This window comes from Kribbella sp. NPDC048928 (assembly GCF_043197975.1).
Taxonomy (GTDB): Bacteria; Actinomycetota; Actinomycetes; order Propionibacteriales; family Kribbellaceae; genus Kribbella.
Genome location: NZ_JBICUC010000002.1, coordinates 1,196,660 through 1,308,349, shown reverse-complemented (window position 1 = coordinate 1,308,349; position 111,690 = coordinate 1,196,660). Strand labels below are relative to the sequence as shown.

Below are 111,690 nucleotides of genomic sequence, written 5' to 3'. Positions count from 1 at the left end.
CGGCGCGGTGACCTGGCTGCTCGTACTGTTCGGCGGTGGGCTCGTAGTCGGCAACCTGCTGGGCGGTAAGGCAGCAGACCGCTCACTGATGCCGAGTCTGTACCTGATCCTGACGCTGCTGGCCGCCGTACTGGTCGTCTTTGTCTTCACGGCGCACGCAAAGGTGCCATCGGCGGTGACGATCGCGCTGTTCGGCGCTGCCGGCTTCGCCACGGTCGCACCACTGCAGAAACGCGTCATGGACAAGGCACAGGGTGCTCCCGCGCTGGCGTCCGCCGCCAACATCGCCGCGTTCAACCTCGGCAACGCCGTCGGCGCATACCTCGGCGGACTGACCATCGAGCGCGGCCTCGGCTACACCGCGCCCAACTGGGTCGGTGCCGCACTGGCTGTCGCCGGTCTGCTCGTCGCACTGACCTCGGGCTTGCTGGACCGCCACCAGACAGCAGCGTCGAGGTACACGGACGCCCTCCCCGTCGCCTAGGACGGTGGGATCAGGAGACACGCCCTACGCGTAGAACTGCGCCACCGCGTCGAAGGACTTCTTCGGCAGCCAGCGGTACGGCGACGCCGGGTTGGCGTTGTCGTACCGGAGGACCTTGCACAGACTGAACGCCGCCATGTCCTCGTCGTGCGGGCGGTCCCACGGCCGGTGCGGTGCGTCCGGTGAGATGAAGGTGTACGGCGATGCTCCCAGGAAGCCCTGCTCGCTGAACACGTGCAGCATGTCGGTCAGGTGGTCCGCCTGCTCCTGCTCGTTGCGGACGTACTGCGGCGGGATCACCGGGACGTCGCCGCTGTAGTCGACGACGTCCCACCCCATCCCGCCCAGCTCCGCCGCGCCGGTGAACGTACAGCAGCCGAATTCCAGGATCAGGATCGGCTTGTTCCAGCGGCGGAACGGCGCGAGCTCCTGCGCGTGGTCGGCATGCCGGTCGTGGTACGAGTAGTAGTCCAGCCCGACGATGTCGAAGATCGACCAGTCCACCTGCTCGAGATCCGACGCCGCGCCGTACGTGACCCGGCCCTTGAAGTTGCTCCGGGCAACCTTCACCGTCTTGGCGGTGAACGCGCGGAACCTGCGCTGCAACTCGGCCAGGTCGAAGTCGCCCTCGGTCAGGTACTCGACCCGCTCGTAGAAGTCCGCACCCGGCACGATCCCGGGCGTGAACAGCATGAACTCGCAGCCGACGACCAGGATCACCTCGTGGTCGTACCGGCGCCGCAACCGCTCCGCCTCGAGCGCGACGCGACGCAGCTTCTCGAGCTCCGCCGCCTGCGGCTCGTCGAACGATCTCGGCTGGATCGAGACCGCGAGCCCCTCCTCCAGCGCGGCGGTCGCGGTGTCGATCAGGCGGCGTACGTCGCTGCCGTAGATGCTGACCCAGGTCGCGTGCAGGCGGTGCCGGATCGCGTGGATCTCGCCGCGCATGATGGCGGTACGCCAGCGCGCCCGGCTGTCCTCGTCACCTCCGCCCGTGTCGTAGGCGACGCCCTTGAGCGTGAGAGTGCTCCGCTTCGCGCCGGCCGGTGTGGCTTCGGCCGTCGTGATGCTCGTCGTCGCTCCTGCGGCCGTGATCGCTCCGAGGGTGAGGAACTGCGCGCGGTTGAGGTTCATGCCGCCGAGTCTTCGCCGGTACGCCGGCCACGTCGTCGTACCGAGGTCGCGGACTGCTCGACTTTGGTCGTGAAACGGTGTTCTCGGATGTGACACACTGTTTCAGTGCGCGAAGCGGATCGTCGGACGCTGCTCGGATCGGTGTGGCTGCGGGACGAGCCGGAGCCGACCAGGAACCGGCTGAGCAGGGAGGACATCGTCGCGGCCGCGATCCGGGTGCTCGACCGCGACGGCCTGGACACGTTCTCGATGCGGGCGATGGCGACCGAGCTGGGCACCGCGGCGACGTCGGCGCTGTACTGGCGGATCGCGACCAAGAACGACCTGCTCGAGCTCGTCGTCGACACGATCCTGGGCGACGCACTGGCAGATGCATCAGACAGCGACCCGTTGGTGGGCGATGCGCCGGTGCGCACGGATGGTCGCGCGGGTGGCGACTGGCGCGCGCAGGTGACGGCGGTCGCGCAGGCGGCGTATCGGGCGATGTGGAAGCACCCGTGGGCGGCGCAGCTACTCCCGACGCACGCCGGTCTCGGGCCGAACTACCAGGCGCTGACCGATCGGCTGCAGACGATTCTCAACGACGCCGCCTTCAAGGGCACGCACCTGGACTCGGCGGTGTCCGCGATCTTCCACTATCTGGTCGGCTCGGCGGTGACCGACTCCGCGTGGCTCTCGGTGGTCCGGCGCAGCGGGATGAACGAGCGACGCTGGGCGTCGAAGTCCGCGCAACTGATGGGCGTCGACGCCACGCACCTGGCGGCGTACCTCAACCGCGAGAGCACCGCCGGACCGGAGGCACGCTTCGCCTCCGGTCTCCGCGTCATCCTCGTAGGCCTCCGCCCCCGCCAGATCTCCTGAACCGTTAGGGCGTGTCTCCCGATCCCGCGGCGTGGGAATGGGTGAAACGCCCTAGAGGTCCGCGAAGGCAGACGCCGGGTTCTCGAACGCATCCGCGACGAAGCGGAGGAAAGCTGCCGCGGTGCCGCCGTCGCAGACCCGATGGTCGAAGACGAGCGACAGTTGGGTGAGCTTCCGGACCGCGATCTCGCCGTCCACCACCCACGGCCGGTCGATGATCCGGCCGACACCGAGGATCGCGACCTGTGGGTGGTTGATGATCGCCGCACTGCCGTCGACACCGAAGCTGCCGTAGTTGTTCAGCGTGAACGTGCCCGACGTCAGCTCCTGCTGGGTCAGCTTGCCGTCCCGCGCCGACGCCGTCAGCCGGCGAATCTCCGCGTCCAGGCCGCGAGCGGTCAGCGTGTGCGCATTACCGACCGCCGGTACGACGAGGCCGCGGTCGGTCTGCGCAGCAAGTCCGAGGTTCACGCCGTCGTACTGGACGAGTTCCTCGCGCTCGGTGTCGACGTACCCGTTGAGCTCCGGGTACTTCAACAGGCCGGCGACCGTGAAGCGAGCCATCAACGCGAGTAGACCCGGTCCCTGGTCCGTGGCCGAACGCAGCGATTCGCGGAGCTCCATGAGCGGGGTCGCGTCGACATCGACCCAGGTCGTCGCCTCGGGGATCTCCGCACGGCTCCGGGTCAGCGTGGCCACGACCGCCTTCCGGAACCCACTCATCGGCGTACGCCGCAACTCGTGTAGACCCGTCCGCGAGGCGACCGGCTCGGCCTTCGGCTCGAAGCGGTTCGCAATCACCTGCTCGACATCGCGCCGAACGATCAGCCCGCCCTCGCCCGATCCGTCGATCGTCTTCAGATCCACGCCCGCATCCCGCGCCAACCGCCGCACCAGCGGCGAAACAACCAACGGAACCGCGCTTTCCGGAACCTTTGTTGCAGCAGCCGCCCCATTTGTTCCGGAAAGACGGCTCGCCCCAAGAGCGCCGCTCGCTTGAGTAGCACCGCTCGCCCTAGTAGCACTGCTCGCTTCTGTAGCACTGCTCGCTTCTGTAGCACTGCTCGCTTCTGTAGCACTGCTCGCTTCAGTAGCACCGCTCGCCCCAGTAGCACCGCTCGCTTCAGTAGCACCGCTCGCTCCGGTAGCACCGCTCGCTTCAGTAGCACCGCTAGCGTCCGAGACGTTGCGCGGACGGCGGCGGCGTCCTGCGCCGGCGGTGTCGGTCGTCCCGTAGCCGACGAGCACGTTGCCCGACCCCGCCTGCTCCTCCTCGCGATAGGCCGCCGCAGCGGGGTCGCCGACCGTGATCAGCGGCTTGCCGACCGGGACCGTGGTGCCGGGCTCGCCGTGCAGTTCCTCGATCACGCCCGCGTACGGCGACGGGAGCTCGACGATCGACTTCGCCGTCTCGACCTCCGCGATCGGGGTGTCGACGGCAACCACGTCACCGACCTTCACCAGCCACCGCACGATCTCCGCCTCGGTCAGCCCTTCACCGAGGTCCGGGAGCAGAAACGTGTTGCTGTGCTTGGTGATGAGCTCGCTGCGCTCGCTCATGAGTCCTCCCACTGCAGGTCGTCGACCGCGTCCAGGATCCGGTCCACGCTCGGCAGCTGGTACTTCTCCAGCTTCGGCGGCGGGAACGGAATGTCGAACGCGGTCACCCGCCGGACCGGCGCGGCCAGCGAGTGGAAGCACTTTTCGGTGACCCGGGCAACGATCTCCGACGACACGCTGGCGAACCCGCTCGCCTCGGCCACCACGACCGCACGTCCGGTACGCCGAACCGCAGCGCACACCGTCTCGTCGTCGAACGGCACCACCGACCGCAGATCAACAACCGTCAGCTGTCGCCCCTCGGTCGCGGCAACCTCGGCGGCCTCGAGCGCGACCGGCACCGCGGGACCGTACGCGATCAGCGTCGCGTCCGCGCCTTCCCGCCGTACGACAGCCGTACCGATCCCCGGCTGCGACTCGGTGAGATCGACCTCTTCCTTGGCCCAGTAGAGCTTCTTCGGCTCCATGAACACGACCGGATCCGGAAATTCGATTGCCTTGCGCAACAGTGCGTACGCGTCCGCGACCGTCGCCGGCGTCACCACGGTCAGGCCGGGCGTGTGCGCGTAGTAGCTCTCCGACGAGTCGCTGTGGTGCTCGACGCCGCCGATGCCGCCGCCGTACGGGATCCGGATCACCATCGGCAGCTGGACTCGTCCACGGGTCCGGTTGCGCATCTTGGCGACGTGCGAGACGACCTGCTCGAACGCCGGGTACCCGAACGCGTCGAACTGCATCTCGACCACGGGACGCATCCCGTTCATCGCCATCCCGACCGCCATGCCGACGATGCCCGCCTCGGCCAACGGCGTGTCGTAGCAGCGCTTGTCGCCGAATTCGGCGGTCAGTCCATCGGTGATCCGGAAGACGCCGCCGAGCGCGCCGACGTCCTCGCCGAACATCACCACGGACTCGTCGGCCGCCATCGCGTCGCGGAGCGCCTGGTTCAGCGCCTGCGCCATCGAGATCTTCGTGTGCGTCATGACTCCCGCCCCAGCTCGTCACGGAGGAACGCAGCCTGCTCGCGCAGTTGCTGCGTCTCCTCGGCGTACAGATAGGCGAACAGGTCGGCCGGGTCCACCTCAGGCTCCGGCATCAGGCCGTCCCGCAACTGCGTGGCGATCTGTACGGCGCCGGCCTCGGCGCGCTGCTTCACGTCGTCGTTCAGCCGGCCCAGCCCTCCGAGGTACGTCGCAAGGCGGTCGATCGGGTCGCGGTCGAGCCAGGGCGTGACCTCGGCGTCCTCGCGGTACCGGGTCGCGTCGTCAGCGTTGGTGTGCGCCTGGACGCGGTACGTGTGCGCCTCGATCAGCTGGGGCCCTTCGCCGGCGCGGGCCTTCTCAACGGCTCGTCCGAGTACGGCGAGAAGGCCGGCGAGGTCGTTGCCGTCGGTACGCTCGCCCGGTATGCCGTACCCAATGCCCTTGTGGGCAAGGGATGGCGCGGCACTCTGCCTGGCCAGCGGCACCGAGATCGCATATTCGTTGTTCTGCACGAAGAACACGACCGGCGCCTGGAACACCGCAGCGAAGTTGAGCGCCTCGTGGAAGTCGCCCTCGCTGGTGCCGCCGTCGCCGACGAGCGCCATCACGACCGTGTCCTCACCCTTGAGCCGGGCCGCGTGCGCGACGCCGACCGCGTGCGGGAGTTGCGTCGCGAGCGGGGTGGACTGCGGCGCGACCTTGTGCTTGTACGGGTCGTAGCCGGAGTGCCAGTCGCCGCGGAGCAGCGTCAGCGTCTCGATCGGGTCGACGCCGCGGCTGACGATCGCGGCCGAGTCGCGGTACGTCGGGAACAGCCAGTCGCCCTCGCGCAGCACCATCGTGGCCGCGATCTGGCACGCCTCCTGCCCGAACGACGACGGGTAGACCGCGAGCCGTCCCTGGCGAACCAGCGTGCTCGCCTGCTCGTTGAAGCGGCGGGCCCTGATCAACTGTGTGTAACCGTCGACGAGGGCCTGGTCGGCAGGCAGCTCGTACGACGGGTTTTCGTGCGGTACACCGAACTGATCGATCAGACAGACGGGTTCCGCGGAGGGGAGCAACTGCTGCTCCGAGACGGTGGTCATGAACCCTCCAGCGCAGGAGACGGACGGTAGCCACATCGTCGTACCTTCTGGCCAAGTTGTTCTATAGCTGGAACAATTGAGAGACGTTTGGCTGGCGCTCAGGGCTGGGAGGTCGTACGAATGTCCGACGAGATGATCGTCCACCGGGCCGGTCCTGGACAGATTGTCGTGGCCCCGGCGCTCGACGAGGTCGATCGGCTGATCATCGAGGCGCTCGGGCGCGACGGACGACTCTCGATCCGGGCGCTCGCCGACGAGGTGCACATCTCCCGCGCGAACGCGTACGCCCGCGTCGAACGCCTCACGAGCACCGGCGTGATCACCGGCTTCACGGTCACCGTCGACCCGCTCAAACTCGGTCTGGGTACGTCGGCGTACGTCACCCTGAGTCTGCGGCAGAGCTCGTGGCGGTCACTCCGCAAACAGCTCCAGGCGATCCCCGAGATCAAGCACATGGCGCTGGTCGGCGGCGACTTCGACGCGATCCTGCTCGTCCGCGTGGCCGACAACGAAGGCCTCCGCCGGCTCGTCCTCGAGAAGCTCCAGGCGATCCCCGAGGTACTCGCCACCCGGACGGCACTGATCTTCGAGGACGTCGGGACCCTTTAACAGCCGCAGGACCTGCGCAGGACGAGCTCGGTCGGGACGGTCAGGGCCTCTGTCGAGTCCTCGCCTTCGATCAGCCGGCTGACGGCCTCGCGGGCCAGCTCCTCGACCGGTTGGCGTACGACGGTCATGGGCGGCCAGGTGTACTCCGTCTCGCGCGTGCCGTCGAAGGCGACCAGCGCGACGTCCTCGGGCACTCGCGCACCCGCCTCGTGCAGTGCTCTCAGGACACCGATCGCCTGCAGGTCGGAGCTGGCGAAGATCGCCGTCGGCTCGTTGTGCAGCAAGGTCTGCCCGGCCCGATACCCGCCCCCGCGGGAAAACGTGGTCCGGGCGATCGGGCCTTCCGGGAGACCGGCCGCGGCGAGCGCGTCGCGCCAGCCGAGCTCGCGCTCGGGATGCCCCGCGCCGCCGATCACCAGGCCGATCCGGCGATGGCCGTGCGAGATCAGGTGCTCGACGCCGCGCCGGGCACCCTCGCGGTACGCCGGTCGCACCGAACTGGTCGCCGGCAGCACCCGGTTGATCGCGATCACCGGCACCTCGACGTCGTCCAGCGCCGGGTCGGCGGTCGGCGCGACCAGCAGCAGGCCACTCACCTGGCGGGCGACGAGTTCGGTGATCTTCGCGTTCTCGGTCTCCGGGTCGCCGTCGGCGCTGGTCTGCAGCACGACGTACCCGCGCGCCGCGGCCTCGCGGTCGATCGCCTTCGCGAGCTCCGCGAACAGCGGGTTGCCGCCGTCCGGAGTGATCAGCCCGAACGTCCGCGTGGTGCCCATCCGGAGCGCGCGGGCGGTCGCGTTCGGCCGGTAGCCGAGCACGCGGATCGCTTCCAGCACCCGGTCGCGGGTCTCCGGCGCGACCTTCCGCGGGCCCTCGTTCACCACATAGCTGACCACGGCGGTACTGACCCCGGCGTAGTCCGCCACGTCGTTACGGGTGACCGGATCCTTCGGCATGCAGAGATGGTACGACGGTTGACCGGGCTGGAAAGCGATTGCTAGCGTAATCGATCTACACGAGTAGAAAGAGGAGCCCGCCGTGGCCAGACGCTATGCAGTCGCTGGAACCGGATCGCGTGCGCAGTCGTACATCCGCGCGATCTTCCAGGCACATCCCGAGGAGGCCGAGCTCGTCGCACTGCTGGACCCGAACCAGGGCCGGCTCGCGTTCCACCAGCGGTTCGTCGCCGGGCTCGGCGGCAGTGAGCTGCCGCAGTACGGCGCCGATGACCTGGAGCGGATGGTCAAGGAGCAGTCCGTCGACCGGGTGGTGGTGACCAGCCCCGACTACACGCACGCGTCGGTGGTGTCGCGGCTGCTGCGCGCCGGTGCCGACGTGATCGTCGAGAAGCCGCTGACCATCAACGCCGAGGGCACCCGGCAGATCGTCGACGCGATGAACGAGTCCGGCAAGTCCGTGGTGGTCACGTTCAACTACCGCTACTCGCCGCGGAACAGCGCGCTGCGCCAGGTCATCCAGGACGGCGAGATCGGGCAGGTCACGAGCGTCGAGTTCCAGTGGGTGCTCGACACCCGGCACGGCGCGGACTACTTCCGGCGCTGGCACCGCGAGAAGAAGAACTCGGGCGGTCTGCTGATCCACAAGGCGTCCCACCACTTCGACCTGGTGAACTGGTGGATCGCGTCGCAGCCGACCCGCGTGTTCGCCTCCGGCGGGCTGGCGTTCTACGGCTCCGACAACGCAGCGGCCCGCGGGCTCGGCGAGCGTCCGGCGCGTGGCACGATCGATGGTTCGGCCAACGACCCGTGGCTGCTCGACCTGCGGACCGACGACACGAACCGGCAGCTGTACTACGAGAGCGAGCAGTACGACGGGTACCTCCGCGACCAGGACGTGTTCGCGCCGGGCATCACGATCGAGGACAACATGTCCGTGATCGCGGAGTACGCGAACGGCGCGCGGCTGAGCTACTCGCTGAACGCGCACTCGCCGTGGGAGGGGTACCGCGTCTCGGTGAATGGCACACTGGGCCGCGTCGAACTGGAAGTGATCGAGCGGGCTGCGGTCGTCGACGACCAGATCGACCCGAGCTACCCGTCGGACCGCGTGATCGCCGGCGACGTCCGTACGAACGGTGAGCGGCTCGTCCTGCAGAAGCACTGGGCCACCGCGGTCGAGGTCGAGATCCCGCGCGGCGAGGGCGGCCACGGCGGCGGCGACAAACTGCTGTACGACGACCTGTTCGTTGGTCCCGGCAACGACCCGCTCGGTCGCGCCGCCGACGTCCACGACGGCGTCCGCGCGGTCGCGGTCGGCATCGCAGCGAACGAGTCACTCGCAACCGGTCAGCCGATCGTCGTCGCCGACCTCAACCTCGGCGGCTGGAAGGTCTAGGGCGTGCCTCCCAATCCCGCGCCGTAGCGAGGAGGTGCTCGGCGAGGTAGCTCGGCGCGCGGGGGCGAGGTGCCGTGCCGAGTGCCCCGCAGTAGGCGGGGGATTGGGAGACACGCCCTAGCTCAACGTCTGGAGGCCAGGGCGGTAGGTACCGAAGGTCCACTCATAGCCTTCGGGGTCGGCGACGCGGCAGCGGTAGTTGCCCCACTCCGACAGCTCCGGCCTCCAGACAACCTCCGCCCCTGCGGCGGAAGCCCTCGCATAGATGGCGTCGACCTCCGCCGGGGTCTCGAAAGCGAAGTACAGGCCGTGCCCGACGGTTTCCCCGTTGCGCCCCGGGCGGTCGTACCCGTCGTTGTCCGTGAACAACGTGAAGGACGTGTCGCCGTACCGGACCTCGGCATGCATGACGCCGCCGTTGCCGTCCGGGACCTCCATCGTGGTTTCGAAACCGAAGGCCTTCTCCAGCCAGCGGAGTGCGGCTGTGGCGTCGCGGTAACCGAGGTACGCATGCAGGGTTGCTGTCATGAGTCCAGCATGGGCGGCGTAGCGGACGGGTGATGACCGCTATTACCGAGCCGCTTGTCTGGCGTTGCGTTGCCGGCGGAACCAGACCAGGAGCGCGATGCACGGTACGACGAGCCCGCCGATGCCCAGTACCAGGAAGTCCCACTCGGCACCGATGCGGTCCACCAGCCAGGCGAAGTTCTGCCCGAAGAAGCCGGTGACGAAGGTCAGGGGGAGGAAGATCGTCGCGAGGATCGTGAGCTGTTCGATCGTCGCGTTCTGCCGGACGCTGACCTTGGTCTGCTCGACGCCGATCACCGCCATGTTCGCCTCGAGCACGGTGGCGAGCAGGTCACGTTGTGCCGCGACCTCCTCGTTCACCAGGACCAGGTGGTCGTGGACGTCGCGGAAGTACGGGAGGAGCGCGGTGTCGCGGGCGTCGCGTTCGAGCGTCGCGAGGACGGCGAGCAGCGGGTGGACGGCGCGGTAGAAGTCGGTCACCTCGCGGCGCAGGAAGTAGATCCGCTCCGTCGGCGCCACCGAGCCGGCGAACACGGTCCGCTCGACCTCCTCGATGTCGCGCTCGAGCTCGGCGACGACCGGTCCGTACCCGTCGACGACCTGGTCGAGGATCGCCCAGAGGACCGAACTGGTGCCGCACTCGAGGAGTTCGGAGCGCTGCTCGAGACGGATCCGGGCGCCGTGCAGGTCGCTCGCCACGCCTTGCCGGACGGTGATCACGAACGATGGGCCGACGAACACGCTGACCTCGCCGAAGTCGACCTCCTCACGTTCCTCGTCGTACCGGGCGGTGCGCAGGATGACCAGGCGGATGTCGCCCTCGTACGGCTCGACCTTGGGGCGGAGGTGGAACGTTTGCGCATCCTCGACGGCCAGCTCGTGCAGGCCGAAGTTCTCCCGGACCTCGGTGAGCTCCTCGAGCGTGGGTTCGAACATCCCCAGCCAGACGAACCCGCCGGCCCGGCAGCTCGCGGCGGCTTCGGCGACCGACATCGCGTCGACGTGCTGGCGGCGCCCGTCCCGGTAGTAAGCGCAGTCGATGATCATGGTGGCCTCCCGTCCTGATGGTCGTCGCTCGAACCGGTGCGGCAACAGGGTCCGGTGGCCGAAGCCGCGGTGAAAGTTCCGGTTCGGTTCCTGTCCAGGGCCTGAGAAATGCTGGTTCAGTTCCTGGTCCGGGCCGCGGTCGTCGACAAGGATGAAGGCATGGGACTACCAGTCGTGCTGATGCCAGGACCGATGCATGAAGCCGTCGCCGCCGGGTTGGACGGTCACTGTGAGCTGATCCGGCTCTGGGAGGAGAGCGATCCGGGCGCCGTGCTCGCGGCCCGCCGCGACGAGATCGTCGCCGTCGCCACCGGCGGCACGGCGATCGACGGCCCGTGGCTCGACCAGTTCCCCGCCGTCCGGCTGGTCGCCAGCTTCGGCGTCGGGTACGACCGCATCGACGCGGCGGCCGCGGCCGAGCGCGGCGTACTGGTCACGAACACGCCCGGCGTGCTGGACGACGAGGTCGCCGACACCGCGCTCGGCCTGCTGCTGATGACGATCCGCGAGCTCGGTCAGGCCGAGCGGTTCCTCCGCGACGGCAAGTGGACCGACGGGTCGTATCCGTTGACCCGCGCAACCATGCACGGCCGCCGGATGGGCATCCTCGGCCTCGGCCGGATCGGCCAGGCGATCGCGGATCGCGTGCAGCCGTTCGGGATCTCCGCTGCCTACCACAACCGCAGCCCGAAGGACGTCGCCTATCAGTACTATCCGTCACTGCTCGAGCTGGCCGCCGCCGTCGACATCCTGATGATCGTGATCCCCGGCGGCGACAGCACCCGTCACCTCGTGGACGCCGAGGTGCTCAAGGCGCTCGGCCCCGACGGCATCCTGATCAACGTCGCCCGCGGCACCGTCGTCGACGAACAGGCCCTCGTTGACGCCCTGCGCACCAACACGATCCAGGCAGCCGGCCTCGACGTCTTCGAACACGAACCGAAGGTCCACCCCGACCTCCTCACCCTCCCCAACACCGTCCTCTTGCCCCACGTGGGCTCCGCCACCCAACCCACCCGAGCCGCCATGGCCAACCTCGTCGTTCAGAACGTCACCCACTATCTGGAGTCCGGCGCCCCGCTGACCCCCGTCCCCGAATCCACCCGCCTCGGCCAGTAGCAGCCAGTCAGGAGCCGGTCCGGTCAGGACAGTTTCGCCGGGTGCCCGTAGCGGGTGACGTAGGTCTGCTGGCTCGGGGTCAAGGCGATGTGTTCGACCTCGGTTCGGTAGAAGACGTCGTTGTCCATCCACCAGCGCCAGACGAACTCGGAGAACGAGTCGGCGACCACGACGTACTCCCGGTCCTCCTCGCGGTACCCCGCAGCCTCCTCGGGCTCGAGGGAGAAGCCGGCCGGAAAGCCGGAGCCGACGACGGCCGAGCTGCCGTCGTCACCGAGGTACAGCAGCCAGTGATAGGTCCATTGCGAGTCGGAGATGAGGTGCAGCAGACGACCACCGTCCACAGCAACTGTCGAGTCGCCGAGGTCGAAGTACGAGTCGGTGGCGCTTCGCAGCCGATCACGCAGCCCGTCGGCGAGGAACTGCGTGAAGTCGTCGGGCAGGGACGTTCCAGCTCCGAGTAGGTCGGCAACGGTCTTCGCCGAGAGATCGCCGGAAGCAGCCTCGGCGGCACGCGCCAGGTAGTCCTCGGGGTGGCGCGTTGCCTGCCGTAGCCAGTCGAGGCTCGCAATGTCTGCGGGCACCGGCGGGAGTCCGTCGGACGGGTACTCGACATAGGTGGCAGGGATCCGCTCCGAGGTCGTGCCAGGGACCTGGATGGTGACCCACGCACGCCGCAACTGCGACAGAAAGGACATGCGCAAACAGTCCCACACGCCACCCCCGCACCCGCCCGGCGGCTGGGGGTCAGCGGGTGAGGGTTCTCGGGTTGGTCAGGGAGGAGAGTTTGGCGGGGTTGCGGACGGCGTAGAAGCCGGCGATCTTGCCGTTCTCGACGTGCAGGACGGTGACGCTGTCGACCTCTTCGGTGAAGCGGAGGAGGAAGGCGGGCCGGCCGTTGATCTGGGTCAGCTCGAGCGAGCCTTCGGCGAGGTGTTCGACGGCGATGGCGAGCAGGCGGGCCACCTTGTCGGCACCGACGACGGGGCGTGGGAGGGCCTGGACCACGCCGCCACCGTCGCCGAGGAACACGACGTCCGGCGCGAGGATGTCCACGAGCCCTTGGATGTCGCCGGTGTTCACGGCCCGCTGGAATGCCTCCAGGGCATCCCGGGTCTCGTCCACGGAAACCGGGCCGCGCGGGCGCCGGGCCGCGACGTGCGAGCGCGCCCGATGCGCGATCTGGCGTACCGCGTCCGGCTTCTTGTCGACCGCCGCGGCGATCTCGTCGTACTCGAGGCCGAAGACCTCACGGAGCACGAACACGGCGCGTTCGGTGGGTCTGAGGGTTTCGAGGACGAGCAGCATCGCCATCGAGACGCTGTCCGCGAGTTCGACGTCGTCGGCGACGTCGGGTGCGGTGAGCAGCGGTTCGGGCAGCCACGGGCCGACGTACGACTCCTTGCGGCGTCCCAGGGTGCGGAGCCGCTGCAGGGCCTGCCGGCTGGCGATCCGTACCAGGTAGGCGCGGGGGTCCTGGATCGTGTCCAGGTCGACCGTGACCCAGCGCAGCCAGGTCTCCTGCAGTACGTCCTCGGCGTCGGCCGCGGAGCCCAGGAGTTCGTACGCGACCGTGAACAACAGGTTGCGATGGGCAACGAAAGCCTCGGTGGCTCGGTCGGTACCGGTCATGGGCTGCTCCTTGTCCGCACAGGTGTCCCCCATCAGATGCCGGTCGTCCGGTTCCTGTGACAACCCGGTCAGTATGGCGCTCGTCACGTCCCGGGGTCGTCACGTCGACCGGACCAGGGGCATCTCGTGTTCGTCCAGTAGATCCCACAAGTAAGGACGAAGACGATGGAGCCCCGTATCGATCTGATGCAGAACGCGTTCGGCACCAAGCTGGCCAAGCGTCTGTACGCCGTTCACGCGCTGCTGCAAGAGGCCTCCCTGCCGACCGCTACGCAGAACCTGGTGATGCTGCGCGCCAGCCAGATCAATGGCTGTGGGAACTGCATCGACATCCATTCCAAGGAGGCGGCGGCCGAGGGCGAGACCGCGACCCGGCTGAACCTGGTCGCGGGCTGGCGGCACTCGACGGTCTTCACCGAGGAGGAGCAGGCCGCACTGGCGCTCACCGAGGAGGCGACCCGGCTGGCCGACGCCTCCGAGGGTGTCTCCGACGAGACCTGGGCGCGCGCCTCGAAGTACTACACCGAGGACCAGCTGATCGCCCTGGTCACACTGATCGCGATGATCAACGCCACCAACCGCATGGCAGTAACCCTCAACCAGCTAGGCGGCTCCTACCAACCCGGCCTAATGCAAACCATCGCCACCACCTGACCCACCTGACCCACCTCCTCGGCGCCGCTCGGCCCGCCCCGCCGACCCCCGCCGACCCCTGCCGACCCCTGCCGACCCCTGCCGACCCCGCCGAGGTTATCCACCGCTGTTGAGCGTCCTCCCCTCGCACACCAACAGAGAACCCCCAACGCGACGGGATATCCACCCGTCTAACCACCGGCGGCACAGCACGGGGCGGCACGGGGGGCGGGCACGGCACGGCGCGGGCACGGCACGGGGCGGGCACGGCACGGGGCGGGCACGGCACGGCGCGGGCACGGCACGGCGCGGGCACGGCGCAGGGCCGGGCGGCGCGGGGCGGGGCGGGTGGTTAGTTTGGGGTGGGGGTCGGGGTGGGGAGGTCCCAGATGCGTTGGGTTTGCCAGGCGTATTCCCAGGCTTGGATGTCTGGGGGGTCGATGCCGAGGCCGGTGAGGATTGCGCAGACCTGCTCGCGGTGGTGGTTGGCGTGGTTGATCGCCTGCGCGATGAAGATGCCGACCCTGGTACCGCGGGTGTTGTCGTCGACGATGATCACCCGCTCGACGTCGATGGGCTGGGCGAGGAGCACCTCCCACAGCTCGCCGGCCTCGGCGTTCCAGCGCTCGAGCGTGTCCAGGTCGGTCGCGGGCTCGCTGTCGACGTACGCGAGTGGCCGGTCGACGATGCGGCGCAGATAGCTGCCGTCGCAGCGGACGATGTGATCCAGGGTCGCGAGAATGCCGCCGTACGTACCGACGCCGGTGATCTCCAGCTGCTCGGCGGACAGGGCCTGGTCACGGCAGAACCTGGTCAGGCTGCCGGTTGCCCAGTTGTTGTGCCGGATGGGGTCGAGGAGCACGTCGTTGAGTCCCATACCGATCAAAGGTAGCGGCGGACGCCTCCCCGGGGACACCGGATTTCCCCGGGGAAGCACAGGGTCAGCCCGCGATGTTGACCATCCAGTTGATGCCGAACCGGTCGGTCACCATGCCGAACTCGTCGCCCCACATCTGCTTCTCGAGCGGGACGGTGACCTTGCCGCCGTCGGAGAGCTTCTCGTAGTACCCGCGGAGCTCGTCGCCGTCGCCGCTGAGGCTGATCGCGATGTTCTCACCCGGGTTGTACGGCATGCCCTGCGGCGTGTCGGCCGCCATCAGCGTGAACCCGCTCGGCGTCTCGAGCTGGCTGTGCATCAACAGGTCGTCGTCCCCCGGGCCGTGGCCCGAGCCGAACTCCTTGAAGGTGTTCGCCGACAGCTCGCCGCCGAAGACGTCTTTGTAGAAGTCCATCGCCGCGCGTGCTTCGTTCTTGAACTGGATGTACGGATTGAGCCGGGATGCCATCGAAGTGTCCTTCCCCCAACCTGGCCGAGCCCTCTGGTCCGGCGCCCATGTCCCGCACAGTAGACCCGGCCGCCGACAGTCCGCGACACCTCGAAACCGCCCGACTGGTTAAGGTCTGCGGATGATCTTGCGACATATCACCATCGATGCGGCGAACCCGTATGAGCTCGGGCAGTTCTGGAGTACGGTGACCGGCTGGCCGGTGAGCGACCAGGACGAGCCGGGGGACGACGAGGTGCTCGTGGAGGCGCCTGCACCGGCGCCCGGGCTGCTGTTCATCCGCGTACCCGAGGGTAAGAGTGTGAAGAACCGGGTGCATCTCGACTGGGGCCCGACCGAGCGGACGCGGGACGCGGAGGTCGAGCGGATCCTGGCGCTCGGCGGGACGGTGCACGAGGACCACCGGGTTCCGGACGGCCGCGGCTGGGTGACGATGCGGGACCCCGAGGGCAACGAGTTCTGCGTCGAGCGCAGCGACGCCGAACGTGCCGGCTGAGCCGATCGATCGATGCTTTGCGTAATCGAAGATGCACGTTTTGTCAGTGTGATTGCGGTCTGACCGGAAAGCTACCGGTTCCTTGGCCCGTCGGGGATGCTGGAGGGGTGAAATGGTGGCGCAGGAGGAAGCAGCGGGCTGCCGGGGACGGGGAACCGCGGCGGCGTGAGCTGCGGCGCGACGAAGTCAAGGACCTTCGTGCGCGGCTGACGAGTGACGGACACACGCTGAAGCACTGAACGCTGAAGCATTGAGCGCTCAGCACTGGGCGCTCAGCACTGGGGTGGACTGCCATGGCGCAAATGCAGCAGATTCGCGGGGCACCGCGTCATGTGAGTGTGCAAAGACGACAGATGATGGGGGGCGCGGGCTTGTTGCCGCAGATCGTGGAGGGGCCGCCGAAGGTATCCCGGGCGCGGGCGTTCCTCGAGTCGCTGACCGCGGTGGTGGTGACGCTGATGGTGCTGGCGGCGCTCGGCGGCGTGCTGGTCGCCCTCGAGCCGCGCGCGAAGAGCACCGACACCCTGGTCGGCGGCGGCGCCTACAGCGTGCCGACGAAGGGCCCGGGGGCGTACGGATCGGGCACGCTCGGTCCGTGGCAGGCGCTGTCCCACCGGATCTCCACCGAGGACCAGGTCCGGGACGTACTGGCGTTCGACGGCGTCTTCCTCTTCGGCGACAGCATCGCGGTCCAGGACAGCCCCACCCTGGAGCGGCTGCTGGCCGACCGCAGCGGTGACCTGATCGCGTTCCACGACTGGTCCGGGCAGCCGGCGACGGCGGCCGTCGATGCCCTCGAACAGTGGTCGCACCACTACGGTCTGCCGAACAGGATCGTGATGGCGGTCGGTACCAACGACATCTTCGATCCGCCCGCGTTCACGGCCCAGGTCGAGCGCGCGCTCCGGATCGCGGGGCCGAACCGGACCGTGTACTGGGTGAACGTGTACGCGAGCCGTATCAAGGTGGCCGCCCCGCTCCGGCAGGCCGACCTCGCGAACAGCGCCTGGATCAACCAGCAACTCGAGGCGGCTGTGGCCCAGCACCCGAATCTGCGGATCATCGACTGGTCCGGGTTCCTCGAGTCGCAGCCGAACCGCCCGGCGCAGTACCTGCGGGACGGTGTCCACACCACCCCGCTCGGCGCCGCCGCCCGCAACGAGCTGATCGCCGACGCCATCGAGCACTGACCCGGATCCGCCGCCGAGCAGGGGTTCCGGGCGCTGAGATGTGCCCTTCCGGGCAAGTGAACCGAAGTCTCAGATCCGAAAGCAACCTTTTGGGTCGCTCGCGACATCTATTAGGCAGAGGAGCCGCTCCGCTCCTCCGGGGGGAACCGATGGCGACACCATCGATGGAGGTACGCCGGCACCAGGCTTGATGCCGTCGGCAACCTTCCGTCGGCTCGCCGAACGTTCCGGACGATCGAATCACACCTGACTCCGACACCGCAGCGGTCTGTTCGTATTCAGGTATAGGCCAGAACCGGCATGCCGGACGAGGGGGACACGATGCCCGCGAGACATCAGCGCACCACCAGGACGACTCTGCGGCTCGCGATCGCAGTGATCGCGAGTGCCGCCGTACTCGCCGTGGTGCTGGTCGTCCCCTGGGGTGCCTCCGAGCCGGAGGCCGCGCCGGACCCGACCGTGAGCCAGACTCCCGAGCCGCCGACCCCGGCACCGACCAAGGCGCGGGTGGACACCTACACCTGCCCGGCGTACAGCGGGATCGACCGTACGAACCCGCTCGCCAACCTGTACAAGGACACGTTCACCTGGGGCACCACGCCGCCGACCAAGGTCGGTGACGGCAAGGGCAACATCAACTGGCGGCTGAACCCGGACAAGAACCCGAGCTGGTACATGTGGCTGCACTCGCTGCGTTGGCTCGGCCAAGGAATCACCGTCGGCGGCCTCGGCAACAAGGCCGCGCTGCAGCGGGTCAGCAACATCGCGCGCGACTGGGTCAACGACAACCCGTACTCGTGGAAGTCCGACGTCGGCGCGTGGGAGTCCACGATGCACCGCACCAACGTCCTGATCTGCCTCCGGCAGGCGGTGCTGTCGGGGCTGCACGTGGGCAAGCTGCCGCTCACGTACGCCTGGCTCGACCAAGCGTTGCTCGACCACGCGATGTTCCTCCGGAAGAACTACAGCGGCGACTGGAACCACGGCACCGACGAGAGCATCGCGCTGTTCGGGGTCGGCTGTACGCTGATGCGCCCCGACCTGAAGAAGCTCGCCACCGACCGGTTGACCAGTGCGATCAAGACGTCGATCGACACGCAGGGCTCGACGAACGAGCAGTCCACCGGGTACGCGCAGTTCAACTACGCGCTCTGGGGCCGCGCCATCGACGTACTGCGCAAGTGCGGAGCGGATCCCGGCACGACCATCACCGCACGCCGGCGGGAGCTCGCGAAGTGGCTCGCACTGGCCACCAACTCGCTCGGGAACCTGCCGCAGCTCGGTGACTCCGAGGTGATCAAGACGCATCCTGTGCAGGGCACGGTGCTCGAGTACGCCGGCACACTCGGCGCGCAGGGGATCCGGCCGACGCAGCGGATCGGGATCTTCGACGCCGGGTACATCTTCGGGCGTACCGGGTGGGGCGAGACGCGGCCGTTCACGCAGGAGTCGACGTACAGCATCCGGTACGGGCCGTCGATCAAGCTGCACGGGCACAACGACCACACCTCGATCACCTACACCTCGCGGGGGCGCGACATCCTGATCGTAGGCGGGCATGCCGGCTACCAGGCCGACGACTGGCGGTTCTGGGCGAAAAGCCAGTTCGCGCACAACGAGATGACGGTGAAGGCCGCGACCGGGCACCCGGAGACCAAGCTGGTGCGGTCCGCGATCAAGCCGACCTCGGAGTTCTACGAGCTGCACGACTCCCCCGGCGCCGGCGTCGACCGGACCCGCGACGTCCTGGTGCTGAAGGATCCCGATCTGATGGTGGTGCTCGACCGCGGTACGTCGGAGTCCGACCAGGAGTACTCCACGCTGTGGCACCTGCCCGAGGACCAAAAGGTAGTTGTCAATGGCAACGACCGCGCGGTGGCCGCGAAGCCCGGCGAGAACGTGAAGACGACGCTGCTGCAGGTCCCGTTCCAGCAGGACACCACGCCGATCGAGGTGACCACCGGACAGCAGGATCCGATCCAGGGCTGGCACTACAAGACGATCGACGACAAGCAGCCGGCGTCCGTTGTGAAGTTCAACCGGTCCGGCGAGAACGCGAAGATCCTGTCAGTGATCGCGCCCACCCGTTCGAACGCGACCGTCTCCTACAAGACCTCGTGGCAGGGCTCGCGGATGATCCTGACCCTCACCGTCGACGGCAAGACCACGGTCGTCGGCGTCTCCACGGACGGCACGATGCAGCGGATCAAGTAGCTGGGCGGACCGCCACGCAGGCAGAACCCGGTCAAAGGGCCCCGAATCGGCCCGAAAACCGGGGTTCTGCCTGCGTGGCGGTACCAGGTCAGCGCGCGCCGACCGGTTTCCAGTCCGAGGGCGGGTCTTCGCCGACCCGCCCGTCGACGGCTTCGCGGATCAGGTCGGCGTGGCCGGTGTGCCGGCCGTACTCCTCGATCAGGTCGCAGACCAGGCGGCGCAGGCTGGGGTGCCGGCCGTCCGGCCAGGCGATGTCGGCCGGCTGATCGAGCCCGCCGTCGGCGATCGCCGCGGTCAGCGTCGCGCGGGAGCGGTCAACAGCGCCGTCCCACAGCGCGTACAGCTCGGCCGGCGTGTTCTCGGCCGCGGAGTGGAACTCCCAGTCGTTGTCGTCCCGCCAGCCGTTCTCCAGCCACGGCCCGCTCATCGGCTTGCCGCGGAACTTCACGTCGAACATGTAGTCCTCGTTCGCCGCGAGATGCTTGAGCAGCCCTCCGAGCGTGATCGACGAGGCCCCGATCCGGGTGTTCAGCCCGTCCGCGTCCAGTTCGTCCACCTTGAAGCGAAACGTCGTCCGCAACCTGTCCAGCGCCCCCAGCAACTGCTCAACCTCGCTACCCGCCAACGGCGGCTCCCACCACGGCGACACCCACGCAGTCTCAGTCATGCCGCCACCGTAGATCCAATTCCGGACACTCCCCTTCCGGAACTCAGCGACGAAGGGCAGGAACCGCCTGGAGGAGCTGCTGGGTGTACGGGTCGCTGGGGCTACCGACGACCTGGTCGGTCGGCCCGAACTCGACCATCCGGCCCTGCTTCATCACCGCAACCGAGCCCGCCAGGTAGCGAACGACGGCCAGGTTGTGCGAGATGAACAAGATCGCGACACCGGTTTCGGCCTGGATCTCCTTCAAGAGGTTCAGGACCGCTCCCTGGACCGAGACGTCCAGCGCCGACGTGATCTCGTCCGCAATCAGCAGCTCCGGCTCCGCGGCCAGCGCCCGCGCGATCGCGACCCGCTGCCGCTGACCACCGGACAGCTGCCGCGGCAGTACGTCGGCGACCTCCGGATCGAGCCGGACCAGCTCCAGGAGCCGCTCGACCTCCGCCCGCCGACCGCTCCGCCGGTGGTCCCCGAGCCCTTCGGCGATCGCCCCACCGACCCGCAGCCGCGGGTTCAACGACGCGTACGGATCCTGGAACACGTACTGGATCGCGGGCCGTGCGGTACCTCGCCGCGCGTTCCATCGTACGGCAACCGGCGCACCGTTCCACTCGATGGTGCCTGCGCTCACCGGCGCTAAACTGACGACGGCCTTGCCGAGCGTCGACTTGCCGGAGCCGGACTCCCCGACCAGCCCGACGATCGCGTGCGGCTCGACGCGGAGCGAGACGTCCTGGACGGCAGCGTTCCGATGGCCGCCGTGACCGTAGACGACGGTCAGATTGCGGATGTCGAGCATCAGGCACCCCTCCGGACCGGGATCGTGGCACCGACGGCGATCGGATGGAAGCAGGCCACTCGCCCGCCGTGACCGGCCGCCTCGAGCTCAGGCTCGTCCTCCCGGCATCCGCTGCCGGCCCGGTCACAGCGAGGTGCAAACGCACATCCCGCCGGCCGCGCCGCGGGGTGTGGCGGCCGTCCTGGAATGGTGGCCAACGGCACCGAACGGTCGGTCGTCATGTCCGGGATGCTCGTCACCAGTGCGCGGGTGTAGGGATGCGTCGCGCTGCTGAGCTGTTCGACGGGTAGTTCCTCGACGATCCGCCCGGCGTACATCACGAGCACGCGGTTCGCGATCTCGGAGACGACCGCGATGTCGTGGCTGATCAGCATCACCGCCGCTCCGGTCTCCTCGGCGACGCGACGCAGCAGCGCGAGCACCTCCTGCTGCACGGTGACGTCCAGCGCGGTGGTGGGCTCGTCGGCGATGATCAGCACCGGATCGGCCATCAGGCCCATCGCGATCGCCGCCCGCTGCCGCATCCCGCCGGAGAACTCCAACGGGTACTGCCCGGCACGCACCTCGGGCTGCGTGATGCGGACCGCGCGGAGCCGATCGACGGCCCGCTCGAGCGCGGCACGCCTGCTCATCCCCTGGTGCACCTCGGAGATCTCGGACAGCTGCCGGCCGACCTTCACGGTCGGGTTCAGCGCCGACATCGGGTCCTGGAACACCATCGCCACCGACGTCCCGAGGAGCCGCTCGCGAGCCGACCGATCGAGGGTGCCGAGCTCGACGCCGGCCAGCCGGTGCGTGTCGCAGGTGACCAGGTTCGGGTAGCCGACGAGGTGGCCGACCGCGGTGGCGGTGAGGCTCTTGCCCGATCCGGACTCGCCGACCACGCCGACGATCTCACCGGCCCGGAGCGTCAGATCGAGGTCGAGCACCGGGGAGAACGGGACCGGATCGCCGGGCACCGTGACGCGCAGACCACGCACGTTCAGCACCTGGGCCTCCGGTACGTCCACCTCGGTCGTCGAGGTCGCTTCGGTCGCGGTCGGCACCGTGTAGTGCGCGCGCCGGTCGCCGAGCAACTGGGTCAGCAGCTCACCGGCGAGCACAAAGGCAAGGCCGGCCAGGACGATCGCGAGCGTGGGAGCCAGCGCCGCGGCGGGGTTGGTATAGATGAAGGGCAGGCCGTCGGCCAGCATCCGTCCCCAGTCGTACGACGGGGGCTGCACTCCGAAGCCGAGGTACGACAGGGCGGAGATGCTGAGCAATGCGGCGCCGACCTGGCTGGTGGCGTTGACGATCAGAGGCTCGGCGATGTTCGGCAGGATGTGGCGGCGCAGGATCACCCGGCGCGGCGTGCCCAGCAGGCGGGCCGCCGACACGTAGTCCGCATTCGCGATCCCGCTGGCGGTCGTGTGGGTCAGTCGCGCGAAAGACGGTACGAACGCGACCGCCATCGACAGCACGGCACCACGGGCGCCGACGCCGAAGATCATCGCCAGGAAGAGTGCGAGCAGCAGTCCCGGGAACGCGACCATCAGGTTGAGGGCGGCAACGACCAGGCGACCGGCGCGGCGGCCGAGCACGACCGGCACGGATCCGACGATCGCGCCGCAGACCACGCCGATCGTGACCGTGATCAGCGCGAGCCAGAGCGACAGCCGGGTCGCGACGACCGTCCTGGCGAGGACGTCGCGTCCGAGTGCGTCGGTCCCGAACGGATGCGCGGCCGAGGCGCCGGCCTGCAGGGCGGCGACGTCGAAGGCCTCCGCGCGGTCGTGCAGGAAGAGCGGGCCGAGGATCGCGGTCAGTACGAGCACCGCGAGCAGCACGAAGGTGACGTAGGCCAGCGGGTTGCGGATCCGGGCCGGGATCCGGATGCGTGCCATCAGCTCTCCCGAATCGTCGAGCGCGGATCGACGACCGCGATGGCGATGTCGACCACGAGATTGATCAGCAGGACCCCGGCGCCGAAGAACAGCGCGACCGCCTGGACCACCGGAAAGTCCTTCACCAGCACGGAGTGCACCAACTCGGCGCCGATACCCGGCCACGCGAAGACCGTCTCGACGAGCACCGTCCCGGCGAGCAGCGACGCGAGGATCATTCCGCTGACCGTCAGCGTCGGGGTCAGGACGTTCGGCAGCGCGTGACGCAGGTAGAGCAGGCGCGGTGGGAGCCGCTTCGCCCGAGCGGTCATCATGTACTCCTCACGAAGCACCCGCTGGGTCTCCGCCCGGACGATCCGGGACAGGTAGGCGATCGGGCCGGCCACCAGTGCGATCACCGGCAGCACGTACGACGCCGGACCGGCCATCCCCGCGACCGGCAGCGCCTGCAGCGACACCGAGAACACGAACACCAGAGCGACGGCGAGCAGGTAGTCCGGGATCGACAGCGCGAGTCCCGTCGTACCGCCGAAGCCCAGGTGCAGCCGGCGGCCGCGGCCGTCCCGGGTCCGGATGCCGACGAGCATCCCGATCGGGATCGCCACCAGCACACAGACCACGAACGACACGACGCCGAGCCGGACCGTCGCCGGGACCAGCTGGGCCATCACGTCACGCACGGGGGTCTGGGTGTCGAGCGAGGTCCCCAGATCGAAGTGGATCAGGTGGCCGAGATAGTCGACGTACTGCTGCCAGAGCGGATCGTTCAGCCCGAGCTGCTCGCGGGTCGCGTTCACGACGGCCGGCGACGCCTGCAGGCCGAGCGCCGACCGCACCGGATCGCCCGGCAGTGCGTGCACCATGGCGAAGGAGGCGGTCACCACGATGATCATCGAGACCACGAACCGGGTCAGGCGGCGGGCCGCGAAGTCCAGCCAGGGGTGCGTACGTGCCACAGCCACTGCCACTGTCACTGCCTCCTTTCGTCCCACGCGGTCAGCCGAGGACGCGCAGGGACGTGGGTTCGAGCACGCGGGCCTCGACGTTGAACTCCGCTCCGTTGCCCCAGAAGGTGTACGGCTCCACCGACAGCGGCGTGATGTCGGAGTCCTTGATCAGCGCGCTCTCGGCGGCGTTCCAGTCCGGGCAGCCGTCCACGCCCGGTTTGGCCTGGGCCGCCTTGATCGCGGACTCGTACGCAGCGTTGTGCATCGTGGCGTAGTTGACGCCGGCTGCCGGAGCAGGCCCCGAGAAGAACGGGGTCAACGTCGCCGGGTTGCTCACACCGAGGCCGATCAGGGTTGCGGTCCACTTGCCCTTGCCGCCGAAGACGACGTCGGACTTCTGGTCGAAGGACTGGCCGTTCAGCTCGACCTGTACGCCGAGTTTGGTCCACGCACTGCGGATGTACTCCGCGGTCGCCGAGTTCTCGCTGTCCTCGTTGTCGTAGACGAACGACAGCTTGAGCGGCTTGCCGTCCTTGGCCCGGACGCCGCCGGCGCCGGCCGTCCAGCCGGCCGCGTCGAGCGCCTTGGCGGCGGCTTCCGCGTCGAAGGCCGGCTTGTTCGGCCCGAGGGTGTCGCCCGCACAGATCTTCGGGTCGGTGAGCAGTCCGTTGGCGGGACCACCGAGTCCACCGGTCGACACCTTGGCCGTCTCACCGAGATCGAGTGCCCCGATCAACGCCCGGCGGACCGCGACGTCAGCGGTCGGCTCACCCGGTGCCTGGTTGAAGGTCAGCTCGAGGCCGATGATCGAACCGCCGTCGGAGAACAGCTTGGCGTTCTTCAGGCGAGTGGTGTCGGGGCCGGCCAGGTACGCGGCGTTCACCTGCTTGCTGAGCAACAGGTTCGCGATCGTTGCCGTGCTCTTCACGACCTTGAAGACGACCTTCTTCGGTGTTCCCGGCGCGGCCGTCGATGCGCCCTTGGGCCCCCAGGTGTAGCCGTCACGCACAGAGAACTCGTAGGAACTGCCCGGCACCACCTTGTCGAGCACGAACGGGCCGGAGCCGGAACTCTTGTCCTTCAAGACGTTGCGCCCCTTCAGCCCGGCTCCGCAGACGAGCGGCAGTTCCGCGAGGTTCTGCAGGAAGAACGGCGCACCGCTGGTCAGCTTGACCTCCACGACGCCGCGCGCCTGGTCCGCGGTCGCGACCGCGCCGGCCGGGACCGCGACACCGTTCATGCCCGAGCCCTTGTCCGGATCCGCGACGTAGTTGATGTTGTTGGCAACGACCGCCGCGTCCATCGGGGACCCGTCGGCGCAGGTCACGCCCTTCGCGATCGTGAGGCTGTACGCCGACGTACCGTGGGCCGTCCACGCGCTGACGACGCTCGGGGCGATGTCACCGGAGTCGAGCAGCTTGACCGGGGTGTCGTAGGCGAACACGCTCATCAGCAGGTTCACGCCGTTCACCGACCGTTGCGGGTCGAGCGAGCCGGGATCGCTGTCGATCGCGATCGTCAGCGTGCCGTTGGCGGCGTACTTCTTGGTGGCTGCCTGGCCCTGGCCGCCGGAGCATCCGGCCAGGCTGATCGCGGCACCGAGCGCGAGGACGGGAAGCAGGCGTGGCATGCGGTGTCTGAGCATGGCGTGTTCCGCTTTCTGTGCGTCCATCCGGCGTCCGGCTGACGGCGATCTGGAACCACTTTCGGAGTCTCCCAACCCGGCTGGGCATCGTCTTGTTGCTGCCGACAAACGGCTCCGCGGCGGATGGTGCACGCCACCAACCGCGGCAACGCCGCACTCCCTATCGTCGGGACGGGGGGATCCGTGCCCGGGACCAGTCTCCGACGGAGGACAGGTGAAGATGGGATTCGACGCGCTGGCAGCCGACTACCAGGCGTTGCAGCACGAGCTCGCTCCGACGCGGGCACACCTGACCGGTGAGTACCGGTATGCCGAGCGATTCGAGGCGGGCAGCGCCGACGCCGACCTCGCGGCCGCACGCCGTCTGCGTGCGCTGTGCGATCGCGCCGAGGACGAGGCGGCCGCAGGGCCCGCGCGCAGGCTCGACCTGGCCTTGCTGCGCTGGGACTCCACGGCGCGCGCCCGGGTTCTCGAATCCGGCTTCGGCGACATCGACGTGAATCCGGTCTTCGGGCCGGCGGCCGCGCTCCCGACCACCGTTGCGCAACTGCCGATCCCAGGGCCGGAGGTTGCCGCCGCGTTCGTACCGAAATACGAGGCGATCGCTCGGTACTTCACCGACCGTGCTCGCCGGCACCTGGACGCGGCCGGCCGCGGACTCGCAGCGCCCGCGTCGGCGATCCATGCCACCGCGAGGACCGTGGAGGACTGGCTCGCGCTGCCCCTCGACGACGATCCGCTGCTCAACCTGGGATCGACACCGCCCGACGTACACCGCGGCAACCTCCTGGACGAGCTGCGCACGGTCATCCGCGACAGCGTCCGGTCGGCCCTCTCGACGTACGCAGGGTCGTTGCGGGAGACCGTCGGGAAAGTTGCCCGGGGCGACGAGGAGTGTGGACTCGGTGGCCTGCCCAACGGCCTCGAGCTGTACCAGACCCTTGCCGACGAGGCGACCGCGACCGAGCTGCCGGTCGGGCGGATCCATGACCTCGGCCTCGAACAGGTCGCGAAGCTGCGCGCGGAGTACGCCGAACTCGGCGCCGAGGTCTTCGGCACGCGGAACGTCGCCGAGGTGCTGGCGATCCTGCGCGACGACCCGAAGCTGCACTTCACCTCGGCCACCGAGATCGTCACCGCCGCCGAAGCAGCGCTGGAGCGGTCGCTCGAGCGGGTCGGCGACTGGTTCGGAGTCCTGCCGTCGGCCGGCTGCGTCGTCGCCCCCGCCCACTCAGGATCGCTCGCGTACTACTTCCGCCCTGCCAAGGACGGCAGCCGCGGCGGTACGTTCTTCGTCAACGTCTCCGACCCGGCCGCCTGGGCACGCTACGAGATCGAGGCGCTCGCCTTCCACGAAGCCGTACCGGGCCACCACCTGCAGATCGCCCGTGCGGCCGAGCTCACCGACGTCCAGGAGTTCCGCCGTACGTCGTACGTCCCCGCGTACTGCGAAGGCTGGGGCCTGTACGCCGAGCGGCTCGCCGACGAGATGGGGCTGTACTCGACGCCGCTGGACCGCTTCGGGATGTTGTCGTTCGACTCGTTGCGCGCTTGCCGCCTGGTCGTCGACACGGGCCTCCACGCACTCGGTTGGAGCAAGCAGCGCGCGATCGACTACATGCTCGCGAACTCACCCATGAGCGCGGGCCACGTGACCGCCGAAGTCACCCGCTATGTGTCGACACCGGGGCAGGCGCTCGCCTACATGACCGGACGGCTCGAGCTGATGCGATTGCGGGACGAGACGAAGCAACGGCTGGGCGACCGCTTCCGGCTCAGCGCCTTCCACGACGTCGTATTGGAGGCGGGGCAGGTTCCGTTGGGGCCGCTGGCCGACTACGTCGCGGCGCGGCTCACCTGACCTAGGACGTCCGGGCTGCGCAGGTGCCAGTCGCTCTCGCGCTGGATGCGCTCCCCGATCGCCAGTACCCGCCCGTCCGCGCCACGACCACCGACAAGTTGTACGCCGACGGGAAGACCGCTCGGCGCGGGCGCAGTCGGGAGGGCGAGTACTGGCGTACCGGTCAGTGACCAACTGCCGGTGAGACGGTTGATGCGCCGACTCAGCTGAGTCAGGTCGTCAGCGGCCGCTACCGGCGCAACGAACGGAGTGGCCGGTACGGCGATCACATCGACATCTTGGAGTGCGTTGTCCACAGCGGTCCGCCAGCGGGCCGCGACTGCAGCGGCCTTCTCGATCTCGTCCGTGGTGACCGCCCGGCCGGCCTCGATCCGTCCTCGGATGCCGTCGGAGACCCGCGGATCATCCCAGTACGGCTGCAGACCGCGGACCGCTTCGGAGTTCTGCAGCGCGGCCATTGCGGCATGCACTGCGTCGACATCCCCAAGATCGGTCAACACCACGATCCGCGCGCCACACCTGGTCAGCAACTCCAGGAACGCGTCGAAGCCGTGGGCAACAGCAGGCTCGAGATCGTCCAGGAAGTACGTGGACGGTACACCGACCGCCAGGCCTGCGAGGTCGCCCGCAGCCGGCCGAAGGGGACCGCCGACCAGCACCTCGAGTACCGTGCCGAGATCCTCGACCGACTGCGCGATCGGGCCGACCACGTCCATGCTCGGGCTGAGCGGTGTGACGCCGAGCGTCGGCACCAGTCCATGACTCGGGCGCAGTGCACTCACCCCGCAGAACGCCGCCGGGTTGCGCAACGATCCGCCGGTGTCGGTCCCGAGCGCGGCCCGGACCAGACCGGCCGCCACCGCGACCGCTGATCCACCACTTGAACCACCCGGGATTCGTTGGAGATCCCATGGATTGCGGCACGCGCCCCAGACCGGATTCTGGGTGGTGGCACCGAAACTGAGCTCCTCCAGGTTGGCCGTACCAACGATCGTGGCACCGGCGGCACGCAACCGCCGGACGACTTCGGCATCACGAACCGCCGGCCGCGGCAGCGGCGGACCCAGACCGTCGGTCTTCGCAACGCCTTGGATGTCGGTGTTGTCCTTGATCGCAAACGTCCAGCCGGACAGGCGTCCAGACGTCACCGAAGGAGCCGGGAGCAACTCGATCAGCGCATGCAGGATCGGGTTCAGCACCTCGACGCTCATCAGGCCTGCCCGAACGCACCGTCGGCCGCGAGCGCAGCCAGCTCCTCGTCGGTGTAACCGAGCAGCCCGCGAAGGATCTCGTCATGATGCTCGCCGAGCTCCGGTGCCCGGACGGTCTCCGGCGCCGGCCACCACCCGCGTCCCGCCGTACGCACATGCCGGACCTCGCCCCAGACCGGGTGCGGATGCGAGACGACCAGCTCGCGCGCGTCGACCTGCTCCTCCTCGAAGGCGCCCGGTAGGTCGTTGATCGGTCCGCACGGTACGCCGGCCGCACTGAGCCGCTCGGTCCATCGCGCGCTGGTGTCGTGCCGCAACGCGTCGTCCAGGCAGGCGTCCAGCGCGGCCTGGTTGTCACGACGCGCTTCGAGAGTGGCGAACCGGGGGTCCGTGGCCAGCTCCGGGATCCCGAGGACCTCGACGAGCTTGACGAAGAACTTCGGTTTGACGCACGCCAGCATCAGCCAGCCGTCCGCCGTCGGGTACGCACCGAACGGCGTCACGGAGGGATGCGAGGACCGGCGGAGGCGCTTCGTCTCGTGGCCCGCGGTCAGATACCAGGTGCCTGGGTACGACAGCATCGACATCGCGGTGTCGAACAGGCTGACGTCGCAGTCCCCGCCGACGCCGTCCCGCCGTGCCACGTGGACGCCGGCCAGCAGCGACATCGCCGCGACCACGCCACCGCAGTAGTCGACCAGCGAGAGCCCGCTCTTGGTAGGCGGACCGTCCGGGTCACCGGTCAGCGCCATCCAGCCGGCGAGTCCCTGGACCACGTAGTCGTACGCGGGTTCGCCACGCCGCGGGCCGGTCATGCCGTACCCGGACAGCGAGCAGACGACCAGCCGTGGGTTCACGGTCTTCAGGTCCTCGTACCGCAACCCGAGCTTCTCCGGGACGTCGCCGCGCAGGTTGTACACCAGCGCATCCGCGTCCTCGAGCAGCCGGTGCAGTACGACGGCTCCCGCCGCGGTCGACAGGTCCAGCGAGATGCTCTTCTTGTTGCGGTTGAAGGACTGGAAGAACAGGCTGTCGTCCTCGGCCGCGAACGGCGGCACCTGACGGCCGATGTCGCCTGCGGTCCGGGCGTCCTCGACCTTGATCACCTCCGCCCCGAGCTCGGCAAGATGCAGGGTGCCGAACGGGCCGGCTCCGTACTGCTCGATGGACACGACTCTGAGGTCGCTGAGGCCGATCATCGTGGGCTCCGGTTTCCGATCGTGGCCAGGACGGCAGTCATCTCGTTGCGGGTCACCATCACCGCCTCGTCGACGCCCATCCCGGGGCGGGCAAGCAGGACGTCGGCGGCGGTCCCCATCGCCACCTGGGTGGCGACCCGGGCGGACAGGTCGGTCTCGGTGCACGATCCGCCGCAGTACGCCGCGACCCCGGCGGCGCGGCAGGCGAGGATCGACTCGACGATCGCGTCGATCCCGCCGACGTCGGGCAGTTTGATCTGTACGACGTCGGCGGCGCCCGCGGCGATGAAGGCGTGCACGTCGTCGAGCGTGTTGCACCATTCGTCGGCGACCAGCTGGACGCGGGAGCCGGCGCGGGCCAGCAGTTCACGGAGCTCGGCCATCGCGTCGATCTGCGCGGCGCGAGACCCGGCGCTGACCGGTTGCTCGATCCGGAGCCGGTACGGCGCGGCGACGGCCTCGAGCTCGCACAGGTAGTCCGCACAACGGGCGAGGGTGCCGAAGACCTGGTTCAGCGTGCCGTACAGGTCGAAGTGCAGCACCGGCGCGTAGTCGCTGCCCGTGTTCTGCCGGATCCGGTTGCGTACCCAGGTGACGTACTCCAGAAGTACTGCGCCGTCGGCGCCGACCAGGTCCGGAGCGTTGATCAGGCCGTGCGGCAGGCTGTCCACCCGGCGCAGGACCATCCGGTCGACCGCGCCGCGGCGGTCCTCCCCGGACTGCGCCAGGATCGGCACCGGCGCGATCTCTACGCCGGTCGACCACTCGGCGGCGATCACCTCGGCCATCGTGATCCGGCGCGCGTACGCCGCCGCGGCGAGCAGTGCCTGCGTGACGCCGTACTCGACCGATTTCGGGAGGCCGAGGCCGCCGAGCCGCGCACAGCCCGCCCGGAAGTCCTCGGCGCGATGACCTTCGAGCACACGGCGGAGTTCGCCCTGCCAGCGGTCCAGCGCGTCCGCAGCGCGGAGCAGCGGTTCGCGGCCGGACCCGCCTGCGTACTGGACGGAGACACCCGCGCCGAGGACAGTGTGGCCGTCTTCGAGGCCGAGAAGGATCAGGAGCGATTCGCTCGGCTGACGGATCTCCCCGTACCCGCGAGTGATCGCTGTGCCGCGGTAGAAGTAACCGTCGCGCGATGCACCGGCCAGGATCGCGGCCTGGTCGTCGTTGGTGAAGGTGCCGGCCGCAGGGGCGCCGGACACGGACTGGATCCTCATGTCAGCCCACGTACCTGGTCAGCCAGTCGACGACCCGGCGGTTGTAGTCCGCGCGGAACCGCGGCGGGCTGTTGAACAGCAACCCGTGCGCGGCACCCGGGTAGAGCACGATCTGCGTCGGTACGTTGCGCTCGCGAAGGGCCGTGTGCCACTGCCTGGCCTGATCCACCGGACACCGCACGTCGTCGGCGCCGTGCAGCAGGAGCGTCGGCGTCGTCACATCCTCGATCCGCGAGATCGGCGACATCTCCGCGTAGTTCCCAGGGTCCTTCCAGTGCGCGCCACCCCACTCGGTCGTCGACAGGCCACGCCGGTTGTCCGTCGTACCGGAGGCACTCCGCAAGTCGCTGATCACGCCGCCGCCGACGGCTGCGGCGAAGCGGTTCGTGCGGCTGGTCAGATACAGCGTCATGTAGCCGCCGTAGCTGTAGCCGGTCACCGCGACCCGGTTCGTGTCGACCAACTGCTCCGCGACCAGTTGCTCGATCGGTTCGAGGAAGTCCTGCGCGTCAGCTGTACCCCACGCGCCGAACAGTGTCCTCGAGAACTCCTCGCCGTACCCGTCGCTGCCCCGTGAGTTCAGGAGCAGTACGGTCCAGCCCCGCGCGACCAGCTCGTGGTGATACAGGTGCACATCCTCCGCAGCGCCGTTCCACGCGTTGTGTGGTCCGCCGTGGATGTCGAGCAGCAGCGGCGTCGGCCCCTGTACGTCGGGATCACGCAGGACCCAGCCCTCGACAGCGGTGCCGTCCGAGATCGTGAACGTCCGCGCCGTACGGGCGGCAGGCTGCACTGGTGCCGTCGAGGCGGCCCAGTCGGTCAGACGAGTGACTTCCCCGGTCACCAGGTCGACGGCAGCCACTTCACCGCAGGTGCCGGGATCGTTGATCACGAACGTTGCCAGCTGACCGGCGACGGTCACGGCGGCCACGTTGATCCCGGTCTCGCTCAGGACCGCAGTGATTGTGTCGTCGGCCTCGGACAGCTTGTACAGCTGGACGTAGCCGCCCACCCGCAGACAGAACAGCACGTCCCCACCGGTCACGCACGGGATCGTCCCCGGGTAGCCCGGAGCACCGTACATGACGTTGCGATCGAGGGCGTCGGTGAGATTGACGCTGGGGCCGCCGGACGGATCGAGCCGCAGCAGACCGGTGAACCGGATCAGTCCGGCTTCGTTGCCGCAGGCATAGATGTGGTCTCCGGACGAGGACCAGCACAGCGGCCCGGTCGTCCCGTGCTCGAACCCCACGCGCCGCGGATCCGCCGGATCGTCCGGGTCGATCACGTAGGCCGCCGACTCCCGGTGCAGGTCCGCATCGTCCGCGACGCCGGCCGAGTAGGCGATGCGGCGCCCGTCGGGCGACCACGCCGGTCCGATGACGTTCCAGTCACCGCTGGTGAGCTGCCGGCAATCGCCCGACGCGACATCGAGGACATGCAGGTGGCGACGGTGGCTGACCAGGGTGCCGTCGCCATCGGCGTAGTAGTCGAGCCGCTCGCTCACGACGGGAGCGCCCCACGCCCAGTGCACACCGTCGGTGGCCTCGGGACGCGCGACGAACAGCAGCCGATCGCCGGCCGGGCTGAACGACGGAGCGCCGGCACCGAACTCGCGCTCGGTGAGCTGTCGCTCTGTGCCGCTCCCGACGTCGACGGTCCAGATCTGCGCGTGGCCGCCAGCACTGCGGAGGAAGGCCACAGTGGTCCCGTCAGGTGACCACTGGGGCGCCCAGTCGGCGTCGCCGCTGGTCAGTCGGCGATGACCGGCCCCGTCGGTGTTCACGATCCAGAGTTGCCGGACGGTGCGGTCCGCCGCGAGATCGTTGCCACGGACAACGTAGGCCACCCGCGTCCCGTCCGGGCCGATCACCGGCTGTTCGGGGACGCGGACCGCGGCCAGATCGTCGATGCTGAGGTAGCGGGTCACCGGGCAGTTCCTCCGATCTGCGGATCCTCGATGTGGTCCGTAGCTCAGATCGTGGCACCGGCCGGCCCCGGGACGCTGGTGCGAAAGCAAGATTCGCCGCCGCGCCCGCTGGCGTCCCGGACAAGTGCCCTCCTCCGACGCAGCGCACCAGGCGGGTCAGAGCAGCAGCCGGAACTGCAGCATCAGCGACAGCCGTACGTCGTTGTCGTCCAGGTCCAGCCCGGACACCTCGGACACCCGCTTCAGGCGGTACCGGAACGTGTTCGGGTGCACGTGGACCGAGCCGGCGGCGTTGATGTTGTCGCCGAAGTGGTCCAGCCAGGCCTTCAGGGTCGGGACCAGGTCACCGTGGTGCCGTTCGTCGTGGTCGATCAGCCGGGCCAGCGGCGCCGTCGGCTTCATCTGCCGGGCCGCGACGATGTCGGCGATCTCGGTCAGCAGGACCTCGAACGCATGCTCGACGGTCGAATACACGCGCTGCTCGCTGCGCGGACTCCGGGCGACGCGCAGCGCCCGATCGGCCTCGTCGCGGGTCTTGGCCAGGTCGACGGCCCGCTCGACCACCCCGCCGACGCCGATCACCGCCGTACTGCGCCGGCCGATCCTGGTCAGGAAGTCGGTGGCCAGGCGCCAGACCCGCTCGGCTGCCGCGTCGTCGGCCTCGGCGACCGGGACGATGCCGTAGACGACGTCACCGAGCAGGGCGGCCGAGGCTCCCGGCTGCGAGGAGCTGAGGTGTACGTCGAGGGCGTCGCCCAGCCGCAGCAGCTCGGCCGTCATCGCCGCGTGGGTCTGAGGCTCGGTCGCGATCGACTCCGGCAGCCCCAGGGCCATCACGACGGCCGGGCGGCGAGGCAGGCCGAGACGCGCGGCGGCCTCGTCCGCGGCCGGACCGCCGGCGAGGAGCTGGCCGGTCAGGTCGGCGCGGAGGCGGCGCTCGACGTTCGCGTTCGCGCGGTGACTGAGCATGTGCACGGCGACTGCCTGCTGGAGTTCGCGGAAGCTCTGCATCCGTTCGTCGGAGAGCGGCTCGGGCACGGCGGCCCAGACGGAGCCGAGGATCTCGTCGCCGGCCCGGATGCCGAGCACGACACGGGGCATCGTGAATCCTCCGTACCCGCTGACCGGGGGCTCGACGAAAAGCGGCTCGTCGGTCCGGTAGAGGTCGCGGAAGATCCCGCGCTCGAGCAGGTCCTGGGTGGCCCACGGGGTCACCTGCCGGTTCAGGATGGCGCCGATCCGGGAGGGATCCGCTTCCTCCTGACGGATCGAGAACGCGAGCACCCTGGACTCCCGGTCCTCGACCGTGACCGGTGCGTCGAGGATCTCGGCGAGCGCGTTCGCCAGCGCGAACAGATCGCCGGACGGTACGCCGCCGAGCAGAGACGCGGACTGTCCCTGACCGGAGCGGCCGCTGAGTAACGGCGTCAGCGTCGCGGCCAGCTGCATCCAGGACAGCTCGGCCGGACACAGCAGCACCCGGACGCCCAGGTCCCGCGCGGCTGTGGCGAGGTCACCGGTCCAGGCTCGCGCCCGGATCACGACCGACCCGCCGTCGACCCGCCGCGCGACCGTCTCGAGGAACTCGTGGACCCGCTCGGCGCCGACCCCGACACCCAGCACGAGTGCGCGGTGCGGCCAGGCCGCCAGGTCCTCGCTGTCGAACAGCGCCAGCCCGTCCACTTCGACGGCCAGGTCCTGACCGTCGAACGCCGGGCACAGCACAGACTCGCCGATGTCCTCGGCGACCCTTGCCAGGGTCACGGCCACCGACGCTCCGCCCGTCTCGCTCGACGTTGCCACAGCTCGATGCTAGGAGGCGAGACGGCGATTGGCGGGGATCCACTCGGAGCTGACCGTGACCGCGTCGAGCCGACCGGCGTCAGGCACCACCCCGAGACCGGGGCCGGTCGGGACCGCGACGTGGCCGTCCTCGATCACCACCGGCTCGGTCAGGTCCTCGGTGTAGAAGCGACTGGACGCGGAGACGTCGCCCGGCAGCGTCATCCCGGGCAGCGCGGCGAGCGCGGCGTTCGCCGAACGTCCGAGGCCCGTCTCCACCATCCCACCGCACCAGACCGGTACGCCATGCGCAACGCAGACGTCGTGCACCCGGCGTGCCTCCAGGTACCCACCGACACGGCCGGCCTTGATGTTGACGATGCTGCACGCACCGAGGCTGATCGCGTCGGCCGCGGCCCGCGCGGAGGTGATCGACTCGTCGAGGCAGACCGGTGTCTCGAGCCGCCGCGCCAGCTCCGCGTGCGCAAGCACGTCCTCGTCACCGAGTGGCTGCTCGATCAGCAGCAGGTCGAACGCATCGAGCTTGCGCAGATGGTTCGCGTCGCCGAGCGTGTACGCCGCGTTGGCGTCGACCTGCAACTGGATCGCGCCGAACGCGTCCCGGATCCGCCGCACCGGCTCGAGGTCCCATCCGGGCTCGATCTTGAGCTTGATCCGCTGGTAGCCCTCGTCCAGGTACCCGCCGACCGTCTCGACGAGCTCGTCGACGGTGTTCATGATGCCGACCGAGACGCCCGCGGGGACCCGGGCGTGCACCGCGCCCAGCGCCTCGCCGAACGACTGGCCGGTCGCGCGCAGCCGGGCGTCCAGGATCGCCATCTCCAGCGCACCCTTGCTCATCCGGTAGCCCTTCCACAGGTCCAGCGCCGGGGCGACCAGCGCCGGGTCCACGATGCTCTGGTCGAGGATCGCGGGGATGAAGTAGTCGCGCAGCGTCAGCAGCGCGGCACCGACGTACTCCGGGGCGTACAGCGGATCGGAGCCCGCGACGCACTCGCCCCAGCCCTCGGCCTCGTCGCTCACGGCCCGGAGCAGGATCACGTCCTTGGTGGTCTGCGTCCCGAACGACGTCCGGAACGGGGACACCAGGGGCATCCGGACCTGCCGTACCTCGATGCCCCGCAGTCGGTTGCCTTCGGCCACTGTCCTGCTCCGATCACTAATGACTCAGTACGGCCGATTCAACCGCTGCGCCTGGGCGGCCCGCTGGTGCCGCCGCACGAATCCGGCCCGGAACCGTTGGCGTCCTGCTCAAGCCTGTCGATCGAGCGGGATGTTCGCGTAGCTGACGCCGCTCGGGCCGATGCTCAGGATCTCGCCGGTCGCGGACAGGTAGCGGCCGTCGCCGAGCGACTCGAGTTGCAGGCTCAGGGCGTTGTCCAGCGATCCACCCCGGGCCACATCGAGCCAGGCGCGCTCGCCGTCCTGACGCAGCCGGTACGGCGAGACCGGCACGCCCTGCACGGTCGAGAAGTACGTGCCGCAACTCGCCTCGGGGAGCCGGGCCGGTGCTACGTCCGGCACGAAGGTCCGGTAGTACACATCTCCGCTGAACTCGTTCACCAGGTATCGCGGGTGTCCGGCGGGATCCTCGAGCACCAACGGCTCCGGGCCGTCCTGCAGGGTCAGCTCGATCACGTCGCCGAGCCGGCCGAGGTACGTACCGACTAGCGCGGGATCGCTCACGGTCGTCGAGGGCAGCGGGCGGACCGGGCCGGGCTCGCCGTCTGCCTCGGAGCGGCCCGCGCAGGTGCGGACGACGTACGCCGCCAGCTCGTTCTGCAGGTCGTGATCCACCGAGTTGGACAAGATGACGCCGCCCGCGCCGAGCTCGGGCATCCAGAACAGCTGGCTGAGGAAGCCGAATCCGGCACCGCCGTGGTGATGCACCGACACTTCGCCGTCCCACTGATCGACGTACAGGCAGAGGCCGTATCCGGTGCGCTGGCCGGCAGTGAGCTTGGGGAACTCGGTCAGGCGCTCGTCCTCGTTGCCGAGCTGGAAGCCGAGGAAGCTCAGGGCGTCGTCGACACAGGTGTACAGGCCGCCGGACGGCACCATCGGGATCACCTCGGGAGGATGCGTACCGGCCGTGGTCAGCCGGGCCCAATGACCTCGCGCCCGATCGTCGTCGGCCGACCAGACGTGGCTGTCGAAAGTCGAGCGGCTCATGCCCAGCGGTGCGAAGAGCTCCGCGGCGGCGAAGTCCGGGAACGCCTGGCCGCTGACGTTCTGGATCAGCTGACCGGCGAGGTCCACGCCGAGGTTCGAGTACTCGTGGTGGCTGCCGGTCCGGAACCGCAACTCCGTCTCGGAGATGCTGCGCACATGCTCGGCGAAGTCTTCGCCCGGTACGTAGTTGGAACCGATCGGTGCCTCATGGGTGAAGCCGGCAGTGTGGTCGAGCAGCCGACGCAGCGTGATCCCGGCGACCGGGTCGGCCTCGAACGTGCTCCCGACCGTGAAGGCCGGCAAGTACGTCGAGATCGGCGCGTCCAAGTCGAGCAGACCCTGCCGGACGGCGATCAAGGCAGTCGTCGCGGTCACGAGCTTGGACGTCGACTGGACGCTGAACATCGTGGTCGTGCGGATCGGCTGGCCGCCCGCCGCCGTCACGCCGTACGTTCCCGTCCAGCGGTTCCCGTCTCGATCACAAAGGCCGACAGCCATCCCGGGTACGTCGGTGTGCGGCAGCCGCTCGGCGAGGAACCGGTCGGCAGCCGCGCCGATCTCGTCAACGCTCGTCATCAGCCACTCCCGTCTCCGGCGGCGCCGTCACGCCTTCGGTGTTGAACAGCACGACGGTCGCCCCCGGCCGCAGGAGCGAACCCGACCGGGTATCGAGCCGAAGTCGGCGCAGCCCGGCGAGACTGGCGGCACCGCTCTCGCTGCAGTTGATCCCGTGCGACGCGAGATCGCGCACCGCGGCGTGCGCCTCGCGATCCGAGACCCGGACCGCGGCCCGGACGGCCCGCTGCAGGATCGGCCACGCGTCGGCCGACACCTCGCCACAGTTCAGCCCGGCCATCGACGACCGATGCGGACCCGGCACGACGACCGGCGCGGCGGCAGCAAGTGATTGCCACAGGCAATCAGCGGCCGTCGGCTCGGCCGTCACGATGTGACACGAGGCCTGGTGCAGATTGCCGGCGGCCGCCGACGCGAAGGATCCGACACCGACCGGCACGACGGCCACGTCGATCGCGGATCCCTCCGCGCCCAGGGCCGCGTCGACCTGCTCGCGCGCCTCGACGAAGATGGTGGAGTAGCCGTCCACAACGGCCCGCGGGATGACCGAGTAGCCCGGCCAGGACGTGTCGGCCACGACAATCGTCCCGGCACCGTCGAGCTCCGCGGCACGCCGGACTGCTTCGTCGTACGTCCCGTCGATCACGACCACCTCGGCGCCTTCACCCTCGATGGCTCGCGCGCGCTCCGGAGCCATGTCGGCCGGTACCAGGATGCGGCTGCGCAACCCGAGAACCCTGGCCAGGAAGGCGACTGCGCGGCCGTGGTTCCCATCGGTTGCCGTGAGCAACTCGAGGTCCGGCCGTGCACGGCACGCCTTCCGCAGCTCCTCGAACGTGGCGAACGGTGGTGCGCCGAACTCGCGCGCGAGGGCCACGTTCACCGCCCAGCTCGCGCCCATGACCTTGAACGACGGCAGCCCCAGCCGGTCGGCCTCGTGCTTGACGAAGACGTGGGCGACACCCGCCTGCTCAGCCAGCTGTGGCACCTCGATCAGCGGCGATCTCCGGAACGCCGGTATCGAACGATGGAAGGCGGCGATCTCCGGGGCGGGCGGGCCACTCGGATCCGTTGGTGGCACCCACGCCGGGTTCCACAACACATCGTCTTCCAGATGACTCATCGGGACTCGTCCTCCTGTTCTGCCCCGGCCGCGGCCAGGATCTGCCGCGCCCGGGCAACGACCGGCGCATCCACCATCACACCGCCGACCGCGACGGCACCGCCCGCCCCGGCTCCGGCCAGTGTCCTCCGGGCTCGTTCCACCGCCTCGGGTTCCGGCCGGAAGCCACGCTCGATCGCAGCGATCTGGTCCGGATGGATCGCGAGCTTGCCCCCGAAGCCGGACCGGCGCGCCTTCCGCGCATCAGCCTCGGCCGTGACGGGATCCGCGAAGTCGAGGGTCACGCCATCGATCGGTGCCGGCCGGCCCGTGGCGCGGGACGCGATCACCAGCCGTGCGCGCACATGGTCCAGCAGGGCGGCATCGTGGTCGACACCGAGGTCCGCGGCGAGGTCGACCGTTCCGAGGATCGCCGTGGCGACCGGCGGATGACACAGAATCGACTCCAAGTGCTCGGTTCCGGCCGCCGACTCGATGATCGGCGCGACGGCAGCCGACGTACCGTCGAGCGCGTCCAGGTCCGCGGCCTTCTCGACCTTCGGCAGAACCCAGCCCGCAAGACCTACGGCTCCGGACAGCGCGGCGATGTCCTGCTCGTGCCAGGGCGTCCCGGCGCCGTTGATCCGGACCCAGGCCGAGCCCTCGGCCTCCAGCCAGGAGCGGATGTTCTCCCGCGCCTCGCCCTTCTGATCGTCCGGTACGCCGTCCTCGAGGTCGCAGATGACCACCGCGGCGCCGGACGCTCGTGCCCGTTCGAAGCGGCTCGGTCGATGCCCCGGGACGAACAGCCAGCAATGCCCGCTCATACGATCAGCGCCCCGAATCGCCAGTCCAGAACAGGCCGATCAGGGTCAGCCGTGACGACCACCCTCAGCGCGGCGAGCCGCCCGCCGTTCGGTTGCAGTTGCACGTCCTCGATCAGGACTCGGGATCGGATCGTATCGCCTTCGTGCACAGGGCCGGTGTGCTCACACGAGAACCACTCGGTGACAGCGATCAGGCCCGGTAGCAGACGGCAGGCCTGGCTCAGTGCCAGACCGATCGTGTGCCCGCCGTAGACCAGTCGTTGCCCGCCCGCGGCTTCCTGGTCGTGATGTACGGCGGCCACGTTGAGCGTGAGCCTGGCGAGCTCGGGCGCACTGCTCACCACATCACCGACGGGCGCGACCAACTCCAACCCAGGGCGTAGGTCGGCGCCGTCGGAAATGTGGCGCGCCGCATCGAGGGACCAGTTGGCCGCCCAGTCGGGCAGCTGCGGCGTGGTGCTCTGACCCACAGGAGCTTCGAGAAGTTCGGGAGGGCCGGACGGTTCGGCGGAGCCGGATCGATCGCGCAGCGGCAGTAGCGCACACCGGCCGAAATCGAGCACGGTGCCACCGCGCTGATCCACGGTTCGGATCCGCAGCGCGGCCAGACCGCGGCGGGGCCGGCCCTCGCGAACGGTCGCCATCCGCGTCGCCAGTACCGTCGTCGTGGTGTTCAGGGTGTCGCCGATCGCGACCGGCTGCCCGAGCCGCAGATCCCGGTAGAACAGGTTCGCCACCACGTGCCGGGTGACGACGCTCGACTGGCCGATCGCGAGGTTCCACACGAGCGCCGGGTGGACCAGCCCGCGCCGGCCGGTCACGGCGTACGCAAGCTCGTCGTCGAGCGACAGCGGCATCCGGTCCGCCAGGATCGAGCGGTGCACGGCCTGCATCCCGTGGTCGATCGTCACCGCGGGCGCGTGGAACTCCGCTCCCGCGTGCAGGTCCTCGAAGTACGGTCCACTCATACTGTTCGCCCGATCGCGTTGAGGAAGTAGCGGGTGAGGGTACGGGCGCCGCGGCCGTTCGCGCCGGCGGTGGTGCACTCGTCGTCGCCCGGCTTCATCACGGTGAGCCCCAGGTCGATATGTGCCCACGGGACCTCGCCGACGAACTCCCGCAGGTAGAGCGCGGCCGTGATGGCGCCGTACAGCTGCGTCGCGCCGGAGTCGAAGTTCCGCAGATCGGCGACGTTCGAGCGCAGACCCGCCCGGTACGGCTCCCAGAGCGGCATCCGCCAGCCAGGTTCGCCGGCTTGCGCGCCGGCCGCGACCAGACCGTCGACGAGATCGTCGTCGGTAGCGAACCCGGCCCAGATGTCCGGCCCGAGCCCGCTGGTCGAGCTGAGCGTCGCGAGGTCGATCACCGCATCCGGGCCGGCCTCCAACGCGTAGGCGAGCGCGTCGGCCACCACGAGCCGGCCCTCGCAGTCGGCGTCGGTGACCTCGACGGTACGGCCGCCGCGATGAGTCAGTACGTCGCCGATCCGGACCGCTCCCGGGCCCGGCAGGTTCTCGGCACAGGCCAGGTACGCCCGCAGCGGGATTGCCGCCTGCAACCGGGACAGCGCCACGAACGCCCCGATCACGGCACCCGCGGCGGCCATGTCGGCCTTCATCGTGAGCATCTCGCGCGTGCTCTTGAGCGACAGACCGCCCGCGTCGAAAGTGATGCCCTTGGCAACGATCGCGGTATGCCTCGCCCCGGCGTCCCCGAGCCGCAGCTCGATCAGTACGGGTGGTTGCGGGCTTCCGGCACCGACGCCGACGAGACCTCCGAAACCACCGTCCAGCAGGACATCTTGCTCCAGCACGCGCACGTCGAAGCCGTACGTTGCCCCGAGTTGCCGGCAGGTCTCGGCCAGCGCGGCAGGGGTCAACTGCCCCGGCGGAGTGTCGATCAGTTCGCGAGCGAGGTTGGTGGACTCGCCGAGCGCCACGCCGGCCCGGACCGCGTCGGCGTCCGGTCCTGCGAACCGGACCAGCTCGTCGCCCGGCGGATCGCCGTAGCGGTAACCGCCCAGGATCCAGCCCTCGACGAGTGCGGTGGACTGCTCGGTCGTGAACCCGAGCTGCCACGGAAGGCAGACAGTCGCCGATTCGCTCCGCCACCAGGCCGATCCGGCCACCATCCCGGCCCTGCGGGCGGCATCTGTCGTACGCCGGTCTGCGTCGTCCCAGCGCACCACCAGAAGCTCGGCGCCGTCCAGGCACGGCACCGTGACGGTCGAGCGGCCGGTGGGGAAGCGCACCCGGCCTACCGTCTGCTTGATCGACGACCACCCGGGACCGAGCTCGGTCCCCGGCGGCACGATCAGCGCGCCGTCCGGACCGGCGGCGACGACGAGTGGCCCGATGTCCGCGGAGACGGGAGCCTCCGGACCTACCACGACCGCTGCGAATCGAGCCATGGGCTTCTCCCCTACCTGTCCAGGACAGGCCCGACGTTAGTCACCGGCGTCACGGCCTGACCGGTGCCGCGCCCCCATGTTCCGGCGTGCATTTCATCCGCCGCCACAAGCATCCGGCGTTCCGCGGGCGGCAGCCTTGCTGCACGCACCGCAGTTCACCGAAGGGATCGCGATGGAAACCCCCGGCGGCTTGGCTGTGTCACCCGAGCTCCTGCAGTACTGCGAGCAACAGGTGGACGCCGTGATCCGTACCGCGGAACAACTGATCCGCTCTGAGTCGCCGTCCGCGGACCAGCAGGCGATCGCGCGGAGCGCGGAGCTCGTGCACCGGATCGGCTCCGACCTGATGGGGGCGCCGGGCGTGATCCACGAGGTCGACGGCTGCTCCAACGTCAGTTGGACCTTCGGAGCAGGGACTCGCGGATCCGTACTGGTGCTCGGGCATCACGACACGGTCTGGCCGCACGGGACGATCGGCCGGATCCCGTTCGCGGCGACACCGACCGTCCGCGGTCCAGGCTGCCTGGACATGAAGGTCGGCGTCGCGATCGCCTTCCACGCCGTCGCGATGCTCCGGCCCGCGGACGGGATCGAGGTCCTGATCACCGGCGACGAGGAGCTCGGCTCGCCGTCGTCGCGCGCGCTGATCGCTGACCGTGCGGCGCGCGCCACGGCCGCTCTGGTGTTCGAGTCGGGCGCCGACGACGGCTCGCTCAAGACGGCGCGGAAGGGCCGCTCGCAGTACCGGCTGGTCTTCCGCGGCCGCGGCGCGCACGCCGGCCTGGAACCCGAGCGCGGCGCGAACGCCCTCGTCGAGCTCAGCGCGGCCGTCCTGGCGATCGAGGCCCTCGGCAACCAAACCGGCGGTACGACGGTCGTGCCGAGCGTCGCGACCGCGGGCACGACGGTCAACACCGTGCCGGACCACGCCGAACTGCAGGTCGACGTCCGCTCCGACCACCTCGCCGAACTCGAACGCGTCGACCGGGAGATCCGGCGCGTCGGCGGCCGGGTTCCCGGAACCGAGATCGTCGTGCACGGCGGGATCGACAGGCCGCCGCTCACCGAAGACATGAGCGCGCCGTTGCTGAGCCGGGCCCGGTCGATCTGGCGTGCGCTCGGGCTCGGTGAGCTCGGCGGCGCCCGGGTCGGTGGCGGCTCGGACGGCAACCTGACCGCGAGCGCCGGCGTCCCGACCCTCGACGGCTTGGGCGCTGTCGGTGCAGGCCCGCATGCCGATCACGAGTACGTCGATCGCGCGCAGTTGGCCGGCCGTCTGGCGCTGGCGGTTTCGTTGCTCGCCGAGTTGACCGGTACCGAGGTGACCACGTGAGCGTGCGTCGTACCGCTCGATCGGTCGCCGCGCCGGTAACGGTCCGGGAGCTGAGGAACGTCGACGAGTTCCGTGCCGCGAGCGAGCTGCTCGCGGCGGTGTGGGAGCAGGATCCGGGGTCGCGGCAGGTCACGGTCTCGCTGCTGCGGGCACTCTCGATGACCGACAACTACGTCGCGGCGGCGTACGACGGCGAGCAGATGGTCGGGGCCTCGGTCGGGTTCCGGATCGGTGACCGCAACGGCCTGCACAGTCACATCACCGGGGTCGACCGGCGATCCCAGGCGCGCAACATCGGGTTCACGCTCAAGTCGCATCAACGTGACTGGGCGGCGGACCGCGGGATCGACGTGATCACCTGGACCTTCGATCCGCTCGTCCGCCGGAACGCGCACTTCGGGCTGGTCAAGCTCGGCGCCCGCGCGACGGCGTTCCTCCGCAACGTGTACGGGCCGATGGACGACGCGCTCAACAACGGCGACGAGAGCGATCGCCTGGTGCTCGAGTGGAGCGTGCGGCCGCGCACCGGCGTACCGGAGGCTGGTCTTGACGACGATCCGCCGCCGCTGATCTTGGTCGACGCGGACGGGCGACCGGCGGCGCGCGGCTGGGCCGGCGGACCCGCGAGCGTTCTGCTGCCGAGCGACATCGAGCGTCTGCGGGTCCACGAACCCGCACTGGCCAAAGCCTGGCGGACCGCGGTCCGGTCGGTGCTCGAACCCGCTCTGTCGTCGGGCGCCGAGATCGTCGCCTTCGACCGTGAGCACGGCTATGTACTGCAACCCGCAACCGGCAGAGGTGGAGCATGAAGCACGACGTCGTCTCGATCTGCGCAGACCTGATCCGGATCGACACCAGCAACTTCGGGCAGGCCGGCAGCAAGGGCGAACGCGCCGCGGCCGACTACATCGCGGAGCTGCTGACCACGGCCGGGTACGCGTTCGAGCTCCTGGAGTCCGAGCCGTCGCGGGCCAACCTGGTGCTGCGCGTCCCGGGCCGCGATCGGGACCTCCCCGCGCTGCTCGTGCACGGTCATCTGGACGTCGTACCGGCGGATCCCGAGCAGTGGTCCGTGCCTGCGTTCGGCGGCGACGTCGCCGACGGGTACCTGTGGGGCCGCGGGGCGAGCGACATGAAGGACATGGTCGCGATGATGGTGGCGACGCTGCTCGACTGGGCGGACCGCTCGTACCGGCCACGGCGGGACATCGTGTTCGCGTTCGTGGCCGACGAGGAGGAGGACGGCGCACTCGGCGCGGAATGGCTGGTGCGCAACCACCCGGCGCTGTTCGACGGCGTACAGGTCGCGATCGGCGAGGCCGGCGGATTCGGCGTCGAGGCGGCGGCGGCCGACGGTTCGGTACGCCGCATCTACCCGGTCGCGGTCGCCGAACGCGGCTCGATGCACATGCGGGTGATCGCGTCCGGGACCGCCGGGCACGGCTCGCGACCGAACCCCGACAACCCGGTCGTACATCTGGTCGAGGCGTTCGCGCGGATCGCTGCGCATCGGTGGCCTTTGACGCTGACACCGGCGACGCGCCGGTTCCTCGAGCTGACGACCGCCGCGCTCGGCCATCGGATCGACCTCGGCACCGAGGAGGGCGTGGCCAAGGCCGTCGAGGTGCTCGGTCCGCTCCAGGACTTCGTCGTCCCGTCGCTGCGCCCGTCGACGTCGCTCACCGTGCTCGACGCCGGGTACAAGTTCAACGTGATCCCCAGTTCAGCCGGCGGGCAGCTCGACGTCCGATCGCTGCCGGGCACGCACGCCGAGCAGCTGGCGATCATCGACGACCTGCTCGGCCACCAGGTACGCCGTGAGCTGCTGTCCGACCGTCCCGCGATCGCCGCACCCGACTCGGGCCAGTGGTTCGACGCGATGGCCGCCGCGATCCGTGCGGTCGACCCCGACGCGGTCGTGGTGCCGTACTGCATGGGCGGCGGGACCGACGCGAAGCCGTTCGCCGAACTCGGGATCGCCGGCTACGGCTTCTCGCCGCGCGGCATCGACCCGGACGGCCGGACCGACCAGGGCATGCACGGCGTCGACGAACGCCTCCCGGTCAGCTCGCTGCGCACCGGACTGACCATGCTTCAAACCTTCCTCACCACGGTCTGACTCGGATCTCACGCCCCGCCTGGCCGCTCCTGGTCGCTGAGCACCAGGCGGACGACGACGTTGCGTTTGGCGGTGGTGCGGGCTTCGGCGTACGGCGTGAAGCCGGCCGCGAGGAACGTACTGAGGACGCCGCGGCCCGGATCGCCCGGCATGGTCTTCACGGGGTAGGCCTCGACGATCCGCGCGCCGGCGTTCCGCGCGTAGTCGACGGCGGCGTCGATCATCGGCGCGGTCAGGCCCTGGCCGCGGTACCCGCTCTTCACGAACAGGCAGTTGATCGCCCAGATCGAGTCGTCGCCGGGGTCGTCGATCGGCAGCGTCCGCGAGCGGACGATCGCGGCGTACTCGGTCCGCGGTGCGACGGCGCACCAGGCGGCGGGGCGCTCCTCGACGTACCCGATCACGCCGACCGGGAGGCCCGCCGTGACGAATCCTTCCAGGGCGGCGCGGTTCTCGGCGCTGCCGTTCGCGGCGACGGTCGCGGCGGGCAGCCGGCGGGCCATGCACCAGCAGCCGCGGGTCCCACCGCTGGGTCCGAACAACTCGACGAGGTCGTCCCAACGCGCCAGATCGACCGGATGTGCCTCCATTGACGCATTCAAGCAGGCCGTACGGACAGAATTGGCCGGGACCGCTGTCGGATCCGGGGTCCGGCGTTCGTTGCGGGGGTGAGTGGTGGCCGCTCGAGGGCCGCCGGGACAAGGAGTGATGAGATGGCGCGGTACCTGATCTCGTTCGAGAAGGGCGCGATGGACCACATCCCCGACGGGGACTGGGGCGAGGTGGGCAAGGCGGCGCACGCGGTCTGCCAGGAGGCCGCGGACGCCGGCGTGTTCGTGTTCGGCGGCGGGTTCCTCTACGACTCCACCGACGGCAACGACGTCGAGCATGCTGTGGTCGGCATCGACGGGATCGTGATGGACGGGCCGTTCCCGGAGAGCAAGGAACTGATCGGCGGCGTCACCATCGTCGACGTACCGACCCGTGCGGACGCCATGTTCTGGGCGGCGAAGGTCGCGGTGGCGTGCCGGTGCGCGCAGGACGTCCGGAAGTTCATGGACGACCCGGACCTGGTCGAGTGAAGCGCAGGTAGAGGTCGCGCAGCAGGCAGATCTCGGCGCCGTGGTGGACGAGCTCGACGTTCGAGTACATGATCGCCCGCGCCATCGGTGCGTCGGCGAATGCGGGCGGAGACCCCTGCGGGCGGATCAGGCCGTCCTCACCGAGGCTCCGTACGCCGTCGATCCACCGGCCGTAATAGTCGTCGAGCTGCGCCAGCGCTCCGTCGGCGGTCCCCGCGTACTCGAACGTCGCGAGGTCCGCGGGCGGACCGCCGAACCGCCGCGCGCACGACTGCGCGAGGCTCGACGACAGGTGCCCGAGCCGCCACGCGATCGTGGTCACCGGTTCCGGATCTTCACGGTCTCCGTAATCCCAGGTGAATTCGCCCGCGCCGAACGACAGCGGCGCCTTGCTCTCCCCGCGGCGAGCGACCGTCCAGCACCCATCCACCGGCTGCCAGAAGTACTCGTCGTCGGTGAGACCCTCGAGCCTCGGGCGGAGACGTGCGTGCCAGTGCGTCTCGATCTGCTCGACCACTTCGCCGTTCCAGTCCATCGCTGGAGGCTAGCGCCTCGGCCCTCTGAAGCGTGGGGGCACCAACAATGGCTTGGCGTCTGGACCAGTTCTCAGATTCCGGTATAGTGCGCAAATCGGTTCGCGGGTCGACGCTGACGCCAACGCTTCGATCGTTCTCGAAACCCGGGGGTTTCGCGAGCAACCTTTTACCGCGTTCGCGACATCTATATGTATAGAAGCGGTCTAGCCCTTATTTGCGGGCCGGGCCGGCGACCTGTTAAGGGGCCTGGGGGCACACCGTGGATGGGGAGACAGTTGAGCGCCGGGACGACCTCCCGCCGCCTCGGGCAGGCATGCCGCGACGGCCGGACGCACCGGTCCGGCTACTCGTGGGTCCGGCCAACTTTGCGGGTCAGGGCACCCGATGGGTGCGTGCCCTCGAGCAGCGCGTGCCCAGTACGAAGGCGACCTCGTTCGCCTTCTTCAAAGGCGTTCTCGACTACCCCGTCGACTACGGCGTGCCGGCACGTACGTACCGGCGCAACCACCGCTGGCGGCTGAACTTCTACAACCACGTCATCGGAAACTACACGCACGTACTGCTCGAAGCAGCCCGCCCGATCTTCGGCCCGTTGCACGGACCCGACGGGTCGTACGAGATCCCGCACCTGCTCACCAAGGGCCTGCAGGTCGCGCTGATCGCCCACGGATCCGACGTACGGATCCCCAGCCGCCATGCCGAGACCGAGCCGTGGTCGCCGTTCCCCGATCTGGACGACGAGACCGTCGACCTGCTCGAGCGCAACGCCACCCGCGGCGCGGAGCTCTTCACGACGTACCCGGGCCGCGTCTACGTCTCCACCCCCGACCTGTTCGACTACGTCCCGAACGCCGTGTGGTGCCCGGTGATCGTCGACGTCGACATGTGGCGCAGCGACGCGCCGGTCCTCGAGCACAAGGTGCCGGTGGTGGCGCACGCGCCGAGCAAGTCGGCGATGAAGGGCTCCGAGCTGATCGACCCGATCATGCAGCGGCTGGCCGACCGGGGCCTGATCACGTACCGCCGCGTCGAAGGCGTCGACCCGGCGGACATGCCGGCCGTCTACCGCGACGCGGACATCGTGCTCGACCAGTTCCGGATCGGCAGCTACGGCGTCGCCGCGTGCGAGGCGATGGCGGCCGGCCGGATCGTGGTCGGGCACATCGCGGAGCACGTCCGCGCCCGCGTCGCCGCCGACACCGGACTCGAGCTGCCGCTCGTCGATGCGACGCCCGAGACCGTCGAGCAGGTCGTCCTCGACCTCATCGCGAACCCGGACAAGGGCCGCGCGATCGCTGCCCGCGGGCCCGACTTCGTGGAGCGGGTGCACGACGGTCGCTGGTCGGCCGAGGCGCTGGCGCCGTTCGTGGAGGAGCCGAGCAAGGTTCCCGTCAACTGGAAGCCGTCATGGATCCGGCCGAAGGTCGTGATGATGGCCGGCAACGAGATCGTGGTCGACTCGCGCGTTCTCAAGTACGCGCAGACCGTGGCCAACTGGGATCTCGACGTCACGTGTATCGGTCTGCCCGGACGCCGGCTCAGGGGCGTCCGGCAGTACGGCAAGGTGCAGGTGCTGTGCCCGCCGATCCCGTCGAAGGTGTTGCTGACCGGGTGGCGCAAGCGCTGGACGAACGTCAAGACCAACCTGAAGCCGTGGTTCAGTACCGAGGCGGAGTACCTGCTGGCGTACGGCCGTTGGCAGTACGCGAGCCGCGAACTGCGCGCCGAACGCGGGCGTGATCGCCGCGATCGCGAACGCCCCGGATCGGGCCCGGCCCGGCGCTCTCTCGCCGGCCGGCTGCAGCGGGCGTGGCGTTGGCGTTCCCTACGAATGTACCGAGCCGTACTGCAGCTGCGCGCCGTTCTCCTCCGGCGGTCGAAGCCCGACGACCTCACCGACCTGGGCATCGGCAAGCGCCGCCAACGGATGCTCGCCCTGCACCGCCGTCTGCCGTCGGGCCGCTGGCGCCGGGTGATGCCCGAGGTGATCGACCAGGAGCTGACGCTCGGTCCGGTGCTCGACCGGCTGCTGATCGACGTCATCCACGTGCACGACGTGTTCATGCTCGGCATCGCTGCGCGGGCAGCACATCGGGCCGCACTCGATGGTCGCACCATCAAGATCATCTACGACGCCCACGAGTACATCCCGGGCGTACCGGTGGTCGCTCCGCGCCGCGTTGCGGCGTACAGCGATCTCGAACGCGAGTTCATCCGGGACGCCGATCGCGTCATCACCGTGTCGGAGCCGCTGGCGGGCTGGCTGCAGCGCGACCACAAGCTCGCTGAGCTGCCCGCCGTCGTACTCAACGCGCCGGTCGAGCCGCCCGAGGACGCGGAGGTCACGGGGCTACGCGAACAGCTCGGCCTGTCGGAGGACGTTCCGCTACTGGTGTACGGCGGTGGCGTCAACCGCGCCCGCGGCGTCGGGACGGTCGTCGAGGCGATGCCACAGCTGGCCGAGGTACACCTAGCGATCGTCGCCCGGGCGAACTCGGTCACCACGGAGCTGCTCGCCCGCGCGGCCGAGCTGGGCGTCGCCGATCGCGTACACCTGGCACCGTTCGTCCCGGCCGAGGTCGTACCGCTGTATCTGCGTTCGGCAAGCATCGGGCTGAGTCCGCTGCTGCACGCGCCCAACCACGACATTGCGGTCACCAACAAGTTCTGCGAGTACATCGCCGCCGGGCTGCCCATCATCACCAGCGACACTCCCGCACAGGCCGACCTGGTCGACGAGCTCGACCTCGGCGCGGTCTACCCCGCCGGCGACGTGGACGGCCTCGTCCGAGCAGTCATGGCAGTCCTCGCCGACCGCGACCGGATCGCCAAACGGATCGCCGACGACTCCGCCCTCCAGCACCGCTTCTCCTGGGCCGCCCAGGCCGAGGTCATCCGCTCCGTCTACACCGACGTCATGGGCAAACTCCCCGACGCCGCCTGGTCCCCCGGCGCCACCACCATCCGCCAACTCCTCCCCCCAGCCCCAGAACTCCCCGACACCAACTGGCGTGCCTTCCGGGAATCCCGGGGCGAGCAGTTCCACCCCACCCCCGAGTAACACCTCAACACCGCCGGCCGGCCGCATACAGAAACCGGCCGGCAGGTGCTCCTGGTCCCTAGATCAGCTCCTTGCGCATCTGGGCGCACATCGTCTCGTACCGCGTGATCGAGCCATCCGGTTCTTGCTGGTCCCAGGATTCGAGCACCTCGTCGTACGCGACATAGCCCAACCGCTCGTACAGAGCGCGGGCTCGCGGGTTACTCAACTCGACACCGATCTCGGCGCGATCAAGACCTCGCGCCAAGATCCGCTGCTCGGCAGCCCCGATGAGCACAGTCCCGATCCCACACGACTGCAACGCAGGATGCACCGACAGCTGCCACAACGAACCCGCACCAGGATGCGGCACGTAGTCGACTCCGCCAATAGCCACAGGCAGGCCAGCCCTCGTACAGACGGCAAGGTAGTCAACCTCCCCGCGACGCGCCCGATCGAGCTCCTTGGCAACCTGCGCCAGGTGCAACTCACTCCCGGCAAACCCACACGCCACCAGGTCGGCATCAACCAAATCCCTCACTGCCACCTCGAGCACGACCGCGGCCATCCTCACCACCTCCCCGCGCAGTCTCGTCCGAGCCACCAACAGAGACAACGGATTTCTACTGAGCGAGCGCCCACCTCGGCACCGAGGCTGGGAACGACGAACCCCCAGCCTCAGAGAGTGATCTCTGACCTGGGGGTCTGGTGGAGCCGCCTGTCGGAATCGAACCGACGACCTTCTCATTACGAGTGAGACGCTCTGCCGACTGAGCTAAGGCGGCGGGTGCCGAGGCAAGAGTGTAGCGGGCGGAGGGGGAGGATTCCGAATCGGTTCCGTCTGTGAGCGTACCGCCGTGGTCGGGATCACCCTCGGGGGCTGCAGGTGGACAGGAAGTGTGGGGCTGGTCGCTCGGTTGCAGGCGGGGGTGTGGGGGCCGGCGTGGGGCGAGTGGGCGTATACGGGCTCTTCGCGATTGAGGGCGTACGGGGGTCTGAAACCGGCGGGTGCCCGGCGTGGGTTGCCTCGCCACTGGCGGGTTATGTCACCACTGGCCTGCTGCTCGACGCCAGCGGTCAAACAACCCGCCAGCGGCAGCATGGGCATCTCCGTTTGGGTGGGTCACCCTTCAGATTGCCCGTCTGCCTCTTGGATCCAGCGAGGAAGGGGCAAGGGCAGTGCTTAACCAGCCAAAGACGCCTGCCCTACCCGGCCGGGGCCGGACAACCCCACGGCGTCACGGACCAGGCGCGACAATCCCACGGCACCACAGCTCGCCCGCCCCGCCGTACACCGCAGCGGTGAGCGGCGGGAGCTCGACAACCGGACAGGTAGTGCACCAGTGAGACGGTGTACACGCGGGCGCATTCACGCTCAACCGCACTACCCAGCCACCACACACCTCCTGTCCAACTGTCCACCCGGCCCCACTGCCACCCGCTACCTTCCGGTGCAGGTTCTTCGTCTGGTCGTTGCCCAGGGTGGTGGAACCGGGGGTGGGATTTGGGCGTCGTAGGGGTGCGAAATGCGAGTGGGAACAATTGGTGCGGGAAATGCGTTGACTTGGACGTAGGTGCTGGGTGACACTATTTCCCGCGAGAACAAGAACCCTGAGGAGAGATCGTGTACGGAACAGACATCCTGAACGAAGCCTGGCGGCCCGGCCGCATGGCTTTGTCGGCGTGCCTGCGATCCGTGGGCGATGAGGCCTTCTACCACCAGCTCAGCCCGTATAAGGGCGGTTCGCCTGGATGATCCCCTGACTGGGGAGACCTCCAGGAGCCGTCTGAGCCGGGTACCGGCAGCAGGCGGCTCTTTTCTTTTGCCCGCACGTCGGGCCATCGCCGGTGTGCAATGGTTGCGAACCGGATTCCAAACCCGCGTTCCGAGGGTTCGATTCCCTCCATCGGTGCTTTCCGGTATTCACGGATACCGGCACGAACAATTGACAACTGGATATCTATTGCAATAACCAGCTGTAGGCCAGTGGCCAGGCCGCCTCATTTGGGTTGAGGAGATCGGAGGTTCGAGTCCTCCCAGCTGGACCAGGCGCCCGCGGGATGCTCTGCTACCGGCCGAGCGGGCGCCGCATGCTGCCCTGCGACGGAAATCTGCGGTACATCCGGCGCAGGGCACCGAACGCCCGTGGCTCAATCGGAGAGAGCACCTGCCTACGAAGCAGGAGGTTGCAGGTTCGAGTCCTGCCGGGCGTGCTGTGTCCGAAGCGGAAGTGGGCGATGCGCCGGGATGTGGCCCCGGAGGAAGCGGGTTCGAGCCCCGCCGGACACCCTGCGGTACGACGTACTCACGCGGAGTACGCCGCACACCCGCGGCTCTGGCCCAACTGGGAGAGGCGCCTGGCTTAGAACCAGGAGGTTCAGGGTTCGAATCCCTGGGGCCGCACGAACAGACCGACACCGAGATTCGCCGACCGGCCGACCGCCCGTCGGGCACACTGGAAGGGAGGAGGAACCACATGAGCGGTGTGATCGTCCTGAACGCCTCGTACGAGCAGCTGCACGTCGTGTCGATCCCGCATGCCATCCGGATGCTCGTCCGGGAGGTCGCCGTCGTCGAGGAAGCGCACGACGGCGCCAGCATCGGACCGTTCCCTCTTCCCCGCGTGCTCCGGCTCGTCCGGTACGTCGTGATGAAGTGGCGCTACGCCTCCGGCCGACTGCAGTACACCCGGGCCGGCGTACTGAAGCGCGACAAGTACACCTGTGCGTACTGCGGCAAGCTCGGCGCGACGACCATGGATCACGTGGTTCCACGATCACGGGGTGGACGCGGCGAGTGGCTGAACGCCGTCGCCGCGCACGCCGGGTGCAACGAGAAGAAAGGCTCGCGTACGCCGGAAGAGGCCGGGATGCCGCTGTTGTGGCAACCGTGGATCCCTTCCCGCGCCGAGATAGCACTCTGACGGGACATCCACGTGGTGTCCTGGCGGAGTGCGATGCCAGGTGGGCGACGGTGACCCACCCTCGGTTCTGAGCCGAGGTCCCGCAGGTTCGAGCCCTGCCCTGGCAGCTGTACCGCCGTCGTGGTGACGGCCTGGCAGAGTAAGCCGAGTTTCGGCCTACCGGCAACCGTCTCGAAAACGGTCTGTCCCTCAACGGGGCGTCAGGGTTCAAGACCCTGCTCTGCCGCATGTACACACGATCGAAGGGGAGTGAGGAGATGAACGTGGAGCTACCGGTGGAGCTGAGTGGGGCCAAGAGCTCCACGCTCATGTGGGCCCAGGAGTACGAGGTGGACGCCAAGGCCCTGCAGCAGCTGCGGAACATCGCCGCACTGCCGTGGGTCCACGGGGTCCGGGTGATGCCGGACGTACACCTCGGCAAGGGCGCCACCGTCGGGTCCGTGATCGCCATGTACCAGGCCGTGTCGCCGGCCGCAGTCGGCGTCGACATCGGGTGCGGGATGGAAGGTGTCCTGACCTCGCTGACGGCCGCGGACCTGCCGGACGACCTGTCGGCGATCCGTTCCCGGATCGAGGCCGCCGTACCGGTCGGTTTCCGGGCGCACGAGGACGCTGTCGGCGTACGCCGGCTCGGTCTGGACCCGCGTCCGTGGGACAAGCTGTGGGGCGCTTTCACGAGTCTGCACGACGGTGTGCAGGACCGGGAACGCAAGGCCAAGCAGCAGATGGGCTCGCTGGGTGGTGGCAACCACTTCATCGAGGTATGCCTGGACGACGAGGACCGGGTCTGGCTGATGCTGCACTCCGGCAGCCGGAACATCGGCAAGGAACTCGCCGAACGACACATGCGGATCGCCCGGGACCTGCCGCACAACGCAGACCTCCCGGACCGCGATCTCGCCGTGTTCCTGTCCGGTACGCCGGAGATGGACTCGTACCGTCGCGACCTCACGTGGGCGCAGGAGTACGCCGCCCGGAACCGGGCTGTGATGCTCGCCCTCGTGATGCGGGCCGTGCGGGAGTCGTTCGAGGTCGACGTACGGTTCGAGCAGCCGATCTCGTGCCACCACAACTACGTGGCCGAGGAGCAGTTCGACGGGCTTGACCTGCTGGTGACCCGCAAGGGTGCCATCCGGGCCGGGCGTGGGGACCTCGGGCTGATTCCGGGGTCGATGGGCACCGGTTCGTACGTCGTGCGTGGGCTGGGTTCGGAGCGGTCGTTCTACTCGGCCTCACACGGGGCGGGCCGGCGGATGAGTCGCAACGAGGCGAAGCGCCGGTACACGGTCGCTGATCTGGTCGAGCAAACGGCAGGTGTCGAGTCCCGCAAGGACGCCGGCGTCGTCGACGAGATCCCGGCCGCCTACAAGGACATCGACTCGGTCATCGCCGCCCAGTCCGACCTGGTCGAGGTCGTCGCCCACCTCAAGCAGGTCATCTGCGTCAAGGGGTAAAGGCGTTCGGCGTTCGGCGTTCGGCGGACTTTCGGGGAGCTGGACGAGGTACGTCGTACGCCCGCCGCGCCCCCCTTCCTTTGCACTAAGTGTATAGGCGCGGGGTGGGTGGGCGAGGAAGTTATCCACAGCCGCCCGTCGTCCACAGGGGAGACGGCGGGCGGCGGTTGGTGACGGCCGCCCGTGCGTGCGGGCGGTGGTTGGTGGGGTCGCCTGTTGGTAGGGGCAGCGGTTTGCTAAACCGTCGGTCGGCTGGCATGTCGGCTCGTGAGTTCGAATCTCACTCTCACCGCTGGGTGGCCGGGAAGGACCGGCCACCCTGCCAGGCCCCGTTCGTCTAGCGGTCAGGACGCCTGGTTCTCAACCAGGAGATCACCGGTTCGAATCCGGTACGGGGTACGCACGATCTTGCAGGAGCGCCGTCGTGGGAGGGGCGGGGCGGGCTGTAAACCCGTTGCCTTTGGGCCTAGCAGGTTCGAATCCTGCCTTCTGCACGCAACAGCAACAACCAGGACAAAGAGAGGAGGACCGGCCGTGGCCGACCTCAGGAACAGGAAGCGAGTGCCTCGTGGCAGGACCGGTGCTCCGGTCCAGCAAGGGCACTCGATGCGACGGGTGCTGCTCGCCTGCGGGCATGAGCAGCGCGACCGGATCGCGCACCGTGGGGATCACGTGTGGTGCGAAGCCGACTGCTCCGACTGGATCCGGGTGGTCTCAGTCCAGGAGTAATGAACGTAAGGACAGGTAGTACTCGGTGCGGACCTAGTACACCTGAGCGTAAATCTGCTCGTGCGTACACCGTCTCGCCGGTGTACTACCTGTCGTTAGAGCACCTGAACCCCCTGGTGACGGAATCACACCGGGCCCTCCGAAGGCTCGGTTCCTGGTTCGACTCCTGGCAGGGGGACGTACGGATCGAAGTGCACCGCGAGCGAGACCTCAGCCTCGCCGCGGGACGACAGGATGCGGAGACGCACGTCGTCGACTGACAGCGGCTCGTTCAGCGGCAGCAGCCGGCGATGGCCGACCGTGGTGCCGCTCAAGATCTCGTGCCACGAGCCGTCGACGAGTGCATCCACCGCGAAGGACTCGATCTGCTGTCCCCCAGCGATGTTCTCCCGGAGGTCCAGTACGTTGATGGTTGCCGGAAGCACCAGATTCGTGTCGTAGTACTCCCGCACCGCGGCACCGAAGGCCGTCAGCACCTCGACGTCAGCGTCGGCGAACAAGCCACAGCGGTCGGGTGGGACGTTGAGGAGAAGGACAGCGTTGCGGCCCACCGATTTGCGATAGATGTCCAGGAGTTCGGTGAGCGGCTTCACGGCCGCGTCCTCGGACGCGTGGTAGAACCAGCCGGGCCGGATCGACACGTCGACCTCTGCCGGGTACCACCGCAGCTCATCGGCCTGCGCCAGCTGCTCGGGCCCGGCCACGTCAACAGCCGATTGCGCCGCGACCATTGACCCGTTCGCGAACGGCACGACGCTCCACTCGGTCTCCCGCGCGAACCCGTCTTCGTTGCCGACCCACCGCACGTCCGGCCCGCCGACCGCGATCGTCGCATCCGGCGCCAGCCGCCGGATCAGATCGAACCAGTCCTCGAACGCGTACGTCTGCGCAGTACTCGTCGGGTTCGCGCCATCCAGCCAAACCTCGGCGATCGGCCCGTACGAGGTCAGCAGCTCGTGCAACTGGTTCAGGTAGAACCGGTTGTAGTCGTCGACGACGTACTCGACATCGCCGATCCGCGATGCAACGGCCGGACTCCCGTTGCCGTAGTACCCACCGTCGCGCTTCTCCTGGTGCAGGTCCGCCGGCGACAGGTAGATCCCGAACCCGAGCCCGCCCGCCTGACATGCGGCCGACAACTCCCCCACCACATCGCGGCGGTATGCCGCCGCAACCGTGTGATCGACGTACTTGCTCGGCCACAGACAGAACCCGTCGTGGTGCTTCGCCGTCAGAATCACACTTTTGAACCCCGCGCCCACCAGCGTGGAGACCCACTGCGCGCAATCCAGAGCCGTCGGTGCGAACGCTGCCGGGTCGTCCAGCCCGGTCCCCCACTCCAGGTCGGTGAACGTGTTCGGTCCGAAGTGTACGAATGCAGTCAGCTCCTGCCGCTGCCACGCCAGCTGTCGCGCCGACGGACGGACCGCGGACGCGTCCATCACAACAGGACCTTTCCCGGATTGAGCAGGTTCAGCGGATCGAACGCAGCCTTGACGCGGCGGTGCAGTTCGAGGCCGACCGGACCGAGCTCGGTCTCCAGCCAGCTCGCCTTCAACGTACCGATCCCGTGCTCGCCGGTGATCGTCCCACCGAGCCGCAAACCCAGCTCCATCACCGCGCCGAACGCCTGCAGCGCCCGTGCCTCGGCCTCCGCATCGTTCCGGTCGAAGACCACAGTCGGGTGCATGTTCCCGTCACCAACGTGCCCTGGGCAACAAATCAGTACGCCGTACTTCGAGCCGATGTCCGCGATGCCACGGAGCAACGCGACCAGCTGCGAGCGCGGTACGGAGACATCGTCGATCAGCGTGACGCCGAGCGGCTCCAGCGCCGAGTTCACGAGTCGACGGGCCTCGAGCAGCATCCGCGACTCCTCCGCGTCCGACGCCTCGGCGACGTCGATCGCGCCGTGCGCGGAACAGATCGCCGCGATCCGCGCGACGTCGTCAGCGGCGCGTGCTCCCCGATCGGACTGCGCGAGCAGCATCGACCCGACGTCCTTGGGGAGACCCATGTCCCGATAGTCCTGGATCGCCCGCAACGTTGGCTGATCCAGGAACTCCAGCAGCGAGGGACGCAGGCCGGACGCCATCACCGCGGCGGCGGCCGCGATGCCGTCCTCGATCGTCAGGAAGGTCGCCGCGGCGGTCAGTGCGGCTTCGGGGGCGGGACGCAGCGCCAACGTTGCCTCGGTGACCACACCGAGCGTTCCCTCGGACCCGACGATCAGCCGCGTCAGGTCGTACCCGGCGACGCCCTTCGCCGCCCGCCGGCCGGTGCGAACCACCTCACCGGACGCCAGTACGACCTCCAGACCGCGGATGAAGTCCGACGTCACGCCGTACTTCACGCAGCACAGCCCGCCCGCGTTGGTCGCGATGTTCCCGCCGATCGTCGACATCTCCCACGACGACGGGTCCGGCGGGTAGAACAGGTCCTGCTCCAGAACAGCGCGGGACAACGCCGCGTTCACCACGCCCGGCTGGACGACGGCCACCTGGTCCTCGGCGGAGATTTCCAGGATCCGGTCCAACCGCGCGGTCGACAGCAGCAAGCACCCGTCGATCGCGTTCGCGGCCCCGGACAATCCGGTCCGCGCGCCCTGCGTCACCACCGGGACGCGCAGCTCGGACGCAACCTTCAGGACCGCCTGTACCTCGGTGGTCGACGCTGGTCGTACGAGGGCCCGCGGCGTACCCGCCGTACAGAAGGTCGCGTGATCATTGCGGTGACCGTCCAGGACGTCCGGATCGTCGACAACGTCGTCGAGGACCGACCGGAGCCGGTCTACCAGCTCATCCTTCATCTTGCTCCGCGAGCAACCGGAGGATCAGCTCGGCGCGGCGGACCCGTTCACGCCCGAGAGCTTCCGCCGTACCGGCGAGGTGGGCGCCGACCGGGTAGATGTTCGGAGCGTTCCGCAGCCCCATCTTCAAATACACCGGTGCCGCAAGGCGCACGATCTCCGGTACTTCATAGAAGCGGACGTGACCGCCCTGGTCGTCGGGAACCTCGATGTACATGTCGATCGGCACCGTCGTCACCGACCGAATCTCTGCGAGCAAGGGCACCGGCAGGTCGGTCGAAACGTTCAGACTGGTTGCCCCGAGGCGCTCGTACAGTCGGGCGGTCGGTGCGTTGGGCAACGGCATCAGCACCGATGTCTTCAGTACCAGATCCGCCGGCAGCTCGCCCTCGATCTTCAGCTGGCCAAGGATCTCCAGTACGCCGATGTCGCCGACCAGCAGGCTCCGTACGCCGAGCTCGACCGCGCGGAACGCATCGCACAACGACGCCGCGACCTGCTCGTTGCCGCGAGCAACGCCACCGACAGCGGCCGAAACCTTGGCCTGACCACCGATGTCCCACGATCCACGCGGCCCGAGGAAGAGGCAGACCTCGACACCGGACGCTGTGCCGAGCGACAGCATCTCCTCGATCTCGCTGTCGGTCAGCATCATCACGCCGCTGCCCTGCGACACCCGGTCGACCTTCACCCCACGTGCGGCGGCCTCCTCCATGACAGCGGTCATCACCCGCGGGCCCTCGCAGGACGGGATCTCCACCTTGTACGGCGAGCCGTCCGGGAAGGTCTTCGCCGACGTGTCCCCCGGCCGGAAGCCGCGGTCGGCGAGCAGGGCACGTGCTTCGCGAAGGTTCATCTGTCGCTCCAAGGTCCGAGTCGGCCGGCCGACGTCAGGCTCCGCGCCGTACCGGTGATCTCCAGGTCGAATCGTTCGGCCGCCTCGGTCAGCAGGGCCGGTGTCACCATCAGCTCGTTCGGCGACAGCGTGTCCTTGATCCGGGCCAGCCGGAGCTCGGACCAATGCCGTCGTCCGCACATCGTCACCGCTGCCAGTACGGCAGCCTCGTCGTCCTCCATCACCATCGGCAATCGCGAACGGCGCGCACCGCCCGCGCCGGAGGTCAGCGCGTTCACGTAACTCGCCCGCAGGTCGATCTGCTCGAGCAGACGCGCCGGGACGACGTCGGCCAGACCGAGGCCGGACGCGTTCCCGTGCGAGGCCGGCGACAGCGAGTGCACGCTGATCGCGGCGATGTTCGGCGACTCGAACTCGGGAATCCCGTGCACCCAGCAGCGGCCGATGACGTTGGTGTCCATGCCGGCGCCGGACTTGTCCTTGCCGAGCTCGTCGATCACCAGCACGTCGAGTTCGTCGAACGGCAGGCGGCCCAGCAGGCTGGATGCCCTTTGCAGCAAGGCGTTCTCGGCCGGGCCTGCGATGCCGTCGGGTTCGAGGAACTCGACGGCGGCGGTTTGTTCGAGGGCGTTCTCCAAGATCGCGAGGCCGCCGAGGATTTTGCCTTGTGCAACGATCATCTTGGCGGCGGCCTCGATGTTGCCGCCGAGCGACGGGATGCCGCCGGCATGCAGGGAGGCCGCGCCGCGATGGTTGCCGAGGCCGATCGCGAGGATCTTGGCGATGCCGCTCTCGATCGGGCCGTGGAAGTCGGTGTGCTGCTTGACGCGGTTCACCAGGAGGACGCCGTCCGCCTTGGTGGTGATCGCGTCGTGATGGACCTCGGTGCCGTCGGGCAGGGTGCCGACGAGCACCGTTTCCATCGTTGCTTCGATGGGGCAGCCAACGGATTCTGAGGTGATGCCGAGGCCCTCGAGCATCTCGCGCTGGCCGTCGGCGGTTGCGCCGCCGTGCGATCCCATTGCCGGTGTGACGAACGGTGATGCGCCGGCGTCCCGGAGCCAGTCCACGGCTGCTTTGACCACTGGTACGAGGTCGTGGATGCCGCGGCTGCCCGCTGTGACCGCGATCCGAGCGCCGGGTTGGATCCGCTCTCGCAGCGGTTCGAGAGCGGTGCGCGCGTCGCCGTACACATCCGCCGAGGACGGCAGATCCGAGAGGATCCGCCGAACCGGAGTCACCTGCGGGAGCTGGCCGTCCGGGCGCAACCCCCGGACGGCCTCGAAAGGTCCCCAGTTCATCAGTGGCTCTGACGGGCTACGGTGGAGCCGGTTCGGCCTACCAGGAAGTCGAGGTCGCAGCCCTTGTTGGCTTGGGTTACGTGGTCGACGTAGAGGCGGGCCCAGCCGCGGTCGGTCGGGGGTGTGGGTGGCTGCCAGTCGGCCCGGCGCTTCTCCAGTTCCTCGTCCGGTACGTCGAGGTGCAGCCGCCGCGCCGGTACGTCCAGCTCGATCCAGTCCCCGGTCCGTACCAGCGCCAACGGCCCGCCCACAGCCGCCTCCGGCGTGACGTGCAGCACCACGGTGCCGTACGCCGTACCACTCATCCGCGCGTCCGAGATCCGCACCATGTCGTCCACGCCGATCTCGGCGAGCTTCCGCGGGATCGTCATGTTGCCGACCTCGGGCATCCCCGGATACCCACGAGGACCAGCGTTCTGCAGCACGAGCACGGTGTCCTCGTCGACGTCGAGATCCGGATCCTCGACCGCCTTGTCGTACTCCTCGATGCTGCTGAACACCAACGCCTTGCCCCGGTGCCGCGACAGCCGCTCGGACGCGGCCGACTGCTTGATGACCGCACCGTCCGGCGCCAGATTCCCCTTCAGTACGGCCGTTCCGGCGCCGCTGCCGAGCGGATCGCCGACCGGGCGGATCACCGCGTACGTCTCGCTGCCGGCCGGGGCGCCGGGGTACGTCGCCTCGATCCGTTCCGCGTTCGCGACGTTCTCGCCGATGGTCTTGCCGGTGACGGTGATCGCCTCGGTCTTGAGCAGTGGCAGGATCTCCTTCAGTACGGCGGGCAGGCCGCCGGCGTAGTAGAAGTCCTCCATCAGGTACTTGCCGGACGGCTGCAGGTCGACGAGCCACGGCACGCCCCGCGCCCACTCGTCGATGTCGTCGAGCGTCACGTCGACGCCGATCCGGCCGGCGATCGCGAGCAGGTGGATGACGAAGTTCGTCGAGCCGCCGATCGCGGCGTTCGCGCGGACCGCGTTCGCGAACGCGTCCCGGGTCAGGATGTCGCTGATCTTCAGGTCTTCCTTGACCATCTCGACGATCCGCTGCCCGGACTTCTGCGCGACGACGTACCGACGGGAATCCACCGCGGGGATCGCGGCGGAACCGGTCAGCTGCAGGCCGAGTGCCTCCGCCATGCAGGCCATCGTGGAGGCAGTGCCCATGGTCATGCAGTGCCCGTTGCTGCGGGACTGCCCGGCCTCGGCCGCGGCGAAGTCGTCGGCGGACATCCGCCCGGCGTTCAGGTCCTGCGTGAAGCGCCACACGGCCGTACCGGAGCCGATGTCGCAGCCGCGGAATTTACCGTTCAACATCGGACCGCCGGTGACGACGATCGTCGGCAGGTCGACGCTGGCCGCGCCCATGATCGAGCCGGGCGTGGTCTTGTCGCACCCGGTCAGCAGCACCACACCGTCCAGCGGGTTGCCGCGCAGTGACTCCTCGACGTCCATGCTGAGCAGGTTGCGGAACAGCATCGCGGTCGGCCGCAGCAGCGTCTCGCCGAGCGACATCACCGGGAACTCCAGCGGGAATCCGCCGGCCTGCCAGACGCCGCGCTTGACCGACTCGGCCAGCCGGCGCAGGTGCGCGTTGCACGGGGTGAGCTCGGACCAGGTGTTGCAGATCCCGATCACCGGGCGTCCGTCGAACGCCTCCTCGGAGAAGCCCTGCGACTTCATCCACGAGCGGTGGATGAACCCGTTGCGCCCCTTCTCCCCGAACCAGTGGTCGAAGCTGCGTCGGCCGATGGGCTGATCCGGTTCGTCAACGGTCGGTTCGTCCGTCATCGCGTCACCTCACCTGTGGTCACGGTTCCGTTCACCCGGCGGGTGATCCCGGCCGGGTTGGAGTCCTTCAGTACGTCGGGGAGCACTACGTCAGGCGCGTCCTGGTACGCGACCGGGCGCTGGAAGCGGCGGGCCGCGGTGACGCCGACGCTGGTGTGGATCGATCCCACCGTCGACGGGAACGGGCCGCCGTGATGCTGCGCCCAGGACACGGCGACGCCGGTCGGCCAGCCGTTCCACAGCACGCGTCCGGCGCGCGCTGTGAGCAGCGGGAGGAGTTCACGAGCGAGCTCGGCATCGGAGTCCTCCGCGTGCAGTGTCGCCGTGAGGTTGCCGTCGAACGCTTCGAGCGCCTGCTTGAGCTCTTCGATGCCGTCGTACTCCACGATGATGGAGACGGGACCGAAGCACTCTTCGAGGATCTCGTCGCGGCGGGCGATCAGCTCCGGCACGGTGGTCTGGAGCAGCGTTGGGCCGGGCGTCCCGGCGTCGCCGGCTGTCGACCAGACGCGCAGGCCGTCGACCTTCTGCAGGCGGTCGAGGCCGGACGTGAAGCCACCCTCGATGCGATCGTTCAGCATCGGAGCCTGCGTTACGCCGCCGACCGCGTCGACGAGCTGATCCTGCAGCCCGTGGCCGGTCGGCAGGAACAACAGGCCGGGCTTGGTGCAGAACTGTCCGGCGCCGAGCGTGAACGAACCGACGTACCCACTGGCAATGTCCTTGCCGCGGGCATCGATCGCGGCCTGCGTGACGAACACCGGGTTCAGGCTGCCGAGCTCGCCGTAGAACGGGATCGGCTCCGGCCGGGTGACCGCGATCTCGTGCAGCGCCTTGCCGGCCGGGACCGAACCGGTGAAGCCGGCGGCGGTGATCCGCGGGTCCTTCAGCGCGGTGACGCCGACGTCGAAGCCGGTGATCAGACCGAACGTCCCGTCCGGCGCACCGGCCGCCTTCAGTGCCTCGACCATGACCTCGGCGGTCCGCGCGGACAGCTCCGGGTGGCCCGGATGCGCCTTGACGATCACCGGGCAGCCGGCGGCGAGCGCGGACGCGGTGTCGCCGCCCGGGACGCTGAACGCGAAGGGGAAGTTGCTGGCGGCAAACACCAGGACGGGACCGAGCGGTACGAGGACGCGGCGCAGATCCGGCCGCGGGACCGGCTTCGCCTGCGGATCGTTGGTGTCGATGATGACCTCGAGGAGCGAACCCTCTTCGAGTACGTCGGCAAACATCCGGAGCTGCCCCGTACTCCGCGCGACCTCACCGGTCAGGCGCGCTTCGGGCAGCGACGACTCCCGCATCGCGATCGGAACCAATTCCCCGGAGGCGGCGTCGAGCGCATCAGCAACCGCACGAATCCACCCGGCCCGCACGGCGGGCTCCGAGGAACCGAAGGCGGGTGCGGCAGCCGCGGCTGCGGCAAGCGCCTGCTCCAGCTGAGCGGGGGACGTGTCGCCGATGCTTGCTGGGGCGGATGCCGCTCCGGTGGCTGGCGTGTGGTCGGTGCCCGGGGTCATCGGATTCCTTCCAGGTTGTCGGTGGCCAGGAACTCGAACGGTTCGCGGCCGGTGGCGACGGTGTTGGTGAGCGTGCCGAGCTCGTCGATGGTGATCGTGATGACGTCACCCTCGGCGAGCGCGAAGTCGAGCTCCGGGACGATTCCGGTGCCGGTCGCGAGGATCACGCCGTCGGGGAAGTCGTTCGGCAGGAACAGTACGTCGATGAGGTCCTGCAGCTCCCGGACGAGCTTCTCGGTGGACGTCGTGCCGCTGAACACCTCGGCGCCGGCACGTGTGATGACCACGCTGATCCCGAGGGCCTTCGGGTTCGGAACCTCCCAGACCGGGCGGATCCCGGACGCGAGTGCACAACCGCCCGCGAACAGCTTCGCCTGCGGGACGTACAGCGGGTTCACGCCCTCGATCGAGCGCGAGCTCATGTCGTTGCAGATCGTGAAGCCGACGATCTCACCGTGGCTGTTGGCAACGACCGCCAGCTCCGGCTCGGGGACGTCATGACCGGAGTCGGAGCGGATGCCGACCGGCTCGCCGTCCACAACCACGCGCCAGGCCGGGGCCTTCTGGAACAGCTCGGGGCGGTCGGCGGTGTAGATCTTGTCGTACACCGACTGCTCGGTGCTCTCCTCCATCCGGGCACCGCGCGAACGCTCGTACGTCACGCCCGCGCACCACACCTCACCGCGCCCGTCGAGCGGCGGCAGGAACTTCAGCCCCTCGGCCGGCAGCTCGCCGCCGACCTTGGCGGTCGCCGCCTTCAGCTCCGCGAGCGGCAGCCGGAGCAGCTCGGCGAAGCTGTTCACCCCTTCGAGTTGAGCGACCGTGCCGCCGGTGCGGACACCAGCGGCCGGACGGCCGTCGACCGGGGACAGATAACGGACCAGGTGCATGGACAGACCTCTCACATCGATGTTCCGAGCAGACCACGGGTGATCTGGAAACCTATGTTGCCGGAGGCAACCGCCTTCGGCACGAGCCGGCGGCCGGCGACAGCGGCGATCGTGTCCAGCCCGATCCGGGCCTGCTCGGCCGCGGCACCTGTGGCCACGGCGTCCAGGTCGTCGCCGTACGTCGCCACTGTCTCCGGATCGTTGCTGAACTCGACCACCGGGACGAACCGCTGCGCCGACAAGGTGCCGCCGGCAACATGCGCGAGGATCTGCTGGACGCCGGTCGCGCCGAAGCCGGTCGCGGTCTCCATCCAGTCTGTCCCCGGCATCCGCATCACGTGCCACCCCGGCGCCGCGAGCCGCTGCCCGTGCGCGACGGTCGGCCCGACCGCGTCGGCCGACCCGAAGGCTGCCGTACGGAAGTTGTCATGGGCAAGCAGTGCGCCACGCGACGACAGTACGACGGATCCGCCCGAGCCCACGATCTCCTGGCCGATCAGCGCCAGCGCCTCGGCGGTCTCGTCGGAGAACGTGCCACGCGCTTCGAGACCGATCGTGAGCGCGCCGAGAGCACCGGACTGCGCCAGCGGGTCCGCGAGGTCGAAGCTGCTGAACCAGTCCTTGACCCTGCCACCGACCGCATCCAGACCGCCGTCCGCCTGGATGCTCGCCCAGCCGAAGCGCGACGGATCCGCACCCGCCTCGACAAGCCGCGAACGGAAGTAGTCGTTGTGCGTCTTCTCGCAGCCGTGCTCGAGGAGCAACGCCATCCGGGTGTTCGGATGCAGCAGGTAGCCGAGCATGATCCGCGCGAAGGTCTCCTCGGACGCGCCGCCGCTGCTGCCGCAGCCCTCGGTGTGCGGGAGGGCGACCATCCGGGTCACCGCGTGGCCGGCCCACTTCTCCAGCTCCGCCTGGGCGGCGATCCGCAGGGCGATCTGGCCGGAGCACAAGCTGGTCGGGAGGATCAGGCCGACGGCCTCAGGGACCAGCCGATCGTCGACCTTGAGCAGGTCGGCGAGGGTGCGGCCGTCTGAGGTCAGGCCGCGGTGCGGAAGACCGTCGAGGGGGGCGTCGCGGTCCTCCATCGGCAGGTCGGCGAGCTTGCGCGCCATCCGGCCGTCGGTGGTGATCGAGATGCCTTCCCGCGGACCGGTCTGCTTCCAGTTCCGCCAGATCGACACCTGGCTGTGGCCGGCGCGTTCGCCCGCACTCTTCTCCCCCGATGCCACCCTGACGACGAGGTCGAACGTCTCCACGGTCAGGTCCGCCATCGACGTACCGGTCAGGTACTTGCCGGCGTCGACGTCCATCTCGGCGTGCAACCGCTCGTACCGCGCGCTCGTGGTGACGAACTTCAGCGTCGGAACGAACGGGAAGTTGGTGATCGACCCGTTGCCGGTGGTGAAGAAGATCAGGTTGCAGCCGCTGCCGATCTGGCCGGCCACCGATTCGAGGTCGTTGCCGGGACTGTCCATGAAGATGTATCCGTCGCCGGGCAGCGGTTCGCCGTAGTCGATGACGTGATCCAGCCGGACCTCGCGCGGGAGCTTGCGGGCGGCGCCGATCGACTTGAGCACGATGTTGTAGAGCCCGCGGTACACGTTTCCGCCGGACGGGTTGCCCTCGGCGGTGTGGCCGTGCCAGCCGACGCGTTCCTTGAACGACTTGATGGTGGCCAGAAAACGTTTCGCGGTCGCCAGGTCGCGGACGTTCTTCAGCACGTACGGCTCGGCGCCGATCAGTTCGTCGGTCTCCGCGAGGACCGCGGTACCGCCGTTTCTGATGATTTCCGCGCTGACCTGGCCGGCCAGCGGGTTCGCGGAAATTCCGGAAAACGCATCACTTCCGCCGCACTGCAGGGCGATCTTGAGATCCGCGAGCGGCACCTCGACGCGCGGCTGCGCGTCCACCACCGGCAGCCACGGCTCGATCAGCGCACCCGCTGCGGTCAGGTCGTGCTCGAAGCCGGCGCTGCGGGTGAAGTACGCGTGCGGGACCTTGATCGACGGGTAGTTGTGCTCGGCCAGGAAGTCCTTGATCGCCTGACCGGAGACCACGTCACCCTCGGTGTCGACGATCAGCACGGCGCCGACGTTCGGGTTCAGAGTGAAGCCGCCGAGCGTCGCGAGCAGGAAGTGCAGGTTGTTCGGTACGTCGTCCTCGCCACCCTCGGTGTGCGCGACCGGCACGACACCGTCACCCGCGGCTGCACCGTCGAAGCGCCGCGCGAGCTCGGTGACGAACCCGCTGCTGCGCGAGCTCGTCGCCAGCAGGACGACGTGGTTCCGCGTGCCGGCCGGTCCCTGCTCGCGCGGGTAGCCGAGGAACGTACCGGGCTGCTCGACGCTCGTCACCTGGGCGCCGAAGTACAGCGCGGACTCGTCCAGCTCGTACGGATCCAAGGGCTCGTTGGTCGTGGACGGCTCGGTCGGCAGGCCCTCCACACCCCGGGCGGTGACAGCGGCCAGACTGGTCGGCGTACAGACGTAGTCGCCCGGGGCCAGATCGCGGGACGCGCGCGCGAACGCGGTGTTCCACGAGGTCAGGGCGTCGCCCTTCGCAACAGGCGTGACCACGAAGCGGTGCCCTTCGAGCACCGTGTGTGGCAGCGTGACCGTGGTCCCCCCGAGCTCGACCTCGGTGCCGGCCTCCAGCCGGGCGGAGGCGATCGCGACGTTGTCCCCTGGCTCGGGTAGCACGCCGATCTGTTCGAACCTCACCATCGTTCGCGACTCCCCATAGCTAGACCCTGCCGAAATCGTGCATGATGCATGATTACCAGTGTTACCCTGCCGAAACCTGACCGGTGGGGTCAAGACCGAGACCAGATTCCGGAGAACCTGATGAGCGAGCGTGCGGCGCCGGTGGATCGGCGGCTGCTCCGGCGGCAGATGCTCGCCGACGACGTGTACGAGGCCATCAAGACGATGCTGATGGACCACGTCATCCGGCCCGAGGCGCGGATCTCGATCGACGGGCTGGCCCGCGAGTTCCAGGTCTCGTCGACCCCCGTACGGGAGGCGCTCGCGCGGCTGGAGTCCGAGGGGCTGGCGGTCAAGGAGCCGTTGAAGGGCTACCGCGCGACTCCGCTGCTGTCGCTCGAGGAGTTCGATGACCTGTACCGGTTCCGGCTCCTGCTCGAGCCGTGGGCGGCCCGGCGCGCGGCCGAGCTGATCTCCCCCGACGGCGTCGCGCAACTGCGGGCCGAGCTGGCGACCGCGGTCGAGCCGACGTCGATCGACTACGCCGGGTACAAGTCGCTGACCGTGCATGACAACCGGTTCCACTCGCTGATCGCGTCGCTGTCCGGGAGCGAGCAGGTCCGCTCGGCCTTCGAGCGGACCCACTGCCACCTGCACATCTTCCGGCTGCACTACGACCGCGACATCGGCCCCGAGGTCCTCACCGAACACCGGATGCTCGTCGAGGCGATCACCTCCGGCGACCCGCGCGCCGCCGAGTCGGCGATGACCCGCCACATCGAGAACTCGATGACCCTGCGGTTGCGCCGCCTCTACGAATGACCCGCCGCCCGTTTCCGCTGGCGATCCCGCCCGAACTGACGGCGTACATCCTCGACTTCCACTGGGACGTCGACCTGCTGCACGCCCTCGACCTGCCGACGATCGAGCTACCCGTGGCCGAGTTGGCCCACCACCTCGACCTCCCGTTCTGGGCGTACGACGGACCATTCAAGGTCACGCCCCATCAGGTTGCGGCCGATCCGCTGACCTACCAGGCGCAGTACGACCGCACGCTCGCCGCGGATCTCCGCCACCCCCTCGACGTCGTACGTCGCCCAGACAACCGCCTGACCATCCTCGACGGCATCCACCGCCTCCTCCGAGCAGAACTCGAAGGCCGCACGACAGTCAGCGCCCGAGTCCTACCCTGGTCCGCCCTGGACCAAATCGCCGTTCGCGACTGATCGCCTCACTTACCTCGCATTCGTCGTGCGGTTGTCTACGGCGAGCAGCGTGCCGAAAGCGGCGAGGGCCGTCGGTGCTCCGGCGCTGCGCAGGACCGACCAGAGCAGGACCTGGTTCGCCTCCAGGACGAGGCGCCGGGTCCGGGTCTCCAGCGCGTGGACGGCCCGGGCGGCCCGGAAGCCGTTCCCGCCTAGGAACACGGCATCGGCCCGCGGACTCAGGTGCTGAGCGACGTACTCGACGACCATCGCCGGCTCGATCTTGTCCGGGTCGTCGGGCAGGTCCGCCAGTCGAGCTTCGACAACCTCGAAACCTTGGCTGCGGAAGTACTCGGCACCGAGGTCGTTGAGCGACTGCCCGAACCACGGCGGATGGACGAGGCTGACACTCCGGACTTGCCGGAGCCGTAGGGCCGCTACCGCCGACAGGCTGGTGCTGCACACCGGTACGTCCCAACGAGCGCGAAGTCGTTCCACGAGTGCGGTCTCGGCGGCGTACCCCACGGCGTACCCCAAGCTCGTCGAGGCAATGCCGAGCACGTCTGCGGCAGGCGAGAGGATCGACGCGGCATCGTCGAGAACTTCCGCCTGGGCGCGGAGAGCCTCCACCCGGGCGACGCCAACGACGGGGCGGACTCGTGAGGTCTCGACGCGCACCAACCCCGGCGCCAACTCCGGGAACTCGACGTCGGCGCCCGCGGCCGTGTGCGGCGTCAGCACGCCCACTGTGATCTTCTCGCCGACCTTCATGATCCCAACCCTCGCAGCGGGCGCAGACGTCATCAACGCCGAACTGCTGCAGGCAGCGTGTACTCTCGCTCAACGATGCCCGACGTGGAAATGCGCGACCTGCGACTGTTCCTGGTGCTCGCCGAGGAGCGGCATTTCGGACGTACGGCCGACCGGCTCGGCCTCACGACTTCACGTGTCAGCCAGGTGCTGAGCGCCCTCGAACGGAAGCTCGGCGGCCAACGGCTCTTCCACCGGACCAGCCGCGTCGTCGAGCTGACCGATGCCGGACGCACGCTGTACGCCGAACTCATCCCGGCAATGGCAGGCGTCGATCGCGTCCTCCGAACGGCCAGGTTCCGCAGCTCGGGTCCCGGTGTGGTCCGGCTGGGTCTGCTGAACGCAGCCTCCGGCGTGGACGTCCTGAGTCGAGCGATCGAGCGGTTCGAGGCGACGTACGCCGGGGCCAGGGTGGAGCTGAGCACCACCGGATTCGATGATCGTCTCGGTCCGCTGCGTCGACGCGAGGTGGACCTGGTCGTGACCCGGCTCCCACTCGACCAGCCGGACATCGTCATCGGTCCGGTGCTGAGCGCCGCGGATCAGCGCGTCGTCATGGTCGGCCGGACCCATCCGCTCGCCGACCGCGCCGTCCTGAGCATCGAGGACCTCGCGGATCACGACGTCAGGCGTCCGTACGGGCTCTCCCCCGAACTGGCCGAGGCGACCTGCCCGGCCCGTACGCCCTCGGGGCGCCAGATCCGGTTCGTCGACGCCGAGGTCGACGACAACGCCGAGCTTCTCTATCTCCTTGCCCGCGGCAACCTTGTGCACCCGACGGTCGCGCCGTTCGCGGCGCACTTCCAGCATCCCGGCGTACTCGCCGTCCCGTTGGCCGATCTACCGCCTTCGGTTTGCGCACTCGCCGCACTGCGTGGGGTGGAGGACCCGAACCGCGACGCCTTTCTCGACACGATCGAGCAGCTCCACACCCAAGGTGTGACCTAGCGCTACTTGGTGATGACGAGGGCGTCGCCTACCGGGCGTTCGCCGGCGGCGTCGGAGGGGGTGTTGAGGACGGTGCCATCGGCAACCATCGTGGTGGAGCCGCCGCCGTCGAGGTTGATCGCTTCGCGCAAATGGAAGGACTTCGCGACCGCGGCGGACTCGGAGATGGACAGGCCGAGGCTGTTCACGTTGCGGCCGTCGGCGGTGATCAGGACGGTACGGCCGTGGTCGTCGACGCCGGCGATCGTGCGCGGGTTCCGCTTGTGCACCCAGCCGTAGTAGAAGCTCGGGGTGTCCTGCACCATCCCGTCCGCGGCGGCGGTCGCGTGGATGCGGCCGTCGCGGACCAGTTCCGGTCCGCCGTTCACGATCGTCGTACGGCGCGACAGCGGGACCGGGCGCCCGTGGTCGTCGAGCAGCGTCGACCGGATCGACAACGACTTCCCGACCTTGGCGGCGGCGAGCAGCGGCGCGACCATCGCGCCGATCGCCTGGACGGTGCGGCCGCCCTCGGGAATCGCACCACCTCGGGAGGTACGTACCGCGGTGACCATGCCGCGCCGGTCGAGGATCACCTCGGCGCCCGGTCCGCTCGGAGTGAGTGCGGCGTACGAGGCGTCGAACGCGATCAGCTCGTCGGGATCGGTGCACGTGGTGTCGTGCATCGGCTTCGCGGTCGGCAGATCGTCGGCGGTGCCACCGCAGTTGCGGATCAGGCCGGGAACCCGGTTCAGGCCGTCGAGCGGGAGCGGCTTGCCGACGCCACGGACCTCGCCGCGCCACGTGAAGCGGTCGACCGACGTACCGCGCGGGCCGAGCACGAGCGCCGGGCGGCCGTTGGTCGGTTCGCTGACCAGGCGTCCGTCGTACACGCCGATGCCGGCCGGATCACCGGGTGCTCCGGACTTCGGGTCGAGGACGAAGAAGCCGGCGTTCACCGCGGCCGTCGCCCCGGTCAGGGTCGCCAGCGTGCTGGTCGTCTCGCGCTGCTCGATGTCTTGTCCGTACGTCGCGTCGAGCGTGCCGTGGAACTTCTTCGGGTCGATCGTCAGCACCTGGACGTGCCACGGGCCGGTCGATCCGGCGATGTCGTCGGGCTCGCCGTCCCAACCGGTGTAGAGACTCGAACCGTTCAGCCCGGCCGCGATCACCTTGGTCCGCAACGCGTCGGCCTCCGCCTTGGTGGCGAACAGCCCGAGCCGCACGCGGTACCCGAGACTGTCACCGCCCGCGTCGGCGAGCCGCGGCGTCGGCACGTTCTCAACGCGCGGCTCGAGGCCCGCGGCACGCAGCTTGTCGGCCGCCTTGTTGGCGCCGGCCTCGTCGGACAGCGCGGCCGCGGGCGCATCAGGATCCGGCGACGAGGACGGGATCGAGACCTCGACCGTCCAGCCGGCGCTGGTGTCGCTCTGGCCGCGGACGATCGTGGTCAGGGTGACGCCGGGCTGCATCGTCCGGGTGTCACGGGTCTCGGTCAGGTTGGCCGGACCGAGGGGCAGGTGCTCGGTCGGCGGGGTGGCGACCGCAGTGGTGCCACCAAGGGTCAGGGACAGACAGAGGGCAGACAGGCCCAGGCGTCGCAGGGTCATAGGACGTTCCTACGTTCACCGCCGCCACGCCGCAACCCGACCCGAGAGTCCCGCACCTGAACATCACTCCAACGGCGCCCCGCCGTACGACACCTCGTTCCCGTCCGGGTCGAGGAACGTCGCATGCCGCACGCCGTTCTCGTACGTCTCACGCACCACCGGCTCGAGCCCGCGCTGGGCGATCCCGTTCAGCACACCGTCGAAGTCCTCGACGAACAACGTGTGCTGCGCGTGGCCCGCGTGTTCCGGAACGACCTCGATGTACAGGTACTGGTGCTCGCCCAGCTCCCACACCGCCTCGACGTCGTTCGGCAGGAAACTCGGTGGTCCGCCGAGCAGCTTCTCGTACCAGGCGACGGCCGTCTCGTAGTCACGGACGGAAATCCCGGCGAAGAGGTCCATACCGGATGCTATCGGCCGGAGGCGTACCTAAGGACGGGTAGTGGTCGGCTGATCCGCCGGAATCGGCGGGCGCTCACGCCTGGCGAGTCGCCGTTGGAGCCGACCACTACCCGTTCTTATGTTCAGGCAGGAGCGTCGCCGTGGTCGGGGATCTCCAACTGGACGCCGCCCTGGAGGGCGGACTGGTGGGCGTAGATGCCGGGCAGGGTGTAGCGGGCGGAGACCCAGGCGTTGATCGGCGGCAGGGTCTTGTCGGCGACCGCGCGGACGAAGTCGTCGGCGAGGAAGTGGTGCGAGCCCTCGTGGCCGTTGTGCAGGCCGGCGAACTCCGCCGGCAGGCGGCTGCGGTCGTGGACCGGGGACAGCCCGGAGCGGAACGCGTCGCGGAGCGCCGGGTCGACGTTCGCCAGGTCGGCGTCGTCGTGCGAGCCGCTCGCGCTGGTCTCCATCAGGTTGCTGACGTCCTCGACGCCTTGCTTGTTCTGCCAGAGCGTCGTGGTGGCGAGCTGTTCGAAGCTGCCCTCCGTGCCGAACACCCGAAGCCGCGACTCCCGGATGTGCGACGGGTAGCCGACGCGGCGCATCTCGTTGGTCCGCATGATGCTGCCGTCGGCGAGCTTGAACAGCGCCGTCGCGTTCGAGAAGTCGTTGTCGAACTGGCTGATCTCCTTGTCGAAGACGCCGTCACCGCGGTCGTCCTTGACGCCGATCGCCGACACGTGGGTGGCGTGCTGACCGGTCACCGAGAGAACGTTGCCGACCGCATGCGTCGGGTAGAGCAGCGGCGGGAAGGACGCGGTCTTCTTCCAGTCCTCGCCACCGGAGTACTGGTACGCGGCGTAGAACCCGAGGTCCATGTCGTGGACGTAGTCGCCCTCGGAGTAGAACACCCGGCCGAATGCGCCGTCGGCGAGCTTCTGCCGGCAGTAGACCGACGACGGGTAGTAGAAGCTGGTCTCACCCATCATGTAGGTGAGGCCGGTCTCCTTGACCAGCTCGATGATGCGGGCGATCTGGTCCGCCTGGATTGCCATCGGGACCGTGGAGTACACGTGCTTGCCGGCCTCGAGCGCCTTGATCGCCATCTCCCCGTGCAGCCAGCGCTGTGTGAAGATCGCGACCGCCTGCACGTCCGACTCGAGCATCTCCTCGAACGACGTGTGCGTCACCGTGATGCCCTGCTTCGCGGCCATCTCCGCCGTCCGCTCCGGGACGACGTCGGTCAGCCGCACCTCGGACACGTCCGGGTGCGCCGACCACAACCGCAGGAACGACGGAGCGAACTGCCCCGCCCCGACCACACCGATGCTGATTCCCATGCGGAGTAGTCGATCACACATTTATGTTCTACGGAAGAACAAATTCAGACGTTGGAACATGTGACAAGCGCCGCCCCCGCCAGCGGGTGGGGTGGGGGCGGGTGCGTTGGGAGCGGCGGGCTCGGTGGTGGGGCGGGTCGCCAGGCCATCACAATCGGCGAGTGGCTCGATCCGCAGGCGCGACGGGCTCGGTAGGTGCGGATTGTGATGGCCTGGGGGTCCGCTAGGTCGGCGGGTTGAGTAGGTGGGGGTTGTCTGTGGTGATTCCGTCGACGCCCAGGGCGGTGGCTTGGGCTAGGGCGGCTGGGTCGGGGATGGGCCAGGCTGTGACCTTGAGGCCGGCGGCGTGGAGCTCGGCTACGGCGTCCGGGGTGAGGCCGGCCAGGCCGCAGAGGGACCAGGTGGCGCCGGCGGCGCGGGTGCGGGTGATGACTTCGGCAACCTCCGGCGTGCGGCCGAAGATGTGGCCGGTCTCGACCTCCGGGAACAGTTCGCGGATCGCGAGCAGGATCTCGGGGTGGAACGACGTGACCAGCGTGCGCGCCGCGAGCGCCGGGTCGGCCTTGAGTGATTGCGCGAGGAGCGGTACGGCGGCCTCCGCCTTCACCTCCGCCTGGATGCGGATGTCGATCGCGGCGACGGTCTCCGCCCAGGTCGGGATGTGTTCGCCGAGGCCGGCGTCGAGGGCGCGCAGTTCGGCGAGCGTCAGCGCGGCGACCTCGCCCGACCCCGACGTCGTCCGGTCGACGGTCGCGTCGTGCATGATCACGAGCTCGCCGTCCGCACTCACCCGCAGGTCGAGCTCGATCTCGTCGCACCCGTCCGCGACCGCCCGGCGGAACGATCGCAACGTGTTCTCCGGCTCGGCGCCGACCGCGCCTCGGTGGCCGGTGATGATCGTGGTCACAGAACCTTCTCCTCGTACAGGCGCTTGACCTCGTCGCCGATCGCGTCCAGACGTTTGGCGACGGCGGCGAAGACCTTCTTGGGCTGGGTGTTGTCGGAGTAGATCTGCTGCAGCCCGGTGTAGATCTCGACGTTCGCGTTCCGCCCGTACAGCCGGATGGCGTCCTGCTGGCGGGCGATCGCGAGCTGTGCGATCGCGACGCCGAAGTTCGGGTTGTCGGCGATCAGCTTCTTCAGGTCCGGATTGTCCTGGGCCGCGTCGACGACCGGCAAGTACCCGGTCTGGGTGGTCCAGAACGCCGAGTTCTCCGGCTCGGCGAGGAACTCGAGGAACGTCGCCGCGGCCTGCTTGCGTTCGGTGGTGATGTTGCGCATCATCCCGATCCCGCCGCCACCGGTCGCGATCCCGGACGCGACCTCGGACGGGATGAAGCCGACGCCGACCGGGAACTTCGCCTTGGTCGTCATGCTCTTCAGACCACCGGTCGACTCCTGCATCATCGCGACCAGCCCGTTCGCGAAGTCGGTACTCGGGCTGTGTGCCATGTACGCGAGCTTGTCGTCGTGCACCATCCGCCGCTGCCACTCGCCGGCCGCGACCGCACCGGCCTCGTCGATCGTGACGTCGAGGCCCTTCGAGTACGCACCACCGAACTGCCAGACGTTGCCCTGGAACTGCCAGTCGCCGTCGATCTTCGCGAACGCCAGCGTCCGCATCGACCGCCCACCGGCCTGCACCTTGGACAGCTCCGGGCCCCACGAGCGCAGCTCGCTCCAGGTCCGCGGCGCCCGGTCCGGCAGGCCGGCCTTCTTGAAGGCGTCCTTGTTGTAGTACAGGATCGGCGTACTCCGGGCGAACGGGACCGCCCAGCTCTGTCCCTTCACGACGTACTCGCCGAACAGCTTCTTCTGGAACACGGCCGGCCCGAACCCGTCGGTAAAATACGCGTTCAGCGGCTCGAGCGCCTCGTTCAGGAAGAACCGTTCCCAGGTCACGTCGGACAGGATCGCGAGATCCGGCGCCTGCTTCGCGACCAGCGCCGCGGCGACCTTCTGGGCGACGTCGTCGTAGCTGCCCTGGAACTGCACCTCGACGAACACGTCGTCCTGCGAATCGTTGAACTTGCCAACGAGTTTGTCGACGGCCTTGCCGTTGGCCCCGCCGTACGAGGTCCAGAACACGACCCGTACCCGATTGCCGTACTTCTTCGGCACCGAGCCGGGCGGCTGCGAGTACACCGCGTCGATCGACCGGTAACCGCAACCGGCCAGAGACGCACCAGCCGCCACCCCAAGGAACATCCTGCGCTTCATCGTCATCCCTTCAACGCTCCTTGGGTGAGGCCGCCGACGATGTAGCGCTGGGCGATCAGGAAGATCACCAGCATCGGCGCCAGCACCATCAGCGTCGCCGCCATGATGGTCCCCCAGCTCGCCACGCCTTCCTCGGTCTTCAGGATCAGCAGGCCGATCGGAAGGGTTCGCATCGAAGCGGAGTTGGTGACGATCAGCGGCCAGACGAAGCTGTTCCACTCCTCCACCGCGGTGATCACCACGACGGTGATCAGCATCGGCCGTGACATCGGCAGCACCACTCGCCAGAGCGTTCGCAGATGCCCGGCACCGTCGACTGCGGCGGCGTCGGTCACCTCGGTCGGCAGGGTGAGGAAGTGCTGCCGCATCAGGAAGGTCGCGAACGCCGAGCCGATGCCCGGGATGATCAGGCCGGCGTAGGTGTTGATCCAGCCGAGCGACGCGACGGTCAGGTAGTTCGGCAGCAGGGTCACGTGTCCCGGCACCATCATCGCGCCGAGCACCCCGAAGAACAGCACCTTCTTGAACGGGAAGCGCAGGAAGGCGAACGCGTACGCAGTCAGCACCGCGTTCACGACCTTGAGCAGCGTCCCGAGGACCGTCGTGATGGTGGAGTTCAGGAAGAAGCGGTCGAACGGCGCAGCCTCCCACGCGAGCTTGAAGTTGTCCCAGCTCAGGTGGTCCGGCCACCAGACCGGCGGCCAGCTGTAGATCTCGGTCGGGGACTTGATCGTCGTGGAGATCAGCCAGTACAGGGGGCCGAGGAACACGGCCGCCACCCCGACCAGTACGACGTACTGGATCGCACGTGTCTTCATCGGTAGTGCACCCGCCTCTCCATCACCCGGGCCTGCACGGCGGTGACGACGAGCAGGATGGCGAACATGATGATCGACAGCGTCGCCGCGCGGCCCGCGTTGAACGCCTGGAAGCCTTCGTTGTAGATCGACCAGCTGAGCGTGGTGGTGGCATCACCAGGGCCACCACCGGTCATCACCGCGATCACGTCGAACGCCTGGAAGGTACCGATCACGGTGGTGATCAGCAGGAAGAAGGTGATCGGGGCAAGCAACGGCAGCTTGATCGCGCGGAACCGCGTCCAGGTGGACGCGCCGTCGATCGCGGCCGCCTCGTCGAGATCCTTCGGCAGGCCCTGCAGGCCGGCCAGGTAGATCAGCGCGGCGAAGCCGACGTTCTTCCACAGGTAGACGATGACGAGTCCGGGCAGCGCCCAGTCGGAGCTGTTCATCCAGTCCGGCGGCTCGGCGCCGAATGGCTCGATCAGCGCCCGCATCAGGCCGTAGCCGGGGTCGAAGATGAACGCCCAGATGGTCGCGACGGCGGCACCGGAGAGTACGTGCGGTGCGAACGCGATCGTACGAACCGCGCCGCGGCCCTTCAGCGGCAGGTTGAACAGGAACGCCAGCGCGAGCCCGATGACCAGACTGCCGGCCACGATCAGCCCGGTGAACACGACCGTGATCCACACCGTCTTGTGGAACGCCGGGTCGGTCAGCGTCCGGCCGTAGTTGGCCAGGCCAATGAACTTCGGGCGGGCGGCGATCATGTTCCAGTCGGTCAGACTGAGGAACGCGTTGTAGATGATCGGCCAGTACGCGAAGACCGCGATCACGATCAGGTTCGGCGCGACCAGCAACGCGAACAGCCCGTACTCGCGCCGTCGCCGGCGTTTCCGCTGATCGTTGCCGGTAGCAATTGTTCGTTCGTCCGGATGCGTCCGGGCCGGTAGGTCCGTAACCGTCACACCGACCTCCTGGTGAGTAGCTCGAGAAGCGGGTCGGCCACTGACGGGGCAGCGGCCAGGATGCCTTGGGGGAATGCGCGGACGACGGTGGCGCCCGCCTCGGCGGCGATCAGCGCACCGGCGGCGACGTCCCACGGCTGGATGACGTGCTCGTAGTACGCATCTGCCGTGCCGTCGGCGACCGAGCACAGGTCGAGCGCGGCCGATCCACCGCGGCGGATGTCACGCACCGCGGGAAGCAAGTCTTGCAGGAGCGCGGCCTGCTCCGCGCGCCGGTCCGGAAGGTACGAGAAGCCCGTACTCACCAGAGCCGTCGCCAATGCGGTCGCCCGCAACGGTCCGAGCGGTACGTCAGCACGCGCGGCGCCGACGCCCTGCACGGCGGATCGCGTCGCGCCGGCGCCGCGGACGGCGGACCAGGTTGTACCGGTGCGGGGCTGGTGGACGACGCCGGCAAGGGCGCCGTTCTCGTCCTCGACGGCGATCGAGACGCTCCAGTCGGGGCGGCCGTAGAGGTAGTTGACCGTGCCGTCGAGCGGGTCGATCACCCACGTGAGCCCGCTGGCCGACGGACGGGAGGCGCCCTCTTCGCCGAGCAGGCCGTCATCGGGGCGGTCCGCGGTGAGACCGTCGACGATCAGCTTCTCGGAGGCGCGGTCGGCAGCACTGACCGGGTCGCTCGCGGAGCTCTTGGTCTCGACACCGGCCGCATCGATCGACAGACTCTGCTGCCGCGCCAGCAATTCCTCGCCCGCCGCGATCGCCAGCCGGACGGCCAGTTCGCGGAGGTCAACAGGGTTCGGAGCGGTGGGCATGCCGGTGAAATTATCACCGAACGATGGTTACGTATAGAGAATCATTGTGATTTTCTCACGAAGATCACATCCAGGAGCAGAATCGTTGCAATCCCGCCGACCAGCAGTCCGAGCCGGTGCAGGCCGCCATCCGTTGCCGGACCGGCGAACACCAGCGCGATCGCCGCCGCAGCAAGATTCGCGCCGACGTACTGAGACGTCCGGAACAGCCCCGCAGCAGCGCCGGCGACCTCGGGCGGCGCCGCGCGATAGACCGCCAGTTGGTTGCCCAGGCCGTTGAATCCGTTGGGTACGCCGAGGATCGCACTGATCAGCACCAGCACGATGATCGGCGTACCGGCATGCACTCCGAACGCCAGCGCAGCGCCGCCGACCAGCAGACCCGCCGAGCCGATCACGAGCAGCAACCGAGGGCCGTGACGACGGGCGAGGCGGGTCGCGATCGCGACCGTGATCGCTCCGAGCGTGGCGATCGGCAGGACGACCAGCCCGACCTTGGTGGGGTCGAGGCCGCGGGCCTGCTCCAGCCAGCCGGGAAGACCGTAGAAGATCGCGTAGAAGGCAACGTACGTGAGCATCGTGCGCAGGTACCCGAGCGAGAGCGGCGCGCTGCGGGCGAGCAACCGTACGTCGACGAACGGTGTACTGGAGCGACGCTCCCAGACGATGAAGACGACCGTGATCGGGATCGCTGCCCCGAGCAACCACCAGGTCGGGTGGGTGGTGAGCGACAGCAGGACGAGCATCAGCGCGGTCATCGCGAGCGTGAAGAGGACCAGCCCGGCCAGGTCGATCTCGCGCCACACCTTGCGGTCGTCGTCGGCCGGCCGCGGTGGATCCTTGGGGACCAGGCGCAGTACAGCGATGCCCGCGATCGCTGCGACCGGGAGGTTGACGAGGAAGATCGCCTGCCAGTCGAACGTACCGACGAGGAACCCGCCGACGCTCGGGCCGAGCGCCGCGGACGTCTGCGCGAAGACCGACAGCAGCCCGAGGGCGCCGACCGCGGAGGCCTTCCGGCGGTCGGCGATCCGGCGGATCATCGCCACGCCGGACGGGAACTGGGTGCCGGTGCCGATGCCGAGCAGGACCCGGGCCGCGATCAGCCAGCCGAGGCTCGGCGACAACGGGGCCAGCGCGGACACGACAGCCACCAGTACGAGGCCGGCGAGGAACACGCGCCGCGCACCGAGCAGGTCCGCCAGGCGGCCGGCCGTCGGCGCCGAGACCGCGGTCGCGAGGTACAGCCCGGAGACCAGCCATTGCGTCTCGGTCCCCGCGTGGAAGTCCGCGCCGATCGCCACCAGCGCGACGGCGATCATCGACGAGTTCAGCGGCTGCAGGAGCGTGCCGAGCCCCACAGAAGCGGCGTACCGCGATGGCAACCCCGCCTGCTCGCCGACCTCCTCCTCGGCAACCTTGGTCATGCCGGCGGCACCTCGGAGAGCTTGTTCATGAGGCGGGCGGCGAGGTGCAGCAGGTCCTGCTCGGTGGGCGTGAGGGTCGCGTCCATCGCCTTGGCCAGAAAGGTGTCCCGGCGGCGACGATCGTCGCGTACGAGGGTGGCGCCGCTCGTGGTGATCTTCAGCAGAACCTGGCGTCGATCGTTCGGGTTATCAGCACGGCTGATCAAACCGGAGCCGACCAGCTCCGTGGTTGCGCGCATCATGGTCTGCGGGGTGACGCGCTCGGCGGCGGCCAGCTCGGCGTTGGTCATCGGACCCTCGCGCTCCAGCCAGCCGAGTGCGTTGAGCTGCGAATAGCTCAGCTCACCCTCGGGACGCTCCTGCCGCAACCGGCGCACCAAGCGGAACAGGCTGGTACGAATCTCATGAGCGGCAGCGTCCGACACAGGCATATCATCAGCTTAGCTGATGGTTTCAATCGTCGTCGTCGTTGCGCAAACGCACTCCGGTCACCCCGTCGAGGTCGTCGAGCGCGATCACCAGGTCCTGCAACGGGGGCCGGCCGGTGAACCGCATCGACGCCCGGACCTGCGGGCGATCGCCGTCGCGATGCACCTCGGTCCCGAGGACGGACGCCTCGAACCCCATCGCCGTCGCGGTCGCCAAGATCGATCGCAGGACGCCGGAACCGTCGTCGTACCGGACCGTGACGATGCGGCGGCGATCCGGCGACGGAAGGAACCGCCCGAGCCGGGCGAACGGGCCGACCGCCACCAGGTGCAGCACGGTGGCCGCGACCGCCAGCACCGGCATCCCGGCGCCGCAGGCCATCCCGATCGCGGCGGTCATCCAGATGGTGGCCGCCGTGGTGAGCCCGCGGACCACGTCCCGGCGCATGAAGATCACACCGGCGCCGAGGAAGCCGACGCCGGACACGACCTGGGCCGCGATCCGGGACGGGTCGAGGTTCACGTCGGTCCCGAGGACGGAGTCGAACCCGAACCCGGACACCAGCGTGAACAGGGCCGCTCCGCTGCCGACCAGCGTGTGGGTGCGCATTCCCGCGCTCTTCTGGTGCACCTGGCGCTCGATGCCGATCACCATCGACAGCACGAATGCCATCAGCAGCAGGAGCAGCTCGGTCCAGGTGGAGGAGGTCGCAAGTTTCATGGCTCAGGTCCTGTGCCCCGCTTACGCGGAGACCAGTCCCACCGGGTCCTTTCCGGACAGGAACGCCGCAACAGCCTCGGCGGCGATCGAACCGGCCCGGTGCGCGGTCTGCCGGGTCGCGCCGGCCAAGTGCGGCGTCATCACGATGTTCGGCGCGGTCAGCAGGCGCGATCCGGTCGGCAGCGGCTCGGACGGGAACACGTCGAACGCGGCCGCGCCCAACTGCCCCGATTCCAGTGCGTCCACGGTCGCGTCGTAGTCGAGCAGCCCGCCGCGCGCGGTGTTCACCAGTACGGCGCCGCGCGGCATCGACGCGATCTGTGCGGCGCCGATCATGCTGCGGGTCTGCTCGGTCAGCCGCGCGTGCAGGCTCACCACGTCCGAGCGGCGGAGCAACTCGTCGAGCTCCACCAGTTCGATCCCGTCCGGCGCCTGTTCGACGTACGGATCGGCGACCAGGACGTGGGCGCCGAACGCGAGCAGGACGCGGGCGACCCGGCGGCCGATCGCGCCGTACCCGACCAGGCCGACCGTCGACCCGTCGAGCTCGACCCCACACTCCTCGTACGCGTAGAGGTCCGAGCGCCACTCGCCCTGCTCCAGCGTCCGTTGCAGGCGCGGAAGGTTGCGCAGGGCACCCATCATCAGCGCGATCGCGTGTTCCGCGGCTGCGACCGCGTTGCGTCCGGGGGTCGAAGCCACGGCGATCCCCCGATCGGCCGCCGCGGCCACGTTCACATTGACCGGCCCGCCCCGGCACACGACCAGGTAGCGCAGGTCGGGCGCGGCGTCCAGTACCCGCTCGGTGAACGGGCCCATCTGTGTGACCGCGAGCTCGACCCCGGCCAGCGCCTCGATCAGCTGGTCCTCGGCGTCGCTCGCTTCGTCCACCTCGGCGACCCGCCCGTACGGCGTCAACGGCCAGGGCAACGTCACCTCACGAAACTCGAACGCGACGTCGGGAATCGCCTCCAACGCAGCGGCGAGCAGCTCGTTCCGCACGAAGTGGTCGCCGGCGAGCAGCGTCTTGACGGTTCTCATCGATCTCCTGGGAAAGTGGGTGCTGGGTCGGACCAGCGTGGGCGGGCCGCCTCGATTCGGCGTAGGTAGTGGGCGTAGCCGTCGGCGTAGAACGTGGCGCGGGCCGGATCGGGGTCGACCTGGCGGGTCTCGGCGATCCATTCCGCTCCGGCGCTGTCGGCGTCGGCTGCGCGTCGGGCACAGATCACCGCACCGCGGGCCGCGACCTGCTCGGCCTCGGCGGTGTGCAGCGGGGCGTTCAGTACGTCCGCGAGGATCTGGGTCCATTCGCTGCTCCGGGCGCCACCGCCGCAGACCGTGACGCGCCCGGCCCAGCCGGCTGCTTCGAGGCAGTGGCGGGCGGCGTACGCGATGCCCTCGCAGGTCGCGCGGACCAGGTCGGCCGTCGTCGTCGACAACGAGACGCCGTCGATCGTGCCGCGGGCGCGGGTGTCGACGAACGGTGCGCGTTCGCCGGCCTCCGACAGGTACGGCAGGACTGTCACTCCGGCGGCACCGGGTGCACTGTCGGCGAGCAGCGACGGGAGCTGGTCGGTGGTGACGCCAACGAGTGCGAGGACGCGGTCCAGAGCCGCCGTACCGACCATGGCCGGCATCGCGCGGAGCCAGACGCCGGGCGTCCAGGTGCCGAGGAACAGGCCGGCCGGCTCGCCGTCGACCGGGAGGTCGCGGGTGACGACCTGGCAGGCCAGCGTCGTACCGACGGTCAGCAACGCATCGCCTGGTTCGATCACACCGGCACCGGCTGCCGCAGCCGGCAGGTCGTACGGACCGGCGGAAACTCGCGTTCCGGGGGCCATTCCGGTCGAGTCGTCGCGCAGCTCGCCAACCGGGCCATCGGGGGCAACGGGCGCGAGCAGCTGCCGCAGCCCAGACAGTCCTGTGGCAGCCAGCGCTTCATCGTCGTACAGCCCGGTCCTGGGATCGAGGAAAGGTGCGGAGGCATCGGAAACATCCGTCGCCCGGACACCGGTCAACGCCTGCATCACCACGTCCTTGCAGTACGCCGCCGTACCCGCCGCCTCGATCACCGCCGGTTCCTCGGCAAGCACCGCGGCGAGCAACGGGCCGGACGCCCCCGGGAACATCCGGTTTCCGGAACGCCGGAACACGTGTTCCGCGACGCCCTCCGCGGTCCACCGCTCGAGAATCGGGCTGCTCCGCGCGTCCAGCCAGGAGATCGCCGGGCGGACCGGCGTACCGGCGTCGTCCACCAGCCAGAGACCGTCGCCCTGCGCGGTGATCGCGAGCACGTCCGGGTGCGTGCCTACCGTTGCCGCCAGTTCCCGCACCACCTCGTTGACCGAGGCAACGACCTCTTGCGTCTCGTGCTCGAACCGCCCAGGACCGTTGCGCAGGAGCCTGGTCGGCCGGGAGGCCACGGCGAGCGGACGCCCGGCGGCGTCGAACGCGACGGCCTTTGTCACTGTGGTGCCTACGTCGACGCCGACGTCCATATGCCCTCCTTGCCGCTCCCCCTGAGGTGAAGCGCTTATAGTTCGGCGACCTCGACGGTCGCACCGTGCTCGCGGACCGCGTCGATCAGGTCCTTCGGTGCCTTCTCGTCGACGATCACGATGTCGAAGTCGGTCAGCGGCGCGAGCCGGTGCAGCGCGGTGCGCTGCAGCTTGCCGTGGTCGACGAGCAGCACCTTGGTCCGGGCCGAGCGCAGCATCGCCCGCTTCACCAGGACGATCTCTTCCTCCTGGTGGAACGCGTGCGTCGGCGACACCGCGGAGACCGAGCAGAACAGCAGGTCGGTGTGCAGCGCCTCGACGGCTTCCGCGCACGGCATCCCGCCGAACGAGTCGTGGGTCGCGGAGTAGATCCCGCCGAGCGCCAGCAGCGTGATGTCGCGCAACTGCGACAGCCGGGTGATCGCGGGCAGGAAGTTCGTTGCGACGGTCAACGGCGTGATGTCCTCGATCAGGTCCACCAGCGCCAGCGCGCTGGTCGAGTCGTCGAGCATCACCGACATCCCGGGTTCGATCAGCGTCCGGGCGTGCCGGGCGATCGCGCTCTTCTCCGCGTGCGCGGTGTTCAGCCGGTACGCCACGTTGCTCTCGAAGACGCTCGTCGGCTGCGCACTGACGCCGCCCCGGTACTTGCGGACCACGCCCTGCCGCTCGAGCTCGTCCAGATCGCGGTGCACCGTCATCACGCTCACGCCGAACGCCTCGACCAGGTCGTTCGCGGAGACCGAGCCGTGCTTCACGACGTACGCGGCGATCTCGGCCTGCCGGCGCGCGGGCCGGCTCAGTTCGGTGGTGTCGCCGTCGACATCCGATGTCATCCCAGGGTCTCCAAACGCAGTGGTGGAACGTTGAACGCCTCGAGACCCACTGTGCCGTCCTGCCACCGGAATCGCACCAGCGCCGCGGGACCGAGCGCAGGTAGCAGTCTGCGGTAGTCGTTCAGCCGGAGTCCCAGCACCCTGCACACGAGCAGCCGGATGAGTGTGTTGTGCGCGACGGCGAGGACCTTCTGCCCGGGGTGCCGGCGCCCGATCTCGTCGAAGACCTCGCGGACCCGATCGGCCGCGTCGACCGGGTTCTCGCCGTCCGGGAAGTGGTCGCGGACCGGATCCAGCTCGAACGCCTTGGCCACCGCGGGCGGCAGCTCGCCGAGCATCTTGCCCTCGGCCGTGCCGAAGTCGACCTCACGCAAGCGGGCGTCCAGTGTCGGCTCGAGCCCTAGTGCCTCCGCGATCGGAGCGATGGTCTGGCGGGCCCGCAGCATCGGCGAGCACCACAGCGCGTCGGGGGCGTAGCCCAGCGCCCAATCCTTGACCTGCTGAGCTTGCCGTACGCCGACGTCGTCGATCGGGAGGTCCGTGGACCCCGTGTACCGGTTGCCGTGATGCCATTCGGTCCGGCCGTGCCGGGCCAGCACGATCGTGGTCCTCATCCTCGGTACCCCCGGCGGTCGAGTTCGGCGACGAATTCGCCGTACAGCGTGTCGAGGCGGTCGCCCCGCGGCTCGAGGACGCGGTCCACGCGGACCAGTTCGCGTGCGGTGCCGGTGAGATCGGTCCCGCCGGACGCTGCGAGCACGGCCATGCCGTACGCCGGATCCGGCACGGCCGGAAGCTCTACCGGTACGCCGAGGACGTCAGCGCGGAGCTGGTTCCAGTAGCCACTTCGGGTGGCACCACCGGTGAGCGAGACCGAGCGGACCGGGTCCGCCCCCAAGGACTGAAGATGTTCGAACGCGAGCCGCTCGAGGAACGCGACGCCCTGCAGGATCGCTGTATACGTATGCAGGTCGTCGGGCGTCCTGCCGAGGGTGAAGCGCTCCGCCTGCGGTGCGACGAATGGGAACCGCTCGCCGCTCTTGGTGAGCGGGTAGGTGACGGCGTGAATCGGACCGAGGCTCCGGGCGGCGCTGTCGAGCGCGTTGAGGTCGGCGCCCGGCAGCAGTTCGCTGAGGAGGCCCGCGCCAGTACTGGACGCACCACCGGGAAGCCAGCCGCCGTCAGGGTGGCGGTGGCTGTAGACGGCACCAGTCGGGTCGGACAGCAGTCGGTCGCTGACACCTTTCAGCACGAGCGTTGTCCCGAGGACGGAGTTCCACGCGCCGGGAGCCAGTGCGCCGGCCGCGATCTGGGCGGCGCAGCCGTCGGTCATGCCGGCGAAGACGGGAATCCCCTGCGAGGTGCGACCGAGCTCGGTGCCGGGCCGGACGACCTCAGGGAACGCGGCGATCGGCAGACCGAGCTTGTCGAACGCGGCCGTCGGCCAGGCGTCCGCGATCAGGTCATAGCCGGTCTTCAGGGCGTGGCTGGTGTCGGTGGCGACCGCGTGACCGACGAGGTGTGCGGCGACGAAGTCGGCACTGTGGACGACCTGGCGGTCCGTGAGGTCCAGGTCGAGGATCTTCGGCAGCGCCCAGGTCGGTTGCATGCTCGTCGCCCAGCGCTCCGGGTCGGCATCCACGATCTCGTCCCGCCGGGCGGCCGCGCGCGCGTCGTCGTACATCAGGGCCGGGGTGACGGGCCGGCCGGAGCGATCGGTCAGCAGGAAGGTGCCGGAGGTGGAACAGATCGCGATGCCGTCGACGTTCGCGGTTCCGACCTCGGCCAGGACGGCGTCGACGGCGGTGAGCCAGGACTGCGGGTCCTGCTCGTGGCGGACGCCTTCGCGACGGCTGGTGAGCGGGCGCGTTGCACGGGACAGAACACGGCCCTTGGAATCGGCCAGGACGGCACGCACACTTTGCGTGCCGAGGTCGAGCCCGATCCAGCCCACGAAACGCCTCCCAGGTGAGTGTTATCTAGGTTGATAACATAACACCAGAAAACGGTAAGAACGCGCCAGCCCCCTGACCGAAGACGGTCAGACAGACGTCGGCCCCCGGACGCCGGGGCGTGCGGGGGCCGGGAAGCGACAGTAGATCAGGAGTGCATCAGGAGCAGGCCCGGGTCGACCGTGGCGAGCTCCAGCCGGCCGGCGTCGACCGCGCCGTACGCACCGATCGGGCCACTGCTGCGGCGACCGCTGCGATTCAGCCAGAAACGCCAGCCCTTCGGAGCCGCCGGCCAGGCGGGGTCCGGCTGCCAGCCGACCGGCGGGCGCCAGCTGGCGCTGGGCGGCTCGGGCCAGTCAGGCGGCGAGTTGAACTTGTGCACGAGGCGGGTCCCTTCGAGAGAACAGCGATCCGCTGCCGGCGGTCTCTACCTGACGGATCAACGATCCGGCGCACCGAAGGTCACGGACAAATCTTCGTAAAGTTTCACCGGTGCACGGGCCCCATCCCACCACCGAAACAGCGCTCCGGCAACCGTTCTCTCACCAGCCGGACTGCACGTGCATCAGCACCCGGACCCGTCGCCCCATCCACAGATCTGACCCCAGTTGTCCACAGCAAGCATCCTGGTTATCCACAGTTAAAACGCGTTATCCACAGGTGTTACTCGTCGTACAACCGTGCGTGCGCTCGGTGGTGGGTGGTGAGGGACTGCGTGAGGGTGTGGCCGAGGGAGCGGTACGCCTCGAAGTCCCATTCGTCGTAGAACTGGTCGCCGGTGGTGCGGCGCGGGAAGTCGGCGTGTTCGGCGGCGTACTGCTCGAGGTCCCAGTCGAGCTGGCCGGCCAGGACCGCCTTCACGAAGAAGACCTCGGTCCGGTACGGCTGCTCCTCGCTGCCCTCGCCCTCCTCAGCTTCCTGTGCACCCTTTTCCTTCTCCTCGTCCGCGAGTTTCTCTCCACTCTTTTGCTTTTCTTTGTCCTTGAGCTCGTTGTCCTCGAGCGGGTGTGTCGCGATGCCGTACACCCAGGCGCGGTCGGCGCGCGGCTTGCTGCCCCGGATCATCGGCGACGGGTCGATGTGCACCTCGATGCCGTGGTCCATCCGCGCCGTCGCGATCGCCTCGGCGAGCGCGGTGAAGCGGTCCTCCGCGTCGTTCGAGGCGTCGATGACGATCACCTGCGCGGGCCGGCGGCGGAGCGCCTCGACCAGCCCGAGGTTGTCGTAGTGCCCACCGTCGGTCACGTAGATCCGGCGCTCGTACATCGACGGCGACCCGACCGCCTCGTGCAGCAGCCGGTACGGACCGGGCTTGTCGATCACGCTGCCGACATACCGCCGGACCTTCGCGACGAGCCCGTGCTGCTCCGGGAACGCCGGCTCGGCGCGGTTGTTCCAGTACGGGTTCGGCAGCCAGACCCCGAGGCGCGCATTCAGTACGGCGAGCAGCAGCCGTACCGGCCGGGTCCTGGCGTTCACCCGACCGGTGAGTGGGCTGAGCGCGGCGCCGCTGATCGCCATCGCGGCCGGGATCGTGACCTCACGCTTGAGGACGTCGGCCTCGCGTTCGTAGTCGGCCGTGTCGCGCCGCCCGCCGTCCGGCAGCGAGCGATCGCCGACGATGCCGATCTGCGCGGCGTCGAACACGAACGGAACACAGTCCCGCTGCGTCGGCACGAAGTCCGGATCGTCGACGTTCGCGACCCCCGCGATGACCAACTGTGGACCGCCGTCGACCGGCTTCGCCCAGTCCGAGTACCGCAGGCGGAGGTGGTAGTCGAGCGCCGCCGCGGCGCCGTTGTCCTGCCGCTTCACCAGGAACGCACGCGACAACCGCTCGCGATAGAAGGAGTGCAGCGAGGTCCGGTTCGCGTCCGTGAGGACCTTGATGGCGAGGGCGATCGCCGCCAGGACGAGCGCGACGTGCCAGTCCTCCTGGTACGACGGATCGGTCGCGTAGCCACCGGTCCACCGCAGCAGGACGACGATCGCGGCGATGACGATGATCGCGCTGCCGGCCCACGGCGCGAGCTTGGTCCGCGCGAACACCAGGAGCCGCGCGCGCAGCCCGGTCGCCGCCTTGCCCTCGACGCTCAGCCCGTTCCACACCGACCTGCCGAGTCCGATCAGTACGACGACCAGTGCACTGAACGACGCAACGCCCTGCTTCGTTGGATCGACCAATGCCAAGAGCAGCGACGGCAGACTCGGCTGATCCGAGGTTCCGTCGGGGAGTTTCCCCAGTAGATAAAGGCCTCCCGGTAGGCCGAGCAGCAGCACGGCGACGGGCACGCCGTACAGCAGGGTCACATTGCCGATCGTCGTGAGGATCGTGCGGACCAGGTCGGGCATCCGTGCCCAGCGGTCCCAGACCTTCTCGATCAGGAACATCAGCGCACTGACCGCCAGCAGACACACGGACAGGCCGAGGAAGGACCACGACCCGTTCGGCCGCCAGTCCACCTGAAGATCCGCCGTGATCACGTGCCGGTCGGCGAGGAACCAGCCGAGCACCCAGGCGATCGCACGCAGCACGATGCCGATCAGCAGCAGGTTCACCACCAGGCCGAACAACACCGACAGTGCGGCGCGGAACATCGCGCGGCCGCCGGACAACAGGTAGCGCGTCTGCCGGCGCAGGCGAGCCAACTCGGGCGATCCCGGTGCGTACGGATCTGCGCAGGTCCGTCGCAGTACGTGGAAGGCAGCCGCCATGTAGCCGCCGCCGCTGACGCCGATCACCGTGGACGCCTTGTCGTACAGGCCGCTTGCGCGCAGCGACTGCAGTGCGCCGAGGCAGAACGATGCCGAGCGGATGCCGCCGCCGGAGCAGGTGATGATCAGCCGGCCGGCGTCCTTGTCGTCAGGTTTCGCGCGCCGGAACGTTGCCGGCGCCTCCTGCTGCGCGCCGTACCACCTGCGCTGGCCGAAGCCGCTGGATGCGAGCAGGCAGACGGCGAGGACCAGCGCCCCGGCCAGCCACACCGAGCGCATCACCCAGGTAAGCAGGCCCGTGGACAGGTCGGCGCACGGCGCCGCCGCGAAGTCACGCCAGAGGCGGAAGCCCTCACCGACGTCGAGCAGCGCCGCGACGAAGACCAGCCAGGACCCGACGGCCGCGATCTGCTTCCAGGACTGATGGTTCAGGAACTTGACGTACTTGTACGCGCGGTAGGCCGCGTAGACGTACGCCATCGCGAACATCGCGTCGACGAGGATCGAGAGCCGGCCGGGCACCGCACAGCCGAGCGGCGAACCGGCGGCGTCCTGGACCGCGAGGCGCATCGGCACCTGCACGATCGCGAGGGTGACGGCGAGTTGGAGGGTCTTGGTGAAGGTCCGGCGGCGGCCGATCTGCTCGATCGTGGCCGCGCCCCTGGTGCCGTCCGATTCCCCGAGCATCGCCCCATCATGCCGGGTCGCGGGGGCTCAGGCGGCCTGGCGGGCCGCGGGGCTCAGGCGGCGAGGATCTCGCTGATCCGGTGCGGGGCGGCGCCGGTGGTCAGCGCGTGGTCGAGCGCGGCGAGCTGGGAGCAGGCGAGCGCGATCGCCTCGGCCTGCGTACGGCAGTCGGCGTACCAGAAGGGATCGTCCGGCTGCCGGTCCTCGGCGTCGTCGATGTCGGCGTACCAGCAGTCGTGCCGGTAGTGCACGACCCGCACCTTGAGCTTCATGCGAAGTACGACGCCGGCGCACCCGGCCGGGTTCCGGCAGCGATCGTTTCGACCCAGATCGAAAGGGTCCCGGACCCGGAACCCGGCGGTCCGGAGGGTCGTCCGAACCACCATCAGTTCCGGCCGAACGACAGGAGTTACCGACGATGTTCGAGAAGCGGGCAGTGCGGAAGGCCGCCGAAGAGCTCGCCGCAGCGCAGCGGCGGCAGCGCGATACGCACGCCAACAGCGACGCGATGCGGCAGGCCATGCAGGGGTTGCCCAAGGCACACAGGGCCGTCGACGCCGGCAATGCCGCCAACAAGGTTGCCGCCAAGGGCGTGAAGCAGGCCGGGAAGAAGCTGGGCAAGGCAGCCGACAAGCTGGCCGCGAAGCAAGAGCGGAAGGCCCGCGGGAAGTAGGCCCGGGGAGGGTTGCCGCGGCGGACCGTTCGAATCCCGTTTCAACGGTTTACAACGTTGGTAAAGAGACGGTACAACCGTTGACGAGACCGGTCCGCCCCCCAGGTTTCGAGAGGTGTGTCATGAGGTTCTTCCGTGCCGCAGTGACCGCGACGGCCGCCGTACTGCTCACCGCCGTACTGGCGCCCGCCGCACCAGCCGCCGAGACGCAGGAGAAGGCAGTGCCAGCCCAGCCATCACAAACGGCCTCCCAAGCGGCCTCGCAGACGTTCCGGAACCCGGTGAACCCGTCGGCGGATCCGTCGATGATGTTCTTCAACGGGAAGTACTACGTCGCGACCACCCGCGGCGACCGGATCGGGATCTGGTCCTCGACGAGCCTGGCGACCCTGCTCGTGCAGCCTGAGCAGGTGGTGTGGCGCGACTCGGACACCAGCCGCAACACGCAGATGTGGGCGCCTGCGTTCCGGCACGTCGGGAACCGCTGGTACATCTACTACACCGCCTCCGACGGCGTGGACGCGAACCACCGGATGTACGTGCTCGAGTCGGCCGGCGACGACCCGCTCGGACCGTACAGCTTCAAGGCGAAGATCGCGGACTTCGGCGAGTACGCGATCGACGGCGAGCCGTTCACGATCAACGGCCAGCAGTACTTCGTCTGGACCGGCCCGGGCCGCGGTCAGGGCGGGCCGGCGCAGTTGTACATCGTCCGGATGAGCAATCCGTGGACCGCGACCGGTGACCGGGTCGCGATCCCGGCCGACGGCGGCTGCACCGAGGTCCGCGAGGGGCCGACCCCGCTGTACGGCGCGACGCGCACGTTCCTGACGTACTCGACGTGCGACACCGGCAAGCCCGACTACCAGCTGTGGATGAAGAGCATCGCGAACGGCGCCGACCCGATGGTCGCGTCGAACTGGGTGCAGCACGCCGGCCCGGTCTTCTCCCGCAACGACGAGACCGGTGTCTGGGGCCCCGGGCACCACTCGTTCTTCAAGTCGCCGGACGGCAGCGAGGACTGGATCGCGTACCACGGCAAGAACACCAGTGCGTATACGTATTCATTCCGTACGACGCGCGTCCAGAAGATCACCTGGAACGCGGACGGCACGCCGAACCTCGGCCGCCCGCTCGCGGCCGGCGCGACGCAGGACCTCCCGTCGGGTGATCCGGGCTCGGCGAACTACTGGATCAACGACACCGACGCCACGGTCGCGTACTCCGGCACCTGGAGCTCGGGATCCGGCTGCGGCAACCAGTGTTTCTGGGGCAACGACCACTGGAGCGGCGAGACGAACGCAACCGCGACGATCACCTTCAACGGCACCCGCGCGGCCCTCCTCAGCGTCGCCGACACCGGCAACGGGATAGCCGCCATCTCGGTCGACGGCGGCCCCGAGCAACGCGTCGACTACTACAGCTCGATCCGCGTCGGCGAACAGCTCATGTACACCAGCCCCACGCTTGCCGCCGGCCCCCACACCCTCCGGGTCCGCGTGACCGGCGACAAGAACCCCGCCTCAACCAGCGCCGTCATCAGCCTCGACCGCATCGAGGTCTACTAGCTATCCCTTGAGGCCGCTCGAGAAGCCGCGGATGACGTAGCGCTGCAGGAGCAGGAACAGCACCAGGATCGGCAGGGCCGCGAGCACCAGGCCGGCCGCGACGAGCCCGTAGTCGGACGTGTATTCGTTGACGAAGGCAAATACCCGGACCGGCACGGTCTCCCGGCCCGAACCGCCGAGGTAGAGCAACGGGGTGAAGAAGTCGTTCCAGATGTGGACGGCGTTGAGGATCAGCACCGTCCCGGTGATCGGCCGCAGCAGCGGGAAGATCACGTGTGCGAACGCCTGCAGGTGCGATGCCCCGTCGATCAGGGCGGCGTTGGTGTAGTCGGCCGGCAACGAGCGGATGAAGCCGGTGTAGAGGAAGATCGTGAACGGCAACTGGATCCCGGTGTAGAACAGGATCATCCCCTGGTACGTACCGAGCAGGCCGAGGTTGTTGACCAGCTGGTACAGCGGGATCATCCCGAGCTGGAACGGCAGGATGATCCCGACCAGGAACAGGATGTACAGCGTGTAGCTCAAGCGCGTCGCCGTACGGGCCAGGAAGTACGCCGCCAGCGAACCCAGCACGATCAGCGCGACGACACTGCTCACCGTGATCAGCGTGCTGTGCAGCAGCGCCGACCCGAGCGACGCCGACCGCCACGCCTCGCCGAAGCTCCCGACGGAGGGCGGAGAGGGCAGCGACAGCGGCTTGTTGGCGATCTGTGTCGGGTCCTTGAACGCCAGCGTGACGAGCGCGTACACCGGGAACAAGAACGCGATCGCGACCGCCACCATGACGAGCTCGAGGATGAAGGTCCGCGGACGATAACCGGTTCTCATGCGGCCGTCTCCCTCGAACGCAGGTACCCGATCTGGATGAACGACACCGCCGCGACGAAGATCGCGAGCACCAGTGCGACCGCCGTGCTGTAGCCGAACTTCCCGTACACGAAGGCCTGTTTGTAGAGCACCGTCGACAGCGTGTCGGTGGCGTACCCCGGGCCGCCGTTCGTCATCGAGATGATCTGCGTGAACAACGTCAGCCCGCCGACCGTGGACAGCATCAGGTTGATCGTCACGGCCGGCGCGAGCAGCGGCCAGGTGATGTGCCGGAACCGCGCGACCGTACCGGCACCGTCGACCATCGCGGACTCGTGCAACTCGGCCGGTACGCCCTCGAGCCCGGCCAGGAAGATCACCATCGAGTACCCGGCGCACTGCCAGATCACCGTGAAGGCCACCGACCAGATCGCCAGCGACGGGTTGCCGAGCCAGTCCTGCCGCAGTCCACCAAGACCGATCGCCCCCAACGCGGCGTTCAGGCCGGCGTCCGGTGCCGGGTTGTAGACGTACTTCCACAGGAACGACACCATCACCGGGCTGACCACGACCGGAGCGAAGAAGATCATCCGCAGTGCCATCCGCGTCTTGATCCGGGTATGGACGCCCAGCGCGAGCAGCAGGCCGAGGCCGTTCTGTACGACGACGATCGCGACCGTGAGCAGCAGCGTGTTGCGCAGCGCGCCCAGGGCCTGGTCGTCGTGGAACAACTGCTTGAAGTTGTCCACGCCGACGAACGACCGCTGCTCACCCACTCCGGACCAGTCGGTGAACGCCGATCCCGCGCCGGACAGCGCGGGGTACAGCACCACCAACGCGTAGACGGCCAGCGCCGGGATCGCGAACAACCACGGCGGCGCGATCCCGCCCCGGCGCCGCGGTGCCTTGACCGCGTCCCGCCGGACCGCCTGCGCAGTGATCGTCATGCGCTCTTCCGGTAGGCCTCGTCCATCTTCTTCAGGGCGGCCGGAACGGTGGTCTTGCCGCCGAGGAGCTCCTGAACGACAGCGAAGTGGGTGGGCTGGACCTCGGCGTTGGGCCAGCGCTGATCCATGAACGGGACCGCCTTGTTGTCCTTCAGGTACGGCAGGAACGACGTCAGCACCGGGTCCACCTTGGCGTCGCCGTCGGAGTACAGCGGTACGCAGGCGACCGCCTCGGCCCAGGCGGCGACGTTCTCCGGCTGCCCGCAGTACTCGATGAACTTCTTCGCCTGCTCGGCCTTCTTGCTCTTCGCGCTGACCGCGATCCCGACCACGATCCCGCCGGGGATCCAGTTGTCGGCGACGGTGTCGGTGGCCGGGAACGGGAACATCCCGAGGTCGTCGGGGGTCTTCGACGCCTGCCGGAACGCCTGCAGGACCGCGGACACCTGGATCGCCATCGCCGCCTTGCCGGTGCCGACCATCGAGGTGGCCTGCTCGTACGTCGTGCCGTTCGGGTTGTCGTTGAAGAAACCCTTCTTCTGCAGCTCGAGGTACTTGTCCATCGCGTCGGCCCACCCGGAGTCGGCGAACGACGTACTGCCGGCCGCCAACTTGTCGTCGAAGTCGGGCGTCTTGGCGTAGACCGTGCCCGGGACCAGCGCATAGTCGATGAGCTGGGTGACCCACGGGGTCTGCGCGCCGAGCGCGATCGGGGTGATGCCCTTCTTCTTGAGCTTGTCGCAGACCGCGAGCAGCTCCGACCAGGTGGTCGGTACGTCGACGCCGGCGGTGGCGAACGCCTTCTTGTTGTAGATCGCGCCGAGGACACTCGTACCGGGCGAGAAGATGAAGGTCTTCCCGTCCTGCTGGAACGCCCCCTTGAAGCCGGTCGGGATCTTCTGGGACCAGGCCTGGTCGCTCAGGTCGGCGAGCAGGTTCGCCTTGCTCAGCTGGACCATCGACATCGCGCTGCCGTTGCCCGGATAGACCGCGTGCAGGTCCGGTGCGTTGCCGGCCGCGAGCTGCGCGCGGAGCGCGGTCTGCAACTGGTCGGCCGGCGAGAACGAGAGGTTGAAATCGAAGTCGGAATGCGCCAACTTGTAGCCGTCGAGCGCCTTGCGCAGGCCGGCCTCCTGGCTGCCCGCGCCGATCACTTTGAGGGTGCCACCGGACGACGAACTGCCGCCTCCGCCGCAGGCCACCAGCGTGCCGCCCGCAGTGGCGGCAACGGAAGCGCCGCCGATCAGCTGCAGGAGCCGCCGTCGGCTGACGGACCGGTCTAAAGCCATGGTTCCTCCTGAGCGCCGAGATACCGGCCATGAATGTGAAGTAACCGCAGGATCGTGTTACTTTTGTCACGCGGGACGCTACGTACGGCCCGGGAGGGTGTCAAGACCTCGTTGAAAGGATTCAGTCGACACCGGTGTGAAAACGTCCGGCGCGAGGACAGTGGGGGTTTGGGCCGCGACCGGGGTTGCCTGAGAAGATGGGCCCCGTGCCCGTGACCGCCTTCCCGCATCCGGCCGGTTCGACATCTGTCGTGCCGTCGCCCGCGGGTGCCGTCACGCCGACACGTGGACCGGTGTGCGCGTGAGACGAGTGCTCCTGGTCGGGCTGCTGTTGCTGGCCCTGGCACTCGGTGTCGGCGGCGGCTACTACGCCGGCGACTACCTCGACACCCCCGAACCCACCGCCTCCGGCACCGCGGGGCCACTGGGCGCGGTCTCGCCGTCTCCTACTCCGACCCCGACACCGACCGAGCCACCGCTGCCGGTGAAGACCCCGATTCCGATCAACGTCGATCCGCTGCAGCCTGGGTTCGACTACTCCGAGCGCTCGTTCTCGGTGACGGCGAAGGACGGGCAGACGGTTCGGCTCGACGTCGAGATCCCGCAGGAGTGGCGGATCACCAAGCGGGATCCGAAGCACCCCGACTGGGTCAAGTACGGCACCAAGCCCGATCAGCGCAGCGTGCGTGTGCAGGCGGACGAGCCGGCCGAGGGCACCCCGACCGACGAGATGACCCAGCTCATCGTCGACCTCAAGAAGAGCCAGCCGCTGGAGAACGACCTCCGCATCGTCGACCACACCAGCGACACGATCACCGGCGACGACGGTGAGCCCCGCTCGGTCGCGACGCTGATCTACACCTACATCCCGGGCAAGACGCTGTGGTACGTGATCGTCCGCTGGATCGCGATCAACGGCCAGAACACCAACGTCGAGATGAGCGTCACCGGCTTCGCCGAGGACGCCGACGCCCTGAAGGAGATCGTCGAGAAGGCCTCCACCTCGGTCAGCGAACCCAACTGACCCCCTTTTCACGGAATCGTTACCTCGCTGCTGCAACCTGAGGAGCCACTCAGGTGTCTTCTTACTTAGGTAAGACCTGGGGAGGTGGGGGAATGGCGAGGACTGTCACCAGGCGCGCGATGCTGGGTGCCGGGCTGCTGACCCTCGCGGGCGTCGGGGGTGCCGGCGGGTACGGCGCGGGCCTCGTCCTGACCGACGAGCCCAGCCTGGCCGGCACCGCGGCGCCGCTCCCACTCGGCTCCACAACACCGCCCGCCACGACGACCCCCAGCCCCACACCGCCGCCGCGCAAGGTCACGTACGACGACTCACCGGCGCTGAAGGCGGACGACCTGAGCTACCGGACCCAGAGCTTCGACGCGAAGGGCGTGGTCAAGTCGCGGGTCACCTTGCGGGTCCCCGACGGCTGGGGGCTGACGCAGCAGTACCCGCCGACGACCGGTCGCTTCACCGATCCGACCGGGAAGCGGTGGATCAGGATCGAGGCCGGCTTCACGATCAAGCGTCCGCCGTCGGTGTCGATGCAGCTCCGGATCGCCCAGCTGGACAAGCTGCCGGCCAACCAGATGCTGAACCTGACCTCGCACGAGGTCGACAAGGACTACGCGACGATCGCCTACACCTATGTGCCTCCGCCCGAGCAGTCACCGGACGGTGTGCTGCGGTACGTCGTCGTGCGCTGGGTTGCCGACGACAGCGGCAACTGTGCCGTGGAGATGAGCTCGACGGGCCTCCCGCAGGACAAGGAGGCACTGCTCGAGGTGCTCGACCACGCCACGAAGAGCGTCAAGCGCCGCGACAGCCCGCTCAACTCATAGCAGCTGCGCCAGCTGGTCGCGGCCGATGGTGGTGAGGTGGACTGCTCGCTGCTTGGGGCGGCGCTGGAGCCAGTCGCGGGCGAGGAAGGCATTGGCGACAGCGGCGCCCAGTTGGCCGGACAGGTGGTGGCGTTGTTCGCTCCAGTCGACGCAGAACCTCAGGAGCGGACGGCGCGTTGGCTGCTCGGTCAGGTCAACGCCTAGCTCGGCCAAGACCTCAGTGGCGTTGGGGCCGAGGGCGTACGGGCCGTCAGGCAGTTGCTGCGCCAGCGGGTCCTCCGCGCGGCGCTCGGTGCCTTGGCCGCCATCAGTACGGATCAGGGCGTCGCGACGTACCAGACCCTCAAGCAGGGCCACGCCTAACCGGCCGGCCAGGTGGTCGTAGCAGGTACGTGCCTCGCGGAGAGCTGCCGCGCGGGTGCTTTGGCGCAGTGACGTGATCGGTTGCGGTTTGGCCAGGCGGGCCAGTGCCTCCACTGCGGCAGCAACCTCCGGTCCGGTGAGTCCGTAGTACCTGTGGCGGCCGGACTGCTCCACGGTGACCAGGCCGCCGTCCAGCAGCTTGCGGAGGTGTGCACTGACCGTCTGCGGCGACACACCCGCCTCGGACGCCAGCAGCGACGCAGGCAGCGACCTGCCGTCGGCCAGCGCAATCAGGACCTTCGCCCGCGCAGGTTCGGCCATCAGCGCCGCAACGCGCGCGACATCCGCATCACCTTCCATACCTCCCATGCTGGCACCAAGACACTTCGACGGTCAGCGAAGTACTCCGGTGGGAACTTGGGGAGCATGCTGCTCGCACTGTTGTGTGTCGGGATCTTTCTGATCCAGCTGGACGTGACCGTGGTCAACGTCGCCCTGCCGACGATCCGCCTCGACCTCGCCACCAGCCTCACCGGACAGCAGTGGGTCGTTGCGGCGTACATGATCGCGCTGGCCGTCCTCCTGCTCCCGTTCGGCGCGCTAGGCGACCGCATCGGCCATCGACGCGTACTGCTGACCGGCCTGACCGTCTTCGGCCTCGCATCGCTCGCCTGCGGCGTAGCGCCCACGATCGAGTTACTCGTCGCCGCACGCGCCCTGCAGGGTGTTGGCGCCGCACTGCTGCTCCCAGGCACGCTGGCGGTCATTACGAACCTGTACGTCGACAGGGCCGCAAGAGCACGTGCCGTCGGCATCTGGTCAGGCGCTGGTGCGCTGGCGTTGCCGTCCGGCCCACTGCTCGGCGGGGCCCTGGTGGCCGGGCTGGGGTGGCGGGCCGTGTTCCTCATCAACCTGCCGATCATCGCCGTCGGGTTCCCGCTGGCCTGGCGGCTCGTCCCCGGACGGCAGACGCACGACGAGCGTCCCAGGACCCGGTTGCGGATCGGACCGGACTTCGTCGGCGCCAACGTGATCGCGGGCCTGATGAACTTCGTCGGGCTGGGAACCGTCCTGGTGCTCACGCTCTATCTGCAGGAACACCTGTCCCACAAGGCGTTCCGGGCCGGGCTCGAGCTCATCCCGCTCTTCCTGCCGCTGGCTGTACTGGGACCAGTCTCCGGCCGCATCACCGCCCGGTACGGTCCGCGGCTACCGATGTCCATCGGGCTGATCCTCGGCGTCGTCGGATCCGCCAGCCTGCTTCGCATCCACGACACCAGCGGCTACGCGGCTGTCGTACCGGTGCAGCTCGGCCTAGGTCTCGGCATGGGCTTCCTGACAGCCGCCGTGGTGCACGCCGCCATCGCCGCGCTGCCAACGGACCGCGCGGGCCTGGCCAGCGGCGTCAACAACACCAGTCGACAGGCAGTCGGGGCCATGGGCATTGGTGTGTACGGTGCTGCGCTCGGCCACTCCCCCAGCTTCGTCAGCGGACTGCACGTACTGGGCTGGCTCGGCGCGGGCCTCTGGGCGGCTGCCCTGGGCATCACCTGGCTGACTGTGGAGTGAGGTCAGTCGACTGGCCAGATGGCGCGGAAGATCGTGGAGCGGAGCCGGTAGAACCTGCCGCGTAGGGACTGGATCAGCGCCGGCGACGGGCGCAGCCGTTCGATCGGGAATCGCATGGGGACTTCCTGAGTCGGTGCAGGACCTGGTGTCCTAGCTGGTGTCCTAGCTGCTCCTGTAGTGCACCGTGTTGGCGATCTCGGTGGCGCGGACCTGACGGTCCCTGGGCACTGCCACCTGCACGAGCAGCGAGCCGCCGTCCCCGTAATCGACGACTCGTTGGAGCAGCACGATATCCGCACCGAAGCAGCGACTGGAAACCCGGTCGGTGACCATCTGTTCACCGACCGCATGGGAATTCGCGCCGCCGGGGTTCTCACACTGGTCACTCTCCGGCACCGCGAGCTTGGTCTTGGACACCCCGATGAACACGCCCGGCGAATGCCCCGACCAGTTGGCGTCCTTGCTGACGCGGAACGCCGGAGCGCTGTCGTTGCTGCCCGGCACGGTCCAGGGCGAGGTGGCCATCGACTGCGCCCAGGCGCGTGGCAGCTTGACCTGGAACCCGTCCTCCGCGACCGTGACCTCTTCGCGGCCGGCCAGGTACCACTGACCGCCGTACCCGGCGCCGCCGCCGACCACGAGTGCCAGCAGGGCCGCGACGACCCAGCGACCCCGTCGCTTCTTCCGCGGGGCGCCGGTCGTCGACGCCGCCTCGGTCCTTGCCTGAGCAGCAGCCTCGGACACCGCCTCGGACACCGCCCTGGATGCAGCCTCGGCCGCCGCGGGATCCCCGGCCGCCGGTCCGGTTGCTGGTTCAGCCTCCGGCTGGACCACTGGCTCGGTTGCGGCAGGTACGGCTTCGGTGGTCTCCGACGGGTCCGCGGGCTTCACGATCGTCGGCTGGTTCGCGTCGCTGAGCGCGGTCAGGTCGTTCGGATCGTCCGCGTCACCGGGTCCGCCGGCGATGTGGACGGTCTCGCGTTCGGAGAGTGGGAGGTCGCGGGTGTTCTCGTCGAGCGCGCCGACGAGCTGCTTGGTGAACGTCTGCACGTCCGGCCAGCGCTTCTCGCGGTCCGGCTCCAGGGCGCGGACGATGGCGGCGTCGACCTGGCTCGGCAGGTCGAACCCGAGCGAGCTCGGCGGCGGCGCCACCTCGACCCGGCTGGCCGCGCCCAGCCCGTCCACCTGGTGCGGGGAGCGCCCGGTGAGTGCGGCGTACGCGACGGCTCCCAGCGAGTACTGGTCGGCGCGCTGGTCGAGCCGCTCGCCCAGCGCCTGCTCAGGAGCGACGTACGACGGCGTACCGCCGGGCATCGTGATCCGCGAGACCTCGTCGAGCGACTTGCCCAGACCGAGGTCGGACAGCACCGCCCGTTCACCCTCGTCGGTACTGCGGAACAGCACGTTCGCCGGCTTGACGTCGCGGTGCAGCAGCCCGCGCCGGTGCAGCGCCTGCAGGCCGCGACCGACCTGGACGACCACGTCGACCGCCTCGGGCAGGGGCAGCGGCTTCTGCTTCAGGCGGTCGGCCAGCGTGCCGCGGTCGGCGTACGTGAGCACCAGGAACGGCCGCCCGTCCTCGAGCTCGCCGACGTCGTGCACCTGGACGACGTGCTCGGACTCGACGCGGCGCAGGAACCGGCCCTCCTCGAGGAACCGGTGCCGGACCGAGTCGTCGTGGCCCCAGTTGTCGGCGAGCACCTTGATCGCCACTTCGGCGTCCAGCTGCTCGTCATGAGCCAGCCACACCGTGGCGAAACCGCCTGAGCCCAGGCGTCGGCGCACGACGTACCGACCGAGTCTGGTTGGGACCCCCATACAGGGCATTATGGGTCATTGGAGTGTCCCTTACCGGGGCCCATCGAGAGCAAAGGCGCAGATGAGCGAGAGCAGCGGCCCGACGGACGACCTTGCCACCCTCGCGGAGCGGGCCCAGGCGGGCGACAAGAACGCGATGGACGACCTGCTGCGGCAGGTGCATCCGCGCGTCCTCCGGATCTGCCGCAGCGTCCTGCCGTACTCCGCCGACGCCGAGGACGCCGCGCAGGAGGCACTGCTCAACATCGCCACCAAGATCAACACGTACTCGGGCCGCAGCAGCTTCTCCACCTGGGTGCACTCGGTCGCGGCGAACTCGGCCCGCTCGACGTACCGCAAGCTGAAGCGCGCCGCCCAGGCCGCCCACAACCCCGAGCAGCTGGAGCGCCCGGACCCGCGCACCACGAGCGTGATCGCGGGCACCCGCCTGGACCTCCTGGAGGCCCTGGAGACGCTCGAGCGCGACCGGCCGCAGATGGTCACCCCGCTGGTCCTGCGGGACGTGTACGGCCTGTCGTACGAGGAGATCGCCGCCGAGGTCGGCGCCCCGCTCGGCACCGTCAAGTCCCGAATCCACGACGCCCGCGAGGTCGTCCGCCCCCTACTCCGCCCCAAGGACTGATTGCATCAACCTGCAATGCATCGGGGCTGCTGTCTGAGCCTGGTGCGGGCATACGCTCCGGGTTATGTCTGCTCGGGGGTTGTTGCACAACGGTGATTACCTGAAGTTGCTGACCGGCCAGACGATCAGCTCGATCGGGTCGGCGATGAGCTCGTTCGTGTTCACGCTGCTCGGGCTGGCGATCACCGGTTCCCCGGTGCAGGCCGGTCTGGTCGGTACGGCAGCAGCGCTCGGCTCGATCATCGCGGCGCTGCCGGGTGGCGCCCTGGCCGACCGGTGGAGCCGGCGCCGGATCCTGATCGGCTACAGCTTCGTCGGGGCCGTGCTGTTCGGCTCGGTCGCCGTCGCCGGCTGGCTCGGGAAGCTGACCCTGCCTCATCTGCTGCTCGTCGGCCTGGTCAACGGCGCCGGGTACGCCATGTTCATGCCGGCCGAGTCCGGCGCGCTCCGGGAGATCGTCGCCCCGGAGGACATCAGTACCGCGCTCGCAGCCGCCCACGGCCGGCAGAACGTGTCGGCGCTGGCGGGCGCACCGCTGGGCGGCCTGCTGTACTCGGTGAGCCGGGCGATCCCGATCGCCGCCGACGCGGTCTCGTACCTGCTGATGGCCGTCATGCTCAGCACGATCCGGCACCCGTTGCCGGCCGCGAAGCCCGAGGGCGACGCGCACGAGCCGCTCCTGAAGGCGATCCGCTCCGGGCTGACCTGGCTGTTCCGTCAGCGCGACCTGCGGACGATCGCGGTCACCGCGACCCTGCTCAACTTCGCCGCCAACGGCACCATCCTGGTGCTGATCCTCAGCATGCAGCAGCGCGGCGTCCGGCCGTCGGTCATCGGCCTGCTCGAGACCGCGATGGGCGTCGGCGGGCTGGCCGGTGCGTTCGCGGCGCCCCGGCTGCTCGCCAAGTACAGCACCGGCAAGATCACGATCGTCGGCGCGTGGGTCGTCACGGTGACCTTTTCGGCGACGGCTGCGAGCACCTTGCCGGCCGTACTGATCGCCCTGCCGGCGATCGCCGTCTTCCTGCTGCCGGCGCTGAACTCGGGCCTGTTCGGCTACCAGATGCTGATCACTCCGAACCATCTGCAGGGCCGGGCGCAGAGCGCGTTCATGTTCATGTCGAACAGTGCGGCCCCGCTGGCGCCGTTCCTCGGTGGCGTCTTCCTGGGGACCCTGGGCGCCCGCACAGCACTGCTAGTTTTCGGAGCACTGCTAGCCGTGGGTGCGGTGCTACTCACGATCAGCAGCTCGATCCGGTCGATCCCGTTGCTCTCCGAGGTCGAGGCAGCCTGAAAGAGGGTCTCCCGTTCCGGGCGGGGGTGTGCTCAGATTAGGGGCATGAAGAAGCTCATCAACGACCCTGCCGATGTTGTGAGTGAGGCGCTGCGCGGGATGGCGGCAGCGCACCCGGACCGGCTCCGGGTGGACCTGGAGAACCGGATCGTCTACCGCAAGGACGCCCCGAGACCGGGGAAGGTCGGGCTGATCTCCGGCGGTGGGTCCGGGCACGAGCCGATGCACGGCGGGTTCGTCGGGACCGGGATGCTGGACGCGGCCTGCGCGGGCGAGGTCTTCACCTCCCCGGTGCCGGACCAGATGATGGCCGCCACCAAGGCCGTCGACACCGGTGCAGGCGTACTGCACATCGTGAAGAACTACACCGGCGACGTGATGAACTTCGAGATGGCCGCCGAACTGGCTGCCGCCGACGCCGGCACCGAGGTGCTGTCCGTGGTGACGAACGACGACGTCGCCGTCCAGGACAGCCTCTACACGGCCGGACGGCGTGGCGTCGGCGTCACCGTACTGCTGGAGAAGATCGTCGGTGCCGCCGCCGAGGAGGGCCGCTCGCTGCAGGAGGTGGCGGACCTGGCCAAGCGCGTCAACGACAACGGCCGCAGCATGGGGATGGCGCTCACGTCCTGCACGGTCCCGGCCGCGGGCAAGCCGACGTTCGAGCTGGCCGAGAACGAGATCGAGGTCGGCATCGGCATCCACGGCGAACCCGGCCGGCAACGGTTGCCGCTGGCCCCGGCCCGCGAGATCGCCGAGCTGCTCGTCGACCCGGTCGTCTCCGATCTCCCTTACCAGCAAGGCGATTCGGTGATCGCGTTCGTCAACGGCATGGGCGGTACGCCGCTGATCGAGCTGTACCTGATGTACAACGAGGTCGCCCAGCTGCTCGACCGGGCCGGCATCACGGTCGCCCGCTCGCTGGTCGGCAACTACATCACCTCACTCGAGATGGCCGGCTGCTCGGTCACCCTCCTGAAGGTGGACGACGAACTGGTACGTCTCTGGGACGCCCCGGTGAACACCCCCGGCCTACGCTGGGGCGCGTGAGCATGGGAGTGGATTCTTTCGTCGGCTGGCTGCGGGACGTGGCCGGGGTGCTGCACGAGAATGCGGCGTACCTGACCGAGCTGGATTCTGCGATCGGGGATGCCGATCACGGCGCGAACCTCGATCGCGGGTTCCAGGCGGTGGTCGCGGTGCTGGACGAGACGTCGTTCGAGAGCGCCGACGAGCTGCTGAAGAAGGCCGGGATGACGCTGGTCAGCAAGGTCGGTGGCGCGAGCGGGCCCCTGTACGGCACGTTCTTCCTGCGCTTCGGGACCGCGCTGGCGGGCGTCGACCTGACACCGGAGGCGATCGGCAAGGGACTGCACGCCGGTGTCGAGGGCGTGCTGGCGCGTGGCAAGGCAGAGCTCGGGGACAAGACGATGTACGACGCCTGGGCGCCTGCCCTGGAGGCGTACGACGCCGCGGTCGGATCCGGCCTCGGAGCAGCACTGACGGCGGCGGCCGAGGCGGCTGCGAAGGGCCGTGACGGGACGATCCCGATGGTGGCGCGCAAGGGCCGGGCGAGCTACCTCGGTGAGCGCAGCGTCGGACACCAGGACCCCGGCGCGACCAGTACGACGCTGATCTTGGAGTCCGCGGCTCGCACGCTGCCATGATCGGGATCGTGGTGGTGTCGCACAGCCGCGCGCTGGCTGATGCGGCGGTGGGGCTCGCTGCGGAGATGGTTGCCGAGGACAAGCGTCCGGTGGTCGCGGTGGCGGCCGGGTTGGATGCGACGACGTTCGGGACCGATGCAGTCGCGGTCTCGGAGGCAATCACGGCGGCGGACAGCGCGGACGGCGTGCTCGTACTGCTCGACCTCGGGTCGGCGATCTTGAGTGCGGAGCTGGCGCTGGAGTTTCTCGATCCAGAGGTTGCCGGCCGCGTACGACTGACGAGCGCGCCGTTGGTCGAGGGCCTGGTCGCGGCCGTTGTCACGGCGTCCACGGGCGCCTCGCTGGAGGCGGTTGCCGCCGAGGCTGCGCGCGGGCTGGCCGGGAAGCAGGATCATCTGGGCGACGTTCCGAGTGTGGCTGCGGCGATTGGTGTTGCTGATCGCAGCATTGAGGTTGTGGTGGGCAACGAGCACGGCTTGCACGCGCGGCCCGCTGCTCGATTGGTTGGCCTGCTCAACGGTTTTGACGCAACGGTGACGCTGACCGATCTCGACACCGGCAAGGGGCCGGTCGATGCAGGCAGTTTGAGCATGGTCGCGACGCTCAACGCGCAGCAGGGCCATCGGGTGCGGGTCGGAGCGAGTGGGCCGCAGGCCGCCGAAGTACTCGCTGCTGTTGAGGAATTGGCCGCTCAGGACTTCGGCGACGTGCGCGCGGAGGCCAGAGCTGCGGCGCCGTTGGCGGGTGGTTCCGGGCTGGACATCGCGATCGGACCGGCGGTGCTCGCGGACGTATCCGTCGATGTGAGCGGTTATGTTGCTGGCGACAACGAAGCTGACCGGCTGGACGAAGCGGTCCGGGCAGCGGCTGCCGAGCTCCACGAGCTGCGTGCCAACAGTCCCGAACACGGCGGCATCTTCGATGCTCATCTGGCCTTGCTGGACGACCATGCGGTCCTCGACGACGTACGGGCCGCGATCTCGCGCGGGGATTCCGCGCCGACGGCGTGGACGCAGGCGTACGACGAACTAGCGGCCAGGTTCGAAGGGCTGGACGACGCCTACCAGCGCGAGCGCGCCCAGGACGTCCGCTCCGTCCGCGACCGGGTCCTCCGCGCCCTCGCTGGATCCGCACAACCGTCTGCCTCAGCTCCGGCGGGTGCTGCGGCGGGGATTCTGGTGACGCCTGAGTTGGATGCGGCTACTGCTGCGGTGCTTGATGCGACGCGGTTTGCGGGCGTTGCGGTTCGGGCTGCCGGGACCACGGGGCACGGGGTGATCGTGGCTCGGTCGCGCGGGATCCCGTTGATGACGGGCATCGGGGACGTCGACGTACCGGCCGGCGCCGTGGTTGCGTTCGACGCGCGGACCGGGACGTTCGAGGTCGCGCCTGACGAGCAGCAGGTGCGGGCGACGATCGCCGAGCGCATCGGCGAACGGGAGCGTGCCGTCGCCGAGGCCGAAAGCCCGGCAACCACACGCGACGGCAGGACCATCGACGTACTGGTGAATGTCGGCGTTGTGCAGGACGCTGTCGAGGCGCGCGGTGCGGACGGGTCAGGGCTGGTGCGGACCGAGGTGTTGTTCGGGGACCGGCGTACGGCGCCCACCGTGGACGAGCAGGTCGCCGCGTACCGGGCGATCGCCGGCGCGCTCGGGAACAAGCCGATCACGATCCGGACCTGGGACATCGGCGGCGACAAGCCGTTGCCGTTCCTCCCGCAGGACAAGGAGCCGAACCCGTTCCTCGGCGAACGTGGTCTGCGCGTCTTCCGCCGCCGTCCCGAACTGCTCCGCGATCAACTCCAGGCGGTCCGCCGGATCGCGGCCGAGACGCCCGTGCATCTGATGTTCCCGATGGTGACGACCGCCGACGAGGTCGCCTGGGCGCTGGAGCTGCTCGGGCCGCGGGACGGTCTTGAGGTCGGCATCATGGTCGAGGTTCCGGCGGCCGCGCTGCGGGTCGCGACTCTGGCGAAGGACCTCGACTTCGTCAGCATCGGCACCAATGACCTCACGCAGTACACGACCGCGGCCGATCGCACGAACGCCGCGGTCGCACCGCTCGCGGACGGTCTTGATCCCGCAGTACTGCAGCTGATCGACCACGTGACGCGCAACGCCGGCGTACGCGTGGCCGTCTGTGGTGACCTAGCCAGCGACCCCCAGGCTGCCGTACTGCTGGCTGCCCTCGGCGTGACGGAGCTGAGCGCTGTCGGACCACAGGTGCCGTTGGTGAAGGCCCGGCTACGACAGGCCGACCTCAGTGAGGTCGACACTGCCACAGCGCTGGCTGCCCGCGATGCCGCTCAGGTGCGAGGCTTGCTGTAGTAGCGCAGCTCGACGAGGTTGAAGCCAGCGGTACGTTGCGGCTTCGCCGGGAGCGTGTAGGACTCGCCTGGCTCCAGGTAGGTCACGTCGGGGTGCGAGAGGTCCAGGTCGACGACCAGCGCCGGGTACGCGCCGGTGTGCCATGTGTAGGACTCGCCTGCCTCGGGGGTGACGTGCTGGACGCGTACGTCGTCCTCGTCGACCACGATCTTGGTGGGGATCTCGCCGGCCTGTTCGAAGCCCGCCTCGGCCGGGACGCCCGTGACCACGAAGTACGGGTCGCCGGAGGCCTCCTCGCCCAGGTCGAGCACCTCGATGAGGCGGTTGAGGTACAGGGCATCGCCGTCGTTCGTGAGCATGTGCACCGGTGAGACAGGCCGGTACACCGAGCCGCCGACGGTCTCGCTCAACTCACGGGCTGCACTGCCGTCCAGCCAGTCCATGTGGCACGGCGACGTCGACAGGCAGAGGACTACGTACGGGTTGTGGTGCAGGTGCCAGCCCTGCGCTTCACCCGCCTGCAGCTCCACCTCCCAGACCCGTACGCGCGAGTTCTTCAGCAGCACGCGGGTCCCGATCTCCCCCAGCACGACCTCGCTGCCGTCAGGGGCGGTGACAGTAGTACCGGCGGTCATGCGGTCTCCTCTATCGGTCGTTCCATCGCGACGCCGGCGAGCAGGGTCCCGTCCGGCATCGGTAGTTGAGCTGCCTCCACCTCAGTGAAGCCGAAGGCCTTGTAGAGCGGTACACCGGGCAGTGTGGCCATCAGTGCGAGCCGAGTGAAGCCCTCCGCGCGGGCGGCGTCCGTACACGCGTTCAGGATGGCGCGGCCGAGTCCACGCCGCGTCCAGTCCGCTCGTACGAACATCGCCCTGATCCTGGCTGGTTCGGTGGCCGGGTCCAGCAGCCGGGTGTCAGCTCCAGCGGTGCTTGCGTTGAACAGCTTGTTCCGCCGGCTCCACCCGCCGCACGCCACGACCTCCCCGCCTGCCTCCAGCACGTAGTAGGTGCCGTCGTCGATCAGAGCGGTGTCCAGCGTGGTGATGTGCTCAGCCGCACTGGCTGTCTGTACGGCGTCGTAGTACGCGGGGAACTGTGTCTCCACCGCAGCCCGAGCCAACTCAGCCACGGCAGCCCCGTCCCCCACCACCGCCAACCGCAACACAGCCTCCACACCCACACACTATCGGTGCTCCTTCAGCGCACCCCCGCTACGTCACACAGGAGCACGGCCAACCCCTCGGCTGGTGGGTTGGCACCCGGCATGCACAACGCCAACCCACCATCTCGAAGGTCAACCCCGGAGATGGTGAGCCCGCATGGTCATCTAACTCATACGGGAAGCTGCAATCCGCGGCGGGGTGAAATGGGTGGGAGGAGTGCTGGACATCAACCAGGTATGACGCTGATACCGATCGAGGCCCGGAGCGGGCCGGTGAGTGAGGGAGTCGTGCACGACCCGCCACCAGATGCGCGCCGGGAACGGTTCGAGCAGGTCTTCGCCGCACACCGGGACGCCGTCCTCGGCTATCTGCGCCGCCGGACCGACAGCGGTCACGACGCCGCCGATCTGGTCGCGGACACGTTCCTGGTGGCGTGGCGCCGGCTGGACGACGTACCGCAGGGCCCACAGGCCAGGCCCTGGCTGTACGGCGTTGCGCGCCGCGTGCTCGCCAACCATCGCCGAGGCGAGGGCCGCCGGCACGCACTGGCGACCAAGCTCTTGTCCGAGCAGCTGGCCGAGACGCCGAACATCCCGGCCCCGGACGACGGCCCCACCGCGCGAGCGTTCCGGCTGTTGCCGGAGCAGGACCGCGAGGTACTGACGCTGGTGGTGTGGGAGGAGCTCGACACCGCACAGGTAGCGACTGCCCTCGGCATCTCCCGTAACGCCGTACGGATCCGGCTGCATCGCGCCCGGAAGCGCTTCGCGAAATTGCTCACCGCACCACGCACACACGTCGCAGCCGCCACCCTGAAAGAAGGGGTCTCCCATGAAGACGCATGACATCGACGCCGCGGTCCGCGGCCTGAACCCGCACCGGGCCACCGACCAGGTCTCGGACGACGCCTGGGCCGAGCTGTCCGAGGCCGTCACCCGCACCGGCACCGACACCGCACCAACTGTGGTCAGGCACATGCCGCGGCGGCGGCTGGTGCTGGCCGCCGCCTGCACCCTGCTCATCGCCGGTGTCGTCGGAGCCACCCTGGTCAACCGCCCGCACCAGGACCAGCCGCAGGCGCTGTCGTTCACCGAGCGCGGCGACAAACTGATCGTCCGCGTCGTCGACCTCAACGCCGACCCGAAGCGCTACAACGAAGAGTTCAAGCGGATGGGGCTGAACGTCACGGTGAAGAGCCTCGCAGTCAGCCCGCCGTGGGTCGGCCAGATGATCACCTTCAGCGCCCGCGACGACGAGGAGATGGGCCAGATCGGCCGGGTCGAGGCAGGCGAGGACTGCAACGGCACACTGAACGCCTCGGACCCGGGCTGTCAGGAAGGTGTCGAGCTGCCGAAGAACTACAAGGGACACACTGAGATCGTGTTCGGCCGGCCCGCCAAGCCCGGTGAGATGTACTACCACTTCTCGAGCACGGCGACCGACAAGGGCGAGGTCCTGGCCGGGCTGACGGTGCGGAACAAGACCGTCGCCGAACTGCTGCCAGTGATCAAGGCTCGCGGCGTTCGCGAGGTCGAGTACACCGGCAGCGCCGACAACAAGCCACTGAAGTCGGTGCCCGGCAACTGGTATGTCGACAACGCCATGTCACCGGCCGATGGACTCGTGACCTTGTACGTCAGCCCGACACCGTTCAGGTAAGCAGGAGTTGTAGCAAGCCTCCTGAGTACGTCGGACGTAGCACGGCCTCCACTCGGACGTGCTGCGTCCGTACTGGTGTGAACGTGGTGTGGTTGAGCCGATCGCGTTCCACCTCGTACGGAGACGTGCTCTCGACCGGCCGCCATGTCTCCCCGTCCAGCCACAGCACGCGCCACGACTGCGGCACGCGGCACTCCCCGGCGCCGGTGTCGTCGAACCAGTACGCAGAGACGCTCGACAGCTCGCGCACCGACCGCAGGTCGTACTCGATCCACTCGGTCGTCCCCCGACGGTCCCACCACGTGAAGCGTGGAGTCGACGTGTCCGCAGAGGATTCCGGCGTACGGCCGGAGTCCGGCGCCTCGAGCGAGTCGCCGTCGTTCACGTGCGACGCGGTGATCCTGGTGCGGTAGGCCCACTCCTGACCCTGCGGGGAGACCTGTGGGAACGAGGTGATGCGCAGCCGGGCCGCTCCCATCGGGATGAGTGTCACAGTCTCCACAGGTGCTGCTGACTGCGCTGGACTCGGCTGCAGCAGTCCGACGACGTCCTCGGCGTCTGTCTCCCACTGTGCGATCCGCTGGGCCTGTGTGGTGAGTGCGAGCGGTACGCCGTCGTGGGTGAACGGGTTGTCCCCGGCGTTCCGTCGTACGACGTCAAACGATGCGCCCGCGACCAGGCCGTAGTTCCACGGGGACTCCGGATAGACGGACAGCTCGGGCCACTCCTCGGTGCCGCCGATCTGCTCGTAGCGCTCGTCGATCTGCAGTGAGTACGTCAGCGGACCACGGTCGACGGACACCGAGTCGTGGTTGTCGTCCCAGACCCGTGTGGTGGCACGCATCGGCAGCGTCAGCTCGACACGGTCGCCGTGGTGCCAGGTGCGCTCCACCTTCATCCAGTCACCAGTCGTGCGCACATGCTCCCCGTTGACCTTCACACTCGCACCAGCGGCCCATCCAGGACGCCTTAAGTACAAGGGGAATCGGACCGGCCGCTCCGGCTGCACCGTCAACGTGATGGTGTCCGAGAACGGGTAGTCCGTGTCCTGTACAACGCTCACGGTCTGTCCGTCCCCGACTGTCGCAGTCACCTTACTGGCGGCGTACATCGAGGCGGCCAGGCCGTTGTCGGTCGTCGCCAGCCACAGCTCCTGCACGTAGTACGGCCAGCCCATCCCGTAGTTGTGCGGACAGCACCTGTACTGGTGGACGCCGTACTTGTACGACCCCATTGCGAACGGGTTCTGGAACTGCCCGTGCTTCGGCTGGTCGTCGAGCTGCACGCTGTTCGCACAGGTGATGTAGTGCATCACCTGCTGCTGCGGGTCGTACGACGCCGGCAGTGAGTTGAACGCGAGCTCCTCACACCTGTCCGTCCAGGCGATGTCACCGGTGAAGCGGGTCAGCAGCTCGCAGCTGTGCATCAGCTCGACGATGCCGCACGTCTCGAACCCCTGCCGCGGGTCACCGAACCCGGGCCGCGAGTTCTCGTCCCCTGCGAACCCGCCACCAGGGAACTGACCGTACAGGCCCATCACCGTCGCATAGTTCCGGTAGGTCGCCTCGCGGTGCTTGGCGTCGCCGGACAGCAGCCAGTACTGCAGCGGCTCCCGGAACCCCTGCGCCAGGTTGACGTTGTGCCACGTGGGAATGCCGTCGACGTAGTCCGCGGACCCGTTGTGCATCTTCGTCACCAGGTCGAGCAGCCACAGCTCCCCGGTGCGGTTGTAGAGCCAGTACGCACTGTCGATGTTGTCGCCCCAGCGGAACGCACCCCACGACCGGTTGAACACCTCCGGCGGCTGCGTGTTCTGGAACCGCAGGTACTTCGTCATGAACGGAACGACCCGCTCGTCGCCCGAGTACTCGTACCAGGACCGGAACGCCGCCAGCAGCGGCATGCCCGGCCAGAAGTCCGGCCCGTTCTCCAGAGACGTACGCAACCGCTCCGGACCGAACCACCCGTCGGCGGCCTGCGTCGCGAGGATGCCCTCCATCCAGCGCTCGGTCCTGGTCAGCACGCCGGTGTTGCCCGTGACGTAACCGAGGTCGCCGAAGCCACGCAGCCAGTACGGCAACTCCTCCCAGGCACCCTGCGCCGGGTCGACCCAGCCATTGGTGTCGTAGACCAGGAAGTCCGAGATCTCGTCGTACCGGCCGCAGAGGCCGTTGACCTGCAGGTCGAGTTGCTGGGCCAGCCAGCCGCGCGGCTCGATCGCGCCGGGTGGCAGCTTCTGGAACGGGACGGGTCGCAGCGGCGCCCGTTGCGGGACGTAGTGCCCGCCGCGGCCGACGGGTGGTCCGGAGGGCCGGGCGGCGTCGGCGGAGGCCGGGTCGATGACGGTCACGGCAGCCGCCGCGGCCAGGGAGACACCAAGGAAGTCACGTCGGGGCATTCCTTCGGGGGTCGGTTCGGGCATGGTGCTGCCTTTCGTGTGACGGGGGCGGACATCACAGGACGGAAAGACCGCACACGTTTTCCGTCGTTGACAACGTAGGACTGCGGATCGCCCCGGTCAAGATCAAAGCCCAGGTCAGCTGGGTCTTCCAGGCACCGATGCTAGGCTGCGCGGCACGACCGGAAGGAAACACGATGAAACGGGCAGCGGTGCGGATGGTGGATGTCGCGGCGCTCGCCGGAGTGTCCGCCGGGACCGCGTCGAAGGCACTCAGCAACACCGGCCAGCTGAGCCAGGAGACCAGGGACCGGGTACGCCGGGCAGCCGCACAGCTCGGGTTCACGCCGGACACCCGTGGGCGCGCGCTCTCCTCCGGCCGTACGTACACGGTTGCACTGCTCACCACCGACAGTTCGGGCCGCTTCAGCATCCCGATCATGCGTGGCGTCGAGGACGTACTCAGCGCGGGCGAGCTGGCGACCGTACTGTGCGACACCCGCGACGACCCGCTGCGCGAGCAGACGTACCTGCGTTCACTCGTCGCGCGTGGCGTCGACGGCATCGTCGTCACGGGTCGCCGTACGGAGCCGCGGCCGCCCATCGACGTACCGCTGCCGGTCGTCTATGCGCTCGCCGCCTCCACGGATCCCGCGGACGCGTCGGTCATCGTCGACGACGCGGGTGGCGCGGCCGCCATCATCGAACACCTGCAGGGCCTGGGCCGGACGCGG

General features: G+C 68.9%; 99 protein-coding genes, 10 tRNA genes and 1 pseudogene (2 of these 110 only partly in view). 43 read left to right on the top strand and 67 right to left on the bottom strand.

The genetic code is table 11. The annotated features are described in order from the left end of the window. Positions 1–484 carry the final stretch of an MFS transporter gene (locus tag ACGFI6_RS13310; protein WP_393118023.1) on the top strand. 701 nt of this gene lie to the left of the window's left edge, so 484 of the gene's 1,185 nt are visible here — the last part of the coding sequence; the start codon falls outside the window, past its left edge; its stop codon occupies positions 482–484. 24 nt (positions 485–508) lie between these two features. Here the strand turns inward: ACGFI6_RS13310 and ACGFI6_RS13305 are convergent, their stop codons facing one another. Continuing rightward, entirely contained in the window at positions 509–1,618 is a 1,110-nt protein-coding gene (locus ACGFI6_RS13305; protein WP_393118022.1) for a hypothetical protein, read from the bottom strand. 105 nt (positions 1,619–1,723) lie between these two features. Here ACGFI6_RS13305 and ACGFI6_RS13300 point away from each other — a divergent pair, with 105 nt between their 5' ends. Continuing rightward, entirely contained in the window at positions 1,724–2,479 is a 756-nt protein-coding gene (locus ACGFI6_RS13300) for a TetR/AcrR family transcriptional regulator (RefSeq protein ID WP_393118020.1), read from the top strand. A 51-nt stretch (positions 2,480–2,530) separates the two neighbouring features. Here ACGFI6_RS13300 and ACGFI6_RS13295 read toward each other — a convergent pair whose 3' ends face one another. From ACGFI6_RS13295 to ACGFI6_RS13285, 3 genes are read right to left on the bottom strand one after another with little or no spacing between them, the layout of a single operon-like run. Beyond that, entirely contained in the window at positions 2,531–4,039 is a 1,509-nt protein-coding gene (locus ACGFI6_RS13295; RefSeq protein WP_393118018.1) for a dihydrolipoamide acetyltransferase family protein, read from the bottom strand. Further along, positions 4,036–5,022 carry an alpha-ketoacid dehydrogenase subunit beta gene (locus tag ACGFI6_RS13290; RefSeq protein ID WP_393118016.1) on the bottom strand — a complete coding sequence of 329 codons (987 nt, stop codon included), beginning with the start codon at positions 5,020–5,022 and terminating at the stop codon, positions 4,036–4,038. Before ACGFI6_RS13290 ends, ACGFI6_RS13295 begins: the two co-directional genes overlap by 4 nt. Continuing rightward, entirely contained in the window at positions 5,019–6,107 is a 1,089-nt protein-coding gene (locus ACGFI6_RS13285; RefSeq protein ID WP_393118014.1) for a thiamine pyrophosphate-dependent dehydrogenase E1 component subunit alpha, read from the bottom strand. Before ACGFI6_RS13285 ends, ACGFI6_RS13290 begins: the two co-directional genes overlap by 4 nt. Positions 6,108–6,227: 120 nt before the next feature. Here ACGFI6_RS13285 and ACGFI6_RS13280 point away from each other — a divergent pair, with 120 nt between their 5' ends. Further along, positions 6,228–6,716, top strand: coding sequence for an Lrp/AsnC family transcriptional regulator (locus ACGFI6_RS13280; RefSeq protein ID WP_393118012.1), 489 nt, complete (start codon positions 6,228–6,230; stop codon positions 6,714–6,716). Here ACGFI6_RS13280 and ACGFI6_RS13275 read toward each other — a convergent pair. Continuing rightward, the gene (locus ACGFI6_RS13275; RefSeq protein ID WP_393118010.1) at positions 6,713–7,672 is read right to left on the bottom strand and encodes a LacI family DNA-binding transcriptional regulator; all 960 of its coding nucleotides are present in this window, start codon (positions 7,670–7,672) and stop codon (positions 6,713–6,715) included. The genes ACGFI6_RS13280 and ACGFI6_RS13275 overlap by 4 nt on opposite strands. 82 nt (positions 7,673–7,754) lie before the next feature. Between ACGFI6_RS13275 and ACGFI6_RS13270 the strand changes: the two genes are divergently transcribed. Continuing rightward, a complete protein-coding gene (locus tag ACGFI6_RS13270; protein WP_393118008.1) occupies positions 7,755–9,071 on the top strand; it encodes a Gfo/Idh/MocA family protein in 1,317 nt (438 codons plus the stop codon). A gap of 117 nt (positions 9,072–9,188) precedes the next feature. Here the strand turns inward: ACGFI6_RS13270 and ACGFI6_RS13265 are convergent, their stop codons facing one another. Continuing rightward, positions 9,189–9,599, bottom strand: a complete 411-nt coding sequence (locus tag ACGFI6_RS13265) for a VOC family protein (RefSeq protein WP_393118006.1) — start codon at positions 9,597–9,599, stop codon at positions 9,189–9,191. A 42-nt stretch (positions 9,600–9,641) separates the two neighbouring features. Continuing rightward, entirely contained in the window at positions 9,642–10,646 is a 1,005-nt protein-coding gene (locus ACGFI6_RS13260; RefSeq protein ID WP_393118004.1) for a magnesium and cobalt transport protein CorA, read from the bottom strand. Positions 10,647–10,805: 159 nt separating this feature from the next. On the opposite strand from ACGFI6_RS13260, the gene ACGFI6_RS13255 reads away from it, so the two are divergent. Further along, positions 10,806–11,765 (top strand): 2-hydroxyacid dehydrogenase, encoded by a 960-nt coding sequence (locus ACGFI6_RS13255; protein ID WP_393118002.1) that lies wholly within the window; start codon positions 10,806–10,808, stop codon positions 11,763–11,765. 23 nt (positions 11,766–11,788) lie between these two features. Here the strand turns inward: ACGFI6_RS13255 and ACGFI6_RS13250 are convergent, their stop codons facing one another. Together ACGFI6_RS13250 and ACGFI6_RS13245 are read right to left on the bottom strand one after the other, a co-directional pair. Continuing rightward, a complete protein-coding gene (locus ACGFI6_RS13250) occupies positions 11,789–12,463 on the bottom strand; it encodes a hypothetical protein (RefSeq protein ID WP_393118000.1) in 675 nt (224 codons plus the stop codon). 49 nt (positions 12,464–12,512) lie between these two features. Then, a complete protein-coding gene (locus ACGFI6_RS13245; RefSeq protein WP_393117999.1) occupies positions 12,513–13,397 on the bottom strand; it encodes an RNA polymerase sigma-70 factor in 885 nt (294 codons plus the stop codon). Between the two features lie 165 nt (positions 13,398–13,562). Between ACGFI6_RS13245 and ACGFI6_RS13240 the strand changes: the two genes are divergently transcribed. Next, positions 13,563–14,051: a carboxymuconolactone decarboxylase family protein gene (locus ACGFI6_RS13240; RefSeq protein WP_393117997.1), complete on the top strand. Its 489-nt coding sequence runs from the start codon at positions 13,563–13,565 to the stop codon at positions 14,049–14,051. Positions 14,052–14,382: 331 nt separating this feature from the next. Here ACGFI6_RS13240 and ACGFI6_RS13235 read toward each other — a convergent pair whose 3' ends face one another. Together ACGFI6_RS13235 and ACGFI6_RS13230 are read right to left on the bottom strand one after the other, a co-directional pair. Continuing rightward, positions 14,383–14,907 (bottom strand): DinB family protein, encoded by a 525-nt coding sequence (locus ACGFI6_RS13235; RefSeq protein ID WP_393117995.1) that lies wholly within the window; start codon positions 14,905–14,907, stop codon positions 14,383–14,385. A 64-nt stretch (positions 14,908–14,971) separates the two neighbouring features. Continuing rightward, positions 14,972–15,376, bottom strand: a complete 405-nt coding sequence (locus ACGFI6_RS13230; RefSeq protein ID WP_393117993.1) for a VOC family protein — start codon at positions 15,374–15,376, stop codon at positions 14,972–14,974. 121 nt (positions 15,377–15,497) lie between these two features. On the opposite strand from ACGFI6_RS13230, the gene ACGFI6_RS13225 reads away from it, so the two are divergent. The 3 genes from ACGFI6_RS13225 to ACGFI6_RS13215 all read left to right on the top strand — a co-directional run bounded on the left by ACGFI6_RS13225 (position 15,498) and on the right by ACGFI6_RS13215 (position 19,276). After that, positions 15,498–15,872 carry a VOC family protein gene (locus tag ACGFI6_RS13225; RefSeq protein ID WP_393117991.1) on the top strand — a complete coding sequence of 125 codons (375 nt, stop codon included), beginning with the start codon at positions 15,498–15,500 and terminating at the stop codon, positions 15,870–15,872. Positions 15,873–16,225: 353 nt separating this feature from the next. Continuing rightward, positions 16,226–17,062 (top strand): GDSL-type esterase/lipase family protein, encoded by an 837-nt coding sequence (locus ACGFI6_RS13220; protein WP_393117989.1) that lies wholly within the window; start codon positions 16,226–16,228, stop codon positions 17,060–17,062. 321 nt (positions 17,063–17,383) lie between these two features. Then, entirely contained in the window at positions 17,384–19,276 is a 1,893-nt protein-coding gene (locus ACGFI6_RS13215) for a heparinase II/III family protein (protein ID WP_393117987.1), read from the top strand. Between the two features lie 88 nt (positions 19,277–19,364). On the opposite strand, the gene ACGFI6_RS13210 is transcribed toward ACGFI6_RS13215, so the two are convergent. From ACGFI6_RS13210 to ACGFI6_RS13190, 5 genes are read right to left on the bottom strand one after another with little or no spacing between them, the layout of a single operon-like run. Next, positions 19,365–19,943 (bottom strand): DUF664 domain-containing protein, encoded by a 579-nt coding sequence (locus ACGFI6_RS13210; RefSeq protein ID WP_393117985.1) that lies wholly within the window; start codon positions 19,941–19,943, stop codon positions 19,365–19,367. A 43-nt stretch (positions 19,944–19,986) separates the two neighbouring features. Further along, on the bottom strand, positions 19,987–20,739 hold the full coding sequence (locus ACGFI6_RS13205; protein WP_393117983.1) for an ABC transporter ATP-binding protein: 753 nt from the start codon (positions 20,737–20,739) through the stop codon (positions 19,987–19,989). Then, positions 20,739–22,622 carry a dipeptide/oligopeptide/nickel ABC transporter permease/ATP-binding protein gene (locus ACGFI6_RS13200; protein WP_393117981.1) on the bottom strand — a complete coding sequence of 628 codons (1,884 nt, stop codon included), beginning with the start codon at positions 22,620–22,622 and terminating at the stop codon, positions 20,739–20,741. The genes ACGFI6_RS13205 and ACGFI6_RS13200 overlap by 1 nt, the downstream gene beginning before the upstream one ends. After that, positions 22,622–23,590: an ABC transporter permease gene (locus tag ACGFI6_RS13195; RefSeq protein WP_393117979.1), complete on the bottom strand. Its 969-nt coding sequence runs from the start codon at positions 23,588–23,590 to the stop codon at positions 22,622–22,624. Before ACGFI6_RS13195 ends, ACGFI6_RS13200 begins: the two co-directional genes overlap by 1 nt. Positions 23,591–23,618: 28 nt before the next feature. Next, positions 23,619–25,199, bottom strand: coding sequence for an ABC transporter substrate-binding protein (locus ACGFI6_RS13190; RefSeq protein WP_393117977.1), 1,581 nt, complete (start codon positions 25,197–25,199; stop codon positions 23,619–23,621). Between the two features lie 235 nt (positions 25,200–25,434). Between ACGFI6_RS13190 and ACGFI6_RS13185 the strand changes: the two genes are divergently transcribed. Next, positions 25,435–27,075 carry a DUF885 domain-containing protein gene (locus ACGFI6_RS13185; RefSeq protein ID WP_393118124.1) on the top strand — a complete coding sequence of 547 codons (1,641 nt, stop codon included), beginning with the start codon at positions 25,435–25,437 and terminating at the stop codon, positions 27,073–27,075. Here ACGFI6_RS13185 and ACGFI6_RS13180 read toward each other — a convergent pair. The 11 genes from ACGFI6_RS13180 to ACGFI6_RS13130 all read right to left on the bottom strand — a co-directional run bounded on the left by ACGFI6_RS13180 (position 27,051) and on the right by ACGFI6_RS13130 (position 41,525). Beyond that, complete coding sequence (locus ACGFI6_RS13180) at positions 27,051–28,286, bottom strand: amidase (protein WP_393117975.1); 1,236 nt, start codon at positions 28,284–28,286, stop codon at positions 27,051–27,053. The two genes, ACGFI6_RS13185 and ACGFI6_RS13180, sit on opposite strands and share 25 nt — an antisense overlap. Then, complete coding sequence (locus tag ACGFI6_RS13175; RefSeq protein WP_393117973.1) at positions 28,286–29,485, bottom strand: CaiB/BaiF CoA transferase family protein; 1,200 nt, start codon at positions 29,483–29,485, stop codon at positions 28,286–28,288. The genes ACGFI6_RS13180 and ACGFI6_RS13175 overlap by 1 nt, the downstream gene beginning before the upstream one ends. Continuing rightward, the gene (locus ACGFI6_RS13170; protein ID WP_393117971.1) at positions 29,482–30,705 is read right to left on the bottom strand and encodes a methylaspartate ammonia-lyase; all 1,224 of its coding nucleotides are present in this window, start codon (positions 30,703–30,705) and stop codon (positions 29,482–29,484) included. Before ACGFI6_RS13170 ends, ACGFI6_RS13175 begins: the two co-directional genes overlap by 4 nt. Before the next feature lies 1 nt (position 30,706). Continuing rightward, positions 30,707–32,635 carry a S9 family peptidase gene (locus ACGFI6_RS13165; RefSeq protein WP_393117970.1) on the bottom strand — a complete coding sequence of 643 codons (1,929 nt, stop codon included), beginning with the start codon at positions 32,633–32,635 and terminating at the stop codon, positions 30,707–30,709. A 156-nt stretch (positions 32,636–32,791) separates the two neighbouring features. Continuing rightward, positions 32,792–34,438, bottom strand: coding sequence for a PucR family transcriptional regulator (locus tag ACGFI6_RS13160; protein ID WP_393117968.1), 1,647 nt, complete (start codon positions 34,436–34,438; stop codon positions 32,792–32,794). Positions 34,439–34,447: 9 nt separating this feature from the next. Then, positions 34,448–35,581, bottom strand: a complete 1,134-nt coding sequence (menC, locus tag ACGFI6_RS13155; protein WP_393117966.1) for an o-succinylbenzoate synthase — start codon at positions 35,579–35,581, stop codon at positions 34,448–34,450. Positions 35,582–35,689: 108 nt separating this feature from the next. After that, on the bottom strand, positions 35,690–37,186 hold the full coding sequence (locus ACGFI6_RS13150) for a serine hydrolase domain-containing protein (RefSeq protein ID WP_393117964.1): 1,497 nt from the start codon (positions 37,184–37,186) through the stop codon (positions 35,690–35,692). Continuing rightward, positions 37,173–38,309, bottom strand: coding sequence for a diaminopropionate ammonia-lyase (locus tag ACGFI6_RS13145; protein ID WP_393117962.1), 1,137 nt, complete (start codon positions 38,307–38,309; stop codon positions 37,173–37,175). The genes ACGFI6_RS13150 and ACGFI6_RS13145 overlap by 14 nt, the downstream gene beginning before the upstream one ends. Beyond that, positions 38,306–39,115 (bottom strand): HpcH/HpaI aldolase/citrate lyase family protein, encoded by an 810-nt coding sequence (locus ACGFI6_RS13140; protein ID WP_393117960.1) that lies wholly within the window; start codon positions 39,113–39,115, stop codon positions 38,306–38,308. The genes ACGFI6_RS13145 and ACGFI6_RS13140 overlap by 4 nt, the downstream gene beginning before the upstream one ends. Continuing rightward, the gene (locus tag ACGFI6_RS13135) at positions 39,112–40,083 is read right to left on the bottom strand and encodes a MaoC family dehydratase (protein WP_393117958.1); all 972 of its coding nucleotides are present in this window, start codon (positions 40,081–40,083) and stop codon (positions 39,112–39,114) included. Before ACGFI6_RS13135 ends, ACGFI6_RS13140 begins: the two co-directional genes overlap by 4 nt. Beyond that, positions 40,080–41,525: a leucyl aminopeptidase family protein gene (locus ACGFI6_RS13130; RefSeq protein WP_393117956.1), complete on the bottom strand. Its 1,446-nt coding sequence runs from the start codon at positions 41,523–41,525 to the stop codon at positions 40,080–40,082. The genes ACGFI6_RS13135 and ACGFI6_RS13130 overlap by 4 nt, the downstream gene beginning before the upstream one ends. 76 nt (positions 41,526–41,601) lie before the next feature. Here ACGFI6_RS13130 and ACGFI6_RS13125 point away from each other — a divergent pair, with 76 nt between their 5' ends. From ACGFI6_RS13125 to ACGFI6_RS13115, 3 genes are read left to right on the top strand one after another with little or no spacing between them, the layout of a single operon-like run. Then, positions 41,602–42,858, top strand: coding sequence for a M20/M25/M40 family metallo-hydrolase (locus tag ACGFI6_RS13125; RefSeq protein ID WP_393117954.1), 1,257 nt, complete (start codon positions 41,602–41,604; stop codon positions 42,856–42,858). Beyond that, positions 42,855–43,667 (top strand): GNAT family N-acetyltransferase, encoded by an 813-nt coding sequence (locus ACGFI6_RS13120; RefSeq protein ID WP_393117952.1) that lies wholly within the window; start codon positions 42,855–42,857, stop codon positions 43,665–43,667. Before ACGFI6_RS13125 ends, ACGFI6_RS13120 begins: the two co-directional genes overlap by 4 nt. After that, a complete protein-coding gene (locus tag ACGFI6_RS13115; RefSeq protein WP_393117950.1) occupies positions 43,664–44,977 on the top strand; it encodes a M20/M25/M40 family metallo-hydrolase in 1,314 nt (437 codons plus the stop codon). Before ACGFI6_RS13120 ends, ACGFI6_RS13115 begins: the two co-directional genes overlap by 4 nt. 8 nt (positions 44,978–44,985) lie before the next feature. On the opposite strand, the gene ACGFI6_RS13110 is transcribed toward ACGFI6_RS13115, so the two are convergent. Next, positions 44,986–45,567: a GNAT family N-acetyltransferase gene (locus ACGFI6_RS13110; RefSeq protein ID WP_393117948.1), complete on the bottom strand. Its 582-nt coding sequence runs from the start codon at positions 45,565–45,567 to the stop codon at positions 44,986–44,988. Between the two features lie 123 nt (positions 45,568–45,690). Here ACGFI6_RS13110 and ACGFI6_RS13105 point away from each other — a divergent pair, with 123 nt between their 5' ends. Further along, the gene (locus ACGFI6_RS13105) at positions 45,691–46,059 is read left to right on the top strand and encodes a YciI family protein (RefSeq protein WP_393117946.1); all 369 of its coding nucleotides are present in this window, start codon (positions 45,691–45,693) and stop codon (positions 46,057–46,059) included. Here the strand turns inward: ACGFI6_RS13105 and ACGFI6_RS13100 are convergent. Beyond that, positions 46,031–46,594, bottom strand: coding sequence for a DinB family protein (locus tag ACGFI6_RS13100; RefSeq protein ID WP_393117944.1), 564 nt, complete (start codon positions 46,592–46,594; stop codon positions 46,031–46,033). The two genes, ACGFI6_RS13105 and ACGFI6_RS13100, sit on opposite strands and share 29 nt — an antisense overlap. A gap of 314 nt (positions 46,595–46,908) precedes the next feature. Between ACGFI6_RS13100 and ACGFI6_RS13095 the strand changes: the two genes are divergently transcribed. Beyond that, a complete protein-coding gene (locus ACGFI6_RS13095) occupies positions 46,909–49,656 on the top strand; it encodes a glycosyltransferase (protein WP_393117942.1) in 2,748 nt (915 codons plus the stop codon). A 58-nt stretch (positions 49,657–49,714) separates the two neighbouring features. Here the strand turns inward: ACGFI6_RS13095 and ACGFI6_RS13090 are convergent, their stop codons facing one another. After that, the gene (locus ACGFI6_RS13090; RefSeq protein WP_393117940.1) at positions 49,715–50,203 is read right to left on the bottom strand and encodes a GNAT family N-acetyltransferase; all 489 of its coding nucleotides are present in this window, start codon (positions 50,201–50,203) and stop codon (positions 49,715–49,717) included. 141 nt (positions 50,204–50,344) lie between these two features. Next, positions 50,345–50,420, bottom strand: a tRNA-Thr gene (locus tag ACGFI6_RS13085). A 1,188-nt stretch (positions 50,421–51,608) separates the two neighbouring features. Here ACGFI6_RS13085 and ACGFI6_RS13080 point away from each other — a divergent pair. From ACGFI6_RS13080 to ACGFI6_RS13030, 11 genes are all read left to right on the top strand, one after another. Continuing rightward, positions 51,609–51,684: transfer RNA gene (locus ACGFI6_RS13080), tRNA-Pro, on the top strand. Between the two features lie 91 nt (positions 51,685–51,775). Continuing rightward, positions 51,776–51,849, top strand: a tRNA-Arg gene (locus ACGFI6_RS13075). Positions 51,850–51,851: 2 nt separating this feature from the next. Then, positions 51,852–51,925 (top strand) — tRNA-His (locus ACGFI6_RS13070). Between the two features lie 40 nt (positions 51,926–51,965). Then, positions 51,966–52,039 (top strand) — tRNA-Leu (locus tag ACGFI6_RS13065). Positions 52,040–52,112: 73 nt separating this feature from the next. Then, a complete protein-coding gene (locus ACGFI6_RS13060) occupies positions 52,113–52,559 on the top strand; it encodes an HNH endonuclease (protein ID WP_393117938.1) in 447 nt (148 codons plus the stop codon). A gap of 34 nt (positions 52,560–52,593) precedes the next feature. Continuing rightward, positions 52,594–52,666 (top strand) — tRNA-Gln (locus ACGFI6_RS13055). A gap of 26 nt (positions 52,667–52,692) precedes the next feature. Continuing rightward, positions 52,693–52,785, top strand: a tRNA-Ser gene (locus ACGFI6_RS13050). 82 nt (positions 52,786–52,867) lie between these two features. Further along, entirely contained in the window at positions 52,868–54,013 is a 1,146-nt protein-coding gene (locus tag ACGFI6_RS13045) for an RtcB family protein (RefSeq protein ID WP_393118122.1), read from the top strand. Positions 54,014–54,215: 202 nt separating this feature from the next. Continuing rightward, positions 54,216–54,305, top strand: a tRNA-Ser gene (locus ACGFI6_RS13040). Positions 54,306–54,339: 34 nt separating this feature from the next. Beyond that, positions 54,340–54,412 (top strand) — tRNA-Glu (locus tag ACGFI6_RS13035). Between the two features lie 11 nt (positions 54,413–54,423). Further along, a tRNA-Tyr gene (locus ACGFI6_RS13030) sits at positions 54,424–54,507 on the top strand. Between the two features lie 360 nt (positions 54,508–54,867). Here ACGFI6_RS13030 and ACGFI6_RS13025 read toward each other — a convergent pair. Genes ACGFI6_RS13025 through ACGFI6_RS12990 form a run of 8 tightly spaced genes read right to left on the bottom strand, consistent with a single transcriptional unit; the run spans position 54,868 to position 66,631 of the window. Then, entirely contained in the window at positions 54,868–56,184 is a 1,317-nt protein-coding gene (locus ACGFI6_RS13025; protein ID WP_393117936.1) for an alpha-L-fucosidase, read from the bottom strand. Next, complete coding sequence (locus ACGFI6_RS13020) at positions 56,184–57,551, bottom strand: FAD-binding oxidoreductase (protein WP_393117934.1); 1,368 nt, start codon at positions 57,549–57,551, stop codon at positions 56,184–56,186. The genes ACGFI6_RS13025 and ACGFI6_RS13020 overlap by 1 nt, the downstream gene beginning before the upstream one ends. Further along, positions 57,541–58,407: a U32 family peptidase gene (locus ACGFI6_RS13015; RefSeq protein ID WP_393117932.1), complete on the bottom strand. Its 867-nt coding sequence runs from the start codon at positions 58,405–58,407 to the stop codon at positions 57,541–57,543. Before ACGFI6_RS13015 ends, ACGFI6_RS13020 begins: the two co-directional genes overlap by 11 nt. Continuing rightward, positions 58,404–59,708: a DUF2088 domain-containing protein gene (locus ACGFI6_RS13010; protein WP_393117930.1), complete on the bottom strand. Its 1,305-nt coding sequence runs from the start codon at positions 59,706–59,708 to the stop codon at positions 58,404–58,406. The genes ACGFI6_RS13015 and ACGFI6_RS13010 overlap by 4 nt, the downstream gene beginning before the upstream one ends. Further along, entirely contained in the window at positions 59,708–61,495 is a 1,788-nt protein-coding gene (locus ACGFI6_RS13005; protein ID WP_393117929.1) for an IlvD/Edd family dehydratase, read from the bottom strand. Before ACGFI6_RS13005 ends, ACGFI6_RS13010 begins: the two co-directional genes overlap by 1 nt. Beyond that, positions 61,492–63,015, bottom strand: coding sequence for an aldehyde dehydrogenase (NADP(+)) (locus tag ACGFI6_RS13000; protein ID WP_393117927.1), 1,524 nt, complete (start codon positions 63,013–63,015; stop codon positions 61,492–61,494). The genes ACGFI6_RS13005 and ACGFI6_RS13000 overlap by 4 nt, the downstream gene beginning before the upstream one ends. Then, entirely contained in the window at positions 63,012–63,905 is an 894-nt protein-coding gene (locus tag ACGFI6_RS12995) for a fumarylacetoacetate hydrolase family protein (protein ID WP_393117925.1), read from the bottom strand. The genes ACGFI6_RS13000 and ACGFI6_RS12995 overlap by 4 nt, the downstream gene beginning before the upstream one ends. Positions 63,906–63,916: 11 nt before the next feature. After that, the gene (locus ACGFI6_RS12990) at positions 63,917–66,631 is read right to left on the bottom strand and encodes a UxaA family hydrolase (protein ID WP_393117923.1); all 2,715 of its coding nucleotides are present in this window, start codon (positions 66,629–66,631) and stop codon (positions 63,917–63,919) included. A gap of 120 nt (positions 66,632–66,751) precedes the next feature. Between ACGFI6_RS12990 and ACGFI6_RS12985 the strand changes: the two genes are divergently transcribed. Next, positions 66,752–67,432 carry a GntR family transcriptional regulator gene (locus tag ACGFI6_RS12985; protein WP_393117921.1) on the top strand — a complete coding sequence of 227 codons (681 nt, stop codon included), beginning with the start codon at positions 66,752–66,754 and terminating at the stop codon, positions 67,430–67,432. After that, entirely contained in the window at positions 67,429–67,836 is a 408-nt protein-coding gene (locus ACGFI6_RS12980) for a hypothetical protein (protein WP_393117919.1), read from the top strand. Before ACGFI6_RS12985 ends, ACGFI6_RS12980 begins: the two co-directional genes overlap by 4 nt. Before the next feature lie 9 nt (positions 67,837–67,845). On the opposite strand, the gene ACGFI6_RS12975 is transcribed toward ACGFI6_RS12980, so the two are convergent. Next, positions 67,846–68,586 (bottom strand): hypothetical protein, encoded by a 741-nt coding sequence (locus tag ACGFI6_RS12975; RefSeq protein ID WP_393117917.1) that lies wholly within the window; start codon positions 68,584–68,586, stop codon positions 67,846–67,848. A gap of 75 nt (positions 68,587–68,661) precedes the next feature. Between ACGFI6_RS12975 and ACGFI6_RS12970 the strand changes: the two genes are divergently transcribed. After that, positions 68,662–69,573: a LysR family transcriptional regulator gene (locus ACGFI6_RS12970; RefSeq protein ID WP_393117915.1), complete on the top strand. Its 912-nt coding sequence runs from the start codon at positions 68,662–68,664 to the stop codon at positions 69,571–69,573. A gap of 2 nt (positions 69,574–69,575) precedes the next feature. Here the strand turns inward: ACGFI6_RS12970 and ACGFI6_RS12965 are convergent, their stop codons facing one another. The 19 genes from ACGFI6_RS12965 to ACGFI6_RS12875 form a co-directional block, all read right to left on the bottom strand. Beyond that, a complete protein-coding gene (locus tag ACGFI6_RS12965) occupies positions 69,576–71,162 on the bottom strand; it encodes a phosphodiester glycosidase family protein (protein WP_393117913.1) in 1,587 nt (528 codons plus the stop codon). A gap of 63 nt (positions 71,163–71,225) precedes the next feature. Further along, entirely contained in the window at positions 71,226–71,564 is a 339-nt protein-coding gene (locus tag ACGFI6_RS12960) for a VOC family protein (protein ID WP_393117911.1), read from the bottom strand. Between the two features lie 122 nt (positions 71,565–71,686). Continuing rightward, positions 71,687–72,883, bottom strand: a complete 1,197-nt coding sequence (locus ACGFI6_RS12955) for a Gfo/Idh/MocA family protein (protein WP_393117909.1) — start codon at positions 72,881–72,883, stop codon at positions 71,687–71,689. A gap of 223 nt (positions 72,884–73,106) precedes the next feature. Further along, positions 73,107–73,790 carry a glycerophosphodiester phosphodiesterase gene (locus tag ACGFI6_RS12950; RefSeq protein WP_393117908.1) on the bottom strand — a complete coding sequence of 228 codons (684 nt, stop codon included), beginning with the start codon at positions 73,788–73,790 and terminating at the stop codon, positions 73,107–73,109. After that, on the bottom strand, positions 73,787–75,103 hold the full coding sequence (locus ACGFI6_RS12945; protein ID WP_393117906.1) for an ABC transporter substrate-binding protein: 1,317 nt from the start codon (positions 75,101–75,103) through the stop codon (positions 73,787–73,789). The genes ACGFI6_RS12950 and ACGFI6_RS12945 overlap by 4 nt, the downstream gene beginning before the upstream one ends. Positions 75,104–75,105: 2 nt before the next feature. Then, positions 75,106–75,921: a carbohydrate ABC transporter permease gene (locus ACGFI6_RS12940; RefSeq protein WP_393117904.1), complete on the bottom strand. Its 816-nt coding sequence runs from the start codon at positions 75,919–75,921 to the stop codon at positions 75,106–75,108. Continuing rightward, entirely contained in the window at positions 75,918–76,868 is a 951-nt protein-coding gene (locus tag ACGFI6_RS12935) for a carbohydrate ABC transporter permease (protein WP_393117903.1), read from the bottom strand. Before ACGFI6_RS12935 ends, ACGFI6_RS12940 begins: the two co-directional genes overlap by 4 nt. Next, a complete protein-coding gene (locus tag ACGFI6_RS12930; RefSeq protein ID WP_393117901.1) occupies positions 76,865–77,683 on the bottom strand; it encodes an inositol monophosphatase family protein in 819 nt (272 codons plus the stop codon). The genes ACGFI6_RS12935 and ACGFI6_RS12930 overlap by 4 nt, the downstream gene beginning before the upstream one ends. A gap of 41 nt (positions 77,684–77,724) precedes the next feature. After that, the gene (locus tag ACGFI6_RS12925) at positions 77,725–79,110 is read right to left on the bottom strand and encodes an MFS transporter (RefSeq protein WP_393117900.1); all 1,386 of its coding nucleotides are present in this window, start codon (positions 79,108–79,110) and stop codon (positions 77,725–77,727) included. Next, on the bottom strand, positions 79,107–79,541 hold the full coding sequence (locus ACGFI6_RS12920) for a MarR family winged helix-turn-helix transcriptional regulator (protein ID WP_393117898.1): 435 nt from the start codon (positions 79,539–79,541) through the stop codon (positions 79,107–79,109). The genes ACGFI6_RS12925 and ACGFI6_RS12920 overlap by 4 nt, the downstream gene beginning before the upstream one ends. A gap of 22 nt (positions 79,542–79,563) precedes the next feature. Next, entirely contained in the window at positions 79,564–80,259 is a 696-nt protein-coding gene (locus tag ACGFI6_RS12915; RefSeq protein ID WP_393117896.1) for an MgtC/SapB family protein, read from the bottom strand. 21 nt (positions 80,260–80,280) lie between these two features. Continuing rightward, positions 80,281–81,300: a 2-hydroxyacid dehydrogenase gene (locus ACGFI6_RS12910; protein ID WP_393117894.1), complete on the bottom strand. Its 1,020-nt coding sequence runs from the start codon at positions 81,298–81,300 to the stop codon at positions 80,281–80,283. After that, positions 81,297–82,757: an FGGY family carbohydrate kinase gene (locus ACGFI6_RS12905; RefSeq protein ID WP_393117892.1), complete on the bottom strand. Its 1,461-nt coding sequence runs from the start codon at positions 82,755–82,757 to the stop codon at positions 81,297–81,299. Before ACGFI6_RS12905 ends, ACGFI6_RS12910 begins: the two co-directional genes overlap by 4 nt. A 35-nt stretch (positions 82,758–82,792) precedes the next feature. Then, the gene (locus tag ACGFI6_RS12900; RefSeq protein WP_393117890.1) at positions 82,793–83,593 is read right to left on the bottom strand and encodes a DeoR/GlpR family DNA-binding transcription regulator; all 801 of its coding nucleotides are present in this window, start codon (positions 83,591–83,593) and stop codon (positions 82,793–82,795) included. Then, complete coding sequence (locus ACGFI6_RS12895) at positions 83,590–84,207, bottom strand: histidine phosphatase family protein (protein ID WP_393117888.1); 618 nt, start codon at positions 84,205–84,207, stop codon at positions 83,590–83,592. Before ACGFI6_RS12895 ends, ACGFI6_RS12900 begins: the two co-directional genes overlap by 4 nt. Next, positions 84,204–85,547 (bottom strand): FGGY-family carbohydrate kinase, encoded by a 1,344-nt coding sequence (locus ACGFI6_RS12890; RefSeq protein ID WP_393117887.1) that lies wholly within the window; start codon positions 85,545–85,547, stop codon positions 84,204–84,206. Before ACGFI6_RS12890 ends, ACGFI6_RS12895 begins: the two co-directional genes overlap by 4 nt. A gap of 146 nt (positions 85,548–85,693) precedes the next feature. Then, a complete protein-coding gene (locus ACGFI6_RS12885; RefSeq protein ID WP_393117885.1) occupies positions 85,694–85,927 on the bottom strand; it encodes a hypothetical protein in 234 nt (77 codons plus the stop codon). Between the two features lie 281 nt (positions 85,928–86,208). Then, positions 86,209–88,947 (bottom strand): hypothetical protein, encoded by a 2,739-nt coding sequence (locus ACGFI6_RS12880; protein ID WP_393117883.1) that lies wholly within the window; start codon positions 88,945–88,947, stop codon positions 86,209–86,211. Between the two features lie 53 nt (positions 88,948–89,000). After that, positions 89,001–89,219, bottom strand: a complete 219-nt coding sequence (locus ACGFI6_RS12875; protein WP_393117881.1) for a hypothetical protein — start codon at positions 89,217–89,219, stop codon at positions 89,001–89,003. A 146-nt stretch (positions 89,220–89,365) separates the two neighbouring features. On the opposite strand from ACGFI6_RS12875, the gene ACGFI6_RS12870 reads away from it, so the two are divergent. After that, positions 89,366–89,620 carry a hypothetical protein gene (locus ACGFI6_RS12870; protein WP_393117879.1) on the top strand — a complete coding sequence of 85 codons (255 nt, stop codon included), beginning with the start codon at positions 89,366–89,368 and terminating at the stop codon, positions 89,618–89,620. Between the two features lie 122 nt (positions 89,621–89,742). Then, positions 89,743–91,188 carry a glycoside hydrolase family 43 protein gene (locus tag ACGFI6_RS12865; RefSeq protein ID WP_393117877.1) on the top strand — a complete coding sequence of 482 codons (1,446 nt, stop codon included), beginning with the start codon at positions 89,743–89,745 and terminating at the stop codon, positions 91,186–91,188. Here the strand turns inward: ACGFI6_RS12865 and ACGFI6_RS12860 are convergent, their stop codons facing one another. The 3 genes from ACGFI6_RS12860 to ACGFI6_RS12850 are packed head-to-tail and all read right to left on the bottom strand — an operon-like array spanning position 91,189 to position 94,231. Next, positions 91,189–92,016, bottom strand: a complete 828-nt coding sequence (locus tag ACGFI6_RS12860) for a carbohydrate ABC transporter permease (RefSeq protein WP_393117875.1) — start codon at positions 92,014–92,016, stop codon at positions 91,189–91,191. Next, complete coding sequence (locus ACGFI6_RS12855; protein WP_393117874.1) at positions 92,013–92,942, bottom strand: carbohydrate ABC transporter permease; 930 nt, start codon at positions 92,940–92,942, stop codon at positions 92,013–92,015. The genes ACGFI6_RS12860 and ACGFI6_RS12855 overlap by 4 nt, the downstream gene beginning before the upstream one ends. Beyond that, on the bottom strand, positions 92,939–94,231 hold the full coding sequence (locus tag ACGFI6_RS12850) for an ABC transporter substrate-binding protein (protein ID WP_393117872.1): 1,293 nt from the start codon (positions 94,229–94,231) through the stop codon (positions 92,939–92,941). Before ACGFI6_RS12850 ends, ACGFI6_RS12855 begins: the two co-directional genes overlap by 4 nt. A gap of 301 nt (positions 94,232–94,532) precedes the next feature. On the opposite strand from ACGFI6_RS12850, the gene ACGFI6_RS12845 reads away from it, so the two are divergent. Together ACGFI6_RS12845 and ACGFI6_RS12840 are read left to right on the top strand one after the other, a co-directional pair. Beyond that, a complete protein-coding gene (locus ACGFI6_RS12845) occupies positions 94,533–95,255 on the top strand; it encodes a hypothetical protein (protein ID WP_393117870.1) in 723 nt (240 codons plus the stop codon). 92 nt (positions 95,256–95,347) lie between these two features. Further along, positions 95,348–96,073 (top strand): hypothetical protein, encoded by a 726-nt coding sequence (locus ACGFI6_RS12840; protein ID WP_393117868.1) that lies wholly within the window; start codon positions 95,348–95,350, stop codon positions 96,071–96,073. Here the strand turns inward: ACGFI6_RS12840 and ACGFI6_RS12835 are convergent. Then, the gene (locus ACGFI6_RS12835) at positions 96,068–96,796 is read right to left on the bottom strand and encodes an ArsR/SmtB family transcription factor (protein ID WP_393117866.1); all 729 of its coding nucleotides are present in this window, start codon (positions 96,794–96,796) and stop codon (positions 96,068–96,070) included. The two genes, ACGFI6_RS12840 and ACGFI6_RS12835, sit on opposite strands and share 6 nt — an antisense overlap. Before the next feature lie 66 nt (positions 96,797–96,862). On the opposite strand from ACGFI6_RS12835, the gene ACGFI6_RS12830 reads away from it, so the two are divergent. Then, positions 96,863–98,005, top strand: a complete 1,143-nt coding sequence (locus ACGFI6_RS12830) for an MFS transporter (RefSeq protein ID WP_393117864.1) — start codon at positions 96,863–96,865, stop codon at positions 98,003–98,005. 162 nt (positions 98,006–98,167) lie between these two features. Here the strand turns inward: ACGFI6_RS12830 and ACGFI6_RS12825 are convergent, their stop codons facing one another. Further along, complete coding sequence (locus ACGFI6_RS12825; protein ID WP_393117863.1) at positions 98,168–99,823, bottom strand: serine/threonine-protein kinase; 1,656 nt, start codon at positions 99,821–99,823, stop codon at positions 98,168–98,170. 61 nt (positions 99,824–99,884) lie between these two features. Here ACGFI6_RS12825 and ACGFI6_RS12820 point away from each other — a divergent pair, with 61 nt between their 5' ends. The 6 genes and pseudogenes from ACGFI6_RS12820 (at position 99,885) to ACGFI6_RS12795 (ending at position 105,736) form a co-directional block, all read left to right on the top strand. After that, positions 99,885–100,445 carry an RNA polymerase sigma factor gene (locus ACGFI6_RS12820; RefSeq protein WP_393117861.1) on the top strand — a complete coding sequence of 187 codons (561 nt, stop codon included), beginning with the start codon at positions 99,885–99,887 and terminating at the stop codon, positions 100,443–100,445. A 64-nt stretch (positions 100,446–100,509) separates the two neighbouring features. Continuing rightward, entirely contained in the window at positions 100,510–101,739 is a 1,230-nt protein-coding gene (locus tag ACGFI6_RS12815; RefSeq protein WP_393117860.1) for an MFS transporter, read from the top strand. Between the two features lie 45 nt (positions 101,740–101,784). Next, positions 101,785–102,789 carry a dihydroxyacetone kinase subunit DhaK gene (dhaK, locus tag ACGFI6_RS12810; protein WP_393117858.1) on the top strand — a complete coding sequence of 335 codons (1,005 nt, stop codon included), beginning with the start codon at positions 101,785–101,787 and terminating at the stop codon, positions 102,787–102,789. 2 nt (positions 102,790–102,791) lie between these two features. Continuing rightward, entirely contained in the window at positions 102,792–103,406 is a 615-nt protein-coding gene (gene dhaL / locus ACGFI6_RS12805; protein ID WP_393118120.1) for a dihydroxyacetone kinase subunit DhaL, read from the top strand. Then, positions 103,403–103,813: pseudogene (gene dhaM / locus ACGFI6_RS12800) on the top strand (dihydroxyacetone kinase phosphoryl donor subunit DhaM); the annotation flags it as partial. The gene dhaL and the pseudogene dhaM, both read left to right, overlap by 4 nt. A gap of 6 nt (positions 103,814–103,819) precedes the next feature. Beyond that, positions 103,820–105,736, top strand: coding sequence for an HPr family phosphocarrier protein (locus ACGFI6_RS12795; protein ID WP_393118118.1), 1,917 nt, complete (start codon positions 103,820–103,822; stop codon positions 105,734–105,736). Here ACGFI6_RS12795 and ACGFI6_RS12790 read toward each other — a convergent pair. Continuing rightward, entirely contained in the window at positions 105,715–106,371 is a 657-nt protein-coding gene (locus tag ACGFI6_RS12790) for a hypothetical protein (protein WP_393117856.1), read from the bottom strand. The genes ACGFI6_RS12795 and ACGFI6_RS12790 overlap by 22 nt on opposite strands. Further along, complete coding sequence (locus ACGFI6_RS12785) at positions 106,368–106,910, bottom strand: GNAT family N-acetyltransferase (RefSeq protein ID WP_393117855.1); 543 nt, start codon at positions 106,908–106,910, stop codon at positions 106,368–106,370. The genes ACGFI6_RS12790 and ACGFI6_RS12785 overlap by 4 nt, the downstream gene beginning before the upstream one ends. Positions 106,911–107,135: 225 nt before the next feature. On the opposite strand from ACGFI6_RS12785, the gene ACGFI6_RS12780 reads away from it, so the two are divergent. Both ACGFI6_RS12780 and ACGFI6_RS12775 read left to right on the top strand, forming a co-directional pair. Further along, on the top strand, positions 107,136–107,744 hold the full coding sequence (locus ACGFI6_RS12780) for an RNA polymerase sigma factor (protein ID WP_393117853.1): 609 nt from the start codon (positions 107,136–107,138) through the stop codon (positions 107,742–107,744). Beyond that, positions 107,731–108,558: a hypothetical protein gene (locus tag ACGFI6_RS12775; protein WP_393117851.1), complete on the top strand. Its 828-nt coding sequence runs from the start codon at positions 107,731–107,733 to the stop codon at positions 108,556–108,558. Before ACGFI6_RS12780 ends, ACGFI6_RS12775 begins: the two co-directional genes overlap by 14 nt. Here ACGFI6_RS12775 and ACGFI6_RS12770 read toward each other — a convergent pair. After that, on the bottom strand, positions 108,551–110,980 hold the full coding sequence (locus tag ACGFI6_RS12770) for a beta-L-arabinofuranosidase domain-containing protein (protein WP_393117849.1): 2,430 nt from the start codon (positions 110,978–110,980) through the stop codon (positions 108,551–108,553). The two genes, ACGFI6_RS12775 and ACGFI6_RS12770, sit on opposite strands and share 8 nt — an antisense overlap. Before the next feature lie 173 nt (positions 110,981–111,153). Here ACGFI6_RS12770 and ACGFI6_RS12765 point away from each other — a divergent pair, with 173 nt between their 5' ends. Beyond that, positions 111,154–111,690 carry the 5' portion of a LacI family DNA-binding transcriptional regulator gene (locus ACGFI6_RS12765; RefSeq protein ID WP_393117848.1) on the top strand. The gene runs 435 nt beyond the window's last position, so only the first 537 of its 972 coding nucleotides appear in the window; it begins with the start codon at positions 111,154–111,156; its stop codon lies beyond the right edge, outside the window.

Excerpts from the sequence above, each read along its gene's own strand:
- ACGFI6_RS13275 (WP_393118010.1), bottom strand. The coding sequence starts at position 7,672 with ATGCCGAAGGATCCGGTCACCCGTAACGACGTGGCGGACTACGCCGGG.
- ACGFI6_RS12995 (WP_393117925.1), bottom strand. The coding sequence starts at position 63,905 with ATGCACCTGGTCCGTTATCTGTCCCCGGTCGACGGCCGTCCGGCCGCT.
- ACGFI6_RS13115 (WP_393117950.1), top strand. The coding sequence starts at position 43,664 with ATGAAGCACGACGTCGTCTCGATCTGCGCAGACCTGATCCGGATCGAC.
- ACGFI6_RS13145 (WP_393117962.1), bottom strand. The coding sequence starts at position 38,309 with ATGAGTCATCTGGAAGACGATGTGTTGTGGAACCCGGCGTGGGTGCCA.
- ACGFI6_RS13140 (WP_393117960.1), bottom strand. The coding sequence starts at position 39,115 with ATGAGCGGGCATTGCTGGCTGTTCGTCCCGGGGCATCGACCGAGCCGC.
- ACGFI6_RS13000 (WP_393117927.1), bottom strand. The coding sequence starts at position 63,015 with ATGACCCCGGGCACCGACCACACGCCAGCCACCGGAGCGGCATCCGCC.
- ACGFI6_RS12790 (WP_393117856.1), bottom strand. The coding sequence starts at position 106,371 with ATGACCGCCGGTACTACTGTCACCGCCCCTGACGGCAGCGAGGTCGTG.
- ACGFI6_RS12860 (WP_393117875.1), bottom strand. The coding sequence starts at position 92,016 with ATGAGAACCGGTTATCGTCCGCGGACCTTCATCCTCGAGCTCGTCATG.
- ACGFI6_RS13020 (WP_393117934.1), bottom strand. The coding sequence starts at position 57,551 with ATGAAGGATGAGCTGGTAGACCGGCTCCGGTCGGTCCTCGACGACGTT.
- ACGFI6_RS12825 (WP_393117863.1), bottom strand. The coding sequence starts at position 99,823 with ATGGGGGTCCCAACCAGACTCGGTCGGTACGTCGTGCGCCGACGCCTG.
- ACGFI6_RS13175 (WP_393117973.1), bottom strand. The coding sequence starts at position 29,485 with ATGATCGGCCTCAGCGACCTCAGAGTCGTGTCCATCGAGCAGTACGGA.
- ACGFI6_RS12960 (WP_393117911.1), bottom strand. The coding sequence starts at position 71,564 with ATGGACCTCTTCGCCGGGATTTCCGTCCGTGACTACGAGACGGCCGTC.
- ACGFI6_RS13180 (WP_393117975.1), bottom strand. The coding sequence starts at position 28,286 with ATGAGCGTCGAGGTGCTGAACCCGATCCTGCATGCGCTGATCGAGTTG.
- ACGFI6_RS12780 (WP_393117853.1), top strand. The coding sequence starts at position 107,136 with ATGACGCTGATACCGATCGAGGCCCGGAGCGGGCCGGTGAGTGAGGGA.
- ACGFI6_RS13240 (WP_393117997.1), top strand. The coding sequence starts at position 13,563 with ATGGAGCCCCGTATCGATCTGATGCAGAACGCGTTCGGCACCAAGCTG.
- ACGFI6_RS12880 (WP_393117883.1), bottom strand. The coding sequence starts at position 88,947 with ATGCTCGGGGAATCGGACGGCACCAGGGGCGCGGCCACGATCGAGCAG.
- dhaL (WP_393118120.1), top strand. The coding sequence starts at position 102,792 with ATGGGAGTGGATTCTTTCGTCGGCTGGCTGCGGGACGTGGCCGGGGTG.
- ACGFI6_RS13090 (WP_393117940.1), bottom strand. The coding sequence starts at position 50,203 with ATGGCCGCGGTCGTGCTCGAGGTGGCAGTGAGGGATTTGGTTGATGCC.
- ACGFI6_RS12900 (WP_393117890.1), bottom strand. The coding sequence starts at position 83,593 with ATGACATCGGATGTCGACGGCGACACCACCGAACTGAGCCGGCCCGCG.
- ACGFI6_RS13250 (WP_393118000.1), bottom strand. The coding sequence starts at position 12,463 with ATGTCCTTTCTGTCGCAGTTGCGGCGTGCGTGGGTCACCATCCAGGTC.
- ACGFI6_RS12980 (WP_393117919.1), top strand. The coding sequence starts at position 67,429 with ATGACCCGCCGCCCGTTTCCGCTGGCGATCCCGCCCGAACTGACGGCG.
- ACGFI6_RS12920 (WP_393117898.1), bottom strand. The coding sequence starts at position 79,541 with ATGCCTGTGTCGGACGCTGCCGCTCATGAGATTCGTACCAGCCTGTTC.
- ACGFI6_RS13295 (WP_393118018.1), bottom strand. The coding sequence starts at position 4,039 with ATGAGCGAGCGCAGCGAGCTCATCACCAAGCACAGCAACACGTTTCTG.
- ACGFI6_RS12915 (WP_393117896.1), bottom strand. The coding sequence starts at position 80,259 with ATGAAACTTGCGACCTCCTCCACCTGGACCGAGCTGCTCCTGCTGCTG.
- ACGFI6_RS12945 (WP_393117906.1), bottom strand. The coding sequence starts at position 75,103 with ATGAAGCGCAGGATGTTCCTTGGGGTGGCGGCTGGTGCGTCTCTGGCC.
- ACGFI6_RS13015 (WP_393117932.1), bottom strand. The coding sequence starts at position 58,407 with ATGAACCTTCGCGAAGCACGTGCCCTGCTCGCCGACCGCGGCTTCCGG.
- ACGFI6_RS13285 (WP_393118014.1), bottom strand. The coding sequence starts at position 6,107 with ATGACCACCGTCTCGGAGCAGCAGTTGCTCCCCTCCGCGGAACCCGTC.
- ACGFI6_RS13170 (WP_393117971.1), bottom strand. The coding sequence starts at position 30,705 with ATGAGGATCCAGTCCGTGTCCGGCGCCCCTGCGGCCGGCACCTTCACC.
- ACGFI6_RS13230 (WP_393117993.1), bottom strand. The coding sequence starts at position 15,376 with ATGGCATCCCGGCTCAATCCGTACATCCAGTTCAAGAACGAAGCACGC.
- ACGFI6_RS13205 (WP_393117983.1), bottom strand. The coding sequence starts at position 20,739 with ATGCTCGACATCCGCAATCTGACCGTCGTCTACGGTCACGGCGGCCAT.
- ACGFI6_RS12770 (WP_393117849.1), bottom strand. The coding sequence starts at position 110,980 with ATGCCCGAACCGACCCCCGAAGGAATGCCCCGACGTGACTTCCTTGGT.
- ACGFI6_RS12925 (WP_393117900.1), bottom strand. The coding sequence starts at position 79,110 with ATGACCAAGGTTGCCGAGGAGGAGGTCGGCGAGCAGGCGGGGTTGCCA.
- ACGFI6_RS13225 (WP_393117991.1), top strand. The coding sequence starts at position 15,498 with ATGATCTTGCGACATATCACCATCGATGCGGCGAACCCGTATGAGCTC.
- ACGFI6_RS13210 (WP_393117985.1), bottom strand. The coding sequence starts at position 19,943 with ATGACTGAGACTGCGTGGGTGTCGCCGTGGTGGGAGCCGCCGTTGGCG.
- ACGFI6_RS13135 (WP_393117958.1), bottom strand. The coding sequence starts at position 40,083 with ATGAGTGGACCGTACTTCGAGGACCTGCACGCGGGAGCGGAGTTCCAC.
- ACGFI6_RS12990 (WP_393117923.1), bottom strand. The coding sequence starts at position 66,631 with ATGGTGAGGTTCGAACAGATCGGCGTGCTACCCGAGCCAGGGGACAAC.
- ACGFI6_RS13025 (WP_393117936.1), bottom strand. The coding sequence starts at position 56,184 with ATGGACGCGTCCGCGGTCCGTCCGTCGGCGCGACAGCTGGCGTGGCAG.
- ACGFI6_RS12955 (WP_393117909.1), bottom strand. The coding sequence starts at position 72,883 with ATGGGAATCAGCATCGGTGTGGTCGGGGCGGGGCAGTTCGCTCCGTCG.
- ACGFI6_RS12910 (WP_393117894.1), bottom strand. The coding sequence starts at position 81,300 with ATGAGAACCGTCAAGACGCTGCTCGCCGGCGACCACTTCGTGCGGAAC.
- ACGFI6_RS12970 (WP_393117915.1), top strand. The coding sequence starts at position 68,662 with ATGCCCGACGTGGAAATGCGCGACCTGCGACTGTTCCTGGTGCTCGCC.
- ACGFI6_RS13260 (WP_393118004.1), bottom strand. The coding sequence starts at position 10,646 with ATGATCATCGACTGCGCTTACTACCGGGACGGGCGCCGCCAGCACGTC.
- ACGFI6_RS12850 (WP_393117872.1), bottom strand. The coding sequence starts at position 94,231 with ATGGCTTTAGACCGGTCCGTCAGCCGACGGCGGCTCCTGCAGCTGATC.
- ACGFI6_RS12905 (WP_393117892.1), bottom strand. The coding sequence starts at position 82,757 with ATGGACGTCGGCGTCGACGTAGGCACCACAGTGACAAAGGCCGTCGCG.
- ACGFI6_RS12975 (WP_393117917.1), bottom strand. The coding sequence starts at position 68,586 with ATGAAGGTCGGCGAGAAGATCACAGTGGGCGTGCTGACGCCGCACACG.
- ACGFI6_RS13265 (WP_393118006.1), bottom strand. The coding sequence starts at position 9,599 with ATGACAGCAACCCTGCATGCGTACCTCGGTTACCGCGACGCCACAGCC.
- ACGFI6_RS12840 (WP_393117868.1), top strand. The coding sequence starts at position 95,348 with ATGGCGAGGACTGTCACCAGGCGCGCGATGCTGGGTGCCGGGCTGCTG.
- ACGFI6_RS12815 (WP_393117860.1), top strand. The coding sequence starts at position 100,510 with ATGTCTGCTCGGGGGTTGTTGCACAACGGTGATTACCTGAAGTTGCTG.
- dhaK (WP_393117858.1), top strand. The coding sequence starts at position 101,785 with ATGAAGAAGCTCATCAACGACCCTGCCGATGTTGTGAGTGAGGCGCTG.
- ACGFI6_RS13095 (WP_393117942.1), top strand. The coding sequence starts at position 46,909 with ATGCCGCGACGGCCGGACGCACCGGTCCGGCTACTCGTGGGTCCGGCC.
- ACGFI6_RS12875 (WP_393117881.1), bottom strand. The coding sequence starts at position 89,219 with ATGAAGCTCAAGGTGCGGGTCGTGCACTACCGGCACGACTGCTGGTAC.
- ACGFI6_RS12930 (WP_393117901.1), bottom strand. The coding sequence starts at position 77,683 with ATGCCCACCGCTCCGAACCCTGTTGACCTCCGCGAACTGGCCGTCCGG.
- ACGFI6_RS13215 (WP_393117987.1), top strand. The coding sequence starts at position 17,384 with ATGCCCGCGAGACATCAGCGCACCACCAGGACGACTCTGCGGCTCGCG.
- ACGFI6_RS12895 (WP_393117888.1), bottom strand. The coding sequence starts at position 84,207 with ATGAGGACCACGATCGTGCTGGCCCGGCACGGCCGGACCGAATGGCAT.
- ACGFI6_RS13005 (WP_393117929.1), bottom strand. The coding sequence starts at position 61,495 with ATGACGGACGAACCGACCGTTGACGAACCGGATCAGCCCATCGGCCGA.
- ACGFI6_RS12965 (WP_393117913.1), bottom strand. The coding sequence starts at position 71,162 with ATGACCCTGCGACGCCTGGGCCTGTCTGCCCTCTGTCTGTCCCTGACC.
- ACGFI6_RS13105 (WP_393117946.1), top strand. The coding sequence starts at position 45,691 with ATGGCGCGGTACCTGATCTCGTTCGAGAAGGGCGCGATGGACCACATC.
- ACGFI6_RS13110 (WP_393117948.1), bottom strand. The coding sequence starts at position 45,567 with ATGGAGGCACATCCGGTCGATCTGGCGCGTTGGGACGACCTCGTCGAG.
- ACGFI6_RS13100 (WP_393117944.1), bottom strand. The coding sequence starts at position 46,594 with ATGGACTGGAACGGCGAAGTGGTCGAGCAGATCGAGACGCACTGGCAC.
- ACGFI6_RS12870 (WP_393117879.1), top strand. The coding sequence starts at position 89,366 with ATGTTCGAGAAGCGGGCAGTGCGGAAGGCCGCCGAAGAGCTCGCCGCA.
- ACGFI6_RS12855 (WP_393117874.1), bottom strand. The coding sequence starts at position 92,942 with ATGACGATCACTGCGCAGGCGGTCCGGCGGGACGCGGTCAAGGCACCG.
- ACGFI6_RS13290 (WP_393118016.1), bottom strand. The coding sequence starts at position 5,022 with ATGACGCACACGAAGATCTCGATGGCGCAGGCGCTGAACCAGGCGCTC.
- ACGFI6_RS13200 (WP_393117981.1), bottom strand. The coding sequence starts at position 22,622 with ATGGCACGCATCCGGATCCCGGCCCGGATCCGCAACCCGCTGGCCTAC.
- ACGFI6_RS13185 (WP_393118124.1), top strand. The coding sequence starts at position 25,435 with ATGGGATTCGACGCGCTGGCAGCCGACTACCAGGCGTTGCAGCACGAG.
- ACGFI6_RS13190 (WP_393117977.1), bottom strand. The coding sequence starts at position 25,199 with ATGCCACGCCTGCTTCCCGTCCTCGCGCTCGGTGCCGCGATCAGCCTG.
- ACGFI6_RS13150 (WP_393117964.1), bottom strand. The coding sequence starts at position 37,186 with ATGACGAGCGTTGACGAGATCGGCGCGGCTGCCGACCGGTTCCTCGCC.
- ACGFI6_RS13235 (WP_393117995.1), bottom strand. The coding sequence starts at position 14,907 with ATGGGACTCAACGACGTGCTCCTCGACCCCATCCGGCACAACAACTGG.
- ACGFI6_RS13060 (WP_393117938.1), top strand. The coding sequence starts at position 52,113 with ATGAGCGGTGTGATCGTCCTGAACGCCTCGTACGAGCAGCTGCACGTC.
- ACGFI6_RS13045 (WP_393118122.1), top strand. The coding sequence starts at position 52,868 with ATGTGGGCCCAGGAGTACGAGGTGGACGCCAAGGCCCTGCAGCAGCTG.
- ACGFI6_RS12940 (WP_393117904.1), bottom strand. The coding sequence starts at position 75,921 with ATGAAGACACGTGCGATCCAGTACGTCGTACTGGTCGGGGTGGCGGCC.
- ACGFI6_RS12820 (WP_393117861.1), top strand. The coding sequence starts at position 99,885 with ATGAGCGAGAGCAGCGGCCCGACGGACGACCTTGCCACCCTCGCGGAG.
- ACGFI6_RS13255 (WP_393118002.1), top strand. The coding sequence starts at position 10,806 with ATGGGACTACCAGTCGTGCTGATGCCAGGACCGATGCATGAAGCCGTC.
- ACGFI6_RS13130 (WP_393117956.1), bottom strand. The coding sequence starts at position 41,525 with ATGGCTCGATTCGCAGCGGTCGTGGTAGGTCCGGAGGCTCCCGTCTCC.
- ACGFI6_RS13305 (WP_393118022.1), bottom strand. The coding sequence starts at position 1,618 with ATGAACCTCAACCGCGCGCAGTTCCTCACCCTCGGAGCGATCACGGCC.
- ACGFI6_RS12865 (WP_393117877.1), top strand. The coding sequence starts at position 89,743 with ATGAGGTTCTTCCGTGCCGCAGTGACCGCGACGGCCGCCGTACTGCTC.
- ACGFI6_RS13010 (WP_393117930.1), bottom strand. The coding sequence starts at position 59,708 with ATGAACTGGGGACCTTTCGAGGCCGTCCGGGGGTTGCGCCCGGACGGC.
- ACGFI6_RS13125 (WP_393117954.1), top strand. The coding sequence starts at position 41,602 with ATGTTCCGGCGTGCATTTCATCCGCCGCCACAAGCATCCGGCGTTCCG.
- ACGFI6_RS13280 (WP_393118012.1), top strand. The coding sequence starts at position 6,228 with ATGTCCGACGAGATGATCGTCCACCGGGCCGGTCCTGGACAGATTGTC.
- ACGFI6_RS12775 (WP_393117851.1), top strand. The coding sequence starts at position 107,731 with ATGAAGACGCATGACATCGACGCCGCGGTCCGCGGCCTGAACCCGCAC.
- ACGFI6_RS12835 (WP_393117866.1), bottom strand. The coding sequence starts at position 96,796 with ATGGAAGGTGATGCGGATGTCGCGCGCGTTGCGGCGCTGATGGCCGAA.
- ACGFI6_RS12985 (WP_393117921.1), top strand. The coding sequence starts at position 66,752 with ATGAGCGAGCGTGCGGCGCCGGTGGATCGGCGGCTGCTCCGGCGGCAG.
- ACGFI6_RS12830 (WP_393117864.1), top strand. The coding sequence starts at position 96,863 with ATGCTGCTCGCACTGTTGTGTGTCGGGATCTTTCTGATCCAGCTGGAC.
- ACGFI6_RS13220 (WP_393117989.1), top strand. The coding sequence starts at position 16,226 with ATGATGGGGGGCGCGGGCTTGTTGCCGCAGATCGTGGAGGGGCCGCCG.
- ACGFI6_RS13245 (WP_393117999.1), bottom strand. The coding sequence starts at position 13,397 with ATGACCGGTACCGACCGAGCCACCGAGGCTTTCGTTGCCCATCGCAAC.